This is a genomic window from Shimia litoralis, assembly GCF_005518135.1.
GTDB classification, from domain to species: domain Bacteria; phylum Pseudomonadota; class Alphaproteobacteria; order Rhodobacterales; family Rhodobacteraceae; genus Shimia_E; species Shimia_E litoralis.
Genome location: NZ_SULI01000008.1, coordinates 56,279 through 149,786, shown reverse-complemented (window position 1 = coordinate 149,786; position 93,508 = coordinate 56,279). Strand labels below are relative to the sequence as shown.

The 93,508-nt window shown below is 55.1% G+C and carries 83 protein-coding genes and 1 tRNA gene (1 of these 84 only partly in view); 42 read left to right on the top strand and 42 right to left on the bottom strand.

Features of this window, described 5'->3' with window-relative positions:
• Window positions 1–31: 31 nt before the first annotated feature.
• The 6 genes from FAP39_RS09125 to pdxH all read right to left on the bottom strand — a co-directional run bounded on the left by FAP39_RS09125 (window position 32) and on the right by pdxH (window position 8,194).
• Window positions 32–1,228 (bottom strand): tyrosine-type recombinase/integrase, encoded by a 1,197-nt coding sequence (locus FAP39_RS09125; protein WP_138016087.1) that lies wholly within the window; start codon window positions 1,226–1,228, stop codon window positions 32–34.
• A gap of 841 nt (window positions 1,229–2,069) precedes the next feature.
• Complete coding sequence (locus FAP39_RS09120) at window positions 2,070–5,753, bottom strand: vitamin B12-dependent ribonucleotide reductase (RefSeq protein ID WP_138016086.1); 3,684 nt, start codon at window positions 5,751–5,753, stop codon at window positions 2,070–2,072.
• 607 nt (window positions 5,754–6,360) lie between these two features.
• Window positions 6,361–6,437 (bottom strand) — tRNA-Pro (locus FAP39_RS09115).
• A gap of 27 nt (window positions 6,438–6,464) precedes the next feature.
• The gene (locus tag FAP39_RS09110; RefSeq protein ID WP_246059032.1) at window positions 6,465–6,938 is read right to left on the bottom strand and encodes a DUF192 domain-containing protein; all 474 of its coding nucleotides are present in this window, start codon (window positions 6,936–6,938) and stop codon (window positions 6,465–6,467) included.
• Window positions 6,935–7,471 (bottom strand): cold-shock protein, encoded by a 537-nt coding sequence (locus FAP39_RS09105; RefSeq protein WP_138016085.1) that lies wholly within the window; start codon window positions 7,469–7,471, stop codon window positions 6,935–6,937. The genes FAP39_RS09110 and FAP39_RS09105 overlap by 4 nt, the downstream gene beginning before the upstream one ends.
• A 117-nt stretch (window positions 7,472–7,588) precedes the next feature.
• Window positions 7,589–8,194, bottom strand: coding sequence for a pyridoxamine 5'-phosphate oxidase (pdxH, locus tag FAP39_RS09100; protein ID WP_138016084.1), 606 nt, complete (start codon window positions 8,192–8,194; stop codon window positions 7,589–7,591).
• Between the two features lie 94 nt (window positions 8,195–8,288).
• Between pdxH and fabI the strand changes: the two genes are divergently transcribed.
• The 5 genes from fabI to trpE all read left to right on the top strand — a co-directional run bounded on the left by fabI (window position 8,289) and on the right by trpE (window position 14,572).
• A complete protein-coding gene (gene fabI, locus FAP39_RS09095) occupies window positions 8,289–9,107 on the top strand; it encodes an enoyl-ACP reductase FabI (protein WP_138016083.1) in 819 nt (272 codons plus the stop codon).
• Window positions 9,108–9,259: 152 nt separating this feature from the next.
• Window positions 9,260–9,763: a xanthine phosphoribosyltransferase gene (gene gpt, locus FAP39_RS09090; RefSeq protein ID WP_138016082.1), complete on the top strand. Its 504-nt coding sequence runs from the start codon at window positions 9,260–9,262 to the stop codon at window positions 9,761–9,763.
• Between the two features lie 96 nt (window positions 9,764–9,859).
• Window positions 9,860–11,035 (top strand): aminotransferase, encoded by a 1,176-nt coding sequence (locus FAP39_RS09085; protein ID WP_138016081.1) that lies wholly within the window; start codon window positions 9,860–9,862, stop codon window positions 11,033–11,035.
• Window positions 11,036–11,197: 162 nt separating this feature from the next.
• Window positions 11,198–13,039 (top strand): peptidylprolyl isomerase, encoded by a 1,842-nt coding sequence (locus FAP39_RS09080; RefSeq protein WP_138016080.1) that lies wholly within the window; start codon window positions 11,198–11,200, stop codon window positions 13,037–13,039.
• Window positions 13,040–13,060: 21 nt separating this feature from the next.
• Window positions 13,061–14,572, top strand: coding sequence for an anthranilate synthase component I (gene trpE / locus FAP39_RS09075; RefSeq protein WP_138016079.1), 1,512 nt, complete (start codon window positions 13,061–13,063; stop codon window positions 14,570–14,572).
• Window positions 14,573–14,801: 229 nt separating this feature from the next.
• On the opposite strand, the gene FAP39_RS09070 is transcribed toward trpE, so the two are convergent.
• A complete protein-coding gene (locus FAP39_RS09070; RefSeq protein ID WP_138016078.1) occupies window positions 14,802–16,175 on the bottom strand; it encodes a divergent polysaccharide deacetylase family protein in 1,374 nt (457 codons plus the stop codon).
• 172 nt (window positions 16,176–16,347) lie between these two features.
• On the opposite strand from FAP39_RS09070, the gene FAP39_RS09065 reads away from it, so the two are divergent.
• The 7 genes from FAP39_RS09065 (at window position 16,348) to lexA (ending at window position 21,925) form a co-directional block, all read left to right on the top strand.
• The gene (locus FAP39_RS09065) at window positions 16,348–16,929 is read left to right on the top strand and encodes an anthranilate synthase component II (RefSeq protein ID WP_138016077.1); all 582 of its coding nucleotides are present in this window, start codon (window positions 16,348–16,350) and stop codon (window positions 16,927–16,929) included.
• A complete protein-coding gene (gene trpD / locus FAP39_RS09060) occupies window positions 16,926–17,951 on the top strand; it encodes an anthranilate phosphoribosyltransferase (RefSeq protein ID WP_138016076.1) in 1,026 nt (341 codons plus the stop codon). The genes FAP39_RS09065 and trpD overlap by 4 nt, the downstream gene beginning before the upstream one ends.
• On the top strand, window positions 17,951–18,616 hold the full coding sequence (locus FAP39_RS09055) for a uracil-DNA glycosylase (RefSeq protein WP_138016075.1): 666 nt from the start codon (window positions 17,951–17,953) through the stop codon (window positions 18,614–18,616). Before trpD ends, FAP39_RS09055 begins: the two co-directional genes overlap by 1 nt.
• Complete coding sequence (trpC, locus tag FAP39_RS09050) at window positions 18,613–19,428, top strand: indole-3-glycerol phosphate synthase TrpC (RefSeq protein WP_138016074.1); 816 nt, start codon at window positions 18,613–18,615, stop codon at window positions 19,426–19,428. The genes FAP39_RS09055 and trpC overlap by 4 nt, the downstream gene beginning before the upstream one ends.
• Complete coding sequence (moaC, locus tag FAP39_RS09045; protein WP_138016073.1) at window positions 19,428–19,916, top strand: cyclic pyranopterin monophosphate synthase MoaC; 489 nt, start codon at window positions 19,428–19,430, stop codon at window positions 19,914–19,916. Before trpC ends, moaC begins: the two co-directional genes overlap by 1 nt.
• The gene (locus FAP39_RS09040; protein ID WP_138016072.1) at window positions 19,913–21,088 is read left to right on the top strand and encodes a molybdopterin molybdotransferase MoeA; all 1,176 of its coding nucleotides are present in this window, start codon (window positions 19,913–19,915) and stop codon (window positions 21,086–21,088) included. The genes moaC and FAP39_RS09040 overlap by 4 nt, the downstream gene beginning before the upstream one ends.
• 123 nt (window positions 21,089–21,211) lie before the next feature.
• Window positions 21,212–21,925, top strand: a complete 714-nt coding sequence (gene lexA / locus FAP39_RS09035; protein ID WP_138016071.1) for a transcriptional repressor LexA — start codon at window positions 21,212–21,214, stop codon at window positions 21,923–21,925.
• Here lexA and FAP39_RS17970 read toward each other — a convergent pair.
• Both FAP39_RS17970 and FAP39_RS09030 read right to left on the bottom strand, forming a co-directional pair.
• The gene (locus FAP39_RS17970) at window positions 21,882–22,325 is read right to left on the bottom strand and encodes a hypothetical protein (protein WP_342777182.1); all 444 of its coding nucleotides are present in this window, start codon (window positions 22,323–22,325) and stop codon (window positions 21,882–21,884) included. The two genes, lexA and FAP39_RS17970, sit on opposite strands and share 44 nt — an antisense overlap.
• Complete coding sequence (locus tag FAP39_RS09030) at window positions 22,300–23,964, bottom strand: ComEC/Rec2 family competence protein (protein WP_342777181.1); 1,665 nt, start codon at window positions 23,962–23,964, stop codon at window positions 22,300–22,302. Before FAP39_RS09030 ends, FAP39_RS17970 begins: the two co-directional genes overlap by 26 nt.
• Before the next feature lie 79 nt (window positions 23,965–24,043).
• Between FAP39_RS09030 and gltX the strand changes: the two genes are divergently transcribed.
• The 3 genes from gltX to FAP39_RS09015 all read left to right on the top strand — a co-directional run bounded on the left by gltX (window position 24,044) and on the right by FAP39_RS09015 (window position 28,135).
• On the top strand, window positions 24,044–25,468 hold the full coding sequence (gene gltX / locus FAP39_RS09025; protein WP_138016070.1) for a glutamate--tRNA ligase: 1,425 nt from the start codon (window positions 24,044–24,046) through the stop codon (window positions 25,466–25,468).
• A 74-nt stretch (window positions 25,469–25,542) separates the two neighbouring features.
• Window positions 25,543–26,838, top strand: coding sequence for a citrate synthase (gltA, locus tag FAP39_RS09020; RefSeq protein ID WP_138016069.1), 1,296 nt, complete (start codon window positions 25,543–25,545; stop codon window positions 26,836–26,838).
• Window positions 26,839–27,040: 202 nt separating this feature from the next.
• Complete coding sequence (locus FAP39_RS09015) at window positions 27,041–28,135, top strand: calcium-binding protein (protein WP_138016068.1); 1,095 nt, start codon at window positions 27,041–27,043, stop codon at window positions 28,133–28,135.
• Here FAP39_RS09015 and FAP39_RS09010 read toward each other — a convergent pair.
• The 10 genes from FAP39_RS09010 to FAP39_RS08965 all read right to left on the bottom strand — a co-directional run bounded on the left by FAP39_RS09010 (window position 28,132) and on the right by FAP39_RS08965 (window position 39,637).
• Entirely contained in the window at window positions 28,132–28,908 is a 777-nt protein-coding gene (locus tag FAP39_RS09010) for an enoyl-CoA hydratase-related protein (RefSeq protein WP_138016067.1), read from the bottom strand. The genes FAP39_RS09015 and FAP39_RS09010 overlap by 4 nt on opposite strands.
• Window positions 28,909–28,976: 68 nt before the next feature.
• Complete coding sequence (locus FAP39_RS09005; RefSeq protein WP_138016066.1) at window positions 28,977–29,429, bottom strand: cytochrome c-type biogenesis protein; 453 nt, start codon at window positions 29,427–29,429, stop codon at window positions 28,977–28,979.
• Window positions 29,426–31,399, bottom strand: coding sequence for a heme lyase CcmF/NrfE family subunit (locus tag FAP39_RS09000; RefSeq protein WP_138016095.1), 1,974 nt, complete (start codon window positions 31,397–31,399; stop codon window positions 29,426–29,428). Before FAP39_RS09000 ends, FAP39_RS09005 begins: the two co-directional genes overlap by 4 nt.
• Before the next feature lie 78 nt (window positions 31,400–31,477).
• Window positions 31,478–32,026 (bottom strand): holin family protein, encoded by a 549-nt coding sequence (locus FAP39_RS08995; RefSeq protein WP_138016065.1) that lies wholly within the window; start codon window positions 32,024–32,026, stop codon window positions 31,478–31,480.
• Window positions 32,017–32,628: a holin-associated N-acetylmuramidase gene (locus tag FAP39_RS08990; RefSeq protein WP_138016064.1), complete on the bottom strand. Its 612-nt coding sequence runs from the start codon at window positions 32,626–32,628 to the stop codon at window positions 32,017–32,019. Before FAP39_RS08990 ends, FAP39_RS08995 begins: the two co-directional genes overlap by 10 nt.
• Before the next feature lie 167 nt (window positions 32,629–32,795).
• Complete coding sequence (gene ccmE, locus FAP39_RS08985; protein ID WP_138016063.1) at window positions 32,796–33,245, bottom strand: cytochrome c maturation protein CcmE; 450 nt, start codon at window positions 33,243–33,245, stop codon at window positions 32,796–32,798.
• 23 nt (window positions 33,246–33,268) lie between these two features.
• The gene (gene argC / locus FAP39_RS08980) at window positions 33,269–34,297 is read right to left on the bottom strand and encodes an N-acetyl-gamma-glutamyl-phosphate reductase (RefSeq protein WP_138016062.1); all 1,029 of its coding nucleotides are present in this window, start codon (window positions 34,295–34,297) and stop codon (window positions 33,269–33,271) included.
• Between the two features lie 112 nt (window positions 34,298–34,409).
• Window positions 34,410–35,222 (bottom strand): glutamate racemase, encoded by an 813-nt coding sequence (locus tag FAP39_RS08975; protein ID WP_138016061.1) that lies wholly within the window; start codon window positions 35,220–35,222, stop codon window positions 34,410–34,412.
• A 21-nt stretch (window positions 35,223–35,243) separates the two neighbouring features.
• The gene (locus tag FAP39_RS08970; RefSeq protein WP_138016060.1) at window positions 35,244–36,122 is read right to left on the bottom strand and encodes a lysophospholipid acyltransferase family protein; all 879 of its coding nucleotides are present in this window, start codon (window positions 36,120–36,122) and stop codon (window positions 35,244–35,246) included.
• A 95-nt stretch (window positions 36,123–36,217) separates the two neighbouring features.
• Complete coding sequence (locus FAP39_RS08965; RefSeq protein ID WP_138016059.1) at window positions 36,218–39,637, bottom strand: indolepyruvate ferredoxin oxidoreductase family protein; 3,420 nt, start codon at window positions 39,635–39,637, stop codon at window positions 36,218–36,220.
• A 172-nt stretch (window positions 39,638–39,809) separates the two neighbouring features.
• Between FAP39_RS08965 and FAP39_RS08960 the strand changes: the two genes are divergently transcribed.
• The 6 genes from FAP39_RS08960 (at window position 39,810) to FAP39_RS08935 (ending at window position 47,137) form a co-directional block, all read left to right on the top strand.
• On the top strand, window positions 39,810–40,715 hold the full coding sequence (locus FAP39_RS08960) for a LysR family transcriptional regulator (protein WP_138016058.1): 906 nt from the start codon (window positions 39,810–39,812) through the stop codon (window positions 40,713–40,715).
• A gap of 289 nt (window positions 40,716–41,004) precedes the next feature.
• Window positions 41,005–43,296 (top strand): mechanosensitive ion channel family protein, encoded by a 2,292-nt coding sequence (locus tag FAP39_RS08955; protein ID WP_138016057.1) that lies wholly within the window; start codon window positions 41,005–41,007, stop codon window positions 43,294–43,296.
• A 190-nt stretch (window positions 43,297–43,486) separates the two neighbouring features.
• A complete protein-coding gene (gene purL / locus FAP39_RS08950; protein ID WP_138016094.1) occupies window positions 43,487–45,652 on the top strand; it encodes a phosphoribosylformylglycinamidine synthase subunit PurL in 2,166 nt (721 codons plus the stop codon).
• Between the two features lie 139 nt (window positions 45,653–45,791).
• Complete coding sequence (locus tag FAP39_RS08945; protein WP_138016056.1) at window positions 45,792–46,028, top strand: BolA/IbaG family iron-sulfur metabolism protein; 237 nt, start codon at window positions 45,792–45,794, stop codon at window positions 46,026–46,028.
• Between the two features lie 227 nt (window positions 46,029–46,255).
• On the top strand, window positions 46,256–46,618 hold the full coding sequence (grxD, locus tag FAP39_RS08940; protein ID WP_138016055.1) for a Grx4 family monothiol glutaredoxin: 363 nt from the start codon (window positions 46,256–46,258) through the stop codon (window positions 46,616–46,618).
• Between the two features lie 9 nt (window positions 46,619–46,627).
• The gene (locus FAP39_RS08935) at window positions 46,628–47,137 is read left to right on the top strand and encodes a hypothetical protein (protein WP_138016054.1); all 510 of its coding nucleotides are present in this window, start codon (window positions 46,628–46,630) and stop codon (window positions 47,135–47,137) included.
• On the opposite strand, the gene FAP39_RS08930 is transcribed toward FAP39_RS08935, so the two are convergent.
• Both FAP39_RS08930 and FAP39_RS08925 read right to left on the bottom strand, forming a co-directional pair.
• On the bottom strand, window positions 47,138–47,524 hold the full coding sequence (locus FAP39_RS08930) for a cell division protein ZapA (protein ID WP_138016053.1): 387 nt from the start codon (window positions 47,522–47,524) through the stop codon (window positions 47,138–47,140).
• A complete protein-coding gene (locus FAP39_RS08925) occupies window positions 47,524–48,282 on the bottom strand; it encodes a coiled-coil domain-containing protein (protein WP_138016052.1) in 759 nt (252 codons plus the stop codon). Before FAP39_RS08925 ends, FAP39_RS08930 begins: the two co-directional genes overlap by 1 nt.
• Window positions 48,283–48,508: 226 nt before the next feature.
• Here FAP39_RS08925 and tkt point away from each other — a divergent pair, with 226 nt between their 5' ends.
• A complete protein-coding gene (gene tkt, locus FAP39_RS08920) occupies window positions 48,509–50,527 on the top strand; it encodes a transketolase (RefSeq protein WP_138016093.1) in 2,019 nt (672 codons plus the stop codon).
• A gap of 68 nt (window positions 50,528–50,595) precedes the next feature.
• Window positions 50,596–51,123 carry a hypothetical protein gene (locus tag FAP39_RS08915; protein WP_138016051.1) on the top strand — a complete coding sequence of 176 codons (528 nt, stop codon included), beginning with the start codon at window positions 50,596–50,598 and terminating at the stop codon, window positions 51,121–51,123.
• A gap of 9 nt (window positions 51,124–51,132) precedes the next feature.
• Here the strand turns inward: FAP39_RS08915 and FAP39_RS08910 are convergent, their stop codons facing one another.
• The 4 genes from FAP39_RS08910 to FAP39_RS08895 all read right to left on the bottom strand — a co-directional run bounded on the left by FAP39_RS08910 (window position 51,133) and on the right by FAP39_RS08895 (window position 54,322).
• On the bottom strand, window positions 51,133–52,116 hold the full coding sequence (locus FAP39_RS08910) for a DUF808 domain-containing protein (RefSeq protein ID WP_138016050.1): 984 nt from the start codon (window positions 52,114–52,116) through the stop codon (window positions 51,133–51,135).
• 212 nt (window positions 52,117–52,328) lie between these two features.
• Window positions 52,329–52,826 carry a pantetheine-phosphate adenylyltransferase gene (gene coaD, locus FAP39_RS08905; protein WP_138016049.1) on the bottom strand — a complete coding sequence of 166 codons (498 nt, stop codon included), beginning with the start codon at window positions 52,824–52,826 and terminating at the stop codon, window positions 52,329–52,331.
• Window positions 52,827–52,930: 104 nt separating this feature from the next.
• Window positions 52,931–53,365 (bottom strand): CBS domain-containing protein, encoded by a 435-nt coding sequence (locus FAP39_RS08900; RefSeq protein ID WP_138016048.1) that lies wholly within the window; start codon window positions 53,363–53,365, stop codon window positions 52,931–52,933.
• A gap of 60 nt (window positions 53,366–53,425) precedes the next feature.
• A complete protein-coding gene (locus tag FAP39_RS08895) occupies window positions 53,426–54,322 on the bottom strand; it encodes a LysR family transcriptional regulator (RefSeq protein WP_138016047.1) in 897 nt (298 codons plus the stop codon).
• 102 nt (window positions 54,323–54,424) lie between these two features.
• Between FAP39_RS08895 and FAP39_RS08890 the strand changes: the two genes are divergently transcribed.
• Window positions 54,425–55,924: a CoA-acylating methylmalonate-semialdehyde dehydrogenase gene (locus FAP39_RS08890; RefSeq protein ID WP_138016046.1), complete on the top strand. Its 1,500-nt coding sequence runs from the start codon at window positions 54,425–54,427 to the stop codon at window positions 55,922–55,924.
• A gap of 75 nt (window positions 55,925–55,999) precedes the next feature.
• Window positions 56,000–56,419 (top strand): hypothetical protein, encoded by a 420-nt coding sequence (locus tag FAP39_RS08885; RefSeq protein ID WP_138016045.1) that lies wholly within the window; start codon window positions 56,000–56,002, stop codon window positions 56,417–56,419.
• A gap of 81 nt (window positions 56,420–56,500) precedes the next feature.
• Here FAP39_RS08885 and FAP39_RS08880 read toward each other — a convergent pair whose 3' ends face one another.
• Window positions 56,501–56,947 (bottom strand): DsrE family protein, encoded by a 447-nt coding sequence (locus tag FAP39_RS08880; RefSeq protein ID WP_138016044.1) that lies wholly within the window; start codon window positions 56,945–56,947, stop codon window positions 56,501–56,503.
• A 173-nt stretch (window positions 56,948–57,120) separates the two neighbouring features.
• On the opposite strand from FAP39_RS08880, the gene FAP39_RS08875 reads away from it, so the two are divergent.
• From FAP39_RS08875 to mmsB, 4 genes are all read left to right on the top strand, one after another.
• Window positions 57,121–58,254 carry a carboxylate-amine ligase gene (locus FAP39_RS08875; protein WP_138016043.1) on the top strand — a complete coding sequence of 378 codons (1,134 nt, stop codon included), beginning with the start codon at window positions 57,121–57,123 and terminating at the stop codon, window positions 58,252–58,254.
• A gap of 97 nt (window positions 58,255–58,351) precedes the next feature.
• Window positions 58,352–59,497 carry an acyl-CoA dehydrogenase family protein gene (locus tag FAP39_RS08870; RefSeq protein WP_138016042.1) on the top strand — a complete coding sequence of 382 codons (1,146 nt, stop codon included), beginning with the start codon at window positions 58,352–58,354 and terminating at the stop codon, window positions 59,495–59,497.
• A 13-nt stretch (window positions 59,498–59,510) separates the two neighbouring features.
• Window positions 59,511–60,557: an enoyl-CoA hydratase/isomerase family protein gene (locus FAP39_RS08865; protein WP_138016041.1), complete on the top strand. Its 1,047-nt coding sequence runs from the start codon at window positions 59,511–59,513 to the stop codon at window positions 60,555–60,557.
• A gap of 3 nt (window positions 60,558–60,560) precedes the next feature.
• Window positions 60,561–61,433 carry a 3-hydroxyisobutyrate dehydrogenase gene (mmsB, locus tag FAP39_RS08860; protein ID WP_138016040.1) on the top strand — a complete coding sequence of 291 codons (873 nt, stop codon included), beginning with the start codon at window positions 60,561–60,563 and terminating at the stop codon, window positions 61,431–61,433.
• Between the two features lie 75 nt (window positions 61,434–61,508).
• Here mmsB and uvrA read toward each other — a convergent pair whose 3' ends face one another.
• Window positions 61,509–64,370, bottom strand: coding sequence for an excinuclease ABC subunit UvrA (gene uvrA / locus FAP39_RS08855; protein ID WP_138016039.1), 2,862 nt, complete (start codon window positions 64,368–64,370; stop codon window positions 61,509–61,511).
• A 170-nt stretch (window positions 64,371–64,540) separates the two neighbouring features.
• On the opposite strand from uvrA, the gene FAP39_RS08850 reads away from it, so the two are divergent.
• A complete protein-coding gene (locus FAP39_RS08850) occupies window positions 64,541–64,900 on the top strand; it encodes a rhodanese-like domain-containing protein (protein WP_138016038.1) in 360 nt (119 codons plus the stop codon).
• Window positions 64,901–64,906: 6 nt separating this feature from the next.
• Here FAP39_RS08850 and FAP39_RS08845 read toward each other — a convergent pair whose 3' ends face one another.
• The 6 genes from FAP39_RS08845 to FAP39_RS08820 form a co-directional block, all read right to left on the bottom strand.
• Window positions 64,907–65,443, bottom strand: a complete 537-nt coding sequence (locus FAP39_RS08845; RefSeq protein ID WP_246059029.1) for a class I SAM-dependent methyltransferase — start codon at window positions 65,441–65,443, stop codon at window positions 64,907–64,909.
• A gap of 33 nt (window positions 65,444–65,476) precedes the next feature.
• Window positions 65,477–66,871, bottom strand: coding sequence for a dihydrolipoyl dehydrogenase (lpdA, locus tag FAP39_RS08840; protein ID WP_138016036.1), 1,395 nt, complete (start codon window positions 66,869–66,871; stop codon window positions 65,477–65,479).
• 106 nt (window positions 66,872–66,977) lie between these two features.
• Window positions 66,978–67,556, bottom strand: coding sequence for a DUF924 family protein (locus FAP39_RS08835; RefSeq protein WP_138016035.1), 579 nt, complete (start codon window positions 67,554–67,556; stop codon window positions 66,978–66,980).
• Between the two features lie 101 nt (window positions 67,557–67,657).
• Window positions 67,658–68,923 carry an MFS transporter gene (locus tag FAP39_RS08830; protein ID WP_138016034.1) on the bottom strand — a complete coding sequence of 422 codons (1,266 nt, stop codon included), beginning with the start codon at window positions 68,921–68,923 and terminating at the stop codon, window positions 67,658–67,660.
• 102 nt (window positions 68,924–69,025) lie between these two features.
• Entirely contained in the window at window positions 69,026–70,072 is a 1,047-nt protein-coding gene (gene queA, locus FAP39_RS08825) for a tRNA preQ1(34) S-adenosylmethionine ribosyltransferase-isomerase QueA (protein ID WP_138016033.1), read from the bottom strand.
• Window positions 70,073–70,077: 5 nt separating this feature from the next.
• Entirely contained in the window at window positions 70,078–73,347 is a 3,270-nt protein-coding gene (locus tag FAP39_RS08820; protein ID WP_138016032.1) for a YhdP family protein, read from the bottom strand.
• A gap of 121 nt (window positions 73,348–73,468) precedes the next feature.
• Between FAP39_RS08820 and FAP39_RS08815 the strand changes: the two genes are divergently transcribed.
• The 4 genes from FAP39_RS08815 to FAP39_RS08800 all read left to right on the top strand — a co-directional run bounded on the left by FAP39_RS08815 (window position 73,469) and on the right by FAP39_RS08800 (window position 76,725).
• Complete coding sequence (locus FAP39_RS08815) at window positions 73,469–73,933, top strand: peroxiredoxin (RefSeq protein ID WP_138016031.1); 465 nt, start codon at window positions 73,469–73,471, stop codon at window positions 73,931–73,933.
• Complete coding sequence (locus FAP39_RS08810; protein ID WP_138016030.1) at window positions 73,930–74,757, top strand: ferritin-like domain-containing protein; 828 nt, start codon at window positions 73,930–73,932, stop codon at window positions 74,755–74,757. The genes FAP39_RS08815 and FAP39_RS08810 overlap by 4 nt, the downstream gene beginning before the upstream one ends.
• 158 nt (window positions 74,758–74,915) lie before the next feature.
• Window positions 74,916–76,229: a M23 family metallopeptidase gene (locus FAP39_RS08805; protein ID WP_171006816.1), complete on the top strand. Its 1,314-nt coding sequence runs from the start codon at window positions 74,916–74,918 to the stop codon at window positions 76,227–76,229.
• Window positions 76,219–76,725, top strand: a complete 507-nt coding sequence (locus tag FAP39_RS08800; protein WP_138016029.1) for a bactofilin family protein — start codon at window positions 76,219–76,221, stop codon at window positions 76,723–76,725. Before FAP39_RS08805 ends, FAP39_RS08800 begins: the two co-directional genes overlap by 11 nt.
• Before the next feature lie 107 nt (window positions 76,726–76,832).
• Here FAP39_RS08800 and FAP39_RS08795 read toward each other — a convergent pair whose 3' ends face one another.
• The 4 genes from FAP39_RS08795 to FAP39_RS08780 form a co-directional block, all read right to left on the bottom strand.
• On the bottom strand, window positions 76,833–77,126 hold the full coding sequence (locus FAP39_RS08795) for a hypothetical protein (protein ID WP_138016028.1): 294 nt from the start codon (window positions 77,124–77,126) through the stop codon (window positions 76,833–76,835).
• A 78-nt stretch (window positions 77,127–77,204) separates the two neighbouring features.
• Window positions 77,205–78,164 carry a DUF3179 domain-containing protein gene (locus FAP39_RS08790; RefSeq protein ID WP_425471416.1) on the bottom strand — a complete coding sequence of 320 codons (960 nt, stop codon included), beginning with the start codon at window positions 78,162–78,164 and terminating at the stop codon, window positions 77,205–77,207.
• Window positions 78,165–78,289: 125 nt separating this feature from the next.
• Window positions 78,290–78,838, bottom strand: coding sequence for a peptidylprolyl isomerase (locus FAP39_RS08785; protein ID WP_138016090.1), 549 nt, complete (start codon window positions 78,836–78,838; stop codon window positions 78,290–78,292).
• Entirely contained in the window at window positions 78,831–79,343 is a 513-nt protein-coding gene (locus tag FAP39_RS08780) for a peptidylprolyl isomerase (RefSeq protein WP_138016027.1), read from the bottom strand. Before FAP39_RS08780 ends, FAP39_RS08785 begins: the two co-directional genes overlap by 8 nt.
• 128 nt (window positions 79,344–79,471) lie before the next feature.
• Here FAP39_RS08780 and FAP39_RS08775 point away from each other — a divergent pair, with 128 nt between their 5' ends.
• Together FAP39_RS08775 and FAP39_RS08770 are read left to right on the top strand one after the other, a co-directional pair.
• Window positions 79,472–80,662 (top strand): phosphoglycerate kinase, encoded by a 1,191-nt coding sequence (locus FAP39_RS08775; protein ID WP_138016026.1) that lies wholly within the window; start codon window positions 79,472–79,474, stop codon window positions 80,660–80,662.
• 170 nt (window positions 80,663–80,832) lie between these two features.
• Window positions 80,833–81,726: a fructose bisphosphate aldolase gene (locus FAP39_RS08770; protein ID WP_138016025.1), complete on the top strand. Its 894-nt coding sequence runs from the start codon at window positions 80,833–80,835 to the stop codon at window positions 81,724–81,726.
• Between the two features lie 253 nt (window positions 81,727–81,979).
• Here FAP39_RS08770 and FAP39_RS08765 read toward each other — a convergent pair whose 3' ends face one another.
• Together FAP39_RS08765 and FAP39_RS08760 are read right to left on the bottom strand one after the other, a co-directional pair.
• A complete protein-coding gene (locus tag FAP39_RS08765) occupies window positions 81,980–83,482 on the bottom strand; it encodes a DUF1254 domain-containing protein (RefSeq protein ID WP_138016024.1) in 1,503 nt (500 codons plus the stop codon).
• A gap of 26 nt (window positions 83,483–83,508) precedes the next feature.
• Window positions 83,509–85,032 (bottom strand): DUF1214 domain-containing protein, encoded by a 1,524-nt coding sequence (locus FAP39_RS08760; protein WP_138016023.1) that lies wholly within the window; start codon window positions 85,030–85,032, stop codon window positions 83,509–83,511.
• 291 nt (window positions 85,033–85,323) lie between these two features.
• On the opposite strand from FAP39_RS08760, the gene FAP39_RS08755 reads away from it, so the two are divergent.
• From FAP39_RS08755 to FAP39_RS08735, 5 genes are all read left to right on the top strand, one after another.
• Complete coding sequence (locus FAP39_RS08755) at window positions 85,324–86,220, top strand: AraC family transcriptional regulator (RefSeq protein ID WP_138016022.1); 897 nt, start codon at window positions 85,324–85,326, stop codon at window positions 86,218–86,220.
• A 329-nt stretch (window positions 86,221–86,549) separates the two neighbouring features.
• Complete coding sequence (locus FAP39_RS08750) at window positions 86,550–86,852, top strand: FtsB family cell division protein (protein WP_138016021.1); 303 nt, start codon at window positions 86,550–86,552, stop codon at window positions 86,850–86,852.
• A gap of 123 nt (window positions 86,853–86,975) precedes the next feature.
• Complete coding sequence (gene pdhA, locus FAP39_RS08745) at window positions 86,976–87,974, top strand: pyruvate dehydrogenase (acetyl-transferring) E1 component subunit alpha (RefSeq protein ID WP_138016020.1); 999 nt, start codon at window positions 86,976–86,978, stop codon at window positions 87,972–87,974.
• A gap of 23 nt (window positions 87,975–87,997) precedes the next feature.
• Entirely contained in the window at window positions 87,998–89,365 is a 1,368-nt protein-coding gene (locus tag FAP39_RS08740; protein WP_138016019.1) for a pyruvate dehydrogenase complex E1 component subunit beta, read from the top strand.
• Window positions 89,366–89,378: 13 nt separating this feature from the next.
• Entirely contained in the window at window positions 89,379–90,695 is a 1,317-nt protein-coding gene (locus tag FAP39_RS08735) for a pyruvate dehydrogenase complex dihydrolipoamide acetyltransferase (protein WP_138016018.1), read from the top strand.
• 61 nt (window positions 90,696–90,756) lie between these two features.
• On the opposite strand, the gene cysE is transcribed toward FAP39_RS08735, so the two are convergent.
• The gene (gene cysE, locus FAP39_RS08730; protein WP_138016017.1) at window positions 90,757–91,560 is read right to left on the bottom strand and encodes a serine O-acetyltransferase; all 804 of its coding nucleotides are present in this window, start codon (window positions 91,558–91,560) and stop codon (window positions 90,757–90,759) included.
• Window positions 91,561–91,644: 84 nt separating this feature from the next.
• On the opposite strand from cysE, the gene FAP39_RS17770 reads away from it, so the two are divergent.
• Window positions 91,645–91,983 carry a TraR/DksA family transcriptional regulator gene (locus FAP39_RS17770; protein WP_342777180.1) on the top strand — a complete coding sequence of 113 codons (339 nt, stop codon included), beginning with the start codon at window positions 91,645–91,647 and terminating at the stop codon, window positions 91,981–91,983.
• Here the strand turns inward: FAP39_RS17770 and FAP39_RS08720 are convergent.
• On the bottom strand, window positions 91,964–92,260 hold the full coding sequence (locus FAP39_RS08720; protein WP_246059027.1) for a DUF7742 family protein: 297 nt from the start codon (window positions 92,258–92,260) through the stop codon (window positions 91,964–91,966). The genes FAP39_RS17770 and FAP39_RS08720 overlap by 20 nt on opposite strands.
• Window positions 92,261–92,276: 16 nt before the next feature.
• Window positions 92,277–93,508, bottom strand: partial view of a baseplate multidomain protein megatron gene (locus FAP39_RS08715; protein ID WP_138016015.1) — the 3' end only. 2,686 nt of this gene lie beyond the right edge of the window; only the last 1,232 of its 3,918 coding nucleotides appear in the window; the start codon falls outside the window, past its right edge; the stop codon is at window positions 92,277–92,279.

The following is a 93,508-nucleotide window of genomic DNA, read 5'->3' as shown; positions in this document are numbered from 1 at the left end:
CTTGTATCCATTCAATCGGGTTGGATACATCTTAGCACGCTGTCCGAATTTGCCGGACCACTTCATTCATCGCCCATCGGAGGTAAATTTGTGTCGTAGATTCATCTACATGGCCTAGTTGCGGTTTGATAATTGTATTGAGCGCAGTAACACCAACTTCATGGATCACATCGTCATGCAACTTGCGATCTATGTTGTTGTGGAAGAAATCCAAAAGCGTGAAGCAGGCCCATACGTGTCTACCGCTGTGCGGCGAAAAACCATCGAAGGGCCGTTCATACTCCCAGGCTCTTTGGATTGTTCGATTTGTTTGAGCTGTTCCGTAGTACTCTGATAAAAACAATTCAGAAGGATCTGGTGTTTTGGGATTGTTGTCCCGATAGGCCCTTAGCGCCTTCAATCGGCGAAATTTCTTGTATAAAATCAACTCCTTGTAAAGAGATATCGGGACATCAATGAGGCGGGGTTTGTTGCCTTTTGTGCCGTGCACAAGAAATATCTTTACCCAACCACCGAAGATACGAGCATTTTCTTCATCAGGCAGATCGTCAATTTGGAAGGAAGTAGCCTCAGATATTCGGCATCCAGTATGGATGATGAAACGAATAAGCAGATGCTTGCTATAAGTGTGGCGAGTCTTGATTGCAGAAAGCCATCGTTCCAACTCATCCTCAGTAGGCAAGCGCAGCTCAATAGGATTCATCCGACGCCTGTCTGCACGACGTTCACTCTTTTGAATCACACTCTGGGAATTCTCCCCAGTGCGAATGGTCCGTGCAGTCTCAACAATTGGAAACACGAATGAGTTGCGCAGCCCTTTAGAAACAGCCCAAGTCATCAACTGGCAAACATAATCAACACGTTTTTCAAAAGTACGAGGAGCGAGCGGATGTCCATCTTCACTCCATTGGCCACTTTCCATCTGATCACGATACAGGAGAACATGATCGTCATAACTGGCACTTTTCCAGTCGATTTCTTCAACCTCGCACCAGGTAAGGAAATTGGTTAACGCCCGACCAATGGCCTCAATGCTGGATCTTGCCAAAAAACGACGCTTTCGTACCGAACCATTTTGATTATGGCGCCCTGTCGCACGCTCACGCAGATACCAATTGGCCTCCCGTAGATAATTGTTTTCATGGCTAAAAATGATTGGGACGTGCGCAACAGATTTAAACCCCGCACTGATCAGTTTCCCCTCATCAGGATAGTACATGTGTGCCATTCTCCCCCCCTTCAAAATCTGAATTCGAGAGCGACTGGTGCGCCTGAAGCAGAAATTTGGGGAGGGTCGATAGCTCAACCATTAAGGTCCACCACTGAAAATCAGGGCCTCTAAATGGTGCGACAAAAATTTCGTCGCTTCGAGCCAATTCATAATCAAGCGCCAATCCGCTCTGTAGCATTAGAATCTTCCTCCTCACTTCCGACGGAGCTGATAGTTGCTCCCCTGGCAATCGTGCCTCAGAATGAAGAAAGGTTCAAATGCTATTGTTTTTAAAGGATAAAAGTCATTTTTGAAAAATAGAAAATTGAATTAGGTGAAGTTTATTTTTGTTAAGGATAGATCGATAACGGATGACGTAAGTGTCTATAACTAAGGAGCAAAGAGTACTTCTCTTGAATGCGTAAAAGAAACCATTTCAAGAATAGCGCCTGCGGCAGCAAAAAAAGGGTAGCGTCCGCATTTTCACCCGAATCAACTACTTTTAGAGTTGGCTGGCTCAAACACGTAAAGCGGTTTTGACGGCAGTAACTAGCTCGCCTATTTGACAACGCACTAATAGAGAATCGAAATTAACTTCGATCTACGGAGTTTGCCAAATATGGTATTCGACTCAGAAAAATTTCGCAAAACTGCAATTGTCATTTCGCTATGCCTCTATTTCTCAAAATGGAGGCATTAGGTCCGTAAACTAAATCCATAAACAGGAATTTATTGGAAAAAAGCAGATAGAAAAAATGCCGTAGCTGCACAAAGATACAGTGCTGCTACGGCATATCAATAAACGGGGGCGCAGTATTAGCCCGTCCGGAAGCCAAATAGTTGACCCTCTGTCGTCATACTAAGAGCAGCCTGACGTGGAACCGCAGGTGTTGCATTTCATACATGTGCCATTGCGAACCAACGTATAGTTGCCACAATCACCGCAGGGATCGCCTTCGTACCCTTGCATTTTGGCTTTGCTGCGCAAATCCATGCCAACCGCGCCTGACGCAACCGCTGTCGTGGTCGATACGGTTGCGCTGACATGGCCAGAGCCAGCCGTGGTTTCCGGCACCAGAGTTTGCAAGACGGCCACTGAATCGACGGCCCCGTCCAGAGCGATGCCACCTGCTTGACCGCCGTTGAGAACAATAAGCTCTTGGGGCAAACGCTTGCGCAGATATCCGGTCGACGAAATTTGCTTGAGAACCTCAAGCGACTTCGACGCAGCTGTCTCGCTCATTTCCTGAATGTTGCTGACGCCTTCTTCTTCGCCTCGACCAAGATCATCAAAGGACGCGCCCTCGGGTTTGACATGCGCCAAATCCGTGCGATCCAAATAGGACACCGCCAGCTCGCGGAAGATATAGTCAAGAATTGAGGTCGCATTTTTGATGCTGTCGTTGCCTTGCACCATGCCAGCCGGTTCAAATTTCGTGAACGTGAACGCGTCGACGAATTCTTCCAGAGGCACACCATACTGAAGCCCAACCGACACCGCGATGGCAAAGTTGTTCATCATGGCCCGGAAACCCGCCCCTTCTTTGTGCATATCAATAAAGATTTCACCCAGATTGCCGTCTTGGTATTCGCCGGTCCGCAAATACACCTTGTGACCACCCACAACCGCCTTTTGGGTATAGCCCTTGCGGCGCTCTGGCATCTTTTCGCGATGGGATTTGACGATCTCTTTGACAATCACCTTTTCGATGATCTTTTCGGCCAGAACTTCGGCTTTTTGCTGCGGTGTTCCGCTTTCAAGCGTTTCTGCGGCCTCGTCATCGTCTTCGACCAGCGCTGCGGCCAGCGGTTGGGACAGCTTGGACCCGTCACGATACAACGCATTTGCCTTGGTGCCCAAGGACCAGCTTAGTTCATACGCGTTCTGACAGTCTTCGATTGTGGCGTCATTTGGCATGTTGATGGTTTTGGAAATCGCACCGGAAATGAACGACTGCGCAGCGGCCATCATTTTGATGTGACTGTCGACAGACAGATACCGCTTGCCGATCTTGCCGCATGGGTTGGCGCAATCGAAAATCGAATAATGCTCTTCTTTGAGGAACGGCGCGCCCTCAAGCGTCATTGTTCCGCACACATGGTTGTTGGCCGCATCAATGTCTTTGCGGGTAAACCCAAGATGGGTCAGCAAATCAAAGCTGGGATCGTTCAGTTTTTCGGTCGGGATGCCCAGCACATTTGTGCAAAATGCCTCGCCCAAAGTCCACTGATTGAGCACAAACCGGATATCAAAGGCGCTTCCAAGGGCGGCCTCGATTTTGTCCAGCTCGTTTTGGCCAAATCCGTGCCCGATCAACGACGTGTGGTTGATCGCAGGTGCGTTGCCAATAGAGCCATGCCCAACAGCGTAAGACACGATTTCTTCGATTTGCGCCGAAGAATACCCTTGTTTCTCAAGAGCCGCAGGCACCGAGCGGTTGATGATTTTAAAGTATCCGCCGCCAGCCAGCTTTTTGAACTTTACCAGCGCAAAATCAGGCTCGATCCCGGTGGTATCACAATCCATGACCAACCCGATTGTGCCCGTGGGCGCAATGACAGACACCTGAGCGTTGCGATACCCGTGCTGTTGTCCCAGCTTGAGCGCCTCGTCCCAGCTGGTTTTTGCCAAGGCCACCAGACGTGCATCAGGACAATTTGCATGGTCCAGCGCCACAGGTTTGACATCAAGCGTCTCATAGCCGTCTGCCTTGCCGTGCGCCGCATTGAGGTGGTTGCGGATCACCCGCAGCATATGCGCGCTGTTGCGGGCATAGCCGTCAAAGGCCCCCAGCTCGCCAGCCATTTCTGCGGACGTCGCATAAGACACGCCGGTCATGATGGCGGTCAAAGCGCCGGTCAGCGCACGACCTTCGTCACTGTCATAGCTGTGGCCCATGTTCATGAGCAAACCACCAATGTTGGCATAGCCAAGACCCAAGGTGCGGAAGTCATAAGAGCGTTGCGCAATTTCCTTGGACGGGAATTGCGCCATCATCACCGAGATTTCCAATGTCACGGTCCACAAGCGTGTGGCATGCATGTAATCTTCGGCCTGAAATTCGCCATCCTTCAGGAAGGTCAACAAATTCATGGATGCCAGATTACAGGCTGTGTCATCCAAAAACATATATTCAGAACAAGGGTTTGAACCGCGAATTTCACCGTCTTCTGGGCACGTGTGCCACGCATTGACGGTATCGTGGAACTGGATGCCTGGATCGGCACATGCCCAAGCGGCGTGTCCGACATCTTCCCACAGATCGCGGGCTTTGATGGTCTTGGCCACGGACCCGTCTGTACGGCGGATCAATTCCCAATCCGCATCATCTTTGACAGCCTTCAAAAAGGCATCGGTCACGCGGATCGAGTTATTAGAGTTTTGACCTGACACAGACGCATAGGCCTCGGAATCCCAATCGGTGTCATATGTCGGGAATTCGATCGTGGAATATCCCTGCTTGGCATAATCCAACACGCGCTTCACATAAGTTTCTGGGATCGCGACTTTTTTGGCTTCGCGGATCGCTGATTTCAGACCCTCGTTGACCTTGGGGTCATAGGCATCAGCCTCGGCCCCGTCCCATGCGCGGATCGCCGCAAAAATGCCATTCAACTTGGCTTCGTGCATCTTAGAGCCAGCCACAATCGACGCGACTTTTTGCTCTTCTTTGACTTTCCAGTTGATGAATTCTTCGACATCGGGGTGATCGGCATCGACAATCACCATCTTGGCAGCACGCCGTGTGGTGCCACCCGATTTGATCGCACCCGCAGCGCGGTCACCAATTTTCAAGAACCCCATAAGGCCCGAAGACTTGCCGCCCCCCGACAGGGATTCCCCGTCAGCCCGCAGCGAGCTAAAGTTTGTGCCCGTCCCAGAGCCATATTTAAACAGACGTGCCTCGCGGACCCAAAGATCCATGATGCCGCCGTCGCCAACCAAATCATCGCTGACCGATTGGATGAAACAGGCGTGTGGCTGTGGATGCTCATAGCTGGATTTAGACTTGGTCAACTTTTGCGACTTATAGTCGACATAATAGTGACCCTGCGCAGGACCATCGATACCATATGCCCAGTGCAGACCCGTGTTAAACCATTGAGGAGAGTTTGGTGCTGCGCGTTGCGTGGCCAACATATAGCGCATTTCGTCGAAATATGCCTTGGCATCTGCTTCAGACGTGAAATATCCGCCCTTCCAGCCCCAGTATGTCCATGCACCCGCAAGGCGGTCAAAGACCTGTTTCGCGCTGGTTTCCCCGCCTAACACGACGTCTCCGTCGGGGACCGACCGCCAAAGGAACTCGGGAACCCCTTTTTCCTTCACACGCTTCAGCTTGGAGGGCACGCCGGCCTTTCGGAAATACTTCTGAGCAATCACATCACTGGCGACTTGGCTCCAGCGAGACGGCACTTCTACATTGTCGAGACGAAACACGATCGTACCATCCGGATTGCGGATTTCCGATTCAGTGGTAATGAAATCCAAATCCGCATATGCGTCTTGGCCATTCTTTGTAAATTTTCTCTCAATTTGCATCGTCTTGCTGCCTCTGTCTCAGCCTCTATCCACACCCACGTGTCATTGCACGTGGCACCTGCTTGCGCGGAGACATCAATCAGGGACGCACAGCATCGGTCGACAAAGCAGCGCCTTGTCGCAACATCACTCGAGATACCCTCGGATGTACTTAGATTTGCTTGTTCCCCGCTCGACACGCGTCGGCACTATATGTTGTGTCGATCCCCGTCTGCTCACACAATCTGAAGCATATACCCCTAAACGGTCAACGACTTTATTTGCCTCATAACCATTTTTTCACGCTTGACCTATATCTCGGAAATGACACCGCGCGGGGCGTTCCCGATTCCTCCACAGGGACAAATTTGTGGATAACTGCGTGGACAAAATGAACCCCCTGAAAGAAGCTCTTATAAACAAAGAATTTTACGACAACGCCGAATTGGCCCGAGCCTAGAGAAGGTATTCTTTTGCAGGGCTGGCATATCGGCAAATGGCGAGACGCGGCCTGTCACACAGGCGACACATATTTCTGAAAGTGATTGGTTAGGTGTATGCCTAAATCGCATCTCCGTGCAGCGTCGGCAAGATTGCCAACGTGCACGAGAATGCAAATTTAGTATATTGGTCGGGACGGTAAGATTCGAACTTACGACCCCCTGTACCCAAAACAGGTGCGCTACCAGGCTGCGCTACGCCCCGGACCGAGGGAGGGTTTAGCCCGATTAATCAGCCCTCACAAGGCCAAATAGCATAGTTTTTCAAAATCATTGGATGACGGAGCTGACTTCCGGTCGAAATCCCCATCGCTTTGGCCATTCCGCCCTTAATTTCAAGGACATAACGCACTGGTACTGTGCTTGAAATTGGTGTGCGATCCAATGGAATTGCATTGTGATGCACGTGCACAATGGTGCCAGAGTCATCAATAAACAGCATATCGAGGGGAATCAGTGTGTTCTCCATCCAGAACGAAACCGGCGCCGACTCTTCAAAAACAAAAAGCATGCCTGCGCTGGCAGACATGCTTTGACGATTCATCAATCCCTGGGCTCTTTCTTGGACGTCGTCCGCCACTTCAACGTGGAAACGGGCTTGGCCAAACGTGCCGCGAATCTGAACTGATGACTCGCTACATTCGGCAATCGCCGATGTAGCGCTTAGGCTGCTCAGGATCATAAGAGCAGAAAAAATGCGTTTCAATTGGTGTCCTTGTCCACCGCGCTTTCCCAGGCGGCTACTTCTGTTGCCATCCGCCCCCGTTTACCATCAACCACGCGCAGCGCCAACGCTTCACCGGGCTGCAAATCGGAAAGACCCGAGCGGCGCAAAACCTCGATGTGAACAAAAATATCTTCGGAGCGCGAAAAGACATTCGCAAACCCGAACCCCTTGCCCTTGTCGAACCATTTTACCCGCGCAGGCTCGAGCGGCATGGAAGACAACTCTTCGATATCAAAATCTTCAAAATCCGCAAGTGCAGCTGTGCCAAGGCTTGTGGGCGCATCAATATGATACACTTCAATCGCCTGCACGCCCCGTTCGGTATGCTGAATTGCCAAATCAATACGTGCTGTATCTGCAACAGAACTTTGACCAAAGTTGCGCAATACATTTGCATGCAACAAAATATCCGGCCCTCCGGCGTCAGACACCACAAAGCCGAATCCCTTTACTGGATCGAACCATTTCACTTCACCAGTGATTCGAACCGTCTCTTTTTCGTTTTCGCTCAACACGTTACCCTTACGTAAACATAATCCCCATGATTTTGAGATTGTGCGACATAATGGTGGTTGCAGCAAGAGAAACGATACAGCTTTCAACGACTTGCATTTTGCGTGACGTGAATGTCACGGGTTCAAACGTTGAATTTCCCATTGGTTTTCGGGATGATCTCTTCGCCATGCGAACCGATCGTGCAGACGAAATGCCCCATCCGCCCAAAACTCTATTTCCGTGGGCACAATCCGAAACCCGCCCCAAAATGGCGGGCGTGTCGGCGCCGTGCCGTGACGCGTGGATATTTTGGCGACTTCAGCCATCAGGGTGGCGCGCGATGCCAGCGGGGCAGATTGGCGCGAGGCCCACGCCCCCAAACGGCTCTTGAGCGAGCGCGAGGCATAATAGTCATCGGCCTTCTGACCTTCTTCACGGGTTACGTGTCCGCGCACCCTGATCTGCCGCCGCATCGACTTCCAATGCATCACAAATGCAGCTTTTCCCGCAGTTTCAATCTCTTGGGCTTTGGCGCTCGTGTAATTTGTATAAAAGACAAAGGCCTCGTCTTCGATTTCCTTAAGCAGAACCATCCGTGCATTTGGCATGCCGTTTGCATCGACAGTGGACAGCGCAATCGCATTGGGATCGTTCACTTCTTGTGTTTCGGCCTCGGCCAACCACTGGCGTGCGATGTCAAAAGGGCTGTCGCCTGCGAATATTCCTGTTCGGTCTACCATATTTGATCCTTTGTTCTCAGGTCGCGCCTGCACTTGATGCAGCGAGAGGTATCGCCTAAACGTCCTTTTAACGAATTGGGACGGAGAAGACGAAATGTCAAACAATCTGATGGCAGGCAAGCGCGGCCTTATTATGGGCCTAGCCAACGACAAGTCGATTGCCTGGGGCATCGCCAAGGCCTGTGCGGATGCCGGCGCCGAGATGGCATTCACCTATATGGGGGATGCATTCAAGAAACGTGTGATGCCATTGGCGGATCAACTCGGTGTGACGGAATTGTTTGACTGCGACGTCTCTGATCCCGCATCCATCGACGCAACCTTTGCCGAGATCGAAGCCAAATGGGGCAAGATTGACTTTTTGGTGCACGCCATTGGGTTTTCGGACAAATCCGAATTGCGTGGGCGTTATGTCGACACAAGCCGCGACAACTTTTTGATGACGATGGATATCTCGGTCTATTCCTTTACCGCTGTTGCCAACCGCGCAGAAAAGATCATGAACGAAGGCGGCTCTATGCTGACGCTGACCTATTACGGTGCCGAACAGGTCATGCCGCATTACAATGTCATGGGCGTCGCCAAGGCCGCGCTCGAAGCATCCGTCAAATATCTGGCCGAGGATTTGGGCAAAGACGGCATCCGCGTCAACGCGATTTCGGCAGGCCCGATCAAGACACTGGCCGCCAGCGGAATCGGCGATTTCCGCTATATTCTGAAATGGAACGAATTGAACTCTCCTCTGCGTCGCAACGTGACCATTGATGATGTGGGCAATTCCGCCCTGTATCTGTTGTCGGATCTGGGCAGCGGCGTCACCGGTGAAAACCTGCACGTTGATGCGGGATACCATGTCGTTGGTATGAAAGCCGTGGACGCACCGGACATCGACGCCGTCACCGGCCGAAAATAGACCACGCAAACGCAGGCGCATCACACTCTTTCAGGGGGGATGCGCCTTGACGATCACCACCATACACCTTGGCCCCGACGTCTGGTTCACGAGCTTGCCGACAGACTGTCACCACACCGGCCACCTACACTGACTTAAGCGGGGAACACAAAATGACCGAACGTCTGCCACATGAAAAAGGGTTTCACATCAGCTGGGACCAAATCCATCGCGACAGTCGTGCTTTGGCGTGGCGCCTTGATGGGCATGGCCCTGATGACGGTGCATGGCGGGCCATCGTGGCCATCACGCGTGGCGGCATGGCGCCTGCGATGATCATCGCGCGTGAACTGGATGTGCGTACGGTCGATACCATCAGCGTCAAATCCTATAACCATCAGGAACAAACCAATGCGGTTGTGCTTAAGGCGCCCGATGTGGACATGATGGGGGATGGCACCGGAATTCTGGTCATTGATGATCTTGTGGATTCCGGCAAGACGCTGCAACTGGTGCGTGATTTGTACCCCAACGCCCATTTCGCCACAGTCTATGCAAAACCCAAGGGCCGTCCGATGGTCGACACCTTTATCACTGAAGTCTCACAAGATACCTGGATTTTCTTCCCGTGGGATATGGCGCTGCAATACGTCGAACCGTATCGCGGCACAGACTGAGCCGGTTCCAGCATCTAATCTTGGGCAATCAATGGATTGCTCCTTTTCAGAGCGACCTCTAGGGTCGCTCTTGTTGTTTTATGCAAGGGGATTGCCATGTCCATGCCACGTACCGCGACCACATTTACGCCTCCGGTTATGGAAGCCCGACGCTGGCTTGACGGTGTGACGTTTACAGACGCCCTGCCCCTCATCAATGTCAGTCAGGCCGCCCCAGTTGATCCGCCACCGGAAGCATTGCGCGCGCACATTGCCGACATCGCCATGAATGTGCCAGACGCGCATCTGTACGGGCCGGTCTTGGGCCTTGCAGATTTGCGCCACGAGGTCGCAGACCAGTTTTCCAAGGCCTACGGCGGGGCAATTTCGGACGCACAGGTGGCCATCACGTCCGGCTGTAATCAGGCCTTTTGCGCAGCGATCATGTCGTTGGCAGGCGAAGGGGACGAAATCATTCTGCCGACGCCTTGGTATTTCAATCACAAGATGTGGCTGGATATGCAGGGCGTGCGCACAGTCCCCTTAAGCACAGGCGATGACCTGTTGCCCGACCCTGAACACGCCGCCACATTGATTGGGGAGCGCACACGCGCAATTGTGTTGGTGACCCCCAACAATCCTGGCGGTGTGGAATATCCTGACCATCTGGTTCAGGCATTTTTTGATCTGGCACGCGCACGCGGGATTGCGTTGATTATCGACGAGACCTATCGCGATTTCGACAGCCGTACAGACGCGCCGCATGCGTTGTTTGCAGATCCGGATTGGTCAGATACGCTGATTCAGTTGTATTCGTTTTCCAAGGCCTACCGTCTGACGGGCCACCGCGTCGGGGCCATGATCGCCAGTGCGCCACGTTTGGCCGAGGCTGAAAAGTTTCTGGATACCGTGACTATCTGCCCAAACCAACTGGCGCAACATGCGGCGCTTTGGGGAATGCAAAATCTTGGGGATTGGCTGGCGGGAGAACGCGCCGAAATTCTGGATCGGCGCGCGGCAATCTCTGATCACTTTGGCTTGGTAAAAGACCAAGGGTGGTCTTTGATGGGGGTTGGGGCCTATTTTGCCTATGTACAGCATCCGTTTGACATTCCGTCAGATGCCTTGGCCAAAGAGCTTGTCCAACAGGCCCATGTTCTGACCTTGCCGGGCACCATGTTCATGCCTGAAAATGATCCTGCGGGCCAACGACAGATGCGCATTGCCTTTGCCAATGTGGATCGGCGTGAAATTCAGACGTTGTTTGAACGGCTCGCGCGGGTGACCCTCTGACCCTACCCTCCGATGCGCGCGTCCGCGTGCCTGAAAACCTTGCCCAATGGGTGGGTTTCTGGCGCGAGACAGCACAGCACCCCCCGTGGGGTCTTGCCCCCCTTGGCCGCGCGTCGTAGACATCGCAAGCAAGTTTGAAGTCCGCGAAGGCAGGGAAATAGAATGTCCAAAGGAAGCACGTCAAAAACACTGGTCTGGATCCTGATGGCCATGCTGATATTCGGTCTCGGCGGATTTGGGATTACCAACCTGTCTGGCACGGTGCGCACGGTCGGTTCGGTCGGTGACAAAGAGATCGATATCACCGCCTATGCGCGCGCTCTGCAACAAGAACAACGCGCCCAACAAGCCCAAGTGGGCCGCCCGATTTCCTTTCCCGAGATGCAGGCCAATGGCCTTGATCGTGCTGTGCTGGGCCAGATGGTGACATCGCGTGCCATGGATGCCGAGACAACGCGGATGGGTATTTCGATCGGCGATGAAAACCTGCGCAAAGAATTGCTGCAAATTCAGGCGTTTCAGTCGCCTGATGGATCGTTTGATCGCGCGGCCTATCGGTTTGCCATGCAGCAAGCGGGCCTGAGCGAGGCTGACTTCGAAGACACCATTCGCGAAGACACTGTACGCACGCTGTTGCAAGCATCGGTGATTTCCGGCGTGACCCTACCGTCTGCATTTGCTGACACGGTTTTGAATTACCTCGGCGAAACACGCAATTTCACGTGGACGCGCTTGCAAGACGCCAATCTGGCCTATCCGGTGGCCACACCAACCGAAGCCGACCTCAAGGGCTATTACGACGCCAATATCGCAGAGTTTTCTCTGCCGGCGGCGCGTCAACTGACGTATGTTTGGCTGTCGCCCGATATGTTGATCGACACTTTGGAAATCGACGAAGAGTCGTTGAAAGCCCTCTATGAGGATCGCGATCTTCAGTATAACCGCCCCGAGCATCGCCTTGTCGAACGTCTGGCCTTTGCAGATACCGCAACGGCCGAGGCCGCCAAGGCCCGTTTGGACAGCGGCGACGTGACCTTTGAAATTCTGGTTCTGGAGCGCGGACTTGCGCTTGCGGATGTGGACCTTGGTGATGTGTCGCAAGCAGAACTTGGTCAAGCCGGCGATACTGTATTTTCAGCGCAAAGTGGGATGATTGTCGGACCTCTGGACACGGATTTGGGCCCTGCCCTGTTCCGGGTCAACGGCATCCTGCCAGAACAGATTACATCCTATGAAGACGCCAAAGGTGTCCTGCGCGAAGAACTGGCCGCAGACCGTGCCCGTCGCGTCATTGATACCCAGATCGGCGATATTGACGATTTGCTGGCCGCCGGTGCGACCTTGGAAGAAATCGCCGCGGAAACCGACATGGAACTTGGCACGGTTGACTGGCACGCAGGAAGCACCGCCGCAATCGCTGGGTATGAAACCTTTCAGACCGTCGCTGCTGTGGTCGCCGACACCGATTTCCCACAGGTTGGAACATTGGACGATGGTGGCATTTTCGCAGTGCGCCTAGAAGCTGAAATCGCGTCTCGCCCAGCCCCGTTTGAAGACGTGCGCGCCGATGTGGCGGACAAATGGACGGCGGCGCAAACCGTCGCCCGTCTGCAAGAGATGGCCGATACGCTGGTGCCGCAACTGTCCGGCGATGTCGACTTTACGGTATTTGGTCTTGTGGCCAATGAGGAAACCGACATGGTGCGGACCGGTTTTGTACCCGAAGCCCCACAGGGCTTTATGGCGCAGATTTTTGAGATGGCCCAAGGCGATGTCGACGTGATTGCCGATGACACATCCGTCTGGGTGGTAAAGCTTGATGCCATCGGAACCCCCGATCTTGAGAGCGAAGAGGCCAAAGGTCTGCACGCGGCCATTTCCCAGCAAAACTCGTCCGGTCTGGCGCAGGACATCTTTGATGCCTATGCCCGTGAAATTCAAAAACTCTATCCTGTGACCCTGAACCAACAGGCGCTGAACGCTGTTCATGCGCAGATGCAGTAACAGGCACGAAAGGCGCTCATTTTGGCTCTGACACCTTCCTTTGAGGCGTTTGCCGAGGCCTATCAAGCCGGGCAAAATCAGATCGTTTACACGCGGCTTGCTGCGGATTTGGACACACCTGTGTCGTTGATGCTTAAGCTGACAGGCGCGCAAAAAGACGCCTTTATGCTTGAATCCGTCACCGGCGGAGAAGTCCGCGGGCGGTATTCCATCATCGGAATGAAACCCGATTTGATCTGGCAATGTCACGGCACGCAATCGCGGATCAACCGCGAGGCGCGCTTTGATGCGGATGCGTTCCAACCCCAAGATCTTGATCCCATGAGCGCCCTGCGTGCCCTGATTGAAGAATGCAAAATTGATCTGCCAGATGATTTGCCTCAGGCCGCAGCCGGTCTGTTTGGCTATCTTGGCTATGACATGATCCGTCTGGTGGAACACCTGCCTAACATCAACCCTGATCCGTTGGGTTTGCCAGATGCTTGCATGCTGCGCCCGTCGGTGGTGGCGGTGCTGGATGGCGTCAAAGGCGAGGTCACTGTGGTGTCCCCCGCTTGGGTCAGCGAAGGCCAAAGTGCCAAGGCGGCCTATGCCCAAGCCGCAGAACGTGTGATGGATGCCGTACGGGATCTTGAGCGTGCCATGCCGCAAGCCGCACGTGATTTGGGCGATGCCCACGAGGTCGGCGCGCCCGTGTCGAACTTTACCAAAGACGGCTATATGGCTGCGGTCGACAAGGCCAAGGACTATATTCGCGCTGGTGACATTTTTCAGGTGGTGCCCGCGCAACGCTGGACACAGGATTTTCCGTTGCCGCCGTTTACATTGTATCGGTCCTTGCGGCGCACAAATCCGTCACCGTTTATGTTCTACTTCAACTTTGGCGGATTTCAAGTCGTCGGGGCCAGCCCCGAAATTCTGGTGCGCGTCTTTGGGGATGAAATCACCATTCGTCCCATTGCTGGCACGCGCCCGCGCGGGGCCACCCCCGAAGAGGACAAAGCGCTCGAGGAAGATTTACTGGCCGACAAAAAAGAACTGGCCGAGCACCTTATGTTGCTGGATCTGGGGCGCAACGACACCGGACGTGTCTCCAAGATTGGCACCGTGCGCCCAACCGAAAAGTTCATCATCGAACGCTATAGCCATGTGATGCACATCGTATCGAATGTGGTTGGGGAACTGGCCGAAGACCAAGACGCCCTAAGCGCCTTTTTTGCAGGCATGCCCGCAGGCACCGTATCTGGCGCGCCCAAAGTTCGCGCAATGGAGATCATCGACGAGCTCGAGCCGGAAAAACGCGGTGTCTATGGCGGGGGTGTCGGGTACTTTAGCGCAGGTGGCGACATGGATATGTGTATCGCGTTGCGCACCGCAATCGTCAAAGATCAAAAGCTGTATATTCAGGCAGGCGGCGGTGTTGTGTATGACAGCGATCCCGAAGCCGAATACATGGAAACGGTGCACAAATCCAATGCGATACGCCGCGCAGCAGCGGATGCTGCCCGTTTTCTAGGCGACGGCAACACCTAACGAATCTTACGTGATAAGCGCGGCAGCCGGTACTCTCTGGCGCGCGCCTTCCGGAGTGCGGTGCGCAAACGGCGCGGTGTTTGCAGGCGTCACTGCGCGCGCATTGTGTGCCAACACACTCGGAACCGCTGCCAAACTCAAAGCATGGCCGCGAAGTCCGTCATTTATTATGAGTTTAGGCAGTCGCACGCGGCCGGTGTCCCGGCAACGTGCGGCTGATATCAGAACGCTAAGGGTTCTTGGCCCGCAGAACAGCGGAAACAGGCGCCAACGCCACAGATCCGGCACGGTCCTGAAGCCCCCACACCAACAAGGTTGCGATCGTGTCTTCTTTCAGGCGGCCAACCATAATCACGCCCCCCTCTTGGGCTGCCTTGAACGCAGCTTGATCCAAAAAGCGACGCATCACAGATCCGTTTTGGCCCTTGCCGTCAAAGTCACGAAAGATGGTGGCCGCAGGGACGCCTTCTCGGCTGGCCAGCTTTTGCGCTGTGCTCAGACCCTTTGGAAACATAACAAGCCCATGGCCGGAACCACGCAACACTTGAGTGACCTGATCGGAGATGGGTTTTGCCCCCTGAAGCCCGTCCTCGTCCCCCTCCATGACACCCACAGCCTGAGGCAACACTGCCAAATGCGCCTCGAGCGCCACTTCGACATCTGCCGGTGCCGCTGCGGAGGGCAAGTTCACCATCGCCAATACTTCGTAGCCAAGATCACGATAGGCCGCCGCGCGGGTGGCAACCTGAGGGGCCAGTGTGTTCACCGCAATGCTGACTGGGTAAGGGAACTCTTTCAATGTATCGAGCGCGAGAGGGCCAGCGCCGTCATCAAGCAAGACAATGGCCATCAAGGGACGCCCGTCATCATTGCCGAAAGGTTCAGAGTTTAGGTCAAACGGCGTTGCGGGTGGTGCAGACGCGGCAGTGGCATCCCCCCCAACCGACGGCAGTCGGCTCGACTCGTGCTGCGGGAATTTTTCCTTGAGATCGCCTGCAGGTTTGAGCGCAGAAGTCTCTTCTTCGCTGGCGCTCATGGCACCTGCCTCGGCGTCTGGGGTCAAATCCTGATCATCGGCTTGTTCTGTGGGTGTGATCGGCGTGACAAAGGCCCCGCCAACGGGGGCTTGAGGTGCCTCGGGCTGTGCTGGATTGGTGGTGATCGATGTATCTTCGTCCGCAATCAGCGCGGCCTCATCCGTGTTCGGGGCGGTGGGCGCCGTGACCGAGGTTTGCGGATCAACCGGGCTATCGCCTTCGACTGCGACACCCGCGCCAGAATCCGAACTCTCGGGGGCTGTCATGGTCGCCATCGGCGTTTGCGTATTTGGCTGTGGGGCCGAATCCGTATCGGCCAAAGGTGCCTGATCTTCTTCGACAGGTGCCGAAGCCTCGGGGCTGGTGCTGTCGTTGCGCGCGGCATCTGCCTCTGATTTGGTTCCGACTTTGCCGGAATCCTGTGCATCTGATCCGGTGGTTGTGTCCACCGCTTCTGTTTGCGGAACAACGGTCGCTGGTAGCGGCGCAAGCAATGACGCAAGACCCACGACCAATACAACGGCGCAGATCCCCCAAAATAGTCCCGACAGTAAACCTCGCAACATGTGCCATGCCTCCTTTTGGATTCCCAAGGCCGGTTTCGGCCCAGAATACCAGATTACCGGGCTGATACTGCTTAAGCCCCCCTTGACCCTTTGCGTCAAGCCTGAGCATGTATACCGCGACCATGGCGTGGGTCTCCACCCCGTTTCTGAATATTGGACAAAGAACTGCGAAATGCTGCTCCTGATCGATAATTATGACAGTTTCACCTATAATCTCGTGCATTATCTTGGTGAGTTGGGCACAGATGTGTCCGTACATCGAAATGACTCGCTAACGGTTCAGGATGCGATGGGCATGAATCCTGCCGGCATTCTGTTGTCACCGGGCCCCTGTGATCCTGACCAGGCTGGAATTTGTCTTGCGTTGACGCAAGCCGCAGCGGAAACAAAAATCCCGTTGCTGGGTGTCTGCCTTGGGCATCAGACGATTGGACAGGTGTTTGGCGGCAACGTCGTGCGTTGTCACGAAATCGTTCACGGCAAAATGGGCAGCATGCGTCACCAAGGCAAAGGTCTGTTTGCTGGCCTGCCCTCGCCGTTTGCCGCCACGCGCTATCACTCGCTTGTGGTCGAACGCGACACACTGCCCGACTGTCTTGAAATCACCGCAGAATTGGAAGACGGCACAATTATGGGCCTGCAGCACAAAGAGCTGCCTATTCACGGCGTTCAATTCCACCCGGAATCAATCGCGTCGGAGCATGGCCACGCTTTGCTCAAGAATTTCACAGATATGATGAAGGTGTCCGCATGAGTGATGCTCTCAAGCCGTTGATCGGGGCCGCCGCAGATCGCCCACTGAGCCGAAGCGAAGCAGAACAGGCGTTTCAAATCTTGTTTGATGGGGCTGCCACCCCAAGCCAGATTGGCGGATTGTTGATGGCGCTGCGCACACGCGGGGAAACTGTGGATGAATACGCCGCAGCTGCTGCTGTGATGCGCGCCTGTTGCCATCCGGTTTCAGCCCCCAAGGGTGCGATGGATATCGTCGGCACCGGCGGTGACGGCAAAGGCACACTTAACATTTCCACCGCGACCGCTTTTGTTGTGGCCGGGGCGGGTGTGCCCGTTGCCAAGCACGGCAATCGCAATCTCAGCTCCAAGTCCGGCGCGGCGGATGCACTGGGTCAGATGGGCATCAACGTGATGGTTGGCCCAGATGTCGTGGAACACGCGCTTAATGCATGCGGTATCGCCTTTATGATGGCCCCCATGCATCATCCGGCGATTGCGCATGTCATGCCCACCCGTCAAGAGCTGGGCACGCGCACAATCTTTAACATTTTGGGGCCGCTGACCAACCCTGCGGGCGTCAAACGTCAACTGACAGGTGCCTTTAGCCGCGATTTGATTCGCCCTATGGCCGAAACACTGGGTCAATTGGGCAGCGAACGCGCATGGCTTGTGCATGGCAGCGATGGCACGGATGAATTGACCATCACTGGCCAAAGCTGGGTTGCCGCGCTTGAAGCCGACGGCAGTGTGGTCGATGTAGAATTGCACCCAGAAGACGCCGGATTGCCCGTGCACCCGTTCGAAGACATTCTTGGTGGCACGCCAGAAGAAAACGGCGTGGCCTTTCGGGCCTTGCTGAATGGGGCACAAAATGCGTATCGCGATGCCGTGCTGTTGAATGCGGCCGCTGCGCTTGTCGTGGCAGATGCCGCAAGCGATCTGCGCGTCGGTGTAGACATGGCACGCGCGTCCATTGATTCCGGGGCAGCCCTGGCCAAGGTCCAAATGCTGGCAAAATTGACATCTCAGGCCCCCTCGTAATGCAAGATATATCTGACCTTAAGGGGTGGGATACGTTACCTTTTTTCCAAGATGCGTGGCCAAACATCGCGGCATCTCTGGCCAAAGAGACGCGTGAGATTTTGCCCCCAGAGGATCAGATATTCACCGCTCTGCGCCTGACACCACCCAAAGACGTGCGGGTGGTGATCTTGGGACAGGACCCCTACCCGACCCCGGGACACGCCCATGGTCTTGCCTTTTCTGTGGATCCATCCGTGCGCCCGCTGCCGCGTTCTCTGACCAATATATTCAAAGAAATGCAGAGCGATTTGGGTCAATGCCCGCCGACCGGCGATCTGAGGTTCTGGGCACGCCAAGGCGTCTTGTTGATCAATACCGTCTTGACCGTGCCTACTGGCGAGGCAAACGGCCACAAAGGCTTGGGCTGGCAAAACCTGTGCCATCAGGTGCTGACACGGGTTTCTGAACACCCAACAGCCTTTGTTCTTTGGGGAAAACAGGCACAAGCCCTTGCACCTCATATATCTGCCCCTAAAAATGGCGATGACCACTTGCGGATCGAATCTGCGCATCCTTCTCCGTTGTCTGCCAGACGCGGGTTCTTTGGATCGCGTCCGTTCTCGCGCATCAACAGCTGGCTTGCCGACCGCGGCGAGCCCCAAATAAATTGGACAAACGCATGACCACCACCGTGCTGGACAAGATCAAAGCTTACAAGCTCGAAGAAGTGGCCGCGGATAAAGCCGCCAAACCTTTTGAGGATGTCGAAGCCGAAGCCAAAGACGCCGACCCCACGCGTGGATTTGCCGATGCTCTTAAACTGGCAAGCCGCAGCGGATATGGATTGATCGCTGAAATCAAAAAGGCATCGCCGTCCAAAGGGCTGATCCGTCCCGACTTTAATCCTCCGGCATTGGCAAAGGCCTATGAAGACGGTGGCGCGACGTGCTTGTCTGTCTTGACCGACACACCCAGCTTTCAGGGTTCCAAGGATTTCCTGCGCGAAGCGCGTGCCGCCTGTGATCTGCCCGCGCTGCGCAAAGATTTTATGTATGATCCCTATCAGGTGGTCGAGGCCCGCGCGTTGGGCGCGGATTGTATCCTGATCATCATGGCCAGCGTCAGTGATGCGCAAGCGCAGGAACTTGAATCTGTCGCCATGGAGTGGGGAATGGACGTTCTGATCGAGGTACACGACGCCGCCGAGCTTGAGCGTGCAGCCCTGCTCAAGTCCGAATTGATCGGTATCAACAATCGCAATCTGAAAACCTTTGAAACCACGCTGGACACCACGCGCACCCTGTCCAAACAGGTGCCCGCGGATCGGTTGATCGTGTCAGAAAGCGGATTGAATTCACCCGAAGATCTGGCCGATATGGCGCGATACGGTGCGCGAATTTTCCTGATTGGCGAGAGCCTGATGCGGCAAGATGATGTGGCCGTTGCCACACGCACCCTGTTGGCAAACCCCTTGCAAGCCGGAGGCGGGTTCTGATGTCTCACGCGGCTTCGGGCCTGACGCATTTTGACGGCAAGGGCGATGCCCACATGGTGGATGTCTCTGACAAGCCCGTCACATCACGCGTCGCTGTGGCCCAAGGATGGGTCCGGATGGCCCCGCAAACCCACGACATTATTGCCCAAGGCCGCGCCAAAAAGGGCGACGTGCTTGGCGTGGCGCGGCTTGCTGGCATCATGGGGGCAAAACACTGCGCAACGTTGATCCCGCTGTGTCATCCCCTGCCGATCACCAAGGTGTCGGTTGATTTGACACCGGACGCGACCCTTCCGGGCGTCCGCATCGAAGCCACGGTCAAGACCACCGGCCAGACAGGTGTCGAGATGGAAGCCCTGACAGCCGTGAACATCGCCGCCTTGACGGTCTATGATATGTCCAAGGCCGTCGATAAAGACATGGAGATCGGCGGTATCCGCGTTGTTCTGAAAGATGGTGGAAAATCAGGGAGATACGAGGCGAAATGATCTCGGTATCCGACGCACTTGCACAGCTATTTGATCTGGCAGCACCCCTAGAGGTCGAAACCGTTCCATTGTCGAGCGCCAGTGGGCGTGTGCTGGCCCAGACCGTTCACGCCAATCGGGACCAGCCGCCATTTGCTGCCTCAGCGATGGATGGCTATGCCGTGCGGGCGCAGGACGTGACACCGACATCACAGCTTGCCGTGATTGGCGAGTCTGCAGCCGGTCACGGGTTTTCAGGCACCGTCCAGCCCGGACAAGCCGTGCGCATTTTCACCGGAGCCCCGGTTCCGCAAGGCGCGACACGTGTGGTAATCCAAGAGGAAGTGACACGGTCTGACGACACAATCACCTTGTCGGATACACTAGACAGCGGCATGCATATTCGCTCCGCAGGTGCTGACTTTGCGCTCGGCGATGCGTTCACCGCGCCGCGCCGCTTGTCGCCCTCTGATATTGCATTGCTGGCGGCGATGAACATCGCCACGGTGCCCGTGATCCGCAAGCCACGTGTGGCCATTCTGTCAACCGGAGACGAGCTGGTGATGCCTGGTGAAACCCCTGGTCCGGATCAGATCATCGCGTCCAACAGCTTTGGATTACAGGCGATGCTGCGCAATCTGGGGGCCGAACCGCGCCTTTTGCCCATCGCGCGCGACACCAAGGCCTCGCTCGAGATGGCATTTTCCTTGGCGGACGACGCAGATTTGGTGCTGACCATTGGCGGTGCCTCTGTTGGCGATCATGATCTTGTGGGAGAAGTGGCCGGTGACCTTGGCCTTGATCGAAAATTCTACAAGATCGCGATGCGCCCCGGAAAACCACTGATGGCAGGACGTATGAAAAACGGCGCCATGATGATCGGGCTACCGGGGAATCCCGTGTCTGCCATGGTGTGCGGACAGGTTTTTGTGGCCCCCGTCATTGATGCCATGTTGGGGCTGGGCTGTATGCCTGCACAGCGCCAAAGTGCCCCGCTTGCCGCCCCTATTGCGGCCAATGGACCACGCGAACATTACATGCGCGCCCATATAAAAGATGGTCAGATCACGATATTTGATCGTCAGGACAGCTCTTTGCTGACGGTTTTGTCCTCTGCCAATGCGCTGGCCATTCGCCCGCCGAATGATCCCGCACACCCTGCCGGCACGATGCTGGAATATCTGCCGATCTAAAACATCAGCCCCTGTATCGCCACCGAACGATGGCGCGACAAGTTGCCTGAATGTTCCAACATTATTGACACAAAACAAGAACAGGCCTAGAACAAACAGTAATATGTTCGCGGAGGGCCTGAAATGCTGACGAAAAAACAACTGGATCTGCTCGAGTTCATTCACACACGTGTACAGCGTGATGGCGTTCCACCAAGTTTTGACGAAATGAAAGATGCGCTGGATCTGCGGTCGAAATCCGGGATTCACCGTTTGATCACCGCCTTGGAAGAACGCGGATTTATCCGCCGTCTGGCCCACCGTGCCCGTGCTATCGAGGTTGTCAAACTGCCCGAATCTATGGGCGGGGCCCCAAGCGCCCCAACCGGTCATTTTCAGCCGCGTGTGATTGATGGCCCACACCCATCTCCGTCACAACCTGCCAATGTCACCATGGAGGATGTGCAGATGCACGCCCGCGAGCTTCCTGTCATGGGCAAGATCGCGGCAGGGGTCCCCATCGAAGCCATCAGTCATGTCGATCACCATGTGGCAGTGCCCGGTCAGATGTTGCGCTCGGGCGGCAGCCATTATGCCCTTGAAGTCAAAGGGGATTCGATGATCGAGGCGGGTATTAATGATGGTGATGTGGTCATTATCCGTGAAACGCCCACTGCCGATAGTGGCGATATCGTTGTGGCCTTGGTAGAAGACCAAGAGGCCACGTTGAAACGCTTTTTCCATAACGGCAGCTCGATTGCGCTCGAGGCGGCCAACCCGGCCTATGAAACCCGCGTGTATCCCGAAGACAAGGTCAAGGTTCAGGGCTGTCTTGTGGGTTTGATCCGTACTTATTGATCTGGGTTTGGCGATCACGGGTGTGACGTACATCAGGATCGTTCCACAATCGCCGGCCACTGACCTCGCGTGCCGAGGTCACCCTAAGGTGACCATTGATTACAATGAATGCAATCGCACCCGTGGCCGCAAGCGTCTTTGGATTGAGGATTTCACAGGGATAATCTTGCGAGAGCGTGTGGGACATCACGAGAATTTCGGATGACTTGCAGCCAGTAAAAGCGTCAATGTTGCGCTTGCCCTGCACAATCCTCAGAGATTTCCCCGCCAGATCGATGGTCTCGGGCCAAAGCAAGGCCGCCTTGGCTTGCGAGGTTGGCGTGCCATCATTTTCCAACCAGTTGCGCACAACAAACCCACCCCCTTTGGGTTTGCTAATCGCGCGGCCGTTTTCGGTCATCACCCCGACAACCCGCCCCGTATCGGCCACAAGTACCAGCGGGCGCTCTTGCGTCCCCCAATACCAAATCGCCCCAAGGACAGGCAGCACCCCGATCCAACGCGCCCTGCCCTGCCATAATATCATCCAGATTGCCCCAAGAGCCAGAAGCGGCAGCACCCCCCAAGACGGGCTGGGCACAAAGCCGCGCGCACCGTCCAGTGCCGCCACAGCTTGTGCCACATTCAAAATCCAGTCGAGTCCAAGCCCCCATGCCCCATAAACCCACTTTGGCAAGCCCAAACGGCGACAGGCAGGCGGCAATCACCGCGCACGGCACCACGATCAATCCCATCACGGGCACTGACACAACATTGGCCAGCAAACCATAGTGCGACACGGTATTGAAATGGGCCGCCGCCACAGGTGCCGTTGCCGCGCCCGCCACCAACGACGACAAGGCGACGGTCGCAACGGGGCGCACCCATGCGGGGCCAAATGTGATCTGCCAATCGCGCAGCGCCGCAAACACCACGATCAACGCGGTTGTCGCTGCAAATGACATCTGAAACCCCGGTCCCAATAGGGATTCTGGCCGCAGAACCAAGACAAGCGTTGCGGCCAAGGCGACGGCGCGCAAACTGAGCACCCTGCGATCCAGCATCACCGCCACCAATCCCACCGCCGCCATGATAAAGGCACGTTCGGTTGCAACATTGCCACCGGACAACGCCAGATATCCCACCGCGGCCATCAACGCGACGCCTGCTGCGATTTTCTTGCTGGGAATACGTAGAACAAACGCGGGGATCAGAGCAAAGATCGATCGGATCACCAGAAACACAAACGCCACCAACAACCCCATATGCAGGCCCGATATGGCCAGCAAATGCGCCATGTTCGACACGCGCAGCGCATCCAGCGCATCTTGCGACATCCCGCTGCGATCACCGGTGGTGACGGCGGCGGCAAATCCCCCGACATCCCCCGAAAGCCGTGATTGAATACGGCACGAAATACTCTGTCGCATCCGATACACATGCGCACCTGTGGCGGGCGCAATCCGAAGCACAGGTGCCCGCGTATAGCCAATCGCGCCAAGCCCCTGAAACCATGCGTGCCGTTGAAAATCAAAGCCACCCGGCTCCACTGGACCAGGCGGCGGAGACAGAAAGGCCGTCATCATCACGCGTGATCCGGCGTCGAACCGTGTAATGGGCTGCACCCCATGCAACGAGACGCGCAAATGGCGCGGGGTATTTTGGGCCGCCATCCGATCCAAACGCAGATCGTCCAGCGTCAGTCGTACGGCATCACTGGCAGACCGGTCGACGGCGACAACGCGACCCTCAACGGCGCCGTAATATCGCCAGTCAAGAACAGGCGCAGCCACCAGATGCGCGCGCCCCATCCCAAGGCAAAACCCGATTGCGATCCATATAGCGGCCCAAAAAACCGGGGCGGCCTCCTGTCGTAGCCTGCGCAGCCCCCAAAATGCGGAGCCCCCCAACAGGACCGCGACCCCACCCGTCGACAAACCCGGTTCCACAGGCATAGAGAAGTACACCCCAATGCCTACGCCAAGCCACACAGGCACCCAACAAAACAGATGCCCCCGTTGGGCCAGTAAGGCCGATCCGATCCGAGCCGCAACGCGCAAGCCTTGTCCTCTCTTAGGCAGGTCGCTAGACAGGCCTCAACGCTAGTCCCCCCTCGGTTACTAAAAGGTTAATCCGCTCATGACAGGCCAGGTCGTCACCCGTTTCGCCCCTTCCCCCACCGGTTACCTCCACATTGGCGGCGCCCGCACGGCGCTGTTCAACTGGCTTTATGCCCGTGGGCGTGGCGGAAAATTCCTGTTGCGCATTGAAGACACAGATCGCGAGCGCTCAACTCCAGAAGCCACCGCAGCAATTTTGCAAGGCTTGGATTGGCTGGGACTGGACCACGACGGCGATGTCATCAGCCAGTTTGAAGGCGCCAAGCGACATGCCGAGGTTGCGCATGAATTGCTGGACGCCGGAAAGGCCTATAAGTGTTTCGCCACGCAGGACGAAATCGCCGCATTCCGCGACGAAGCCCGCGCCAATGGAACGTCTACAATGTACCGCAGCCCGTGGCGCGACGCCGACGCGTCCACACATCCTGAAGCGCCATATGTGGTGCGGATCAAAGCCCCACTGGACGGCGTCACAGTCATTCGAGATCAAGTTCAGGGGGATGTCACCATCCGCAATGACCAGCTTGATGATATGGTGTTGCTGCGCTCTGATGGGACGCCGGTCTATATGTTGGCCGTCGTGGTGGATGATCACGACATGGGCGTGACGCACGTGATCCGCGGTGATGACCATCTGAACAATGCGGCCCGCCAAATGATGATCTATACTGCAATGGGATGGGACGTGCCGGTCTGGGCGCATATTCCTTTGATCCACGGCGCTGACGGTAAAAAGCTGTCGAAACGGCACGGGGCACTTGGGGCGCAGGAATATCAAGCGATGGGATATCCGGCCGCTGGCATGCGCAACTATCTCGCGCGTTTGGGCTGGAGCCACGGCGATGACGAGTTTTTTGACGATGCCCAAGCCAAAGAATGGTTTGATTTCGGGGGAATCGGCAAAAGCCCCGCACGATTTGACACCAAAAAGCTGGAAAACCTGTGTGGTCAACATTTCGCAGTCATGGACGATGCTGCACTGCTGCAAGAACTTCAGGCATTTTTGCAGTCTATCGGCGAGCCGGCCCTGACTGAGGCCAAAATAAATGATCTCGCAAGTGCGGTTTACTGTCTCAAGGACAAAGCCAAGATTTTCCCGTCTTTCCTTGAAAAAGCTCAATTTATTCTGGCAGATCGCCCAATTGTGCCCGATGACAAGGCGCTCAAGAACCTCGACATGGTATCCCGTGGTATACTGAAAGAATTGACGCCGCATCTGCAAAATGCTAGCTGGTCCCGAGACGGATTAGAGGCGGTCACGAACTCTTTTGCAGAAGACAAAGAGATCAAGTTCGGCAAAATGGCCGGCCCTTTGCGGGCTGCGCTCGCAGGACGCACAGCGACCCCTAGTGTATTCGACATGATGCTGGTTTTGGGCCGCGATGAAACCATCGCACGCCTGACCGACGCAGCAGAATTCAATGCGCAGGCCGAAGGCGGATAATCCGCCTTTAACCTTGTGCTGGAACACAACGCCCAAGCGGTCCGCGCTATGGGCACGAGAGGAAGGGAACAAGAATGTCTGACACGAACAAAACGGCGACTCTGACCATTGATGGCCAGTCGCACGAGCTGCCGATATTTTCGCCAACACTGGGCCCGGATGTGATCGACATCCGCAAGCTGTATGCTCAGGCTGGCGTGTTCACTTATGATCCTGGTTTTACATCCACTGCATCTTGCGACTCGACCATCACCTTTATCGATGGCGGCAAAGGTGAATTGTTGCACCGCGGGTATCCGATTGATCAATTGGCTGGCAAATCCCACTATCTCGAAGTCTGCTTCCTGCTTTTGTACGGCAACTTGCCCACCGCAAAAGAACTTGAAGATTTTGAGACCCGCATCACGCGCCACACAATGGTGCACGAGCAAATGCATAACTTCTTCCGCGGTTTCCGTCGCGATGCGCATCCAATGGCGACCATGGTCGGCGTTGTGGGGGCAATGTCGGCGTTCTATGCAGACAGTGCAGACGTCAACGACCCTTGGCAGCGCGAAGTCGCGTGCATTCGTTTGATCGCCAAGCTGCCAACAATTGCTGCGATGGCTTATAAGTATTCAATCGGGCAACCGTTTGTGTATCCACGCAACGATCTGGATTATGCGGCAAACTTCTTGCACATGTGTTTCTCGGTGCCTGCCGAAGAATACAATGTTGATCCAATTCTGGCCCGCGCCATGGACCGGATCTTTACATTGCATGCGGATCACGAACAAAACGCGTCCACATCGACTGTACGTCTTGCGTCTTCATCTGGTGCCAACCCGTTTGCGTGCATCGCGGCCGGTATTGCGTGTCTTTGGGGCCCTGCCCACGGCGGCGCAAACCAAGCATGTCTGGAAATGTTGCGTGAAATCGGAACCGTTGACCGGATTCCGGAATTCATTGCACGTGCCAAGGATAAGGACGATCCGTTCCGCCTGATGGGTTTTGGTCACCGTGTTTATAAAAACACCGATCCACGCGCCAAGGTTCTAAAGCAATCAGCCGACGAAGTTCTGGAACTTCTGGGTGTCGATGACAATCCACTGCTGCAGGTTGCCAAGGAACTTGAGCACACAGCATTGAATGACCCGTATTTCATCGACAAGAAGCTGTTCCCGAACGTTGACTTCTATTCGGGTATCATTCTCGAAGCGATGGGCTTCCCGACCTCTATGTTCACACCGATCTTTGCGCTCTCGCGTACAGTTGGCTGGATTTCGCAGTGGAAAGAAATGATCGGCGATCCGCAAAACAAAATCGGTCGTCCACGTCAGCTTTACCTTGGTGAAACTGAACGCAACTATGAAGACATCGAAAACCGCTAAGGTCGATCACCCGCCCTTAAGCCTCATTGTAACGCGCCCCAGAGATTCTGCGGGCGCGTTAACTATTTATTAGGACATTTTCAGAAACGGTCAGTCTCTAATGGTTTGAATTGTTTCGGAAAACACCACAATTATTTGAAAAGTTTGACTTTTTGCCAATTGTGGCAAAAACTTGGCACAATTGTGTTCAGGAGATTTTGGGATGTTAGTTGCAGGGGCTGTTCTTTCGACAGTGCTTCTTGGGTGGGTGCTGTTCGAAATTTTCGACGATGACGATGATGATTCAAACGACAGTGATGATCAGACAACGCAAGAAGATGATCGCGCGATTATTGGGACCAACGGTGCCGAACTGCTTGAGGGCGGCGACGGCAATGACACCATCGCTGGCAAGGGCGGTGACGATACCATCGACGGCGAAAAGGGCAATGACCTGCTCCGCGCGGGCGATGGCGATGATCAAGGCACAGGGGGCAATGGCGCAGACACGATCCTTGGGGGCGCCGGAGATGACGCCTTTAAGGGCGGCGCAGGCGATGATCTGATGCGTGGCGAAGAAGGTGATGACACCCTCTCTGGCAATCAAGGCAACGACATCATCAAAGGCAACACTGGTCGTGATGCGCTGGACGGGAATGATGGCAACGACACGCTTGACGGCGGCGATCAGCGCGATGTTCTGGACGGCGGTTGGGGCGATGACACACTCCAAGGCGGGGGTGGTGATGACCACCTGACCGGCGCGGGCGGTGCGGACCTTGTTCAAGGGGATGTGGGCGATGACCTGTTGTTTGGCGGCCGCGGCGCTGACACTCTGGAAGGCGGCGCTGGCGACGACACGCTCTATGGGGCTGACTTTTTGAACCGCGAGGTCACTCTGGATGATCTGAGCACCCTGCAAGACAACGGCAACGACCTGAGCGGCATCAGTGATTTGGAAATAAAACTTGATGACGATACCAGCGGCATGGATGTGCTGGTGGGCGGCGACGGGGATGATTTGCTGAACATCGGCATGAATGACACCGCGACAGGTGGGAGCGGCGATGATGATTTCGCGCTGCACTCCGAACATTTCGATGGCACAAACCAAGCTGTCATCACAGATCTTGAAACAGGTGCCAATGCAGAAGAAATCGTTATCTTTTACGATGCATCCGTGACGACGCCTACCGTGACCACCGTGCAAAACGGCAGCCATACCACAATCGCCCTAAATGGATTTGATGCGGTCATCGTTGAGAACACGATCGCCGCGGATGTGCTTGCGGCGATCTCTCTTGTGGCGCGACCTTAGCGGCCTTCGTATTTTGCGGGGCGTTTGTCCAGAAAGGCCACGACACCCTCTTGGAAGTCGCGGGTCTTTCCGCAACGTCCCTGCAATTTGGCCTCCTGCGCCATCTGACCGTCCCAATCCTTGTTCCAGCTATCGCGGATGGCGTGTTTGATATGCTGATAGGCTTGGGTCGGTCCGTCGGCCAGATGTGCCGCACGCGCCTTCCAGGTTTCTTCGAACACATCATCTGCTACAGCTTCCCAGATCAGCCCCCATTCGTCGGCTTGACGCGCGCTGATCTTGTCTGCGAACAACGCCGCCCCCATGGCTTTGGCCATCCCCATAGTGCGGGGCATGACATAGGTGCCGCCTGCATCGGGAATGAGACCAATCTTTGAAAAGGCTTGCATGAAATAGGCCGAGTCTTTCGCAATCACGACATCCGCCGCCAACGCAAGGTTCGCCCCTGCCCCGGCTGCTGGCCCGTTCACCGCACAGATCGTTGGAATTTTGCATTCGGATATCGCGCGGATCATCGGGGTGTATTCATCCCGCAAACCGCGCTCCAAATCCATTGTCGCGGCCGATCCCCCATCGCCAAGGTCTTGTCCCGAACAAAACGCTGCTCCGGCACCTGTGATCACCAAGACACGCGCATTTGCAGCGGCTTCTGGCACAGCATAGGCGATCTCGGCGCGCATTTGCTGTGTCAGCGCATTGTATTTCTCAGGGCGGTTCAACGTCAGAACCGCAGTTCGATTGGTGATCTCAAGCGTAATCGTTTGATAGTCCATGGCGCCCTCATGCATATGTCCGCCAAACATAGCGGGTCTTGTCGTGTGGAAAATAGTGAAACCGAACGTCAGTCTTCGAGAATTTTGGACAAGCGTGCCTTCTCGTCGTCTGACAATCCGGACTCGGCAGGGCTTGTCGACACACTTCGGCGGCGCAGGTACATAATTGCGGTCATCAAAGCAATCAACAGCATCATCGGACCGGCCGCCCAAAGCAACATATTGGACCCGCCCGTTTGCGGACGCAGCAACACATATTCCCCATAGCGGTCGACAATAAAGGCCATCGCTTGACTGTCGCTGTCACCCGCCACGAGACGTTCACGCACAAGCAACCGAAGATCACGCGCCAAATCGGCATTTGACTCATCAATGCTTTCGTTTCGACACACAAGACATCTCAGGTCCTTTGACAGCTCGCGCGCGCGCTGTTCAAGCACGGGATCGTCAAGCACCTCATCCGGCTGCACCGCCCAAACAGGCGATGCGACCAGCAGAACAATCAACAGCAAACGCTTCATTCTGCTGGCACTCCTTTTGCGGATGTCTTGCGGGCCCCTGCCGCCACACGATAGCGACGGTCAGACAAGCTAAAGATCCCGCCAAGCGCCATGAGCAAGGTGCCCATCCAGATCCAGTTGGTCAGAGGCTTGATATAGGTCCGCATCGTATAGCCCCCGTCATTCTGGGCCTCGCCGACAACCACATACACATCCCGCAAGAACCGGTAATCAATCGCAGCCTCGGTGGTGGGCATGGATTTCACCGGATACACACGTTTTTCAGGATTAAGCGTGGCAACCACCGCGCCTCCCTCGCTGAGGGTCACATCCCCCATTGTCGAGACATAGTTCGGCCCCTGAACCTCGCGCACATCGTTCAAAGTCAGCTCGTAGGCGCCGACCGTAAACGGTTGGCCGATATACGCCACACGGATGTCTTCTTGTTCCCATGCCGTCAATCCAGCGATCCCAAAGATGGTCACGCCAAACCCCGCATGCGCCAACGCCTTGCCCCAGTCAGCCCGCGGCAGACGGCCCAAACGTGCCAAACGCCGTCCAACGGCGCCGCGCCCGGTGCGAGTCATCAGATCAACCAAAGCCCCAAACACCAGCCACGCGCCAAGGAACAAACCGACAGGGCCCAAGAGGCTCCGGCCTGTTTGCAACGACCACGCCAATCCGGCCAATGCCAGCGCAAACACAAACGCGGGCACCAGCGGTCTCATCGCCCGCCTGATATTGGCCCGTTTCCACGGCAACATAGCCCCAACAGGCATAACGATGCCCAACAGAACCATGAACGGCGTAAAGGCCATATTAAAGAACGGCGGTCCCACACTCAGTTTACGGGTAAAGAAAATTTCGGACACCAACGGCCAGATCGTGCCAATGAACACCACGAAACAGGCAACAGCCAACAGAATATTGTTAACCACCAGCATGCTTTCACGGCTGACCATACCAAACACGCCTTTGGCCTCCATGGAACTGGCCCGCGCCGTGAACAGCGTCAAAGCACCGCCCATAAACACTGCCAGAATGGCCAAAATGAACACACCACGTTCCGGGTCATTTGCAAAAGCATGTACAGATGTGATGACACCCGAACGCACAATAAATGTCCCGATCAACGAGAACCCAAAGGCCAAGATGGCCAATAGGATGGTCCAGCTTTTCAGGGCCTCGCGTTTTTCAACGACCACAGCCGAGTGCAGCAGGGCTGCCGCCAGCAACCATGGCATAAACGATGCGTTTTCTACCGGATCCCAGAACCAAAATCCGCCCCAACCCAGTTCATAATAGGCCCACCATGACCCCAGAGCGATACCAATGGTCAGGAAGATCCACGCCGCCAATGTCCACGGGCGCACCCAGCGCCCCCATGCGGCATCCACACGCCCTTCGATCAAGGCAGCAACGGCAAATGAGAACGCCATCGATAGGCCTACATAGCCCAGATAGAGAAACGGAGGGTGGAACGCCAAACCCGGGTCTTGCAACAACGGGTTCAGGCCTTCGCCATCAAAAGGCGGCACGCCCAAACGCAAAAACGGGTTAGATGTAAATAGAATAAAGCCGAAAAACGCCAGCCCGATTGCAGCCTGTACGGCCAGCGCGCGCGCCCTAAGCGTTGGCGGCAGGTTTCCACCAAACCAAGACAACATGGCCCCAAACAGCGTCAAAATCAGCAGCCACAACAGCATAGAGCCCTCGTGGTTTCCCCAAACGCCGCTGACTTTATATAGCATCGGTTTTAGAGAGTGCGAATTCAACGCCACCAATCGCACCGAGAAATCGGACACGACAAAGGCATAGGTCAACGCGCAGAACGAGAACAGCGTCAGGAGAAATTGGATTCTTGCAGCCGGCTCGGCGACGGCTATCCAGCCAGGCCAGCGTTTGTGGGCACCAATCAGCGGAACAACCGCCTGCACCAATGCGGTGAAAGCAGCGAGAATAAGGGCAAAGTGGCCAAGCTCGATAATCATGCCTGACATATATGCCGCCAAAGCCGCGGGGCCAATGACTTTCGTCACCTTCGATCGATCACAATGTCGCGCCCTGCCCTAGATTTGTTTCTTCCAATCTGCGAGCGCCGGATTTTCGTCGCTCTGTACCGCAACCGCTCCTCGTCGCGGGGCATCCGGAACCCGCCTGTGCTCAAGCCCCTCAAGCTGATCTACCACCCAAGGCACACGTGCCATTGACGCAGCAATAGATTTTTGAAAATCCTGTCCTTTGGCCTGATGGCGGGCCCCAAAATAGAAACTGACAACGACGCCCAGCAACCACCAAAGCGGCTCTGGCACCAGCGCAATCCCGACCATCCTTTCCGAAAACCAAACCGGATCCACCATGGCCGCCCAAAACATTCCCAAACACGCCATCGCCATCAATGGACGCGGCAACCGGTTTACACCATCCATGGCCCGGTCGAACCATCCCCTCTGTTCCGGATAAAACTCCTCTACAAAAGATTGCATCGCCGCGATCTGAAGCTGCTGACCACGCTGCGCCCCGGATTCGGCATTTTCGCGAAACACCTCTGCAGTATCTTTCACAAGATTACGTCCGTTGCCAAAAATCACCCCAAGGATTTTTTCAATCACACCCATAGTGACACCCTTTGTTGAAATTCCGCGTCGCTGAGGTGATAGCGGCGAGAAATGAATGTCTCGGCCCGCGTGATCCAGCCCCCTTTGCCGCCATCCTGCCGCCGCGCATATTTCCGGCTTTTGGGGCGCTTGTCAGCCAAGCGGAAATAGTAATTCCGCCGCGATATCCCGTATGCGTCTGCCAAATGATCCGGTGCAAGCTTGGCCATTTTTTTTGCCGCACCAATGGTTTGCGCACCAATGACGCCGTCCACCTGAACCGGAACCCCCATTTCGCCCAAAAGGCGTTGCAGGATTTTCACCGCCTGCGCCCCCGCATTCACATACATATCAAACACGCTGGCACGCAGACAGTCCGGTAGCATTCCGATCCGGGGGCGCTCGTAATAGTGCTTCAGGAAAATCTCTTGGGCTTGCGCAACACTCAGCTGACGCACGTCGTTGACATCGACATCCCCGTCGCCATCAATATCCATCCCCAGCCGACGCAAGGTATGTATCGTGACACCAAATTTTGTCGCCCCGCCCGGATCGTCGGGATCGTCAACAAATCCACCTTCTCGTTGGACAATCTCTCTTGCGATATCTTGCACATCTTTCATGACATCCTCGTCCATTGCTCTGCCAATCAAGGTGCCCGCAACAGGTTAACACCGGTTCAGGCCAGCGTGCGCTGCCAGTGGTCCCAAGACACAAAAATGGCCCGCACAAAACTGTACGGGCCAAAATGATCTTGGATTTTCTGATGACTTGAGGGCCGCGAAACCTCTTACGATCCCGCGTCAGGCTCCTGATAGACGCCTTGTTCTTTCAGCGCATCCACCACTTCTTTTGGCATGTAGGTTTCGTCATGTTTTGCAAGAATTTCAGAGGCTTCAAAGACGCCGTTCACGTAACTTCCAGTGCCGATCATCCCCTGATTTTCTTCAAACAGGTCAGGCAAGACCCCTTTGAATGTCACCGGAATAGATGCGCCGCCATCTGTCACGTTAAAGCGCACGGTTTCCCCTTCGCCACGCACAAGCGTGCCCTCTTCCACCAGTCCACCAATCCGAAAGACTTCACTTGGTCTTGGCGGTTCATCCGCAACTTGGCTTGGCGAGCGGAAAAAGTTAATGCCATCCTGCATCGCATATCCGATCAAGCCCGTAGAGATCGCCAGCGCGACAAACGCAATCAGGATCACTTGAATACGGCGTCTTTTCTTAAGGTTTTTCATCTTCTTTCCCTTCGATCCCCGGCTTAAGGAAATACAGGCGCCAACATCAGGCCTGTCGTTTCATCTTCACCTAACATCAGGTTGGCATTTTGCAACGCCTGCCCGCTGGAACCCTTGGTCAAATTGTCCAGAGCCGCCACGACGATGGCACGCCCTTCGATCCGGTCGGCCACAACGCCGATATGACAAAAGTTCGAGGCCCGAATGTGTTTGGTGCTTGGGGTTTGCCCGAACGGCAACACCTCTACAAATGGCTCGTCTTTGTATGTCTCAACAAGCGTATCATACACCTGTTTTGCGTCCCCATGAACATACCCTGTACCCAGAATGCCGCGATTGGCTGGCACAAGATGCGGCGTAAATTGAATACGTACGGGACGCCCGGCCAACTTGCTGAATTCCTGATCGAATTCCCCAAGGTGACGGTGTGTTCCGCCCACCGCATAGGCATGATATCCTTCGCTCAGTTCGGCATGCAAAAGGTTTTCCTTGAGCGACCGACCTGCGCCGGACACTGCACATTTCAGGTCAAGAATGATTTGATCAAAGTCAATCACGCCTGCTTTGATCAGCGGCGACAGAATATATTGCCCCGTCGCAGCATTACATCCGGTTCCAGCAACCAAACGCGCGGTTTTGATGTCGTCGCGGTAAAACTCGGTCAGCCCGTATACAGCCTCGGCCTGACAGTCGAGCGCATCGTGCGCACCGCCATACCATTTGACGTATTCTTCGGGATCGCGCAGACGGAAATCAGCCGACAAATCAACGACTTTAACATCTTTCGGCAGGTCTTTGATCACCCGTTGGCTTGTCGCATGCGGCAAGGCACAAAAACACAAATCCACGGCTGAGAAGTCAATCGCCTCGATTTTGCACAATGCGGGCAAATCAAGATGTCGCAAGTGTGGGAACACGTCAGACATGTCCATACCTGCTTTTCGATCCGCTGACAGTGCGACGATTTCCATGGTTGGATGCGTGGCAATCAGACGGACAAGCTCTGCGCCCGTATAGCCGCTCGCTCCGAGAATTGCGATTTTATGGGTCATAGGGACCTCTTTCTGTACTGCCTGCACCCTGCGATCCGGATCGCTGGCATCTGGGCAAATGATTTACGCACGATTTAAGGCGTTCTTTGATAAATTGCGAGAGGCGCATGTGTCACGCCGATTGAAATTCGATCTTTCGTCGCAAAAACTGGGTCGCACGGTCAGAAACCCGCTTGGGATCACCCGTGGTCAAAAACATGTTCTCGGTCCCAGTGCCAAGCATCTTGGGGTGGCGTTCGAGATAGTCCGCAAGGGACTCGGCCACCAAGTTGGCCTGTGAATACACGCTCACGTCTTGGCCCAGAGCCTCCTGAAAGGTCGTGGCCATCAGCGGGTAATGGGTGCACCCCAAGATCGCCGCCTGCGGGTCTGGCATTTTGCGCTTGAGCGCATCCACATGCGAGCGCACCAAGGCTTCGGCCAGAATCAAATCTCCGTCTTCGATGGCGTCTACCACCCCACCACAGGCTTGGGCTTCGACATCCACGCCGATCGCGCGAAACGCCAATTCGCGTTGAAACGCCCGGCTTGCAACTGTGGCTGGCGTGGCAAACAACGCCACGTGTTTGACTTCGACCTCGCGCGGTGGGGAATTATCCCCCCATTGGCGTTCGGTCAGCGCCTCGATCAGAGGCACAAACACCCCCAAAACGCGTTTTTCTGGCGGTATCCAGCTTTCTTGCATCCGCCGCAACGCCGCCGCAGACGCGGTATTACAGGCCAGAATGACCAAATCACAGCCAGCATCCCACAGGCGTTCCACCGCAGCGGTCGTCAGATTGTACACATCATCAGAATCTCGCACGCCATAGGGCGCATGCGCATTATCCCCAAAGTACACAAACGGGACATCTGGCGACCGTTTGCTGACTGCGTCCAGAACCGTCAGGCCCCCTAATCCGCTGTCAAAAATACCTACTGCCATGTGTTTTCCTGCCTTGGCCATTCAGGCCCGATATTTCTCTTCGAATTCAAAGCCATACTCTGTTAGTGGCATCGGCTTTGGGGACAAAGCATAAGTTTGCGCGCGCAGGAAGTCCATGAGACCTTTTGCATCGTGGGAAAACGACTGAATCGCCGTCGGATCCACCGGAGCCCCGATGGCCACGCGCACAGGCGTATCGACGCGTTTTCTGAACTCTTTCATCAAAAGCCCCATACGCAAGGTTGTGTGCAGATGGCTTGCAATCTGAAACAGACGGCTTGTCTGCCCGTCAAAAAAAATGGGCACCACGGTTGCGCCCGACTTCATCACCAGACGCGCGGTGAACTTGCGCCATGCGGGGTCAAGCGGCTGTCCAAACGGGGTGGCCGCAGTCGACACTGTACCCCCAGGAAAAATGCCGATGGCGCCGCCCTGCTGCAAACAGGCATGCGCCGTCTTGCGCGTGCGCAAATTCAGCTCCAAGGCCCGTCGGGTGTTGTCAAAACTGATTGGCAGGATATGCGCGTTGATATCTTGCGCACCGTGAAACACCCGATGCGCCATGATGTGAAATTCGCCACGCCGTTGCGCTAGAATATGCCCCAGCATCAACCCGTCCAGAATACCATAGGGATGGTTGGCCACGACGATCAAAGGGCCATCGCGGGGTATTTTCATTAGGCTTCCGGCCATAACGTCGAGCCGCAAACCATATCTATCCACTATGGTTTCCCAAAAGCTTTTGCCGTGGGCGATATCCGCATCATACCCTTGTGCACGTTTTATCAACCCGACCCGTCCGGTGGCGTTTTCCATCATCCGGATGACGGCACGGCCGCCTTTGGTTGTTGCAGATTGCGCATAACTGATGTCACGCGCTGCGTGGCCAGCGGATGTCATCGAGCCGTATCCTTTCATCCCTCGGGGCGCAAAACGCGCCCCGTCGGATCAAAGCCTATGGCACTGATGCAACAGCAAGATGACCAAGGCCTGCCTTACTCTGCAGCCCGCGGAATCGAAGGTGCGCCATTTAACGCCGCCAACAGTTCTTCACGCCGTTTGGCCGCCTTAGCCTCGTTGGCCATTTTGACGGGACCAAAGCCACGAATTTGAAGCGGCAGTTCCGCCAGAGCAACCGCCGCTTCATGCGAGGCATCCCCTTGCTTGCCCAGAATGTCGGCCATGTCGCGCTCGTATTGCTTGATCAACGCACGTTCCATTTTGCGTTCGTCTGTATATCCAAACACATCAAACGGCGTCCCGCGCAGACGTTTAAGGCCCGCCAGCACTTTGAACCCGCGCAACATCCGGTGCCCAAATTCCTTTTTCACAGGGCGGCCATTTGGACCTTCTTTGCTCAGAACAGGCGGGGCCAGATGATACGTCATCTCAAAATCGCCCTCGAATACGGCCTCTGCCTTGGCACGTGTTTCCAGATGCAGCCGCGCCACCTCGTATTCATCCTTATAGGACAACAGCTTGTGGTAGCCGAGCGCAACCGCCTCTTTCAGACGCTCGTCAGACACGCTGTCCACCAGTTTGCGATACCGCTTGGCCAATCCTTTGCCTTGATATTTCACAAGATGCTCGGCACGAAATGCAATTTTGGCCTCAAGCGACTTGGGCATATCCAACACCTTTGGCGTCATCATGCCCGCAACCTGATCGGGGTACAACGCTGCCCATCGCCCGATTTCAAAGGCCAGCAAATTGCGCTCAACCGCAGCCCCATTCAGGGTGATCGCCTCGACCAGTGCTTCGTGACTGACCGGCACCATGCCTTGTTGCCACGCCGCGCCGAAAATCATCATGTTCGAATAAATCGAATCCCCCAGCACAATGCGCGCAAGTTCCGAGGCATCGAACATCACCAGCCCATCGCGGATGCGCGCCTCAAGCGCAAGCTGTAACCGGCTGGTCGGCAGCTTGAATTCAGTGTCGCGGGTGAAATCTCCGGTGATGATCTCGTGGCTATTGACCACAGCCCCCGTGCGCCCTTGCGACGTCAGACCAAGCGTCTTGGCGCCTGCACTGACAACCAGATCCCCACCAATCAGCGCATCACATTCGCCCGTCGCCACACGAATGGCGCTAATGTCTTCGGGCGTTTCTGCCAAACGGCAATGGATATGAACTGCGCCGCCTTTTTGGGCCAACCCCGCCATTTCCATCATGCCAGCCGCTTTGCCATCAATCTGCGCCGCCTGAGCAAGCACAGCCCCGATGGTGACAACACCCGTCCCCCCAACACCGGTAATCACGACGTTATGCGTGCCCTCAATGGGGGCCAGTGTTGGCATCGGCATGTCGGGCAAATCCAAATCAGCCGTGGCTTCTTTGCGAATTTTCGCGCCCTGTACCGTCACAAAGGACGGGCAGAACCCGTTCACACAACTAAAGTCTTTATTACAGGACGATTGGTTGATCGCGCGCTTGCGGCCGAGTTCGGTTTCGACCGGTTCGATGGACACACAGTTTGATTGAACCCCGCAATCGCCACATCCTTCACAGATGTCGGTATTGATAAAGACCCGCTTGTCCGGATCAGGGAACTGGCCGCGCTTGCGGCGACGACGCTTTTCTGCGGCGCAGGTCTGCACATACACAATGGCCGACACACCTTTGATATCCCGCATCTTTTCCTGAACAGAGTTCAACTCTGCGCGCTCATGAAAATCAATATCTGACGGGAACATGTCCTTGGTGACATCTTCCTTGTCATCATACACAACTGCCAGATTTTGCACGCCCATGGCCTGCAATTCGCGGACAATTTTGGGTGCATCAAGATTTCCATCATTGGCCTGACCACCGGTCATCGCAACAGCGTCGTTATACAGGATTTTATAGGTGATATTGGTTCCGGCGGCCAACGCCGCGCGAATGGCTTGGACACCCGAGTGGTTATAGGTGCCATCTCCGAGATTTTGGAACACATGATCCGTTTTCGAAAATGGTGCCTCGCCAATCCAGTTGGCCCCTTCGCCCCCCATGTGGGTGAAACCAGTTGTCTCGCGATCCATCCATTGCACCATATAATGGCACCCAATACCGGCATAGGCGCGACTGCCGTCTGGTACTTTGGTCGACGAATTATGCGGACAGCCAGAACAGAAATACGGAATACGCGCGGCAATATCTTCGGCGTTATCAGCCTTTTGCGCATCTTCCAGCTTTTGCAGCCCCGCTTTGATAGACTCGGTGCCGCGCCCCTCCTCGATCAAAATCGCGCCCAGCTTTTGGGCAATCATAATCGGGTTCAGGGCATCGCGTGTTTGAAACAGCTCTTCGCCGTGCATGGATCCGGCGCCGCCACCTTTGTGCCAGCCATAGACCCGACGCCCGCGCCGATCGTCGAAGATTGCCTCTTTGATTTGCACCTCGATCAGCTTGCGTTTTTCCTCGACCACAACAATCAGATCAAGACCATCGGCCCATTCGGAAAAGCCGCGCATATCCAGCGGGAAGGTCTGCCCCACCTTATAGGTCGTCAAGCCCAACCGTTCTGCGTCGTCTTCATCAAGCCCCAACAATGACAACGCATGCACCAAATCAAGCCAGTTCTTGCCAGCCGCGACAAACCCGATCTTGGCACTGGGTTTGCCCCACATGCGCTTGTCCATCTTATTGGCATGGGAAAAGGCTTCGGCGGCGAACCGTTTATAATCAATCATCCGCGCCTCTTGGGCATGCGGTGTATCCACCAGACGGATGTTCAACCCGTCCTCTGGCATCTCGAAATCGGGGGTGACAAATGACAACCGGTGCGGGTCGCCATTCACAACCGATGTCGCCTCGATGGTGTCTTTCATGGTCTTCAGGCCCACCCAGACACCCGCAAACCGCGACAGGGCCAGACCATACAGGCCGTAATCCATCACTTCTTGCACACCTGCGGGGCTCACAATTGGCATATAGGCATCGACAAGCGCCCATTCGGACTGGTGCAGCACGGTTGAGCTCTCGCCCGTGTGGTCATCGCCCATTGCCATCAGCACACCACCATGCGCTGCGGTGCCAGCCATGTTGGCGTGACGCATCACGTCCCCGGTGCGGTCCACACCTGGACCTTTGCCATACCAAAGCCCGAAAACCCCGTCGAATTTTCCTTGACCGCGAAGCTCGGCTTGTTGTGCACCCCAAAGCTGGGTCGCCGCCAGATCTTCGTTCAAGCCGGACTGAAACAGAATATCAGCCGCCTTAAGCTCTCTCTCTGCGCGCATCATCTGGCTGTCGACATTGCCCAAAGGTGATCCACGATAGCCGGTCACATAGCCTGCGGTATTCAAGCCGGCTTTGGTGTCTCGGGCTTTTTGCATCAACATCAAACGCACCAGCGCCTGTGTCCCATTCAAAAGAACGGTTTCTTTGTCCAGGTCCAGCCGGTCGTTTAGCGAAACTTTCTGGATACTCATCGCGCGTCTCCCCTCGCAGATTTTCTCTATAAACAATATAGCAGGATATTAGGTCATAAATTATGACCTAACAAGATTTATTTTCCGCCGATCGTCGACAAACACCCGCTAGCAGGTTTCGTTTTCGCGCTGTTTCAATTACACACGATCTAGGGAAGCGAAAGTTGCGGATATGGATTGGGATAAGCTTAGAATATTTCACGCAGTCGCGGATGCAGGAAGCCTGACACATGCAGGCGATACCCTTCATTTGTCGCAATCTGCGGTGTCACGCCAGGTGCGCGCCCTAGAGGAAAGCCTGAACACCACGCTTTTCCACCGTCATGCACGCGGCCTGATTCTGACCGAACAAGGTGAGCTACTCTTTGACGCCACCAGCGCCATGATCAAACGCCTTGATGCGGCGGCTGCACGCATACGCGACAGCGAAGAAGAAGTGTTCGGCGAATTACGGGTCACAACCACCACTGGCTTTGGCACGCTTTGGCTGGCTCCGCGTCTTCCCAAGCTGTATGAAAAATATCCCGATCTGAACATCGACCTGATGCTCGAGGAAAAGGTTCTCGATTTGCCCATGCGCGAGGCAGATGTCGCCATTCGGATGAAGGAGCCCTCTCAGGCTGACCTTATCCGCAAACGCCTGATGTCTGTGCACATGCGGCTGTACGCAACGCCAGAATATCTGGAGCGCAAAGGGACGCCACAATCCGCCGCAGACCTTAGTCAGCATCGCCTTATTTGTCAGAACATGACCTCGGCCCAAGTCGGCGCTGGCGCAAGTTTGGTCCAATCTTTGCTGGCAAATGACATTCAGTCGGTCTTGTATGTGAATAATTATTTCGGGGTGCTTCAGGCCGTTTTGCATGATCTGGGCGTGGGCGTATTACCAGACTATGTCACACAGGATTTCCCCAATTTGGTGCGCATCCTTCCGGATCTCGAGTCAGGGGATATCCCAGTATTTCTGGCTTATCCCGAGGAACTTCGCCAATCCAAGCGAATTTCTGCGTTCCGCGACTTTGTGCAAGAAGAAATCATTTCACACCGCAAGCAGTTGAGACAACAGGGTAAACTCTGAGATATGCGTCAGGCGCATACCGGAAATGCCGCAACTGCGGCATTGTTTCCCTTGATCGATTCAAAACTGATGCCTAATTGAACTCATGAAGATGACAAACGCACATTTGCTAGTCACCTTCATACCTCCCTGTTGGACTTCGGCCGAGCTTCGTGCTCGGCCTTTTTTTTGTTCAACGACGACTGGGACGTGAAGTTTGCCCTAAATTCACGCGTTATAAGAACTTTCGCCTCGCAAAAATGGACTCGACTGCTAAAGTAGTCGCGATAAATATTTTCCCGAGGATCCGATGTATCGATTTATGATTTTGTGGGCCTGCGCGGCATTTCTGTCGCTCGCGTCTGCTTTTCCCGCAACGGCCCAAATGCCGTTACCCAGCACCGGCGGCGCGCCCGCTGCCGAGGCACCAACCATTTCCCCCGAAGACATGACGCCAGAGGCCATCAATGCAGCCGTAGCGCGTATGTCCGATGACCAAGTGCGCAGTCTGTTGCTTGACCGTCTGGACGCCGCTGCGGAAACTGCCGCAGCAGCATCGACAAACGACATGACATTCTTTGAAAAGATGTCTCGACTTTGGACGGCCTTCACAACCCCGTTGATGGACGCGCTTTCCAAACTTCCTGCTCTTATTCCCGGTGTATCCACAGCGATTTCAAATTTTGTTGAAAGCTATGGCGGTGCCAGCGGCGTAATGACGTTGTTTGGTCTGATTGCCTTGGTTCTGGCCATCGGCTTTGCCGTAGAAACCGCGGTTCGGGCCTATATGAACCGTGCAAAAGAACTGACCGTCGCCACCGGCGACGACAGCCTGCGCGGCGCTGTTGGCTTTTTGCTGCGTCGGTTCATGCGCGAAATTTTCGGCCTGATCGTGTTTTATGTCGTCATCCGCATCGTGGGTCGCAGCATTCTGTCTCAGGAACAGCTTGCTTTTGCAGGCCCGTTTGTCACCTATCTGATCTGGATGCCCCGCCTGACTGCAGCCGCGACACGCTTTATGATGGCGCCACAACGCGCTGACTTGCGGTTGGTCAATGTGAATGACCGCTGGGCGCGTTTCCTACAACGTCACATTGTCGGCCTGATCTTTTTGGGCGGCCTGACCATCTGGGCGGTGTCCTTTACCACCAAGAACGGCGTTCCTGGCCCTGAGACCCGTCTCGGGTTCTGGCTGGACACCCTTGTCTATGTGTACATCGTCGCGATTGCCCTCATCGCTCGGGATGGGTTGCGTGACATGATGCGTGGCACGGATCCTGACACAACCGATTTTGATGAAGTCGCTGCAAATGCCTATCCTTACTTTGCAATGGGCGTTGCAATGGCCACTTGGGCTTTGGTCAGCATATTGATCGGACTTGGTCAGGTCACTCAGCTCTTGCACGGTGCGCATTATGTCACCATGTTCCTGCTGCTGGCAGCACCCGTTGTTGACACCGCCATTCGCGGACTTGTGCGCCACCTTGTCCCACCAATGGCTGGCGAAGGCCCCGCTGCAGAAGCCGCGTATATATCGACCAAGCGCAGCCTTGTGCGCATCGGCCGGGTTGTTGCTGTGGGCATCATCATGATTTTGATCGCCAACGCGTGGGATCTCAGCATTCTGCAACTGCTTCAGAATGGCGCTGGTATCGCGGACAATGTCTTTAGCTTCGTGATGACGCTGGTTGTGGGTTATGTGGTCTATGAGGGCACATCGCTCTGGATCAACAGCCGTCTGGCTGCAGAACAGACTGCCTTGGGCATGAGCCAAGAAGACGCCGACGCAGAAATGGGCGGCGCAAGCGGCTCTCGTCTGTCGACAGTTCTTCCGCTGGCGCTTTTGTCTGCCAAAGCCACAATCATTGTGATCTTTGGCCTGTTGGCTGTGGGCAATCTGGGCATCGACATCACGCCGCTCTTGGCGGGCGCTGGTATCGCAGGTTTGGCCATCGGCTTTGGTGCGCAACAGCTTGTGACAGACATTGTGTCGGGCGTGTTCTTCCTTGTGGATGACGCTTTCCGTGTCGGCGAATATGTCGAGATCGGTGGCACAATGGGTGCGGTTGAAAAGATTTCAATCCGCTCGATGCAGCTTCGCCATCACCGAGGAGCCGTGCACACGGTGCCTTATGGTCAAATCCCTCAGCTCACCAACTATAGCCGTGACTGGGTGATCATGAAGCTCAAGTTCACAGTACCTTTCGACACCAATCCCAACCAGATCAAAAAGATCTTCAAAAAGATTGGTCAGGAAATGTTGGAAGACCCGCTGTTCAAAGACGACTTCCTACAGCCTTTCAAATCGCAAGGTGTGTTTGATATCGACGATGTCGGCATGGTGATCCGTGGTAAGTTCATGGCGAAACCAGGCAAGCAATTCATGATCCGCAAAGAAATCTATAACAAGATCAAAGCGGCGTTTGCCGAAGCGGATATCGATTTTGCCCGTCGCGAAGTACGCGTCGCCATTCCAGGCATGGAAGCCGAGCATTACGACGACATGTCTCGCGAAGAAAGCTTGACCGTTGCGGCGGCTGGGGCTGCTGTGGCGTCACAAGACCAAGGTCCGGCTGCGGCCCCCGCAAAGGGCCCCGATTGATACGTCAGGTCTCGTATACACACTGCGGCTTTAGCAAGGTCGCGTGACACACAACGGCGGGGTGAACACCTCGCCGTTCCTTTTTGCACCACTTGAATGATGAATCGTACTGTGCGCAAGCGCCCCCTTCCCCCTTACGACGGTTTAGATTAAGAGACGCCCAACAGCAGCCTTGGGGAATCTTATGACCATTCAGGAACCGGCCATTACCGAAGAACTGATCGCATCGCACGGGCTTAGCCCAGACGAGTATGAACGCATTCTCGAGATTATCGGCCGCGAACCGACATTCACCGAACTTGGCATCTTTTCGGCCATGTGGAATGAACACTGCTCTTATAAATCATCCAAGAAATGGCTGCGCACTCTGCCCACCGAAGGCCCTCAGGTCATCTGTGGCCCCGGTGAAAACGCAGGCATCGTTGATATTGGCGATGGTCAATGTGTGGTCTTCAAGATGGAAAGCCACAACCACCCGTCTTATATCGAACCTTACCAAGGCGCCGCCACCGGCGTCGGTGGCATTCTGCGCGATGTGTTCACCATGGGCGCCCGCCCGATTGCTGCGATGAACTCGCTGTCGTTTGGCGAAACCTCTCACCCAAAGACCCGCCAGTTGGTCAACGGTGTGGTCGAAGGTGTCGGCGGCTATGGCAACTGTTTTGGCGTTCCGACTGTGGGCGGCGAAGTGCGGTTTCATCCGGCCTATAACGGCAACTGTCTGGTCAACGCCTTTGCCGCAGGTATCGCGCAAACCGACAGCATTTTCTATTCTGCAGCGTCGGGCATCGGCATGCCGGTTGTGTATCTTGGCGCCAAAACCGGCCGTGATGGTGTTGGCGGCGCGACAATGGCGTCGGCTGAATTCGATGACACAATTGAAGAAAAACGCCCGACCGTCCAAGTTGGCGACCCCTTCACCGAAAAACGTTTGATGGAAGCCACGCTAGAGCTGATGCAAACAGGTGCGGTGATTTCGATCCAAGACATGGGGGCTGCGGGTCTGACCTGTTCTGCTGTGGAAATGGGCGACAAAGGCGGCCTTGGCGTCAAGCTGAACCTCGAAGATGTGCCCCAACGCGAAGACAACATGACCGCCTATGAAATGATGCTGTCAGAGTCGCAAGAGCGGATGCTGATGGTTCTGAAACCAGAACTGGAAGCCGAAGCGCGCGCCGTGTTCGAAAAATGGGACCTCGATTTCGCCATCGTCGGTGAAACCATTGCCGAAGACCGCTTCTTGATCCTGCACAATGGTGAAGTCAAAGCCGACCTGCCTCTGGCAACCTTGTCAGGGTCGGCCCCCGAGTATGACCGCCCATGGGTGGAAACTCCTGCCGCCGAGCCGCTGACGGATGAAGATGTCCCGACAATTGATCCAATCGACGGGCTCAAGGCGCTGATTTCAAGCCCGAACTATGCAGCTAAACAATGGGTCTATGAACAATATGACACCATGGTGATGGCCGATAGCGCACGCACGCCGGGCCAAGGCTCTGGTATCATCCGTGTGCACGGCACCGACAAAATGCTGGCATTTACATCCGATGTGACACCACGCTACGTCAAAGCCAACCCATTTGAGGGCGGCAAACAAGCCGTCGCAGAAGCCTATCGTAACCTGATCGCCGTGGGCGCCACACCTTTGGCAACCACCGACAATATGAACTTTGGCAATCCTGAAAAACCCGAGATCATGGGCCAATTTGTGTTTGCCATCAAAGGCATCGGCGAAGCCGTGGCCGCGCTGGATATGCCCATCGTGTCCGGCAACGTGTCCTTGTATAACGAAACCGACGGCACAGGTATCCTGCCCACCCCGACAATCGGAGCCGTGGGTTTGATCGCGGCAGGCGAAGAGCCCATCGTTGGCGAAGCCCGCGATGGCCATGTGGCCTTGTTGATTGGCGATACCCTAGGCCATTTGGGGCAGTCGGCGTTGTTGGCCGAAGTGTTCAACCGTGAAGACGGCGACGCACCTGCGGTTGATCTGGCCGCGGAAAAACGCCATGGCGACTTCATCCGCGACAACCGTGATTTTATCAAAGCGTGCACCGACTTGTCGGATGGCGGTTTGGCGCTTGCTGCCTTTGAAATGGCCGAAGCGGCTGGCGTTGGCGTGACCTTGGATGCAGCAGACACCCCAACCCTGTTTGGCGAAGATCAAGCACGGTATCTGGTGGCATGCAACTTTGACCAAGCCGAGGCGCTGATGATCGCCGCCGGACAAGCCAAAATCACGATCGAAACCGTGGGTAAGTTTTCCGGTGACACCGTCTATATCGGCGGCTCCGAAGCCCCGCTGGCCGAGCTGTCCGACATCTTCCGGAGCAGTTTTGCCGCCGCCATCGCTTAACGACGGCACCCCGAGTTCAAAGCGGCGCGGACCAATTGGGGCGCGCCGTTTTCTATTTGTCGGTCACGCATCGGCTTGAAGCGCAGGCCAAGCATGACTAGATTTAGATCAAAGACCACCAACAAGGATTCCCCTGTTTATGCCGATGCAAGCTCACGAAATCGAAGAATTGCTGAGAGAGACCTTTCCTGACGCAGAGATTCAAGTCGCAGGTCAAGACGGTGTACATATGTCTGCCATGGTCATCGACGAAAGCTTTCGCGGCAAGAACCGCGTACAACAACAACGTGCGGTTTATGCCGCGCTCAAAGGAAAGATGGACGGGGCCAACGGCGACTTGCATGCGCTTGCCCTCACCACAAAAGTTCCAGAATGAACATAGCCCTGTTGAGCATTGGCATCTTGATCCTGTTGGTGGTTGCCGCCGCAGGAATGGGGTCTTATCTCACGGGGCAACCGCATCTTACACGTTCTCGGCGGCGCATACCCAAGACACATTGCAAATACGCCGCGAAAAACCCACATACCGGCACCGCAGACCACAGACCTGTTCAGGGTCTCTGACATCGGCGATAGCCAACACCACGGACAAAGGACTTTACCATGACCGACGCCAAATCTCGCATCGACGAAACCGTCAAAGCCAATGATGTTGTGCTCTTTATGAAGGGCACCAAAGAAATGCCGCAATGCGGATTTTCTTCTCGGGTGGCCGGTGTGCTGAACTATATGGGCATCGACTATGCCGATGTGAATGTCCTGTCAGACGACGAGATCCGCCAAGGCATCAAAGATTATTCTGACTGGCCCACCATCCCACAGCTGTACATCAAGGGTGAATTTGTCGGCGGATGTGACATCATCACCGAAATGACTTTGTCGGGCGAACTGGACACCATGTTCGAAGACAACGGCGTTGCGTATGACAAAGACGCTGCGAATAAAATTCGCGAAGCAAACGCTTAAGGTCTTTCGATGACCATGCAAGCCGCGAGAATCTGGTACGCGCCGGGTTCTCGCACCGTTTCTCTTGATTTTCTGTACAAACGCCTCACAGGGTTGCTTGGCTGTACGGTGGCACATACCGAATGGGTTCTGGGCGAAACACGCATTCCCCAGCTGCATGTGACCGCCCCGGTGTCGATGCTGATTCAAATCGCAAACCACGATGACGTCGCCGCAGAAGCCATTGAATTTGCATCATTTATTGAAAGCAATTCAGGCCCATCCAGCGCCAGTGCAAAAATGCGCACATGCACAAGACGCCTTGAGATCGGCGCGCCCGATGACGCAGGCACTTCCTCAAAAGACGGCACGGTCGTAATCGGCCCCACAGCTCTTGACCCTGCAGACCCTGCCACCCATCGCATCTTGGTCGGATTGACCAGCGGGCTTGATGGCGTGTTCGAAGACAACGTCAACGGGCGCTTGATCGTAACGCCGCGCAAACCCAAAGGACTGTTGGCGCGGCTGTTGCGGCGGTAATTACCCCGCCGCTTTTTCTTCGACCTCTGCGGCCAGAGATTCCGCACGTGCGGCCAGTTCCGCAAGCGTATCGGTGACCTCGCGGGGGATCACAGCCACTTGCACCTGTTCCGGACCTGCCGCCTGAAGCGCGTCAACCTCGGCCTGTTTGGCCGCAAGCTGTGCCTCGGTCTCGCGCAGGCGATCTTCAAGACCTGCCGTTTTGTCCGCCAACATCAACCCCGCCATCAACAGCATCCGTGCTTCGGGGATGCGACCGATCTGAGCCGCCAGAACTTGGGCTTCGTCGTCGAGCATTTTCGCAGCAGACTGCAAGAAATGCTGTTCACCTTCTTGGCAGGCGACTTCAAAAACGCGGCCACCGATATGGATTTCTACTTCGGCCATCAGTCTTCTCCCTCGGATGTATCGGCGTCTTGGGGTTGTGGCTCCAGCAGCGGATGCAATGTGCCAATCAACAAATTCATCTCGGCCAAATCCGCCTCACGCTCGGCTGTGACATTCTGCAATTCAACTTCCAAAGATCGGTTGATTGCGTCTGCGTCGACGCTCTTGTCATCAACAGATTGCCGAAGCACGGCGATGGTCTGGCGCATCTGGCGCCCAGTTCGACGCAAGCGACGCAGGCGGAACGCCATCTCAAGAATTTCTTCCCGATTTGCATCCAAATCCACACCTGTCGGCTCTGCCGGGGTTTGATTGGCGGCGTCTTCTGCCTCTTGCGCGGCTTTCTGTGCGGCTTCGATGGCCACACCGGTCTCAATCTTGGCCGCTGCCGCATCTGCTTTGGCCTCTTCGGCTTCGGACTGTGCGGCCTTAACCTCGTTTTGGGCTGCCTCAAGGGCTGCAGTGGCTGTGCCAAGCGCCTCTTCGGACTGTGTGGCGCTCACTTTGGCCGCCGCAAGATCTTCCTCAAGAGCATCTTGGCGTGTGTGTAACGCTTTGATTTGCTCTTCCAGTTGCGCCGTCAGCAGCTTTTCAGCCTCAAGCGTTTTCTGAGCGGCCTCGCGCTCGGCATCCACCTCTACCTTGTCGACCGTGTCCGTCGGTGGGGCCTGTGTCGGCGCATCTAGCGCCTCAAGCCCGCGCCCGATCCGATCCATCGCCGCGCTAATCCGGCTTTCCAACTCGCTGATATTACTCATGGCCTCATCCCTTCTGTGCGGGGTCGTAACGTATTCCCTGCTCCTGCCCATTTCATCGGCAATTCGCAAGGCGAATCGGCAATTCCGCAGGTTTGGTTGATTTTACCCAATGGAATTACAAAATGCGCCCCCTTTGACATCAAGCACTTGGCTGCGACGCTTGATCTTCACCTCAAGACTGGTATTGAGCACAAAACCAGAGCGCCAAGTCAAAGGAAACGACCTCGTGGATATCGCTGCACTTCGTGAAAAGAACCCCGACCACTGGATGAAAGCTGCTGCCATCCGTGCCCTCACCTTGGACGCGGTAGCTGCTGCCAATTCTGGCCACTCTGGCATGCCAATGGGCATGGCCGATGTGGCGACCGTACTTTATGAAAAGCATCTAAAATTTGATGCGGCCCATCCGCAATGGCCTGACCGCGACCGGTTTATCCTGTCTGCCGGCCACGGCTCTATGTTGATCTACTCGCTGTTGCACCTTGTCGGCGACGCTCAGGTCACGCTGGATCAGGTTAAAAACTTCCGCCAGATGGGTGCTTTGACCGCGGGCCACCCTGAAAACTTCTTGTTGGACGCTGTTGAAACCACGACAGGTCCCTTGGGCCAAGGGATCGCCAACGCGGTTGGCTTTGCGATGGCCGAAGAAATGCAGCGCGCGCAATACGGCAAAAAGGTTGTGGATCACCACACCTATGTCATTGCGGGCGACGGCTGTCTGATGGAAGGCATCAGCCAAGAAGCCATCGGCCTTGCGGGACGTCACCAGTTGGGCAAACTGGTCGTCTTCTGGGACAACAACAACATCACCATCGATGGCACCGTAGATTTGTCGGACCGCACCAATCAAGTGCAGCGCTTTAAGGCGTCCGGCTGGCACGTGCAGGAAATTGACGGCCACGACCCCGAGGCCATCGACGCAGCCATCACCGCCGCCAAGAAAACCAAAAAACCTTCGATGATCGCCTGCAAAACCCACATCGCGCTGGGTCACGCGGCACAGGATACATCCAAAGGTCACGGCGCGCTGACCGATGCGGATCAGATGAAAGCCGCCAAGGCGCAATACGGCTGGACCACAGGTCCGTTCGAAGTACCCGCCGACATCAAAGCCCAATGGGAAGCCATCGGCGCGCGCGGCGCGACTGATCGCACCGCATGGGAAGAACGCTTTGCTGGCTTGTCCCAACAAAAACAGGACCGCTTCAACCGCGCCTATGCGCTTGATGCCCCCAAACGCCTGTCCGCCACGATCAAAGCCCTGAAAAAACAGGTCTCGGAAGACCAACCAAAGGTGGCGACTCGTAAATCGTCAGAAATGGCGCTTGAGGTCATCAACCCGATCATGCCGGAAACTGTTGGTGGATCGGCGGATTTGACCGGATCGAACAACACCAAAACTGGTGATCTGGGCATGTTTGATACGGATAACCGCAAAGGGCGCTATGTCTATTGGGGTATTCGCGAACACGGTATGGCGGCTGCGATGAACGGCATGGCCCTGCATGGTGGTGTGCGCCCCTACTCAGGCACGTTCTTTTGCTTTACCGATTATGCGCGCCCATCCATGCGCCTTGCGGCCTTGATGAAAATCCCAACCGTGTTTGTAATGACCCATGACAGCATCGGCGTCGGCGAAGATGGTCCAACCCACCAACCGGTCGAGCATCTGGCCATTTGCCGCGCGACACCAAACACCTATGTGTTCCGCCCTGCTGATACTGTGGAAACAGCCGAAGCTTGGGAAATCGCTTTGACGTCCAAGGACACGCCATCTGTGATGGCTCTGACACGTCAGAACCTGCCAACCGTTCGGACAGAGCACAAGCTGGCAAACCTGACGGCCAAAGGCGCTTATGTGCTGGCCGAAGCCGAAGGCAAACGTCAGGTGATCCTGATGGCGACAGGATCCGAGGTGGAAACCGCATTGGCGGCGCGCGATCTGCTGCAAGCCCAAGGGATTGGCACACGCGTGGTATCCATGCCCTGCATGGAGCTGTTCGCTGAACAAGACGAAGCGTATCGCCGCAAGGTTCTGCCGGCTGGTGCCGTACGCGTCGGTATCGAAGCCGCCGTGCGCCAAGGCTGGGATCAATGGTTGCTGGGCGAACGTGCCAAGCCCGGAAAATCCGATTTTGTCGGCATGGATCGGTTTGGGGCATCAGCCCCAGCGGGTGAGCTGTTTGCCAAGTTCGGCATCACAGCACAGCATGTCGCAGACAAGGCCCAAGCCTTGCTCGGGTAATCCCCGAATAGTAAGAACTTTCTAACAAGGGCGTCCTCGTGGCGCCCTTTTTCTTGCCGGAGATATTGATGAAACACATTATAAAACAGGTCATTTTGGCGACTGCCATGATTGGTATGGCAACGGTTTCAACTGCCGCCTCAAGCAAAAACCTCTATCCCCCCGAAGACTGGGTTTTCACCGTCGCCTTTCAGCGGTTCCCCTACGAGATCACCTGTCACGAGGTCAACAACCGCGGCAAGGTCGTCAAAAAAGGATCGGGCGGCAACGTGACCTATACGGTGACCGGATTCAAAGCCGCCGACCGCCTGATCTGTACTGTTCCAAACGGACGGAAATTCACCCTGAACATGAAATTTATGTTCGGTGTCGGACGCACCAAACGCGTCATGGGCGGTGAATATTTCGAAGGCGAAATCAAGCGTCTTGATCTTAAAGTCAAATATCAACGCAGCGGCGGTCAAAACACGTATAAGTCACATGTCACAATCCGGTCGATCAAGGGCAAGGAACGCGTCATCTACGCGGCCGATGACATGCTCTTTGCCATTTTTCCAGAGCTGGCCAACCAACCCAAGAAACGCTGGAAACCTTGATCTAAGGGCCTAATGCGCTGCGTCGCTTGACTTCTTTTTGCCAAAGATCGCGCCCACGATCGGCGCGATCACTTTGGTCACCACAGGAATCAACACAAAGCCAAGCGCCAAGCCAAACACGCCATCCATCGCGGCCTTGGACGTCCATTCGACGAACCCCGTCCAACCTGCAGGCACGGCATGACCCGCCGCATAGGCCAGATCATGAATGTGGTGGCCAAGCCAGCCAAAGCCCAATTCTTCCATGCCATGGATCACAATGGATCCTCCGACCCACAGCATCGCCGCGGTCCCCACAGTGGTCAGCAGCGACATGAAATAAGGCATCCCACGCACAAGCCAGCGCCCCAAGGTGCGCGTCACCGAAAGCCGCCCATTGGCATACATCAGCAACCCAAGATCATCCATTTTGACAATCAGAGCCACCGAACCATAGACCGCCACGGTGATCCCGATCCCTGCCACGGCCAACGTCGCGGCCTCCATCCAAAAATTGCTTTCTGGAATGCCGGACAGAATGATGGTCATGATTTCTGCAGATAAAATAAAGTCGGTTTTGATGGCCCCTGCGGCTTTCTTTTCCTCGAGATGCGCAGGATCGCCTTTTTCGTCTTCGGCAAAGACGTGGTGCGTGTCATGTGGCACCAACAAGTGATAGATTTTCTCGGCCCCCTCAAAACACAGGTACGCCCCGCCCAACATCAAAAGTGGCGCAATCAGCCATGGGGCAAAATTTGCCAATAACAATGCGGCCGGCAACAGGATCAACAGCTTGTTTTTAATCGATCCTTTGGCGATTTTCCAAATAATTGGTAACTCGCGCTTGGCCTCGAATCCGTGCACATATTTGGGTGTAACCGCTGCGTCGTCAATCACCGCCCCTGCGGCCTTGGCCCCTGCCTTGGCAGCTTGGGCCGCGATATCATCCACCGAAGCGGCAGCAACTTTTGCAATGCCCGCCACATCATCCAGCAAAGCCAAAAGACCGCTCATTGCCATTCTCCACTTCAATGCTTTGCACGCAGCCTACGTGCTCTCTTGCTCAGAGCAACAGAGATATCTTTGCGCCGGACCTTAAGCAAGCCCATGCGACGCGCTCTTGAGGCGTCAGCGACCGGCCGACCGGACGCACCCCATATCCATAGGTCACAATTTGAACAGGAACGCGCTTTTACGCAAAGAGCAAGTTAAGGCAAAAACTCGGCCTACGCCTTGCCCAGGCGATCCTTGAGCGCGTCATTCACCATGGGTGTCACGAACTTGGACACATCCCCATCAAGGCGGGCGATTTCTTTCACCAACTTGGATGCAATCGCCTGATGTTGAAGATCTGCCATCAGGAACACGGTTTCGACACTGTCATCCAGCGCGCGATTCATGCCAACCATTTGATATTCATATTCAAAATCTGTCACAGCCCGCAATCCGCGCACGATGATCTGCGCGCCAACATCATGGGCGCAATCAATCAACAGGTTTTCAAACGGATGTGCCACAATTTCTGTGCCGGTTTCTTTGGAGAGCTTGGCACATTCTGCCTCGATCATCGCGACGCGCTCTTCCAGTGTGAAAAGCGGCCCCTTGTCCCGATTGATGGCAACGCCAATCACAAGTTTGTCCACCAGCAAAGATGCACGGCGGATGATATCAATATGACCAATCGTAATTGGATCAAAAGTTCCTGGGTACAAGCCAATGCGCATGAGACACTCCGTAAAACAATAACGTGTGCGCACGCAACATTATTGCGCCTTGAAATGCAAGCGCCGGAATGTCTCACCCGTAGTCCTACGGGTGAGACATAGGGTCAGTGACCCATAATCATGCCTTCGAGGGCTTGTTTTTCCATCGCCAGTTCGCTCAGGCGTGCCTTGACAGCGTCGCCAAGCGTAATCAACCCCACCATGGTATCGCCATCCATCACCGGCATGTGGCGAAACCGTCCTTCGGTCATCTTTTCCAGAACCTGCACGGCGTCGTCGCTCTGCGTGCAGGTCACGAGGGTTGTTGTCATGTAATCATCGACCTTGTCCGACATGCACGACGCGCCCCGCGCGCCAAGTTCGCGGACGATGTCACGCTCTGACAAAATACCTTCGAGACTGGTGCCCGTCGAGGACACAACCACGGTCCCGATCCGCTTCTCAGCGAGGATCTTTGCTGCATCAGATACCGAGGTCCCGGGTTTCACCGTCACGACACCTTGATCCCCTTTTGACTTAAGAATCTGATGTACCAGCATATTAAAAACCTCCATAAGAATATTGCTTAAGTCAAAGCGTCGTCGCAATAATCGGTATTGTCAAGCGCCAGCTTCCAACCGCGACACCTCTTCGCGGATACCTTGGCACAGGGCCTCTGAAAAGCGATTAAGACGCTCAAGACGGCGGTCATCTGCATGCCGGATCAGATAAAATGATCGCGTCAGGCTGATCTGATCTTCAAGAACCTTATCGATCCCTTGGCTGGATGGAATGGCAAAATCATGCACGATTCCGATCCCATACCCCAAACGCACCCAATTGAATTGTACCGATGCAGAGTTCGAAGCAAGGCGCACTTTGTGCACACCGGTTTCGTTCAAATAGTCCAGCTCCTTGTCGAAAATCATGTCTGGAATGTACCCAACAACCACATGTTGATCGAGATCTTCAAGACACTGCACTGGCGCAGCCGCCTGTAAATAGGACCGAGCTGCAGCAAGGTGCAATTTATAATCAGTGATCTTCTGAACGGTGAGCTTGCCGGCACTTGGCGGGCTCACGGCCACCACCAGATCGGCCTCGCGTTTGGACAGGTTCACCACACGCGGCAGCGCCACAATCTGGATCTCCAGATCAGGGTTTTCTTGCGAAATGCGCGCACAGACCTGTGGCAGCAAATAGTTGGCAGCCCCATCAGGCGCCCCGATGCGAATTTGCCCAGAAAGGCTGCTTGATTCACCGCCCATATCTTCGGTGGCTTGCTGCAACGACTGTTCGATACGCACAGCGTGCACCAGCAACCTCTGCCCGGCATCCGTCAATGCATATCCCGACGGAGATTTCACAAAGAGCGGCGAGTCAAAGGCCTCTTCGAGCCGCGCCACGCGGCGCCCGACTGTTGCCGGATCAATATGCAATCGCCGTCCCGCCGCAGAGAGACTTTCTTCTCTGGCGACCGATAGAAATATTCTCAGATCGTCCCATTGTGGGTCCATCTGGCACCCCCCTGCATTTTTGCAAAGCTATTTTGAAAACTTGCACCTTTTACAACTATTTTTGCAAGTCTATTCTCTGGTGGAAATTTGGAGGATTCTCTTATGCAAGAACTGACCCACTATATCGACGGCGCGCACGTCAATGGCACGTCCGGCCGTTTTTCTGACGTTTTCAACCCTGCCACTGGCGAAGTTCAGGCAAAATGCCCACTGGCCAGCAAAGAAGAGATGGAACACGCTGTGGCTGTTGCCGCCGCTGCACAGCCTGCTTGGGAAAAAGTAAACCCACAGCGCCGCGCCCGTGTGATGATGAAATTCGTCGACCTGCTGAACCGCGACATGGACAAGCTGGCCGAGGCCCTGTCACGCGAGCACGGCAAAACTTTCCCCGACGCGAAAGGCGACGTTCAGCGTGGTCTGGAAGTTGTGGAATATTGCATCGGTGCGCCGCAATTGCTCAAAGGTGAATTCACCGACAGCGCCGGCCCCGGCATCGACATGTATTCCATGCGTCAGGCGCTGGGTGTGACTGCGGGTATTACCCCGTTCAACTTCCCTGCGATGATCCCGATGTGGATGTTTGCGCCTGCCATCGCCTGCGGCAACGCATTTATCCTGAAACCCTCCGAGCGTGATCCATCCGTGCCGCTGATGCTGGCCGAACTGCTGGAAGAAGCAGGCCTGCCAAAAGGCATCATTCAGGTTGTGAACGGTGACAAAGAAGCGGTCGACGCGATCCTGTATAACGACACAATTCAGTCGGTTGGCTTTGTCGGCTCGACCCCAATCGCCGAATACATCTATGGCACCGGGTGCGCCCAAGGTAAGCGCGTTCAGTGCTTTGGTGGCGCCAAGAACCACATGATCATCATGCCTGATGCGGATCTGGACCAAGCAGCCGACGCGCTGATCGGTGCCGGATACGGTGCGGCTGGCGAACGCTGCATGGCAATTTCTGTGGCTGTTCCTGTTGGCAAAGAAACCGCTGATCGCCTGATCGAAAAGCTGATCCCACGTGTAGAAACCCTGAAGGTGGGTCCATACACAGCGGGAGACGACGTCGATTACGGCCCCGTTGTGACCGCTGCTGCCAAAGCCAACATCGAACGTCTGGTTCAGACTGGTGTTGATCAAGGTGCGGATCTGGTTGTGGATGGCCGTAACTTTAGCCTGCAAGGCTATGAGGATGGTTTCTTTGTCGGCCCAAGCCTGTTCGACAACGTCACCACAGACATGGATATCTACAAACAGGAAATCTTTGGCCCGGTTCTGTCGACTGTGCGTGCAGAAACATACGAAGAGGCGCTGTCCTATGCGATGGACCACGAGTATGGCAACGGCACTGCAATCTATACCCGCGATGGTGACACTGCGCGTGACTTTGCCAACCGGATCAACATCGGCATGATCGGCATCAACGTGCCAATCCCTGTACCGCTGGCCTATCACACCTTTGGTGGCTGGAAGAAATCGGCGTTTGGGGATCTGAACCAGCACGGTCCGGATGCGTTCAAATTCTATACACGCACCAAGACCATTACATCGCGCTGGCCATCAGGCATCCGCGAAGGCGGCGAGTTCAACTTTAAGCCGATGGATTGATCTCGTCCAAAGAATGTGGTTTCACAAGGGGCGGCTTTTGCCGCCCCTTTCTTATTCCACGCTCAGGACAGCTAAATGGCGCTCAGTTTTCAGATTCTTAAATCCCTTGATTTGGTCTATGTGAAATACATTGGATTTGTTGAACTTGATGCAAGCCTGAAAACCTTTGCCGAATATGCTGCCCACCCTGATTGCCGGCCCGGCCAAAAACAGCTCATTGACTTGGCACAGGTGACCGATCTCGAGCGCGACTTTACCAAAATCATGAAACATCAGGCGCAAAAGGCCGATGTCTTTACGGCAGGCACGGCCCAAACCGTCGTGGTGTATTACGCCCCTACGGAAATCGCGCAGCTCATGGCGCAAATCGCGGCACGATCGTGGGAAGATGTCGAAGGCATTATTTGCGTTATTCTCGAAGACGAAGCCCAAGCACTTGCGGTCTTAGGGCTGGCGCACAATAGCATTTCCGAGATGTTGCACGTGCACGCCTAGGCACATTCTGCGCACACAAAAAAGGCGCCCGAAGCATACAAAGCTGATCCGAGCGCCTGAATTATCAGCAAAAATAATGTGTTACCATGCCAGAGTTTTGGTATTTGGGTCGAACAACCAGCTTTCGATCAGCTCGAAATCCCCCATCTGCACACCGTCGATATAATCCGCTTTGGTCAGCCCTGCCGCCTTGGAGCACGCCCCGCACATGATGACCGTGCCGCCATCCGCCATAAAGGCCGTGAGCATATCCTGAACGGATGTCCCCTTTTCCGCCATCAACCCGTGGATATGGCTTGGGCGTTTTTTGTCCGCCAGATACACCGCACGCACGTTCATCCAGATCGCCGCGTCATAGCCATTTTTTTGGGCCTTTTGGTGCGCAAACATAATTGCTTTGCTTGCAGCCCATGTGTCATCGGTGGTCAAGCTTACAAACAAGCGCGGTTTTACCTCTTCGGCTGCTGCCACAATGGGTGTCACCACAAGCGCCAAGGCCAAGACCGCATACTTCAAAATTGCCCGCATATTATTCTCCATAAAGTTTGCGCGTTTCGGTGCAATTATATTCCAACAATGGAATTCTATTCAATCGAAAGCCTCCCGTGCGGGAAGGTTAAGTTGACGCAGGCGATCCTCGGATAACTTGAACTTATGCGCATTTCCTGCTGAACTTGGCACATTCAGAAGGGCGGCGTGCTATGTCATTGAAAGAACCAGATTTTACCATCGGCATCGAAGAAGAATACCTGCTTGTCGACAAAGACAGTCTTGATCTTGCCCCTGCCCCTGATGCTTTGATGACGGCATGCAAGGCCGAGCTGGAAGGTCAGGTCAGTCCCGAGTTTCTGAATTGCCAGATCGAAATCGGCACCACGGTTTGCCAAAACATCGGTGAGGCGCGCGAAGATCTCAAGAGATTGCGCAGCACGGTGGCGCGTGTTGCGAACCAGTTCAATCTTGCGCCAATCGCCGCCTCTTGCCATCCATTTTCAGATTGGCGCCGCCAGCATCATACGGACAAAGACCGGTACAATAATCTGCGCGATGATCTGGCGGGCGTGGTCAGACGTATGGTGATCTGCGGGATGCATGTCCATGTTGGATTGGCCTCAGGCGATCAACGTATCGACCTGATGAACCAGCTCAAGTATTTCTTGCCACATCTTCTCGCGCTCAGTTGTTCTTCGCCATTTTGGCAAGGTGATGATACTGGCCTAAGTTGCTATAGATTAACGGTTTTTGACAACCTGCCGCGCACGGGGCTGCCTCCCAAACTGGATGGCTGGGGGCAATTTGAACGCTCGGTAGATGCTATGACCGAGATCGGCGTGATCGAAGACGCCAGCAAAATATGGTGGGATTTGCGGCCCTCTTCGCGGTTTCCAACCCTTGAAAGCCGGATTTGCGACGTGTCGCCGCGCTTGGAAACCACGTTAACGCTTGCAGCATTAACCCAAGCCCTGACGCGCATGCTTTGGCGGTTGGCGACCAAGAATCAGCGCTGGCGCATATATGATAACTTTTTGATCGCTGAAAATCGCTGGCGCGCTCAACGCTATGGTTTGGGCGAAGGGTTGATTGATTTTGGCAAACGCGAAATCGTGCCATTTTCCGATCTTGTCGAAGAGATGATCGCACTTGTGCAAGAGGATGCCCAAGCCCTGTCATCACTGGCAGAGGTCGAAAACACCCGCAATATTCTGGCACGTGGCAACAGCGCGGATCAGCAAAGAGGCGTGTACCGCGATGCCCTTCAGGCCGACTATAGCCATGATCAGGCGCTACGCGCTGTCGTGCAGCATTTGGTCGATGAATTTCATGCAGATTTGTAATTTTGCTAAATCATTTTGCAAATTTGCCCGCTGACATAGTCTTGCAAGAATTGTACAATTTAACGACTGTTCAATTGCGCGTTTTGGGAGGAACCACATGGACTTCGCACTGACCGAAGAACAAACCCTTATCTTTGATATGGCCAAAAGCTTTGGCGAAGAGCACATCGCCCCATTTGCCCAGCAATGGGAACGGGAAGGCACAATTCCAAAGGATTTGTGGCCCAAATTGGCGGAGCTCGGGTTTGGCGGCTTGTATGTGTCTGAAGAATACGGCGGCTCTGGCCTGTCGCGTCTCGATGCAACCTTGGTGTTCGAAGCCCTTGCGATGTCCTGCCCTGCGGTTGGCTCGTTCTTGTCTATCCACAATATGTGTGGCGGCATGATCGACAAATTCGGCAGCGAAGACACCAAACAAAAGTGGCTGCCTGACCTGTGCACCATGGACAAAATCTTTTCGTACTGCCTGACCGAGCCGGGCTCGGGGTCTGATGCCTCGGCTCTGCGCACGCGCGCCGAACGCACAAACGACGGCTATACGTTGAACGGCACCAAAGCGTTTATTTCCGGCGGCGGATATTCCGACGCCTATGTCACCATGGTCCGCACAGGCGACGATGGCCCCAAAGGGATCTCAACCGTTGTTGTCGAGGCTGGCACCGATGGCCTGAGCTATGGCGGGCTGGAAGACAAAATGGGTTGGAAGGCGCAACCGACGGCCCAAGTCCAGTTTGATGACTGTACCGTGCCTGCCGACAACCTGATCGGTGAAGAAAGCAAAGGCTTTGTCTATGCGATGGCCGGTTTGGACGGGGGCCGCCTGAATATCTCCGCCGGTGCATTGGGCGGGGCGCAAAATGCGCTTGACCTGACCATTGCATATATGGCCGAGCGCAAGGCATTCGGAAAATCCATCAACCAGTTCCAAGCTCTGCAGTTCCGTTTGGCAGAATATGAAACCAGACTTCAGGCGTCGCGGACGTTCCTGCGCCAAGCGGCGTGGAAACTTGACAACAAGGCGCCCGATGCGTCCAAATTCTGCGCCATGGCCAAGCTGATGGTCACCGATGTGGCGTTTGACGTTGCCAATGGATGTCTTCAGCTGCATGGCGGATACGGGTATCTGGCGGATTATGGCATCGAAAAAATCGTGCGGGATCTGCGCGTGCATCAAATTCTTGAAGGCACAAACGAGATCATGCGCTTGATCGTGGCGCGTGCGCTTTTGGCTGAACACGCCTGATTTGGGGCCAAATATGGATGACATTTCCATCCGCAAGGTCGGCAAGACCGGCCGCATCACTCTCACGCGTCCCAAGGCGCTGAATGCGATGAGCTATGCCATGTGCATCGCCATCGAGGATGCGTTGGACGCGTGGGCCATTGACGATGATGTCAAAATGATTGTGATCGACGCAGAGGGCCAGAAGGCCTTTTGCGCCGGTGGCGACATTGCCGAACTGTACAACACCGGAATCGCCAAAAATTACGATTATGGACGTAAGTTCTGGGCCGACGAGTACAGAATGAACGCCAAAATGTTCGAAATAGACAAGCCGGTCGCAAGCTTTATGCAGGGATATACCCTTGGCGGCGGCGTTGGTGTGGGATGTCATGCCTCGCATCGTATCGTCGGAAAGACCAGCCGCATTGCCATGCCCGAAGTCGGAATCGGTCTGATCCCAGATGTCGGCGGCACCTATCTTTTGGCGCATGCGCCTGGACGTCTGGGCGAATACCTTGGGCTGACGGCGGCACATATGTCGGCGGCAGACGCCATTTTGGCGGGCTTTGCAGATTACTATATCGAAGAAGAGCAGTGGCCAGCGCTGATTGCGCAGCTTGAGGAAACCGGGGATTGGACCTGTATTGACGATCTGTGTACCAAGCAAGATGCGCCCCAAAGCCACCTTGTAGGCAAGATGGGTCAGATCAACGCAGAATTTGCAGGGGAAACCCTGCGGGACGTGGTGAACGCCCTGCGCGCAGACACATCTGACTTTGCGTCGGAAACTCTGGACCTGATGGCAAAAAATTCGCCGCTGGCGATGGGCTGTGCGCTGGAAATCATCCACCGTGTGCGCAATTGCACCGACATTCGCATGCCTCTCAAACAGGAATACCGTTTCACCTATCGGGCAATGGAGCACGGAGATTTCCTTGAGGGCATTCGCGCCAAAATCATCGACAAAGATCACACCCCAAAATGGCAACACGACCTAACCGGGGTTCCCGATGTGGCCGTGTCCAGCATGTTGATGCCGCTTGGGGATAATAAACTGACTTTTGAAAAGGGAGAGTAGTCCATGAAAATCGGATTTATCGGATTGGGCAATATGGGTGGTCCAATGGCGGCCAATCTGGCCAAAGCTGGACACGATGTGGTGGGCTTTGATATGGCCAACGTCGCCATTGATGGCGTGACCCTCGCCGACAGCGGTGCCGCCGCTGCTTCGGGTGCGGACGTCGTGATCACCATGTTGCCAAACGGACAAATCTTGCGCGCTGTAGCCGCCGAGATCATTCCCGCGATGGCACAAGGGGCCGCCTTGGTGGATTGCTCGACCGTGGATGTCGACAGTGCGCGTGCCGTGGCCGAAGACGCCGCAACTGCGGGGCTTCTTTCGGTAGATGCCCCTGTATCGGGCGGCGTTGGCGGTGCCGAAGGTGGTACGTTGACCTTTATGGCCGGCGGCAGCGCCGACGCCTTTGCAAAAGCCGCGCCTTTGTTTGACATCATGGGCCAAAAAGCCGTGCATTGCGGGGATGCAGGCGCGGGCCAATCTGCCAAAATCTGTAACAACATGATTTTGGGTGTCACCATGATCGCCACCTGCGAAGCCTTTGCTCTTGCAGACAAACTTGGCCTTGATCGTCAGAAAATGTTTGATGTCGTAAGCACATCATCAGGCTATAGCTGGACAATGAATGCCTATTGCCCCGCACCAGGTGTTGGCCCCCAGAGCCCGTCTGACAATGACTACAAGCCCGGCTTTGCGTCTGAATTGATGCTCAAAGATTTGCGGTTGTCACAACAGGCTGCCGGATCAGTAAACGCCGATACGCCAATGGGTGAAATGGCACGCGACCTGTATACACAGTTTGTGGAAAACGAAGACGGCCTGGGCATGGACTTTAGCGCCATGTTACCACGTTTTGAGAAGCGCGACCGGTCCTAAAAGCCAAGATATGTGCGGTCCCAACATCCACGAGGATCGGGGCCGCACACGGATTTACAACTTCGCGTCGCGCGCTTATTCAGCCGCGACCTTTTTTGTACCGCCCAACATCTGACTTAGATAATGTCCGGTGTGGCTTCGGGGTTCTTTGGCGACCTTTTCGGGGGTGCCGACGGCAACAATCTCACCGCCACCGTCGCCGCCTTCGGGACCGATATCAATGATCCAGTCGGCGGTCTTCACAACATCCAGATTGTGTTCAATCACGATCACGGTGTTGCCTCCCTCGACCAATTCATGCAGGACTTCCAACAACTTACGCACATCTTCAAAATGAAGACCCGTGGTGGGCTCATCCAGAATATACAACGTACGTCCCGTCGATCGCTTGGACAATTCCTTGGACAGCTTCACGCGTTGGGCCTCGCCGCCTGACAGGGTGGTGGCCTGTTGACCCACCTTGACATAGCCAAGCCCCACACGCGCCAATGCATCCATTTTGTCGCGAATACTGGGCACCGCCTTGAAGAAATCTTGGGCGTCTTCGACGGTCATATCCAAGACATCCGCAATCGACTTGCCTTTGAATTTGATCTCTAGCGTTTCACGATTGTAGCGCGCGCCCTGACAGGTCTCGCATGTGACATACACGTCGGGCAAGAAGTGCATTTCGATCTTGATAACCCCGTCGCCCTGACACGCCTCACAGCGTCCCCCCTTGACGTTAAAGCTAAAGCGGCCCGGCTTGTACCCACGTGCCTTGGCTTCAGGAAGACCTGCAAACCAATCGCGGATCGGGGTGAATGCCCCCGTATAGGTCGCAGGGTTGGACCGCGGCGTACGGCCGATCGCGCGCTGATCGATATCGATCACCTTGTCCAAATGCTCTAGCCCTTTGATGGTTTCGCAGGGCGCAGGGGTCTGGCGCGCCCCATTCAGACGCATAGACGCCGTTTTGAACAAGGTTTCGATCGTCAACGTCGACTTGCCGCCACCTGAAACCCCTGTCACGCAGACAAACTTGCCCAGAGGGAAATGCGCCGTGACCTTTTTCAGGTTGTTGCCTGTGGCTTTGACCACGCTCAGCTTTTTGCCATTGCCTTTGCGCCGCTCGGACGGCACCGGGATCTCGCGTGCACCAGACAGATACTGCCCGGTCATCGACGCAGGATCAGCGGAAATCTCTTCGGGTTTGCCTTGCGAGACAACCTGCCCGCCATGTACGCCTGCCCCAGGACCGATATCAAAAACGTAATCGGCCTCTCGAATGGCTTCTTCATCATGTTCAACAACGATGACAGTGTTGCCTTGGTCGCGCAGGTTCTTAAGCGTGCCCAAAAGGCGGTCATTGTCGCGCTGATGCAGGCCGATAGAGGGTTCGTCCAACACATAGAGAACCCCCGTCAAACCAGAGCCAATTTGGCTGGCCAGACGGATGCGTTGGCTTTCTCCACCGCTCAATGTACCACTTGAACGTGACAGCGTAAGATACTCTAATCCAACATTATTTAGAAATCCAAGGCGTTCTCTGATTTCCTTAACAATGGCGCGGGCAATCTCTTGCTTTTGCTTGGTCAGGTGATTTGGAACATCTTCAATCCACGCCAGTGCCTCGCGGATAGACATCTGAACGACGTGCCCGACATGCAGACCCGCAATCTTGACCGCCAGCGCCTCTTCGCGCAGACGAAACCCCTCGCAAACCCCGCAGGACCGATTGTTTTGATAGCGCTCGAATTCTTCGCGAATCCAGTTGGAGTCTGTTTCGCGATAGCGCCGTTCCATATTAGGAATGACGCCTTCAAACACGCGCGTCACCTGATACACACGCCCGCCTTCATCATACCGGAATGGGATTTCTTCATCCCCCGATCCATATAAAAACACCTGCTGCACATGTTTGGGCAACGTTTTCCAAGGTGTGTTTTTGTCAAACTCATAGTGTTTTGCGATGGCTTCGATGGTCTGCAGAAAATACGGGGACTTACCTTTGCGCCACGGGGCCAGTGCCCCATCATAGACCTTGAGCGTGGTATCAGGCACCACGAGACGTTCATCAAAAAACAGCTCAACGCCAAGGCCGTCACATTCAGGGCAAGCGCCAAACGGCGCGTTAAAGGAAAACAGCCGTGGTTCGATTTCAGGAATGGTAAATCCGCTGACCGGACAGGCAAACTTTTCAGAAAATGTGATGCGCTCGGGGTCACCTTCTTTTGGGGCCGTTTCCAGAATGGCGATTCCATCTGCAAGATCCAGCGCGGTGCGTAGAGAATCCGCCAGCCGCACCTCGAGCCCTTCTCGGATCACCAAGCGATCCACCACGACATCAATGTCATGGCGGAATTTCTTATCAAGTGTGGGGGGGTCATCCAGCTCGTAAAACGCGCCATCGACCTTGACGCGTTGAAAGCCTTGTTTGCGTAACTCGAGGAATTCCTTGCGATATTCCCCTTTGCGATCCCGCACGATAGGGGCGAGCAAATACCCCCTCATACCCTCTTCAAAGCTCATGATACGGTCGACCATATCCTGAACTTGCTGGGCTTCGATCGGTTGGCCAGTCGCCGGGCTGTACGGGGTGCCGACGCGCGCAAACAACAAGCGCATATAGTCGTAAATCTCGGTAACGGTGCCGACCGTCGAACGCGGGTTTTTTGACGTGGTTTTTTGTTCAATCGAAATCGCCGGAGACAGCCCGCTGATGTGATCCACATCGGGTTTTTCCATCATATCCAGAAACTGACGCGCATAGGCCGACAAGGACTCTACATAGCGACGCTGGCCTTCCGCATAGATCGTGTCAAAGGCCAAAGATGATTTTCCGGAACCAGACAGCCCGGTAATCACCACCAATTGGTCACGCGGAATATCAACGTCAATATTCTTGAGATTGTGCTCGCGGGCACCGCGTACTTCGATATTTTTGAGTTCAGCCATTCTAGCCCCCAGGTTCCTGCCCAAGAAATAGATAAATCGAACGCATTATCCAAGCGAAATGTGTGAACAAAGTAGGAACAATAGACACTCTCGATGAATAGTTATTGAATTCCAATTATGGAATGTTAAGTTGGTGCAACCCGAACACTGACAATACCAAGGACGTTCTGATGCAGTTTTGGAAACACCTTCGTTCGCATAAACTTGGACCTGAGGATGCCGTCAACGCACTGCGCGAGGGCACTGCGATTCTGATTGATGTGCGCGAACAAGCCGAGGTTTCCAGCACAGGGCATGCCACAGGTGCAATTCATATCCCATTGTTTCGCCTGCAAGATATGGCCACTCCGGGACATCCTGACTGTCATCCATCGTTGGACCAGACGGCCACGATTTTCCTGTATTGTGCCTCTGGCGGGCGGTCGTATTCCGCCGCACGACTGCTTCGAAAGCTTGGGTATGAGGATGTGCATAATATCGGCGGCATAGGGCATTGGATCCGCGCCGGAGGCCAAATCGAGGCCCCTTGACGGCACCTAGGTTTTGCGCGCCAAGGCCCATGCACAAATCGGAAACGCCGGGTCATTGGACAAATCGTCTGTCTCCGGGTGGTATTCTGGGGGCCATGACGGTTCAAGATTGCGCAGGGCAGCCGCGCGATTGCCCCATTCCTCGGTCCGAATCTCGGTATCTTTGAAGCCGACCTCTATCAAGAAGTTCCGAAGCCCCCGCGCCGACCACCGCGAACAATCCACCGGCGCGCCGTGCAGTGGCACGAAAAACGGCACCGCAATCCAGAAATACCCGCCTTTGCGCAACATATCATAGACGTTCAGCGCCGCCATATAGGGCCGATCCAGATGCTCCCAGACTTGATTGGCCAAAATCAGATCATATTGGCGCGCCCTGCCCCGCGGATTTAGAAACGGCCCCGCGCAGATATCAAACTTGGGGAAATGATAAGATTTGTATTTTTTGACTGGCAAGGTCTTGCCCCATTTGCCAGAGATTTCGCAAATCGACATGTTTTCAAGATCAAGCGCGCGCAGCCATTGGCGGCTGGTCTTATTCATCACGATTCTATTCAAGCTTGCCATACGGTGCGATCACATATGGATCGCACGCCCAAAGGCATCCAGCACGCTTTCATGCATCATTTCCGACAGGGTTGGATGTGGAAATACGGTCTGCATCAGCTCGGCCTCGGTGGTTTCAAGCGTGCGCCCGACGACATACCCCTGAATCATCTCTGTGACCTCTGCCCCCACCATATGAGCCCCCAAGAGCTCTCCGGTTTTGGCATCAAACACAGTTTTCACCATGCCCTCGGGTTCGCCAAGAGCAATGGCTTTGCCGTTACCAATAAACGGGAAGCGCCCGACTTTGATATCGTATCCGGCGTCTTTGGCCTTGGCTTCGGTATACCCGACACTTGCCACTTGTGGATGGCAATAGGTGCAGCCTGCGATGCTCTCTGGCTTCACCGGATGCGGATCTTGGCCAGCGATCAATTCGGCCACCATCACGCCTTCATGGCTGGCTTTGTGGGCAAGCCAGGGTGCGCCGGCGATGTCGCCGATGGCGTACACGCCCTTGGCGTCTGTCCGGCAATATGCGTCCGTCACCACATGGGTACGATCCACCTTGACGCCAGCGGCCTCAAGTCCAAGGTTTTCAACATTTCCGACAATTCCAACCGCTGAAATCACGGTATCAAAGTCGAAGGTCTGGACCTTGCCAGCGGCTTCAATATGCGCCGTCACCTTGCCTTTGCCACGATCCAGCTTTTGAACCGACGCATTTTCCATGATCGTCATGCCTTGTTTGACAAATTGCTTTTTGGCAAAGGCGCTGATCTCGGCGTCTTCGACAGGCAACACCCGATCCATCACCTCGACAACGGTCGTGTCAGCCCCCAATGTATTGTAAAAGCTGGCAAATTCTATGCCGATTGCGCCCGACCCGATCACCAGTAATTTTTTAGGCATACGTGGCGGAGTCAGCGCGTGCTTATAGGTCCACACCAGATCACCGTCTGCCTCGAGCCCAGGAAGTTCGCGTGCACGCGCCCCCGTGGCCACAACAATATGCGGTGCCGTGAGCGATTGCGGACCTTTTTCGGTGGACACCTTGACCATCCCGGCGCCAGCCAGCGTGGCCTCGCCCATGACCACAGTCACCTTGTTCTTTTTCATCAGGTGACCGATGCCAGAGTTCAGCTGTTTTGCGACCCCACGGGATCGTTTAACAACCGCCTCAAGATCAAAGTCGATGCTTTGGGCCTTGAGCCCAAATTCCGAAGCCCTATGCATCAAATGAAACACTTCAGAGGACCGCAGCAACGCTTTGGTCGGGATGCATCCCCAATTCAGACAGATGCCACCCATATGTTCGCGTTCAACAATCGCGACCTTCAGACCAAGTTGCGCCCCACGTATCGCGGCCACATATCCACCCGGTCCTGCGCCGATCACAATCATGTCGAATGTGCTGCTGGTCATAAGCCCCTCCTCGTTTTTGATTTAACAAGAAGCCTAGATCAGTTTTTCAGTCACTTCAACGAAACCTGTCGACTTGGCACCAGATGATATGTGCCGTCAGGCCGCCCTAGCTGGCAGCCTGAAGTTCTTGAACCGTCGCCCCATATCCACCTGTGCTCAGGTATGCACGTTCTGGGCCGGTGTACGGCCGTGACAATGCGTCATTCCGATACGGGAATCGGCCGAACTTGCGGATCACTTCGCGATGCGCTTTGGCATGTAACATGTTGGAATTCCCGGTTTCGGGCATTCTTTCCAACATCATGCGCACACATCGTTCCTGATCACACAGATTTTCGGAATGCATCAAAGGCAGATAGAAAAACTGCCGTTCGGGCTCCGAAATCTTAAGATCCCATTTGTTGTGAATTGCTGACTTGGCCGCCGCAAGAGCCGCGCGATCAGACGAAAACGCCTTGGGATCACCGCGAAACATGTTGCGCGGAAATTGATCCGTCAGGATGATAAACGCAAGTGCACCGCGGGGGTATGTCACCCATTTTGTCAGGTACTCTTGTTTCGCGCTTTTCCATGTCTCCAGAAATTTGTCGCGGATCTGCTGATCAAGTTCATCTGACACGGCGTACCACCCCGAAGGGCCCACCTCGTCTAGCCAGAACGTAAGAATTTCTTCGGGCCCTGCCATTGCCCCATCTCCTTGCTGACGCCACCCACCACGGTGACATAAAAATGTTACACAGAGTTTAGGTAAAAATCACAGTAACAAATTGCGTCATCAACGACATATTATGCGGCATTCTCTGCTTCTTCCTCTTCCAGAGCCGTTTCAATCGCGATTTCTTGCGCCACTTCAACCACAACCGGGGATGACCCCGGTGTCAGCGCGGCAAAGCTTCCTGTGTCTTCGACGGCGATCGCGGCACGTCGTGTTGTCCGGTATCCAGCATAGGCTGCCATCGGAATCAAAAGCCCGGCAATCATCAGGAAAAATCCGGGTCCGCCCAACGCCGTCATCATCCACCCTGTGATAATCGGACCGGCAATAGCCCCCATCCCATTGATAAAGATAAGCCCGCCGGACGCCGCCGCCATGTCTTCGAGTTCGAGAAAGTCGTTGGTATGGGCGATCAACAGGGAATACAGCGGGTTTGACGTGCCGCCAATGATCATCGCGACGCCCAACAAGACGAAATAATTTTCACCGAACATCATACCAATCACAGCACCGACGCCCCCCGCAAGGGCCACGCCCATAATGAGAACGCGACGATCCATCCGGTCCGACAACCAGCCAAGCGGATATTGAAACAAGGTCGCCCCGACATAGAATGACGCCACAAAGATCGACAATTTGGTCAGACTCAGGCCGATTTGAGCGCCATACACCGCCGACATACCAAATTGCGCGGAAAAGACCCCGCCCAACAGGAACATGCCAACAGCCCCCAATGGCGAGTATCCAACCAACTCCTTAAGGCTCATGGGTTTGGTGGATTCAAACGCAGGTGTCGGTGAAATTGACAGCAAAATAGGGGCGAAAGAGATCGACACCAAAACAGATGGAATGACGAACAGCACAAATCCCGACGGATCGGCCGCTAGCAAAAGCGCCTGTGCGGCAATGATCCCAATCATTTGCACGATCATATACAAAGACAGAGCCTGACCACGGGTTTCGTTGGTAGCGGCGTTGTTCATCCAGCTTTCCGCGGTCACATACACGCCCGAAAAACAGAACCCGATCACAATCCGGCCTGCGACCCAAACCCACGGGTTTGCGAATGTGGGATACAAAATCAAAACAGCAGAAATAAACGATGCAAGGGCGGCAAAGACGCGGACGTGCCCCACACGTCGGATCATATCTGGTGCCATGCGCGAGCCACCTAGAAAGCCGACGAAATAGGCCGACATCACGATCGACATCTCAAACGTAGAAAACCCTTCGATTTCCCCACGCACACCCAGCAATGTCCCCTGAAGGCCGTTGCCGACCATCAAAAGCATCATACCCAACAAAAGCGCCCATGCGCTGGAAAGAAACTGGAACACCCGCGACTCCTATTCGTCTAAGCGTTCTTTCTTGCACGAATTTGCCACAGCCATATGTATTGTCTGCGACCTGCTTGGCGCATTTGCGCCATCAATTTACATCTAGGGTATCAGCAAAGAGGCATCGCCATAAGAAAAAAAGCGATATTCCTTGGATACGGCATGTTGGTAAATCTCGCGAATACGATCTGCACCGACAAAGGCTGACACCAACATCATCAAGGTGGATTTGGGCAGGTGAAAGTTAGTGATCAACGCATCCGCCACATGAAATGTGAACCCGGGATAGATGAAAATGTCGGTTCCCCCCTGCCACGGCTGTATCTGTCCGCTGCGCGCTGCGGTTTCAATCAGACGCAGCGCCGTGGTGCCAACCGGAATCACACGTCCCCCGTTGGCTTTGGTGTCCTGAATATCGCGCGCGGCCTCGGGGCTGACGCGGCCCCATTCGGAATGCATTTTGTGATCCAGCACGTTGTCGACTTTCACCGGTAAAAACGTCCCTGCCCCGACGTGCAGCGTCACAAAGGTGAATGTCACCCCCATCTGCGCAAGCGTATCCAACAAAGCCTGATCAAAGTGCAACGACGCTGTGGGGGCCGCGACAGCGCCCGAATGTTCGGCCCAGACGGTTTGATAATCGGTTTTATCCTGTTCATCTGCGGCGCGTTTGGCGGCAATATAGGGCGGCAAAGGCATCGCACCAGCAGCAGCCAACGCCCCGTCAAAATCCTCGCCGCGCAGATCAAACTGTAACACCGCCTGCCCTGCATCCTTGTGCAACAAGGTGGCCTTGAAGTTGTCGGCAAAGACAATCTCTTCGCCTTCACGAACTTTCTTGAGCGGCTTGAGAAGCGCGCTCCATTGACCATCTGCGCGCGGTTCCAACAAGGTCACTTCGATCTTGGCGCTGGTTGGACCTTCTGGGCCGACCCGATGACGTGCCCCGGTCAGGCGCGCCGGAATAACCTTGGTGTCATTGAGCACAAGCCGATCTCCGGGGCGCAACCATTCGGGCATATCCCCCACGGTGGCATCAACGGTCTGTGGGCCATTGGACACCAGCAAACGGGCTGAGGTGCGCGGAACAGCCGGACGTGTCGCAATCAGGTGGTCCGGAAGATCAAAGTCAAAGTCAGACAGCTGCATCGGTTTCATTTTTCCAATTTGGGGGCCGGGCGGCGGAAAATCTCTCGGAAAAAGCCCGGCGTCAAGGCAGACAATGGGTTCACTGACACCTTCATGTCGTCGATAGGGCCTGAAAGGTTGTAGTTAAACGCAATAAGTCCTTCGCCTTTGCGCGCAGCAATCGGCTGTCCCACCAAATTCACCATATAGATTGGTGAAATCGCGCCCTGCATATCCAGCATCGAGTTGGCAAAATTGTAATACCCATCCATCGACAATCCCATTGCGGGTCCCACGGCACTGCCTTGGGCCAGAATGATCTGCGAGGGCGTCAACCGAAACCGAGACGCCACATCGGTGAACAGAATTCCCGGCCCGCTGAGCTGTTCAATCAGGCCCACAATGCTGATGGCATTCAAAAGCTCTGCGATGGCAGGCGCTTCTTTGATCTTGATATTCTTGATCTCAAACGCTCCGTCGTATTCTCCGGCCTTGGCCGTGGGGTCCAGCCGGAAATCAAGCGTTCCACGCGAAGCCGACGGCACCACGCCAAGCGCGGTCAGGACCAGATCGGCGCGATCAGATTGCGCACGCACAGCAGTGCGTCCCGACTGCGGCAAAAGCTGGCCTCGGACAGGGGCCGAGCCGTTCAGCAAAGCCGTAAAGCGCCCCTTAAGGCCGCCTGTATTCACAAAATCACCCTTAAAGCCGCGCAACGAGATCGTGTCAGTGACCTGAACACGGTCCAAGGTCACGGATGCGGGTCCGATTCCGCTGTCGCTTGGGTTTCCATTGCTGCCGCCAACCTGCGGGGGCATGCGACGCATATCCAGCGACCCGTTGTGGACGATGACTTCGGGGGCCACGCCTGCGCCGCGGCCACGCAATTCACCGGTGCCTGTCAACCAGTCAGAGACGCTTAGGCTGTTCATCACCAATCGCCCCAATCCGCCATCTGGGGCCAGTTCAATCCGACCATCCGCCTTTAGGCCCGGCGCCTTGATCGAAAACCCGTCAATCACGGGGGCCTCTGCAAGGGTCAGATCCAACGTGCCGCTGGCTGCGGTCTTGGCAGGTTTTTCCCATGCCAAAGGTGGAAACGACAAGCCGACACCTGTGAAATCAGTGGTGATCGCCATTTTGGGCGCCGTGCCTTTGACGAAATCAATCACAAAGCTGCCACGACCCAGTCCCGTCACCGTGCCTTTGGGGAGACCCACATTGAATTCCGTGAGGGTTCGCGCGCTCAGCTCGGCCCATCCAGTCAACGTGCTGGTGCCGTCATTCTTGCGGCCAATGGGCAAAGACCATGCGGCCTCGACAGGCAAATCCCCCACAAAGCCCGGCCCGCCAAGTTCGACACGCTCATCGGTGGCATGCACAGTCAGATCGCCTGAAATGACCTTGTCCTTTAGGAAATGCGTGCTTTTGGCATCGCTGACGGTTCCCGAGATGTCGAATTTGACATCCTCGGGTAAAATTTTGTCCTTGAGCACCAAATTCAGAAATCCGGTGGCTTTGACCCAGCCACTGCCGACATCCACGGGTAAATTGGCCTTGGTCATGATCTCGAGTGGTTTGCGATTCAGCAGCGACAACACCGCTTTGACCGGGGCTTGGCCGACGATGCGCACAATCGCCGGTGATTTTTTGATCCGCGTATCGGTTACGGTAAAGCCAGTGTTCTGGATTTGAACCTCGCCGCCTTCTTGGGCACGAATGACGCCGCGTTCTGCCCCGACGATGAACTGATTGCGGATCAAGGTCGCATATCCCGCCCCCCCTTTGATGGGGGGCATCGTTTTCATGAACCGCAAATCCAGATCTTTGAACTGGAAATCCGCATAGACATCCGGCGGTGCATCGACCCGCGAGCGCACCGCCAGATTGATATCGCTCAGTTGAACACTGTGGATGTTGTCGACGATCCACTTGCGAAGCTTGGTCTTCACACGATCCGGCCAAATTCCGATCAACCGATCAGGTTCAACCGAGTTCATATGACCATCCAGGGAATACACCCAATTCTCGCCATCGGTGGCCAGTTCGCCATTCAACAACAAACGGTGCCCATCCTGACGCAGCACCAATTGCCCCAACGACACCTCGAACGGGTTCAGCCGCAACCGGAAGTCGATAAAAGAGTCATCCAGCGCAATCGGCACGTCGGCCAAATTTTTCGGGTTCAATTCAAGTTTGCTCAGGTTCATCTGAACCAGCATTTCTTCGGGGCGCCCCTCGACAAGCTTGGCCAGAACGGCCTTGCCCACAGCTTCGGCCTTGAGAAGCTTGGAGTTCAACGCAAAGTCTTCCAACGCCAATGTCAACGTTGCAGGATCATAAGACAGAAAAGTGTGGGCAGACTCGATCGGGATCGGACGTACATTTTCGTTGGGCTGAAGGACCCCTTCGCCGATTTCAAGCGACACATGCGTCGGACCAAGGCGGCCGGTCACATCCGTCGACATCCGCAACGATCCGGAAATCGGGGCCTTAAACACATTCAACCAAGTGACGGCAGGCGACTGGGACGCGATATCGCCAGAAGGCAAGCTTTCAAACGACATCCCAAACCGCGATTCCTCGGACCCGTAAGAGGTTTCAAACGACACATCGACCGTTGATGCATACGAACGCTGGCCCAATACCGAAAACTGCGCGTGCAGACGCACAAAATCGCCTTCGCGTTCCATGCGTGCCAAACCACCATCCACAGTCCATCCACGCCCTGCCCGCACATCTTCGTAACGCAAGGCCAGCGCATCCATCGACAGCCGATCCAACTCGGCAAACGCAGGACGATCAAGAATGTCCTCGACAATGCGCCCGACATCTTGAATTTGTGCCGTCCGGTTGATCGGGTTGACCGCCTGACCGCCCTCGCCCAACGCCAGATCAAACGATCCGTCTTGCAAGCGGCGCATATTCAAAAACAATCCCGAGACAACAATTTCGCGCGGTGCGATACGACCCTGTATCAGATTGGAAACCGATAGCGTGGTGTGGACTTCTTCCAGATCGATGCGGCTTGACGACCCCACTTCGGAGACTTCGACGTCGCGCACATAGATGCGCGGATTCCAGTTATCCTCGACAACAATGGACACCTCACCCAAAGCCAGATCAAATTTCTGGATGCGTTGGTTAACGGTCTGCTCAATCCGGCTCACGACCCATTGCGGTAAATCCACCGGCCGCCCCAGCAAAGCAAACAAGCCCACCGCGCCAACGATCGCCAGCAACGCGAGGCTCTGAAGCGCCCAAATGCCAAACAGACGGCGTCGCCGTCCGGTCACCGGCGCTTGAGAAGAGATATCTGGTGTTTCGGTCAGCGGTTTGCCCTGCCATTATGTGTTTTCTATTGCTCGCCACGCTCGACTATATACGGTACGCGCACCTGACCCAAGGAGACTCTCGATGGTTGACGTTGCCGACATGGCCCTGGACTTCACGCTGCCCGCAACGGGCGACACATCTGTCACGCTTTCTGCGTTGCAACCCAAGGCAATCGTGCTGTTCTTTTATCCACGGGACAATACGGCAGGATGCACAAAAGAAGCCATCGGTTTCACCGAAAACCTTGCCGCGTTCGACGCCGCCGGCGCACATGTGTTCGGGATTTCCAAAGATAACATGGCCTCTCACGAGCGGTTTCTTGCCAAAAAAGAGCTGGGCATGCCGCTTTTGTCGGATGCTGACAGCGAGGTCTGCGAAGCCTATGGCGTTTGGAAAGAGAAAAAGATGTACGGCAAGACCTTTATGGGAATCGAGCGCTCGACGTTCCTGATTGATGGCACAGGTCGCATCGCGAATGTCTGGCGCAAGGTTAAAGTCGACGGCCATGTCCAAGACGTGCTCGACGCAGTAAAGGCGCTGGGATGACCCAAACGCTTTCACAAATGGCTGTCGAGGTTCTGACAACGGCAGACGGGCGCGCGAAAACCGCGCTGTCTCACAAATACGCCGCCGCATGGTTTGCCGCGCGCAAGGCTGGGTCCGAGATCGAAATCGGCACGGCGACACCGCCAATCATGCCCTCACGTCCTGACAAACCAGAGCTGTTATCGCCCCGCGATGTGCCCCGCCGCCGCCCGGGTAGCCCGCAAGGGCGCATTGCCCTGTTGCACGCGGTGGCCCATATCGAATTGAACGCAGTTGATTTGCATTGGGATATCATTGCCCGATTTGCAGACACCCCGATGCCCGTCGGATTTTACGACGACTGGGTCAAGGCAGCCGACGAAGAATCCAAACATTTCAATCTGGTATGCGACTGTCTTGAGAACCTAGACAGCCATTACGGCGCCTTGCCTGCCCACGCCGGAATGTGGCGCGCCGCCGAGGACACCGCCACAGATTTTCTGGGGCGTTTGGCCGTTGTTCCCATGGTGCTTGAGGCACGCGGCCTCGACGTGACCCCCGGCATGATCACCGTTTTCCAAAAGGCGGGCGAAACCGAAACCGTGTCAGCGCTGGAAACCATCTATGCCGAAGAAGTCGGCCACGTGGCCTATGGGTCAAAATGGTTCAACTTTTTGTGCGGCCGTCACAATCTGGACCCCAAAGATGTCTTTCATAAGCTGGTCCGCAAGTATTTCCACAGTACGCTGAAACCTCCTTTTAACGAGGAAAAGCGCGCAGAAGCAGGATTACCGCCGGATTTCTATTGGCCTCTGACCGAACAAGGGTCCGTCACAGAGCCATAACATCGGCAAGAGCTTGCCGGTTTGGCCTGCGGCAATCAGAAGCTGCATGAAAACGCTTAAAAAACTTGCCCCTTCGGTAACGTCTGGTTAAGAGATTTCGCGTCGGTGCCGAAATAAAAGAGCACCACGCGCAAGGGGTAAGGAAGAGGACGCACGACGTGAGAACACGGTTCGCTATTAGACTACACGCGTTTTTGGAACGATTTTTTCCAGAGCGCCGTCTTTTTCTGCGATCTGATACCGATACGCGTTTTATCCGCTTGCGCCCGTCTACACAGCTTATCGCCTTTGTGGGCAGCACCGTCATCGTAGCATGGACCATTGTCGCCACGGCCATTTTGTTGATGGACTCCATTGGATCGGGCAATTTTCGCGAACAGGCCCGCCGCGATCAGCAAACCTATGAACTGCGTTTGAATGATCTGTCCGACGAACGTGACGCGCGCACCGAAGAAGCACTTGCGGCACAAACGCGCTTTAACTCTGCGCTGGACCAGATTTCGCTGATGCAATCCGAACTTTTGGCCTCAGAGACGCGGCGGCGTGAACTTGAGACGGGGATCGAAGTGATCCAGTCGACGTTGCGCCGGACCATGAAAGAACGCGAACTGGCCCGCACCGAAGTTGACGGACTGCGCAATGTATCCACAGATACCGCCAGCGCCCAAGGTGACGCGTCGCCATTGGGCAATGAAATGGTTGGCGTGCTCTCAGACGCCCTTCAAGAAACAGCGGCTCAACGCGACGAAGTCATTGCAAGCGCCAAGCTCGCGCTGCGCAGCGCCGAAGACATGCAGCTTGAAATGGCGTTGATGGAAGAAAAGAACGATCAGATTTTCCGCCAGCTCGAAGATGCCATGACGGTCTCTGTTGCCCCGCTGGACAAAATGTTCAAAGCGGCTGGCATGAACACCGACACTTTGCTGGAAGAAGTCCGCCGCGGCTATCAAGGTCAAGGTGGCCCAATGATGCCGCTGTCGTTTTCGACCAAGGGCGGCGAATTGACCAAAGAAACCGTGCGCGCCAACCGTCTGCTGGATCAGATGGACCGGCTCAACATGTATCGGATCGCGGCAGAAACCGCGCCATTTGCCAATCCTCTCAAGAGCGCCTTTCGCTATACCAGCGGCTTTGGCATGCGTTGGGGACGGATGCACAAGGGCACCGATTTTGCCGCGCGCCACGGCACGCCGATCTATGCCACAGCCGAAGGTGTGGTTGTTCACGCCGATTGGCTTTCGGGATATGGACGGCTTATCAAAATCAAACATGAATTCGGAATCGAAACACGGTATGCGCACTTGGCGAAAATCCGCGTAAAAGTCGGCCAAAGGGTCTCGCGCGGCGATCGTATAGGTGATATGGGCAACTCTGGACGGTCCACTGGCACGCATTTGCACTATGAGGTGCGCGTAAACGGTCGGGCCGTAAACCCGATGACATTTATCAAGGCAGGAAGAGATGTTTTCTAAGAGTAAAATCAACGAACCCGCACAAAAAGCCGCCGAGCCGGCCAGATCTCCGGCCCCTGCTGCTGCGCCTGCGGCCCCTGCGGCACCAAAGTCTGGCGAGTTCAAATCATCGCCCCCTAAGGCAAAGCCACCGGCATCCGTGCTGTCATCGGACTTGCACGTGACCGGGAACATGAAAACCACGGGCGACATTCAGGTCGAAGGCATCGTGGAAGGCGACATTCGCGCGCATCTGTTGACCATTGGCGAAACCGCCACCATCAAAGGTGAAGTGATTGCTGATGATGTTGTGGTCAATGGCCGTATCGTGGGTCGTGTCCGTGGCCTTAAGGTGCGTCTGACATCCACCGCGCGCGTCGAAGGTGACATCATTCACAAGACCATCGCCATCGAGAGCGGTGCGCATTTCGAAGGTTCGGTCCAGCGTCAAGACGACCCGCTGACCAAAAAAGCCGCAGCCCCTGCTCCAGCCAAGAAGCCCGCAGCAGGCGCTTAAGCTATTAGATATTTTCTATGTAAAGAGCGCTCTGACCGGAGCGCTCTTTTTCGTTTCTTCTGACAGATCGCCAGACGCTTTGGTCGAATCCGCGATTTCAGGCGCCGCTAGTCCCCCGCGTCACCGTCATCAAAGCTATCCGAAACCATGGTCATTCCCAAAACGGTCGCACTCGCGTCGGTGTAATCTGCTTTTTGGCCAGCCTTGCGTTTGCGGCGCGCACCATTTGCCGCCCAAAAGACGACAGCGCCAACAACGGTTAATCCCCCACCTATGACCAAGGCAGCAATGGCGTCTTCCGTCATACCTTTGGCCGATATTGTCTCCAGCCCGGCCCCCAAGATGACAAAGCCGACCAACAGAAACCCAAGCGATATTACAAGTCCAATAAGAAATCTCATCACAACTCTCCTCCTGCCCCAATAATAGCAGAGCCGTGAATGTCTCGCCTTGAGCGACCGCAAGTCGCTCCAAAGTGCCTAGTCGCCCAACATCCAGATGCCTGTGGGCCAAAACGCATGAAACGCAAAGGCAAACATCACATCATGCGGCAAGTCCGCACCAGCGGCATCGCGCACTCGAATGGTGCCGACATCCTTGCCTTGGCCAATCTCTGCGGTGTCCAGCGCAGAGGCCTGACCCGAGGTCCAGGAAATTTCTATCCCATCCTCCTTGATCCCCTCCAAGGTTCTGAGCCGGTCGAGTGGCCACGCCTTGTTGCCAACGCGCACAACCCGCGCCAATGGGTCAATATCGTGCGGGGGAAACTCGCCGCTATACAAAAAGGGTTTATATGCGCTGTCGTATCCTTCGTATGGATTGCGGCCATACGGGCGGTTGTGAGGCGGTTGCGCCATCACCAATCCATCCGGGTTGCGGTGTCGAAAGCTGTCCCAATCTTCCATCCATGACACCACAGGGCGCAATTCTGTCCCCGTTAACATGCCGACAACCGCCGTCCCGATGGCTTGCTGCCACCAGCTTTGGGTCTCGCGATCATACATGATCATGTCAGAGTTTCGTAATTTGCCGCTGACACCGAATGTCAAAACGCGATCTGCCACGCGCCGATCAAAGGTCAGCGCCGAGTTGCACAAAGGACAGAAGGTCACCGCGATCGGGGTGGCGCCAATGGTGTCGTTCACAATTTCATGCCACGTCAGATACCGCAGCGGATAGGCGCGCGCGCTCTCTCCGGGCATCTCGACAGCAATCACCGGCTCGCGCCCCCCGATCCTAGTCTCTTGCGAGACCAACACGAACTGGGGATCACTTAGGGCTGGTATGCCATCTTTGGGCGGGCCGCCTGACAGGATTTCCACCCAATTGTCGATTGTCGTGGTGCCAAAATCGGTCTCGGGCCATTCATGCTTCCAAAAATCTGGATTGGCCAAAGCCATGGCAGGACAGAGCATCAGGATGGCGACAAGTTTGCGGATCGACACGGGTTTTCCCCCTATTGCGACACCTCCTGAGGGTGCACAATAATAAGGGGGGCTGCATAGCCCCCCTCACGATGGTTTGAAAACCTGTGTCCTTGCGCGTACCGCGCAGGCCATCACACCTAGTCAGTGACGGTGACTTTTGTCATCACATCAGGTTTGCCAGTGACGGACCCGCTTTGGCCTTGGCCGCGCTTGATCGTATCAACGACATCCATTCCGTCAGTGACACGTCCAACAACCGTGTATTGCCCGTTCAGGAAATGCCCTTGGTTGAACATGATAAAGAACTGGCTGTTTGCTGAATCGGGATTCTGGCTGCGGGCCATGCCAACGACACCGCGATCAAACGGCACATCGGAGAATTCGGCAGGAAGATCAGAGAGATCAGATCCGCCCATGCCCGCACGGCGCATATCGCCGCCCATTTTTCCGAATTGAACATCGCCGGTTTGCGCCATAAAGCCTTCGATCACGCGGTGAAACACCACGCCATCATATTTGCCGTCTGCAGCAAGCGCCTTGATTTGCGCCACGTGTTTTGGGGCCACATCGTCAAGCAGATCAATGGTGACAACGCCGTTTGCGCCTTCGCCTTCGATCTCGATTTGCAAACCAGATGCCAAGGCAGGGCTGGCGAGCAAGCTTAGGGCAAAAATGGCGTTACGCATCAACATCAGCAGCCACCTTTACAGACACCATACGGTCTGGATACATGGGCGGCTCGCCTTTGACGATGGCATCCACATGATCCATGCCCGACACAACACGGCCATACACGGTGTATTGCCCGTTCAGGAAATGGTTGTCTTTAAAGTTGATAAAGAACTGGGAATTGGCGCTGTCCGGGCTTTGCGAACGGGCCGCACCCAAGGTGCCGCGATCGTGTGGCAGCTTGGAAAATTCGGCTTTGAGGTTTGGCAGGTCTGATCCACCCGTGCCAGCGGCGCGGATATCAAAGTCTTTTTCCATGTTGCCATTGGCCACATCGCCTGTTTGCGCCATGAACCCGTCAATCACACGGTGAAACGCCACGTTGTCATACTGACCAGAGCGCGCCAGCTCTTTCATGCGCGCACTGTGGCCGGGGGCCACGTCAGGCATCAATTCAATGACAACGGTGCCATTGCTGAGTTCCATCAGGATCGTGTTTTCGGGGTCTTTGATATCAGCCATTGGGCTCTCCTGTCATTTGCTTGGGGATTAGTTAATCACCACAGGCGCAATTGCCAAGACACCGCATTGACCCATGCGCGGTTTCCTATAGAGAACAACACACATATTTACCGATGGAGTTGTCATTCATGGCTTGGAAAACGCTGGACGAAATGGACCTGGCAGGTAAGCGCGTATTGGTGCGCGTGGATATCAACGTTCCGATTGTCGAAGGTGTCGTGACCGATGCGACCCGCATAGAACGCATCGTCCCATCCGTGCGCGATATTCTCGCGGCTGGCGGTAAACCTATCCTGTTGGCCCATTTTGGACGCCCAGGTGGCGAGCACCGCGAAAACCTGTCGCTCAAGCAATTGGTTCCCACACTCGAAACCGCATTCGGCACCAAGGTCCTGTTTGCCACCGATTGCGTCGGCCCCGCCGCTGAGCTTGCTGCAGAATCGCTGTTGCAAGGGCAGGTTTTGTTGCTGGAAAACACCCGCTTCCACGCTGGGGAAACCAAGAATGATCCAGACCTGAGTGCACGCATGGCGCGCCTTGGCGATCTCTATTGCAACGACGCCTTTTCTGCCGCCCACCGCGCCCACAGCTCGACCGAGGGTCTGGCGCGTTTGCTGCCCGCCTGCGCCGGTCGCCTGATGCAGGCCGAACTGAGCGCGCTTGAAGCCGCTTTGGGTGCCCCGAAACGTCCGGTCACAGCAGTTGTCGGCGGCGCAAAAGTTTCGACCAAGCTGGAACTGCTGGGCAACCTTGTCGACAAGGTGGACAACCTGATTATCGGCGGCGGTATGGCCAACACTTTCCTTGTCGCCCAAGGCAAACCTGTTGGCGTGTCGCTTGCTGAACGGATCATGAAAGATACGGCAGCCGAGATCTTGGAAAAAGCCACCGCAACAGGCTGCAACATCATGTTGCCCGTTGATATCGTTGTCGCCAAGAAGTTCGCGTCGCACGCCGAGCACGACATTGTGTCCGCAGATGACTGTCCAGAAGACGGCATGATTCTGGATGCCGGTCCCAAAAGTGTCGCCGCCATCAATGACGTCCTTGCCAGCAGTGAAACGTTGATCTGGAACGGACCTTTGGGCGCGTTTGAACTTGAACCCTTTGATGCAGCCACCAATGCCGCCGCCCTAAAAGCTGCGGCCCTGACGCGCTCTGGTCAGTTGGTGTCGGTTGCCGGTGGCGGTGATACGGTTGCTGCGCTCAATGCATCGGGTGCAGCAGGCGACTTTACCTATATCTCGACCGCAGGTGGCGCGTTCCTTGAATGGATGGAGGGCAAAGAATTGCCCGGTGTTGCGGCGCTGGATCAATAGACCCTGCAATTATCTTCTGGTGGCGGTAGAAATCTCGCCATCAGAAGCAGAAATTGTCAGGTCGCGCACCGTTAGCGCGACCATGATTGCAACGCGCGTCCTGCTGAACTAGAAGCGGGGCCAGAAAACCAACAGCCACAAACACACATTTTTTTGGGCGGAAATCAGATATGTCGAATAAATCTCAAGCAGAACAAGTCACCTCGGGTCAGGGCTTTATTGCCGCTCTGGATCAAAGCGGTGGGTCCACGCCCAAAGCTCTGGGCCTGTATGGCGTCAAGGAAGATGCCTATGGCTCCGAAGCCGAAATGTTTGATCTGATTCACGCCATGCGCGCCCGCATTGCCAAAGCCCCTGCGTTCACAGGTGATCGTGTGGTTGGCGCCATCCTGTTTGAAATGACCATGGACCGCGACGTCGATGGCAAACCCACCGCCACATATTTGTGGGAAGACCGCGGTGTTGTCCCATTTCTCAAGGTCGACAAAGGTTTGGCCGACGAAGCGAACGGCGTCCAAGTGATGAAGCCGATGCCGGATTTGGATGCCTTGCTGGAACGCGCGGTCAAAGCAGGTATCTTTGGCACCAAAATGCGCTCTGTGATCAATGCTGCAAAGCCAGATGGGATTGCCGATGTTGTTGCCCAGCAATTCGAAGTTGGCAAACAAATCCTTGGACATGGATTGATGCCGATCATCGAACCAGAGGTGACAATTTCCATCGCTGACAAAGCCGCTGCCGAAGACATTCTGGCGACGGAAATCACCAAGCAACTTGATGCGCTGAGCGAAGATCAACAAGTGATGCTCAAGCTGACATTGCCCGAAACATCCAACCATTACAAAACGTTGGTAGATCACCCGCGCGTGATGCGTGTTGTGGCATTGTCAGGCGGGTACTCGCGCGACGAAGCCAATACGCGCCTGTCCCACAACTCGGGCATCATCGCGAGCTTTTCTCGCGCGCTGACCGAAGGGTTGTCAGCCCAACAAGACGACGATGCCTTTAACGAGACGATCGCAGGCACCATCGACAGCATCTACAAGGCGTCTGTGGCAGGCTAATCTGCCCGTTGCGCATCTTTTTTGAACAATAATTCACACCCGTCGATGTATTTCGGCGGGTGTTTTACGTGCAATAACCGCTTGCTGTGTCCTTGCCGCAGTATTCTTGAACAAACCCCCTGCTTGCGGATTATGTCACGCGCCTCGCCTTCTGTCCCAGCGCTGGCCCTGCTGGCTGTCTCTGCACACGGTCCCATTTGATCAACGCACTCCGGTGATCGGCAGAGCATTGACCCCAATTGGCTTGGGCAGGTTACTCTACCAACTCAAAGTCTCCGGGCCTCCAGGTTTTGTCGAACCATGGCTCGAGAGGGCCATAAAGGCGCATCATGACATTAAAGCTTTTGCCGGGCATGGTTTGCGCCCAGTTGTTTTCCCAACCTTCCGGTGCTTTCGGGCCAACATAGACGGTATAGCTTCCGTCCTCGTTGGGTTTGATGCCTTCCCGGTTCGAGTCGATGCCGCCCGATTTCTGATCGGTTTCAAGAATGGACCGCGTCTGTCCGCTGTAAAGCATAAAGGACCAGAAGTTTTTGGCCGGAACCGGGGCCGGAAGCGTCACTTTGTAGGTTTTGGACCCATCCAGATACACCCCATTCTTATCCCGTGCTGTCATTGCATAGACCGATCCTGATCCAACCGGTGGCGACGTCATCGCAGGCGTAATGCCCGTTGCCATATAGAAAAAATAGGTTCGGTCATCCAGAATGCGGGCGCCATCCTCTAGGAACTGATAGCTTTGGCGCTGGAACGGTGAATTCCATTGGCGATCCTCATAAAAATACACGCCTTTGTCCCGCGAGGCATAGGTGATGGCCCGCGCGGTTGCGTTTGCGATGGCGGCAGCCTCGACCATGATCCCCTGCATGCGGGCATCAGGTTCAAATGGGGCGCCTTTTTTCAACCCGATCGACGCAAATGTGCCAAGGATTTCCGGTGCAAACGCCCCTTTCGGATTGTTGTCCAAGGCCACGTGAATCTCTTCAAAGAAGTCTTCGTTGTTGGCGTGGACAGTGTTGTATGTCTTGCCCGACACGTGGACGAACGTTTCAGCCGGAGGATTGTGCGCTTGGCTAAGTGGGTACACATTCAAACCTGCCTTGATCTCTGCAACCGGACCTGTGGTTTCACCTTCAGGCCCTGGTGATCTTCTGAGAAGAAGCCAATGTTCGTAGGTCTTAGTGCGCAACACGAAAAAGCCGTCGGGCACGGGCGTATCATCGTCATTGTGCATCAAGAGGTACTTGCCGCCCTTGCCCTTGTCCGCACCCAAGGCGCCGATGTCAGCGACATAGTCAAAGGCCGCATCATCAATGAGACCAAGCAGACCGGGCGGCACGTCAATGACAATTGGGCCTTGGGAAATGTCCACATTGGCCCCGATATAAATTGTCGTTGTATTGGGCGTAAGCCAAATGGATCGCGCATCCATCAGGTTCTCGGTAATGACGATGTCATTGGGCATTGCCCCGATATCTTCATAGCCTTGGAACATGCCGCGCAACGACGCGATTTTCATCCCGTCCAGAAATGCCGTGGTCGCGCGGATCAGGTCGAGGTTGTCGAACACCTTGTCGACCGTATCCGGCGACGGCATGCCATCAAAGAAGTCGAGTGTCCCGAGTGTTTTGGTTTCGACGACATCAGGGGTTATCACATTTTGGGGCACATCCGCCGCAAAGTCCTGAGCCGCCGCACTACCGGAATATGTTGTCAAAACCAGCGCTGTGCCTGCAAGAAGCTGTATGAGTGTCATGGTTCAAGTCCTATCTTGCGCAAGTCTCAATCAATTTTCTCAAGATCAGGCAGAACCCAGCCACTTTGCAGCCATCCCTCTTCTGGCCCATACAGGCGGAACAACAAAAAGTAGTCTTCGGTTGTCGGGATCCAGTTTGCTGCCTTTCCTTCGGGCGGTGTTGGGCCAAAGTAGATGTCATAAGACCCGTCGTCATTGATATGCATGGACTCTGCATCACGGGAAGACAGACCGACCCGTTCGACATCGCGAATGAACCCTTTGGTTTCCATCGAATAAACAATCACTGACCAGAAATCCTTGGCCGGAGTATCCTTGGGAACGTTCAGCTTGTAGGACGCGTTGAAATCCAGCGCGTCGCCGTCGCTGTCGTTCAACCCAGTCAGATAGAATGTGCCGCCGCCAAGATACTTTGGCAGGTAGGTGATCCAGAAATAGCTGCCGCCTGCCCGATCATCGAGCAGCACCTCTTGTGCGGTCTCATACGGAAATCCGGCCTCGGCCTGTCCGGGGGCAAAATCCCACACCAACCACTGAGATTTCAGGGTGCCGCTGTCATCTGCCCACAAGGGAACCGTGGACTTGCCCGGCGAAACAAAGAAATCCTGCATCGCCGCATAAGCCAAAACCAGCCCGTCATCCATTGCCGCCATCTGTCGGTCGGTGGGAGCAAAGGGCTTGCCCTTTTCGATGCCGAGGCTCTTGAGCATGGACACCATGACCTTGTCCTGAGGCCGGATCGGGTTGCCCTGAATATAGTCGTTCATATCCTCAAAAAAGGTGTGATTGTAATACGGAAGGGAATCGTACGGCACTTGAGACGCCTCGTGGTAGGTCGTCGGTGGGGGATTGTCGGCGTCAGAAAGATAGTACACCTTGATCTGCTGGGCATACTCGGCCGCATCCGCATCCGTTGCACCGTTGTACAGCCGAGGCCGGAATGAAAACCCGTACTGATACGTGCTGGTTTCGTAAACAAGGTATCCTTCCGCCTCCAAATCCTCCTTGGATTTCTCCCCTTCATACCCCGGTGGCAATAACAGGTACTTTCCACCTTTTCCTTTGTCAGCGCCAGCCGGCCCCACGTCTTCGATCGGCACATCCCATGCATCCACAATGGTGCCAAAATAGCTGACGTTGTCGGTTGCCGCAGGCACCTCGACAATAAGTGGGCCCGGCTCCGAGGTCATGGACCCCCACGCGTAAGCGGTCACATCGTTCGGGGTCAAAAAGCCGTGTTTTGAATCGAACGGCTGTTTGAGATAGACCACATCGTTGATCTCTCCTCCCAAATCGCGGCGTGTTGCCTTGATGAAATCAACCATTCCCACCGCGGGCATTCCCCAGATGGCGGTCTGGGTCGCGCGCTGAACCATGATTTGATATTCGATATCTTTGACCTCTGCAGAGCGGGCCAAAATGTTCCCTGTGTCGTTGAACGTCTGGGCCACCGTCATTGGGGCCATGACCGAAAGCGCGGCAACCAATGCCAACCTTGAGGGGAGATTGCGAAATTTGGGTTTTGTTACTTGCGCTTGTGATAGTGTCATGTGCCGCTCCGGAATTAGAAAATGTCTACTTAACCAGTTGCGAACCAACACAAAACTCGGGTTTCGGCTTTGCACTATGAAGGGAATTCGAACTGAAACTGACCAGATACTTGGCACGAACCATGCCACAAGGGTGATTGTCAGAAATATCATTTCACGACACACTGAAAAAAAGGAGCGCGCGTTGATGTCCAATTCACCTGCCATGATCACCGCCAAAGCATTGGGGGCGATGCCTGCATTTGCGATGGCAGAGATGGGTAAAAAAAGACACTTGGCCTGTTATCTCAGGTGGGATTAGCAGAACAATTCATTGAAGATCGACATGGTTACATCACCGAACACGCGCTTTGTGAATTTGTCCACGGCATCAGCCGAGCATTGGGCGAAGACAGGCTTGGCCTGTTGTTTTCCCCGTATCTGACTGTCGCGGACTATGGGGCGTGGGGGCGGTATGTCCTGTCTGCTCCGGATCTGGAAACGGCTCTGTTGCGGGCGCAACGGGAAATGGGGCTACACTCCAACACAGACCGCGTTGAATTCAAATGCCGCGGCAACATCGTCACTTACACCTATAAATTTGGTCACAAGCATCATGTCAGCTATCCCGACATGGCCTATAGCGCCGTAGCCGCAATGATGAGCATCCCGAGGGCCTATCTGGGACAGGGATGGTCACCGACAAAGATCGAATTCGACTTTCCTTCGGAACGGGGCAGTGCCCATGCGCAAGAGATATTCGGCTGCCCGGTGCTCTTCAATCGTGCGCAACTACGTTTGGTGTTACCCAGCTCTGATCTTGGTGCCCGACGATCCAAACTCGGTCCGAAAATGTTGACCACCCGTGGCGATATCGTTCGCGAGCGTTCGGGACCCCCAATTACACTGCTGCATTCTATTCGTGCCGTTGTCGACATGCAGGTTGCAGATCGCAATGTCTCTCTTGAACGGCTGGCTCAGGCGATGGATATCGGCCCACGCAGTGTCCAACGCCAACTTGCCATCTATGGAACGAATTTCCGCGAGGTGCTGAAAGCAGCTCGCATGGACCGCGCCTGTGAATTGCTAAAGCTGAAAGGCAGCACTGTTGCCGAAGTAGCAGATACTCTGGGATATAGAGAGCCAGGAAACTTTACCCGCGCGTTCACGCAGTATTTTGGGGCCTCACCGACAAGGTATTCTCAATAATTTCGTACGTTTACCCAGAAAAAGTTGCCCGAAGTTACAATCCTTGGATGTCTAATATTTACAGCACCGTTCTTGGGTCTTGCGAGAACTTGTGAAGGGCGGCAGCTGCACGACAAGAGAGATACCCGTACCAATATTGCTGCGGCGCGCCGCAGCTCTCTCGCGTAACTTTGTGGCAAGTGTGTCTGGTCCCGAACGCTATGGCCAGACACTGTAACACCACAAAATTATGAGGTTTTTCGCCCTTTTTCACCCTTTTGGGATTCACACAGCGAATCAGGTGTGACATAGTGGCTTTAGCTCCAACAAGAGAGCGAGGCGAGGCAGATATGACGACATCCAGACAAAGACCGGCCTTTGGTGCGTTCCTGTTTTTCGGGATTGCATTCGCGTTGTCATCATATTTCACCTTTGCCGCCGTACAGGGTGACTATGGCATTTTCCGCCGTATCGAAGTCAACGCCGAGCGCGCGCAGTTGCGCCAAGAGCTTGAGGCCCTGCAGCAAGACGTGGCCCGTATGGAAAACCTGACCCAGCGCCTGTCGGATGATTTTCTTGATCTTGACCTGTTGGATCAACAAGCCCGCGATGTGCTTGGCCTGATCCGCGCGGATGAGATCGTCATTCGCTAACCCCCCTTGTGACATCCTGATATTTTTGATCCGCAGGTTTCGGAATATTTACGCTCGCCTGTGGCCGAGAGATCGGCTAGGTTTTGTTTAACGCTAAACTATTCATCCACAGGGAGGCTTGGAATGGCTGCGAGAAAACCTGCCAGCAAGGCCAAAAAGACCAAAACATCCGGCGAGGAATTGCTTAAGTTCTATCGCGAAATGTTGTTGATCCGGCGGTTCGAGGAAAAAGCCGGACAATTGTATGGCATGGGGTTGATAGGGGGCTTTTGCCATCTCTACATCGGCCAAGAAGCCGTCGTTGTTGGGCTCGAGGCCGCCGCCGAAGACGGCGACAAACGCATCACCTCTTATCGTGATCACGGACATATGCTGGCCTGTGGCATGGACCCCAACGGGGTGATGGCCGAATTGACCGGACGCGAAGGCGGCTACTCCAAAGGTAAGGGGGGGTCGATGCATATGTTCAGCAAAGAGGCGCATTTCTATGGCGGGCATGGCATTGTCGGCGCTCAGGTGCCGCTGGGGGCGGGTTTGGCCTTTTCTGACAAATACAAAGACAATGGCCGTGTGACATTTGCCTATTTTGGGGATGGGGCCGCCAACCAAGGTCAGGTGTACGAGACCTTTAACATGGCCGCGCTTTGGGATTTGCCGGTGATTTTTGTCATTGAAAACAATCAGTACGCCATGGGAACCGCCCAGAAACGATCAACCTCCACGCCTGACATTCACACACGCGGAGAAGCATTTGGTATTCCCGGCGAAGCCGTAGATGGCATGGATGTTCTCGCCGTCAAAGATGCCAGCGAACGCGCCGTCGCGCATTGCCGCGCGGGCAAAGGCCCGTATATCCTCGAGGTCAAGACCTATCGCTATCGGGGGCATTCGATGTCGGACCCCGCCAAGTATCGCACCCGCGAAGAGGTTCAAAAGATGCGCGAAGAACGCGACGCGATCGACCATGTGCGCCACTTGTTGCTGGACGGAAAACACGCCAACGAAGACGACCTTAAGGCCATCGACAAAGAGATTAAGGCTGTGGTCAATGCCTCGGCTGAATTCGCCAAAGAAAGCCCCTTGCCCGCAGTCGAAGAGCTGTGGACAGATATTTACGCCTGAGACAGACAGAGGAGTTAGGAAAGATGGCTATTGAAATTTTGATGCCCGCCCTGTCGCCGACGATGGAAGAAGGCACATTGGCAAAATGGATGGTGAAAGCAGGGGATACGGTATCTTCTGGTGACATCATTGCCGAAATTGAAACCGACAAGGCCACGATGGAGTTCGAGGCCGTTGATGACGGCGTCATCGGCCATATTCTTGTGGCAGAAGGCACAGAACATGTGGCTGTGAACACCGCCATCGCGACCTTGCTTGAGGATGGCGAAGAAGCTGGTGCCGAACCACAATCAAACGCGCCTGTTGCGCAACAGATCGCAACCGCACCCGAGACACCTATTGCCCCCGTGGCCACCCCAGCAACGCCGGTATCAATCGTTGTCGAACCGGATTGGCCAGAGGGCACGCCGCTAAAGCAACAAACGGTCCGCGAAGCCTTGCGCGACGCGATGGCTGAAGAAATGCGTGCAGATGATGACGTCTTTTTGATGGGCGAAGAGGTCGCAGAATACCAAGGGGCCTATAAGATCAGCCAAGGCATGTTGGATGAATTTGGCAGCAAGCGTGTGATTGACACCCCGATCACCGAACACGGGTTTGCAGGAATTGCTGTTGGGGCCGCGTTTGGTGGTCTGAAACCCATCGTCGAATTCATGACGTTTAACTTTGCCATGCAAGCCATTGACCACATTATCAATTCAGCGGCCAAAACACTGTATATGTCGGGTGGGCAAATGGGCGCACAGATGGTGTTTCGCGGTCCAAACGGGGCCGCTGCGCGTGTGGGTGCACAGCATTCACAAGACTATGCCGCATGGTATGCCCAAATTCCCGGTCTCAAGGTTGTGATGCCCTATAGTGCGTCGGACGCCAAGGGGTTGCTTAAATCGGCCATTCGAGACCCAAACCCGGTCATCTTCCTAGAGAACGAAATCCTGTACGGCCGCACGTTTGACGTGCCAGAGTTGGATGATTTCACGGTGCCATTTGGCAAGGCACGCGTCTGGCGCGAGGGGGACGACGTCACAATCGTGAGCTTTGGCATCGGCATGCAATATGCGCTGGAAGCCGCCGAGCAACTGGCACAAGACGGCATTCAAGCCGACGTCATCGACCTGCGCACGCTTCGGCCGATCGACTATGACACGGTGCTGGCATCCGTCATGAAAACCAACCGATGTGTGACCGTAGAAGAAGGGTGGCCTGTCGGTTCCATTGGCAATCACCTGTCGGCCACCATCATGGAACGGGCGTTTGATTATCTAGACGCGCCGGTGATCAACTGTACCGGCAAAGACGTCCCAATGCCGTATGCTGCCAACCTTGAAAAACTGGCCTTGGTCACCACAGACGACGTCATCGCCGCTGTGAAACAAGTCACTTATCGCTAAGGAGGCGCATGCAATGGCTATTGAAATTCTCATGCCCGCCCTGTCGCCCACAATGGAAGAGGGCACATTGGCAAAATGGATGGTGAAAGCAGGGGATACGGTATCTTCTGGTGACATCATCGCCGAAATTGAAACCGACAAGGCCACGATGGAATTCGAGGCCGTCGACGAAGGTGTGATTGGCACGATCTTGGTGGCCGAGGGCACCGAAGGCGTCAAGGTGAACGCCCCAATCGCAGTTCTTCTAGAAGAAGGCGAAGACGCGGATGCGGTGCCCGCCACCACAGCTCCGGCACCCCAAAGCGCGACACCCGAAACACCCCAAGTCACATCTCCGTCGACGTCTACAGCCCCTTCTGTTGCGCCTGTCGCAGCAAGCGGTTCACGGATTTTTGCGTCACCTCTGGCCAAACGCATCGCCGCTGATCGGGGGCTGGACCTGTCCCAGATCTCTGGATCGGGCCCGCGTGGGCGCATTGTTAAGGCGGACGTGGAAAACGCCCAAGCGACAGGGACGGGAACACCCCCTGCCCCAAGTGCATCGCAAACGCCCACACCGCCGCCGAGTACCCCGCAATCGGCCCCGCAAATGGCGATGGGCCCCGATGCGCAAACCGTGGCGCGGATGTATGAAGATCGAGACTATGTCGAAGTGCCGCTGGACGGGATGCGCAAAACCATCGCCGCACGCCTGACCGAAGCCAAGCAATCAATTCCGCATTTTTATCTGCGGCGTGACATCCGGCTTGATGCATTGTTGGCATTCCGCAGTGATCTAAACGCACAACTCGCCAGCCGTAAGATCAAACTGTCAGTGAATGATTTTATCATCAAGGCCTGTGCGCTGGCGCTTCAGTCGGTTCCGGATGCCAATGCGGTTTGGGCCAAAGACCGCATTTTGCGGCTTGTGCCATCAGATGTTGCCGTGGCTGTGGCCATTGACGGAGGGCTGTTCACGCCCGTCCTCAAGGACGCACATACAAAGTCGTTGTCCGCACTCTCGGCCGAAATGAAAGACCTTGCAGGCCGCGCGCGTGATCGCAAGCTTGCACCGCACGAATATCAGGGCGGCAGCTTTGCGATTTCCAATCTTGGTATGTTTGGGATCGACAACTTTGATGCGGTCATCAACCCACCCCACGGGGCCATTCTGGCGGTTGGGGCTGGCGTGAAAAAGCCGGTTGTCGGGTCTGATGGGACGCTCGAAGCAGCGACCGTGATGTCTGTGACCCTATCCGTAGATCACCGCGTGATTGACGGTGCACTGGGTGCACAGTTGCTGCAAGCAATTGTCGAAAACCTTGAGAATCCGCTGACGATGTTGGTCTAACAACCAAACAAAAAGCCCTGCAACACGCTGCAGGGCTTTTTGTCTATCTTGATGGTCGCGATTAATGGTTCAGGATTTGATCCATTTGAACCGCGGGTTGATCGCAGCCTGCTTCTCCAACGATCTTGGCAGGCACACCAGCCACAGTGGAACAGGGCGGCACTTCTTCCAGCACGACCGACCCTGCCGCAATACGGCTGCAATGGCCGACGCGGATGTTACCTAACACTTTGGCACCGGCGCCGATCAACACACCATCGCCAATTTTGGGATGACGGTCTTCTTCTTCTTTTCCGGTCCCGCCAAGCGTCACTGAGTGCAGCATCGACACATTGTCGCCCACCACCGCAGTTTCCCCGATCACAATGGAATGCGCGTGGTCAATCATGATGCCCTTGCCAATACGTGCACCCGGATGAATGTCGATCCCGAAAATTTCGGATGTACGCATCTGAATGAAATAGGACAAATCCAACCGCCCTTGTTTCCAAAGCCAATGCCCAATGCGATATGCCTGCATCGCCTGATAGCCTTTGAAATACAGAATTGGCTGTAACAATCGGTGACACGCAGGGTCGCGATCCTGCACCGCCATCAAATCAGCGCGCGCCGCCTCAGCAAGCGACGGGTCAGATGCGAATGCCTCGTCTGCAATATCACGCAGAATAACCATCGACATCTCGTTAGAAGACAGCTTGGCAGCAAACCGATAGGACAAGGCCCGCTCCAACGTTTTGTGATGCAGCACACAGGCATGCACCAACCCACCCATCATGGGTTCATCACGAACCGCCTGCTCTGCTTCAGCAGAGATTCTCTGCCAAACAGGATCAATTTCGGTAATTTTTGCGCGCGTTTCAGCCATAGCAGTCTATCCTCTGTTGACCTTAGACTACACCAGATAGGCATTCTGCTGCAAATTCAAAGCTGTGAAAGGAAGATCACCAACGTGAATGTGAACGACAGACTCTATTTTCAATCGCTTATTCAACAACATCTGGCCACGTTGGAAGAAGAAAACCGGCTGGGCCACGATGGGCAAGCCATCGTGACACTTGACCAGCAATCCGTCGGCCGACTGAGCCGCATGGACGCGCTTCAGTCTCAGGCAATGGCCAAAGCACAACAATCCCGACGAGACGCCTCAATCTCGGCGTTGCACAAAGCGCTTGAGCGCCTCAGCGCGGGTGAATTTGGATATTGCGACACCTGCGGAGATGACATTGCAAGAAAACGACTGGAATTTGATCCGTCGGTCAGGCTTTGTATTAGCTGCGCATCCGGGTGATCTGGCGCCTGTCTCGCCATGTAAGAAGCTCGTTCAGAACCATGGCCACGCATCTGCAATAGGTGCTGTCCGAAAAATCGGGTTCCACTGCCAATGGCCGTTTCGAGGCCGCTAGCATGAGCGATCCGTCCCCCCAAGACTGGTGAGACCGACCGAACCGCTTGAAATACCGATGTGCGAAATCCGCATTTTGGATCAGACACCGACATAGCGCGCGACGCTGCTCGTTAGGTACCGACAGCAGCGCGCGCGCAGCCGTCACAATATCTCCATGCATGACACGGCGCATGGGGCTATGCCGCAATGTTAAGTGTGGCAAACAAACCCGGCCCAAAGCTGGCCGACATCTGCGCCACCTGAACTTGAAATGAGCCGCTCAGATTGTCTTGGGCCTGATGTGCAGCAGAATAGGTCCAATATGGCTGCACAGCAGTGACCTCTCGTTTCACAGTGCCATTTTGGATCACCCGTACCAGATATTTTTCGGATTCTTCATTCAGCGGAACATCCGGAGTGTCCCAACTGTCGCCATCACGCCGCGTTCTACGCACCCACGAAATTGCCGTACCTTCGGCCGAGGGCGTCGCAGATAGATGACAAGGCGTATAGGGCCGTAGTCCGACACCGGGGAATGCCTCTTGCCTGTGCACATATGACGGATCATCATACCCGCGCGCGGCCGGACCTATGCGGAAATGACGTGCTGTGTTGCGGGTCGAGCTGGCCAGATCGATCTGTTTCATGCTGGATTCCATCAAGACCACCACAGACCCCTCGGGCCAGACTGCTGGCATCAAGCCATCGGTCCCGAGTTGCCCCCGCAAGCGACGGGTCAACCACCACGTATCCGGTCCAACCAATTGCGCATCCTGAAACTGGAACAGCTCCCAATTCTCTGCACTTCCATCGCCGATGGCGACAAGGTTCCCACCAGCAAGCACCGCGTCTTGGCTGATGCTCTCGAACGCGCCTGACACAAGCTTGACTTGTAGGGCATCTCCTAAGTCCCACCGACCGGCTTGTGCCGCGACCATTTGCGTCTGCGTATGACCAAGTGTGGCGCGGGCTGTCACCACCTGATTAAGCCGATACCCGGAATCGTCGTACGCATCATATACTGCCACACTACCAGGCCAGGGTTTTGCCGAAATTGCCAGATGTGGTGCATGAGGTATTTCGTCCCCCGTCAACAACGGCAGATCCATAAACTGAGGCAAAACCGGTACAGGTGGCACGAAGGGCTTTAGCGACACAAGGTCGTCATCATATCCTGCAGGTTCATAGACTGTAGGTTCAATACGGACCGCCTCGAGCATTTGATGTGGACCCTGCTCCACACGATCCACGCGATACAGCCCACGCCCCCCCTGTTCCGGCAATGAAACAGTATCCCCTGCTCCGATCCCGCAATTTGATGGCGGCAAGGCCAGGCGCACACCTTCGCGTGCCAATCTTGCTTCTGCCAGCCAACGTTCAGCAACCTGTCTGCCTTCAACACGCGTGATAGACAATGGAAGTTGACTTG

What these genes read in the sequence shown, in the direction of transcription:
- gltX (WP_138016070.1), top strand. Translation starts at nt 24,044, where the DNA reads ATGACAGGCCAGGTCGTCACCCGTTTCGCCCCTTCCCCCACCGGTTAC.
- FAP39_RS09015 (WP_138016068.1), top strand. Translation starts at nt 27,041, where the DNA reads ATGTTAGTTGCAGGGGCTGTTCTTTCGACAGTGCTTCTTGGGTGGGTG.
- FAP39_RS08880 (WP_138016044.1), bottom strand. Translation starts at nt 56,947, where the DNA reads ATGCGGGCAATTTTGAAGTATGCGGTCTTGGCCTTGGCGCTTGTGGTG.
- FAP39_RS08810 (WP_138016030.1), top strand. Translation starts at nt 73,930, where the DNA reads ATGACCCAAACGCTTTCACAAATGGCTGTCGAGGTTCTGACAACGGCA.
- gpt (WP_138016082.1), top strand. Translation starts at nt 9,260, where the DNA reads ATGACCGAACGTCTGCCACATGAAAAAGGGTTTCACATCAGCTGGGAC.
- FAP39_RS08945 (WP_138016056.1), top strand. Translation starts at nt 45,792, where the DNA reads ATGCCGATGCAAGCTCACGAAATCGAAGAATTGCTGAGAGAGACCTTT.
- FAP39_RS08955 (WP_138016057.1), top strand. Translation starts at nt 41,005, where the DNA reads ATGTATCGATTTATGATTTTGTGGGCCTGCGCGGCATTTCTGTCGCTC.
- FAP39_RS08960 (WP_138016058.1), top strand. Translation starts at nt 39,810, where the DNA reads ATGGATTGGGATAAGCTTAGAATATTTCACGCAGTCGCGGATGCAGGA.
- FAP39_RS08875 (WP_138016043.1), top strand. Translation starts at nt 57,121, where the DNA reads ATGTCATTGAAAGAACCAGATTTTACCATCGGCATCGAAGAAGAATAC.
- FAP39_RS08720 (WP_246059027.1), bottom strand. Translation starts at nt 92,260, where the DNA reads ATGCATGGAGATATTGTGACGGCTGCGCGCGCGCTGCTGTCGGTACCT.
- FAP39_RS08895 (WP_138016047.1), bottom strand. Translation starts at nt 54,322, where the DNA reads ATGGACCCACAATGGGACGATCTGAGAATATTTCTATCGGTCGCCAGA.
- grxD (WP_138016055.1), top strand. Translation starts at nt 46,256, where the DNA reads ATGACCGACGCCAAATCTCGCATCGACGAAACCGTCAAAGCCAATGAT.
- cysE (WP_138016017.1), bottom strand. Translation starts at nt 91,560, where the DNA reads ATGGCTGAAACGCGCGCAAAAATTACCGAAATTGATCCTGTTTGGCAG.
- argC (WP_138016062.1), bottom strand. Translation starts at nt 34,297, where the DNA reads ATGACCCATAAAATCGCAATTCTCGGAGCGAGCGGCTATACGGGCGCA.
- FAP39_RS08795 (WP_138016028.1), bottom strand. Translation starts at nt 77,126, where the DNA reads ATGAGATTTCTTATTGGACTTGTAATATCGCTTGGGTTTCTGTTGGTC.
- FAP39_RS08770 (WP_138016025.1), top strand. Translation starts at nt 80,833, where the DNA reads ATGTCGAATAAATCTCAAGCAGAACAAGTCACCTCGGGTCAGGGCTTT.
- lpdA (WP_138016036.1), bottom strand. Translation starts at nt 66,871, where the DNA reads ATGACCAGCAGCACATTCGACATGATTGTGATCGGCGCAGGACCGGGT.
- FAP39_RS08740 (WP_138016019.1), top strand. Translation starts at nt 87,998, where the DNA reads ATGGCTATTGAAATTTTGATGCCCGCCCTGTCGCCGACGATGGAAGAA.
- FAP39_RS08925 (WP_138016052.1), bottom strand. Translation starts at nt 48,282, where the DNA reads ATGAGTAATATCAGCGAGTTGGAAAGCCGGATTAGCGCGGCGATGGAT.
- coaD (WP_138016049.1), bottom strand. Translation starts at nt 52,826, where the DNA reads ATGCGCATTGGCTTGTACCCAGGAACTTTTGATCCAATTACGATTGGT.
- FAP39_RS08865 (WP_138016041.1), top strand. Translation starts at nt 59,511, where the DNA reads ATGGATGACATTTCCATCCGCAAGGTCGGCAAGACCGGCCGCATCACT.
- FAP39_RS08915 (WP_138016051.1), top strand. Translation starts at nt 50,596, where the DNA reads ATGAAACACATTATAAAACAGGTCATTTTGGCGACTGCCATGATTGGT.
- FAP39_RS08815 (WP_138016031.1), top strand. Translation starts at nt 73,469, where the DNA reads ATGGTTGACGTTGCCGACATGGCCCTGGACTTCACGCTGCCCGCAACG.
- FAP39_RS08910 (WP_138016050.1), bottom strand. Translation starts at nt 52,116, where the DNA reads ATGAGCGGTCTTTTGGCTTTGCTGGATGATGTGGCGGGCATTGCAAAA.
- trpC (WP_138016074.1), top strand. Translation starts at nt 18,613, where the DNA reads ATGACCACCACCGTGCTGGACAAGATCAAAGCTTACAAGCTCGAAGAA.
- FAP39_RS08845 (WP_246059029.1), bottom strand. Translation starts at nt 65,443, where the DNA reads ATGAATAAGACCAGCCGCCAATGGCTGCGCGCGCTTGATCTTGAAAAC.
- mmsB (WP_138016040.1), top strand. Translation starts at nt 60,561, where the DNA reads ATGAAAATCGGATTTATCGGATTGGGCAATATGGGTGGTCCAATGGCG.
- queA (WP_138016033.1), bottom strand. Translation starts at nt 70,072, where the DNA reads ATGCAGCTGTCTGACTTTGACTTTGATCTTCCGGACCACCTGATTGCG.
- ccmE (WP_138016063.1), bottom strand. Translation starts at nt 33,245, where the DNA reads ATGAAAAACCTTAAGAAAAGACGCCGTATTCAAGTGATCCTGATTGCG.
- FAP39_RS08760 (WP_138016023.1), bottom strand. Translation starts at nt 85,032, where the DNA reads ATGACACTATCACAAGCGCAAGTAACAAAACCCAAATTTCGCAATCTC.
- pdhA (WP_138016020.1), top strand. Translation starts at nt 86,976, where the DNA reads ATGGCTGCGAGAAAACCTGCCAGCAAGGCCAAAAAGACCAAAACATCC.
- FAP39_RS09055 (WP_138016075.1), top strand. Translation starts at nt 17,951, where the DNA reads ATGCAAGATATATCTGACCTTAAGGGGTGGGATACGTTACCTTTTTTC.
- FAP39_RS08785 (WP_138016090.1), bottom strand. Translation starts at nt 78,838, where the DNA reads ATGCGTAACGCCATTTTTGCCCTAAGCTTGCTCGCCAGCCCTGCCTTG.
- FAP39_RS08835 (WP_138016035.1), bottom strand. Translation starts at nt 67,556, where the DNA reads ATGGCAGGGCCCGAAGAAATTCTTACGTTCTGGCTAGACGAGGTGGGC.
- FAP39_RS08890 (WP_138016046.1), top strand. Translation starts at nt 54,425, where the DNA reads ATGCAAGAACTGACCCACTATATCGACGGCGCGCACGTCAATGGCACG.
- FAP39_RS08930 (WP_138016053.1), bottom strand. Translation starts at nt 47,524, where the DNA reads ATGGCCGAAGTAGAAATCCATATCGGTGGCCGCGTTTTTGAAGTCGCC.
- gltA (WP_138016069.1), top strand. Translation starts at nt 25,543, where the DNA reads ATGTCTGACACGAACAAAACGGCGACTCTGACCATTGATGGCCAGTCG.
- FAP39_RS08935 (WP_138016054.1), top strand. Translation starts at nt 46,628, where the DNA reads ATGACCATGCAAGCCGCGAGAATCTGGTACGCGCCGGGTTCTCGCACC.
- FAP39_RS09005 (WP_138016066.1), bottom strand. Translation starts at nt 29,429, where the DNA reads ATGAAGCGTTTGCTGTTGATTGTTCTGCTGGTCGCATCGCCTGTTTGG.
- FAP39_RS08900 (WP_138016048.1), bottom strand. Translation starts at nt 53,365, where the DNA reads ATGCTGGTACATCAGATTCTTAAGTCAAAAGGGGATCAAGGTGTCGTG.
- FAP39_RS08765 (WP_138016024.1), bottom strand. Translation starts at nt 83,482, where the DNA reads ATGACACTCATACAGCTTCTTGCAGGCACAGCGCTGGTTTTGACAACA.
- uvrA (WP_138016039.1), bottom strand. Translation starts at nt 64,370, where the DNA reads ATGGCTGAACTCAAAAATATCGAAGTACGCGGTGCCCGCGAGCACAAT.
- trpD (WP_138016076.1), top strand. Translation starts at nt 16,926, where the DNA reads ATGAGTGATGCTCTCAAGCCGTTGATCGGGGCCGCCGCAGATCGCCCA.
- FAP39_RS09120 (WP_138016086.1), bottom strand. Translation starts at nt 5,753, where the DNA reads ATGCAAATTGAGAGAAAATTTACAAAGAATGGCCAAGACGCATATGCG.
- FAP39_RS08800 (WP_138016029.1), top strand. Translation starts at nt 76,219, where the DNA reads ATGTTTTCTAAGAGTAAAATCAACGAACCCGCACAAAAAGCCGCCGAG.
- FAP39_RS09070 (WP_138016078.1), bottom strand. Translation starts at nt 16,175, where the DNA reads ATGTTGCGAGGTTTACTGTCGGGACTATTTTGGGGGATCTGCGCCGTT.
- FAP39_RS09085 (WP_138016081.1), top strand. Translation starts at nt 9,860, where the DNA reads ATGTCCATGCCACGTACCGCGACCACATTTACGCCTCCGGTTATGGAA.
- FAP39_RS09010 (WP_138016067.1), bottom strand. Translation starts at nt 28,908, where the DNA reads ATGGACTATCAAACGATTACGCTTGAGATCACCAATCGAACTGCGGTT.
- FAP39_RS09080 (WP_138016080.1), top strand. Translation starts at nt 11,198, where the DNA reads ATGTCCAAAGGAAGCACGTCAAAAACACTGGTCTGGATCCTGATGGCC.
- FAP39_RS08970 (WP_138016060.1), bottom strand. Translation starts at nt 36,122, where the DNA reads ATGACATCCGCTGGCCACGCAGCGCGTGACATCAGTTATGCGCAATCT.
- fabI (WP_138016083.1), top strand. Translation starts at nt 8,289, where the DNA reads ATGTCAAACAATCTGATGGCAGGCAAGCGCGGCCTTATTATGGGCCTA.
- moaC (WP_138016073.1), top strand. Translation starts at nt 19,428, where the DNA reads ATGTCTCACGCGGCTTCGGGCCTGACGCATTTTGACGGCAAGGGCGAT.
- FAP39_RS09040 (WP_138016072.1), top strand. Translation starts at nt 19,913, where the DNA reads ATGATCTCGGTATCCGACGCACTTGCACAGCTATTTGATCTGGCAGCA.
- FAP39_RS17970 (WP_342777182.1), bottom strand. Translation starts at nt 22,325, where the DNA reads ATGACCGAAAACGGCCGCGCGATTAGCAAACCCAAAGGGGGTGGGTTT.
- FAP39_RS08975 (WP_138016061.1), bottom strand. Translation starts at nt 35,222, where the DNA reads ATGGCAGTAGGTATTTTTGACAGCGGATTAGGGGGCCTGACGGTTCTG.
- FAP39_RS08775 (WP_138016026.1), top strand. Translation starts at nt 79,472, where the DNA reads ATGGCTTGGAAAACGCTGGACGAAATGGACCTGGCAGGTAAGCGCGTA.
- FAP39_RS08870 (WP_138016042.1), top strand. Translation starts at nt 58,352, where the DNA reads ATGGACTTCGCACTGACCGAAGAACAAACCCTTATCTTTGATATGGCC.
- FAP39_RS08885 (WP_138016045.1), top strand. Translation starts at nt 56,000, where the DNA reads ATGGCGCTCAGTTTTCAGATTCTTAAATCCCTTGATTTGGTCTATGTG.
- FAP39_RS08750 (WP_138016021.1), top strand. Translation starts at nt 86,550, where the DNA reads ATGACGACATCCAGACAAAGACCGGCCTTTGGTGCGTTCCTGTTTTTC.
- FAP39_RS09065 (WP_138016077.1), top strand. Translation starts at nt 16,348, where the DNA reads ATGCTGCTCCTGATCGATAATTATGACAGTTTCACCTATAATCTCGTG.
- FAP39_RS08735 (WP_138016018.1), top strand. Translation starts at nt 89,379, where the DNA reads ATGGCTATTGAAATTCTCATGCCCGCCCTGTCGCCCACAATGGAAGAG.
- FAP39_RS08850 (WP_138016038.1), top strand. Translation starts at nt 64,541, where the DNA reads ATGCAGTTTTGGAAACACCTTCGTTCGCATAAACTTGGACCTGAGGAT.
- pdxH (WP_138016084.1), bottom strand. Translation starts at nt 8,194, where the DNA reads ATGGTAGACCGAACAGGAATATTCGCAGGCGACAGCCCTTTTGACATC.
- FAP39_RS09125 (WP_138016087.1), bottom strand. Translation starts at nt 1,228, where the DNA reads ATGGCACACATGTACTATCCTGATGAGGGGAAACTGATCAGTGCGGGG.
- FAP39_RS08965 (WP_138016059.1), bottom strand. Translation starts at nt 39,637, where the DNA reads ATGAGTATCCAGAAAGTTTCGCTAAACGACCGGCTGGACCTGGACAAA.
- FAP39_RS09000 (WP_138016095.1), bottom strand. Translation starts at nt 31,399, where the DNA reads ATGATTATCGAGCTTGGCCACTTTGCCCTTATTCTCGCTGCTTTCACC.
- FAP39_RS08995 (WP_138016065.1), bottom strand. Translation starts at nt 32,026, where the DNA reads ATGGGTGTGATTGAAAAAATCCTTGGGGTGATTTTTGGCAACGGACGT.
- FAP39_RS08990 (WP_138016064.1), bottom strand. Translation starts at nt 32,628, where the DNA reads ATGAAAGATGTGCAAGATATCGCAAGAGAGATTGTCCAACGAGAAGGT.
- lexA (WP_138016071.1), top strand. Translation starts at nt 21,212, where the DNA reads ATGCTGACGAAAAAACAACTGGATCTGCTCGAGTTCATTCACACACGT.
- FAP39_RS08780 (WP_138016027.1), bottom strand. Translation starts at nt 79,343, where the DNA reads ATGGCTGATATCAAAGACCCCGAAAACACGATCCTGATGGAACTCAGC.